The sequence below is a fragment of the Streptomyces sp. NPDC046727 genome (assembly GCF_040645635.1).
Classification (GTDB): Bacteria; Actinomycetota; Actinomycetes; order Streptomycetales; family Streptomycetaceae; genus Streptomyces.
Genome location: NZ_JBEYYR010000016.1, coordinates 56,356 through 168,312 on the forward strand (window position 1 = coordinate 56,356; position 111,957 = coordinate 168,312).

General features: G+C 72.2%; 102 protein-coding genes and 1 pseudogene (2 of these 103 cut by a window edge). 46 read left to right on the forward strand and 57 right to left on the reverse strand.

Translation table 11 applies throughout. The annotated features are described in order from the left end of the window. The 3 genes from ABZ937_RS21050 to ABZ937_RS21060 form a co-directional block, all read left to right on the forward strand. On the forward strand, positions 1-493 hold the 3' portion of the coding sequence (locus ABZ937_RS21050; protein WP_361693952.1) for an HAD family phosphatase. 197 nt of this gene lie to the left of the window's left edge; only the last 493 of its 690 coding nucleotides appear in the window; the start codon falls outside the window, past its left edge; it ends in the stop codon at positions 491-493. 110 nt (positions 494-603) lie between these two features. Further along, the gene (locus ABZ937_RS21055; protein WP_361693954.1) at positions 604-3,396 is read left to right on the forward strand and encodes a beta-L-arabinofuranosidase domain-containing protein; all 2,793 of its coding nucleotides are present in this window, start codon (positions 604-606) and stop codon (positions 3,394-3,396) included. Between the two features lie 88 nt (positions 3,397-3,484). After that, positions 3,485-4,984 carry an MFS transporter gene (locus ABZ937_RS21060; RefSeq protein ID WP_361693956.1) on the forward strand — a complete coding sequence of 500 codons (1,500 nt, stop codon included), beginning with the start codon at positions 3,485-3,487 and terminating at the stop codon, positions 4,982-4,984. 66 nt (positions 4,985-5,050) lie between these two features. Here ABZ937_RS21060 and ABZ937_RS21065 read toward each other — a convergent pair whose 3' ends face one another. Beyond that, complete coding sequence (locus ABZ937_RS21065) at positions 5,051-5,878, reverse strand: LysR family substrate-binding domain-containing protein (RefSeq protein WP_361693958.1); 828 nt, start codon at positions 5,876-5,878, stop codon at positions 5,051-5,053. An 84-nt stretch (positions 5,879-5,962) separates the two neighbouring features. Here ABZ937_RS21065 and ABZ937_RS21070 point away from each other — a divergent pair, with 84 nt between their 5' ends. Both ABZ937_RS21070 and ABZ937_RS21075 read left to right on the forward strand, forming a co-directional pair. Then, on the forward strand, positions 5,963-6,361 hold the full coding sequence (locus ABZ937_RS21070; RefSeq protein WP_361693960.1) for a DUF5997 family protein: 399 nt from the start codon (positions 5,963-5,965) through the stop codon (positions 6,359-6,361). A gap of 237 nt (positions 6,362-6,598) precedes the next feature. Beyond that, a complete protein-coding gene (locus ABZ937_RS21075; RefSeq protein WP_361693962.1) occupies positions 6,599-7,396 on the forward strand; it encodes a LuxR C-terminal-related transcriptional regulator in 798 nt (265 codons plus the stop codon). Positions 7,397-7,444: 48 nt separating this feature from the next. On the opposite strand, the gene ABZ937_RS21080 is transcribed toward ABZ937_RS21075, so the two are convergent. Further along, positions 7,445-7,867, reverse strand: coding sequence for a secondary thiamine-phosphate synthase enzyme YjbQ (locus ABZ937_RS21080; RefSeq protein ID WP_030775337.1), 423 nt, complete (start codon positions 7,865-7,867; stop codon positions 7,445-7,447). Between the two features lie 122 nt (positions 7,868-7,989). Here ABZ937_RS21080 and ABZ937_RS21085 point away from each other — a divergent pair, with 122 nt between their 5' ends. The 6 genes from ABZ937_RS21085 to ABZ937_RS21110 all read left to right on the forward strand — a co-directional run bounded on the left by ABZ937_RS21085 (position 7,990) and on the right by ABZ937_RS21110 (position 13,163). Next, positions 7,990-8,073: a putative leader peptide gene (locus tag ABZ937_RS21085; protein ID WP_311737185.1), complete on the forward strand. Its 84-nt coding sequence runs from the start codon at positions 7,990-7,992 to the stop codon at positions 8,071-8,073. A 116-nt stretch (positions 8,074-8,189) separates the two neighbouring features. Beyond that, a complete protein-coding gene (locus ABZ937_RS21090; RefSeq protein WP_361693964.1) occupies positions 8,190-9,089 on the forward strand; it encodes an ABC transporter permease in 900 nt (299 codons plus the stop codon). Beyond that, positions 9,062-9,799 carry an ABC transporter ATP-binding protein gene (locus ABZ937_RS21095; protein ID WP_361693966.1) on the forward strand — a complete coding sequence of 246 codons (738 nt, stop codon included), beginning with the start codon at positions 9,062-9,064 and terminating at the stop codon, positions 9,797-9,799. The genes ABZ937_RS21090 and ABZ937_RS21095 overlap by 28 nt, the downstream gene beginning before the upstream one ends. Positions 9,800-9,843: 44 nt before the next feature. Then, entirely contained in the window at positions 9,844-10,857 is a 1,014-nt protein-coding gene (locus ABZ937_RS21100; protein WP_361693968.1) for an ABC transporter substrate-binding protein, read from the forward strand. A 16-nt stretch (positions 10,858-10,873) separates the two neighbouring features. After that, positions 10,874-12,019 carry an LLM class flavin-dependent oxidoreductase gene (locus tag ABZ937_RS21105; RefSeq protein ID WP_361693970.1) on the forward strand — a complete coding sequence of 382 codons (1,146 nt, stop codon included), beginning with the start codon at positions 10,874-10,876 and terminating at the stop codon, positions 12,017-12,019. A gap of 67 nt (positions 12,020-12,086) precedes the next feature. Continuing rightward, a complete protein-coding gene (locus tag ABZ937_RS21110) occupies positions 12,087-13,163 on the forward strand; it encodes an NAD(P)-binding domain-containing protein (protein ID WP_361693972.1) in 1,077 nt (358 codons plus the stop codon). A 12-nt stretch (positions 13,164-13,175) separates the two neighbouring features. Here ABZ937_RS21110 and mltG read toward each other — a convergent pair whose 3' ends face one another. Beyond that, positions 13,176-14,069 carry an endolytic transglycosylase MltG gene (mltG, locus tag ABZ937_RS21115; RefSeq protein ID WP_361693974.1) on the reverse strand — a complete coding sequence of 298 codons (894 nt, stop codon included), beginning with the start codon at positions 14,067-14,069 and terminating at the stop codon, positions 13,176-13,178. A 43-nt stretch (positions 14,070-14,112) separates the two neighbouring features. Then, entirely contained in the window at positions 14,113-15,915 is a 1,803-nt protein-coding gene (locus ABZ937_RS21120) for an ABC transporter ATP-binding protein (protein WP_361693976.1), read from the reverse strand. Between the two features lie 114 nt (positions 15,916-16,029). Between ABZ937_RS21120 and ABZ937_RS21125 the strand changes: the two genes are divergently transcribed. Beyond that, positions 16,030-16,482 (forward strand): MarR family transcriptional regulator, encoded by a 453-nt coding sequence (locus ABZ937_RS21125; RefSeq protein ID WP_361693978.1) that lies wholly within the window; start codon positions 16,030-16,032, stop codon positions 16,480-16,482. A 45-nt stretch (positions 16,483-16,527) separates the two neighbouring features. Here the strand turns inward: ABZ937_RS21125 and ABZ937_RS21130 are convergent, their stop codons facing one another. Then, a complete protein-coding gene (locus ABZ937_RS21130; RefSeq protein ID WP_361693980.1) occupies positions 16,528-18,141 on the reverse strand; it encodes a peptide-N4-asparagine amidase in 1,614 nt (537 codons plus the stop codon). Between the two features lie 248 nt (positions 18,142-18,389). Here ABZ937_RS21130 and ABZ937_RS21135 point away from each other — a divergent pair, with 248 nt between their 5' ends. Further along, the gene (locus ABZ937_RS21135; RefSeq protein ID WP_361693982.1) at positions 18,390-19,925 is read left to right on the forward strand and encodes a M1 family metallopeptidase; all 1,536 of its coding nucleotides are present in this window, start codon (positions 18,390-18,392) and stop codon (positions 19,923-19,925) included. A 262-nt stretch (positions 19,926-20,187) separates the two neighbouring features. After that, entirely contained in the window at positions 20,188-22,143 is a 1,956-nt protein-coding gene (locus ABZ937_RS21140; protein ID WP_361693984.1) for a peptidoglycan recognition family protein, read from the forward strand. Between the two features lie 72 nt (positions 22,144-22,215). On the opposite strand, the gene ABZ937_RS21145 is transcribed toward ABZ937_RS21140, so the two are convergent. Then, positions 22,216-22,977, reverse strand: a complete 762-nt coding sequence (locus tag ABZ937_RS21145; RefSeq protein WP_361693986.1) for a L,D-transpeptidase family protein — start codon at positions 22,975-22,977, stop codon at positions 22,216-22,218. 249 nt (positions 22,978-23,226) lie between these two features. Here ABZ937_RS21145 and ABZ937_RS21150 point away from each other — a divergent pair, with 249 nt between their 5' ends. The 4 genes from ABZ937_RS21150 to ABZ937_RS21165 all read left to right on the forward strand — a co-directional run bounded on the left by ABZ937_RS21150 (position 23,227) and on the right by ABZ937_RS21165 (position 28,043). Beyond that, entirely contained in the window at positions 23,227-25,032 is a 1,806-nt protein-coding gene (locus ABZ937_RS21150; protein ID WP_361693988.1) for an ABC transporter ATP-binding protein, read from the forward strand. Beyond that, complete coding sequence (locus tag ABZ937_RS21155) at positions 25,029-26,810, forward strand: ABC transporter ATP-binding protein (protein WP_361693990.1); 1,782 nt, start codon at positions 25,029-25,031, stop codon at positions 26,808-26,810. Before ABZ937_RS21150 ends, ABZ937_RS21155 begins: the two co-directional genes overlap by 4 nt. 429 nt (positions 26,811-27,239) lie before the next feature. Beyond that, positions 27,240-27,710, forward strand: a complete 471-nt coding sequence (locus tag ABZ937_RS21160) for a DUF5709 domain-containing protein (protein ID WP_361693992.1) — start codon at positions 27,240-27,242, stop codon at positions 27,708-27,710. A 69-nt stretch (positions 27,711-27,779) separates the two neighbouring features. Further along, entirely contained in the window at positions 27,780-28,043 is a 264-nt protein-coding gene (locus ABZ937_RS21165; RefSeq protein ID WP_361693994.1) for a type B 50S ribosomal protein L31, read from the forward strand. Between the two features lie 14 nt (positions 28,044-28,057). On the opposite strand, the gene ABZ937_RS21170 is transcribed toward ABZ937_RS21165, so the two are convergent. Continuing rightward, positions 28,058-28,852, reverse strand: coding sequence for a metal-dependent hydrolase (locus tag ABZ937_RS21170; protein ID WP_361693996.1), 795 nt, complete (start codon positions 28,850-28,852; stop codon positions 28,058-28,060). A gap of 145 nt (positions 28,853-28,997) precedes the next feature. Between ABZ937_RS21170 and ABZ937_RS21175 the strand changes: the two genes are divergently transcribed. Both ABZ937_RS21175 and ABZ937_RS21180 read left to right on the forward strand, forming a co-directional pair. Then, entirely contained in the window at positions 28,998-31,511 is a 2,514-nt protein-coding gene (locus ABZ937_RS21175; RefSeq protein ID WP_361693998.1) for a DUF3516 domain-containing protein, read from the forward strand. 40 nt (positions 31,512-31,551) lie between these two features. Beyond that, positions 31,552-32,418 carry an acyl-CoA thioesterase II gene (locus ABZ937_RS21180; protein WP_361694000.1) on the forward strand — a complete coding sequence of 289 codons (867 nt, stop codon included), beginning with the start codon at positions 31,552-31,554 and terminating at the stop codon, positions 32,416-32,418. Positions 32,419-32,874: 456 nt separating this feature from the next. Here the strand turns inward: ABZ937_RS21180 and ABZ937_RS21185 are convergent. Both ABZ937_RS21185 and ABZ937_RS21190 read right to left on the reverse strand, forming a co-directional pair. Then, positions 32,875-33,675, reverse strand: a pseudogene (locus tag ABZ937_RS21185) (DUF6397 family protein); the annotation flags it as partial. Between the two features lie 125 nt (positions 33,676-33,800). Further along, positions 33,801-34,214, reverse strand: coding sequence for a roadblock/LC7 domain-containing protein (locus ABZ937_RS21190; protein WP_361694002.1), 414 nt, complete (start codon positions 34,212-34,214; stop codon positions 33,801-33,803). A 91-nt stretch (positions 34,215-34,305) separates the two neighbouring features. Between ABZ937_RS21190 and ABZ937_RS21195 the strand changes: the two genes are divergently transcribed. Beyond that, on the forward strand, positions 34,306-34,734 hold the full coding sequence (locus tag ABZ937_RS21195; RefSeq protein WP_361694004.1) for a PPOX class F420-dependent oxidoreductase: 429 nt from the start codon (positions 34,306-34,308) through the stop codon (positions 34,732-34,734). A 9-nt stretch (positions 34,735-34,743) separates the two neighbouring features. Here the strand turns inward: ABZ937_RS21195 and ABZ937_RS21200 are convergent, their stop codons facing one another. The 5 genes from ABZ937_RS21200 to ABZ937_RS21220 all read right to left on the reverse strand — a co-directional run bounded on the left by ABZ937_RS21200 (position 34,744) and on the right by ABZ937_RS21220 (position 39,819). Continuing rightward, positions 34,744-35,346 carry an ATP/GTP-binding protein gene (locus ABZ937_RS21200; RefSeq protein WP_361694006.1) on the reverse strand — a complete coding sequence of 201 codons (603 nt, stop codon included), beginning with the start codon at positions 35,344-35,346 and terminating at the stop codon, positions 34,744-34,746. Between the two features lie 176 nt (positions 35,347-35,522). Next, positions 35,523-35,936: a DUF742 domain-containing protein gene (locus ABZ937_RS21205; protein ID WP_361694008.1), complete on the reverse strand. Its 414-nt coding sequence runs from the start codon at positions 35,934-35,936 to the stop codon at positions 35,523-35,525. A gap of 18 nt (positions 35,937-35,954) precedes the next feature. Beyond that, positions 35,955-36,392, reverse strand: a complete 438-nt coding sequence (locus ABZ937_RS21210) for a roadblock/LC7 domain-containing protein (RefSeq protein ID WP_361694010.1) — start codon at positions 36,390-36,392, stop codon at positions 35,955-35,957. Next, entirely contained in the window at positions 36,389-38,998 is a 2,610-nt protein-coding gene (locus ABZ937_RS21215; protein ID WP_361694012.1) for a nitrate- and nitrite sensing domain-containing protein, read from the reverse strand. Before ABZ937_RS21215 ends, ABZ937_RS21210 begins: the two co-directional genes overlap by 4 nt. A gap of 47 nt (positions 38,999-39,045) precedes the next feature. Continuing rightward, on the reverse strand, positions 39,046-39,819 hold the full coding sequence (locus ABZ937_RS21220; RefSeq protein ID WP_361694014.1) for an MHYT domain-containing protein: 774 nt from the start codon (positions 39,817-39,819) through the stop codon (positions 39,046-39,048). 151 nt (positions 39,820-39,970) lie between these two features. On the opposite strand from ABZ937_RS21220, the gene ABZ937_RS21225 reads away from it, so the two are divergent. Beyond that, the gene (locus ABZ937_RS21225) at positions 39,971-40,570 is read left to right on the forward strand and encodes a class I SAM-dependent methyltransferase (RefSeq protein WP_361694016.1); all 600 of its coding nucleotides are present in this window, start codon (positions 39,971-39,973) and stop codon (positions 40,568-40,570) included. A gap of 13 nt (positions 40,571-40,583) precedes the next feature. On the opposite strand, the gene ABZ937_RS21230 is transcribed toward ABZ937_RS21225, so the two are convergent. Continuing rightward, on the reverse strand, positions 40,584-41,339 hold the full coding sequence (locus ABZ937_RS21230) for an alpha/beta hydrolase (RefSeq protein ID WP_361694018.1): 756 nt from the start codon (positions 41,337-41,339) through the stop codon (positions 40,584-40,586). A 105-nt stretch (positions 41,340-41,444) separates the two neighbouring features. On the opposite strand from ABZ937_RS21230, the gene ABZ937_RS21235 reads away from it, so the two are divergent. Continuing rightward, a complete protein-coding gene (locus ABZ937_RS21235; protein WP_361694020.1) occupies positions 41,445-41,978 on the forward strand; it encodes a PadR family transcriptional regulator in 534 nt (177 codons plus the stop codon). On the opposite strand, the gene ABZ937_RS21240 is transcribed toward ABZ937_RS21235, so the two are convergent. Then, positions 41,955-42,860, reverse strand: a complete 906-nt coding sequence (locus ABZ937_RS21240) for an oxygenase MpaB family protein (protein WP_361694200.1) — start codon at positions 42,858-42,860, stop codon at positions 41,955-41,957. The genes ABZ937_RS21235 and ABZ937_RS21240 overlap by 24 nt on opposite strands. A 106-nt stretch (positions 42,861-42,966) precedes the next feature. On the opposite strand from ABZ937_RS21240, the gene ABZ937_RS21245 reads away from it, so the two are divergent. Both ABZ937_RS21245 and ABZ937_RS21250 read left to right on the forward strand, forming a co-directional pair. Continuing rightward, positions 42,967-43,254: a hypothetical protein gene (locus ABZ937_RS21245; protein ID WP_361694202.1), complete on the forward strand. Its 288-nt coding sequence runs from the start codon at positions 42,967-42,969 to the stop codon at positions 43,252-43,254. A gap of 143 nt (positions 43,255-43,397) precedes the next feature. Next, on the forward strand, positions 43,398-44,240 hold the full coding sequence (locus ABZ937_RS21250; RefSeq protein ID WP_361694022.1) for a hypothetical protein: 843 nt from the start codon (positions 43,398-43,400) through the stop codon (positions 44,238-44,240). A gap of 127 nt (positions 44,241-44,367) precedes the next feature. Here ABZ937_RS21250 and ABZ937_RS21255 read toward each other — a convergent pair whose 3' ends face one another. Both ABZ937_RS21255 and ABZ937_RS21260 read right to left on the reverse strand, forming a co-directional pair. Beyond that, entirely contained in the window at positions 44,368-44,550 is a 183-nt protein-coding gene (locus ABZ937_RS21255) for a hypothetical protein (RefSeq protein ID WP_225098959.1), read from the reverse strand. A gap of 204 nt (positions 44,551-44,754) precedes the next feature. Beyond that, positions 44,755-45,507, reverse strand: coding sequence for a hypothetical protein (locus ABZ937_RS21260; RefSeq protein ID WP_361694024.1), 753 nt, complete (start codon positions 45,505-45,507; stop codon positions 44,755-44,757). A gap of 286 nt (positions 45,508-45,793) precedes the next feature. Here ABZ937_RS21260 and ABZ937_RS21265 point away from each other — a divergent pair, with 286 nt between their 5' ends. The 3 genes from ABZ937_RS21265 (at position 45,794) to ABZ937_RS21275 (ending at position 51,412) form a co-directional block, all read left to right on the forward strand. Continuing rightward, positions 45,794-48,664, forward strand: coding sequence for a DEAD/DEAH box helicase (locus ABZ937_RS21265; protein WP_361694026.1), 2,871 nt, complete (start codon positions 45,794-45,796; stop codon positions 48,662-48,664). Further along, entirely contained in the window at positions 48,661-49,941 is a 1,281-nt protein-coding gene (locus ABZ937_RS21270) for an SWF or SNF family helicase (RefSeq protein ID WP_361694028.1), read from the forward strand. The genes ABZ937_RS21265 and ABZ937_RS21270 overlap by 4 nt, the downstream gene beginning before the upstream one ends. Before the next feature lie 130 nt (positions 49,942-50,071). Next, positions 50,072-51,412 (forward strand): esterase-like activity of phytase family protein, encoded by a 1,341-nt coding sequence (locus ABZ937_RS21275; protein WP_361694030.1) that lies wholly within the window; start codon positions 50,072-50,074, stop codon positions 51,410-51,412. A 77-nt stretch (positions 51,413-51,489) separates the two neighbouring features. On the opposite strand, the gene xylA is transcribed toward ABZ937_RS21275, so the two are convergent. Further along, entirely contained in the window at positions 51,490-52,656 is a 1,167-nt protein-coding gene (gene xylA, locus ABZ937_RS21280; RefSeq protein ID WP_361694032.1) for a xylose isomerase, read from the reverse strand. Positions 52,657-52,826: 170 nt separating this feature from the next. On the opposite strand from xylA, the gene xylB reads away from it, so the two are divergent. From xylB to ABZ937_RS21315, 7 genes are all read left to right on the forward strand, one after another. Further along, the gene (gene xylB, locus ABZ937_RS21285) at positions 52,827-54,272 is read left to right on the forward strand and encodes a xylulokinase (protein ID WP_361694034.1); all 1,446 of its coding nucleotides are present in this window, start codon (positions 52,827-52,829) and stop codon (positions 54,270-54,272) included. 46 nt (positions 54,273-54,318) lie between these two features. Next, positions 54,319-55,527 carry an ROK family transcriptional regulator gene (locus tag ABZ937_RS21290; protein WP_361694036.1) on the forward strand — a complete coding sequence of 403 codons (1,209 nt, stop codon included), beginning with the start codon at positions 54,319-54,321 and terminating at the stop codon, positions 55,525-55,527. A gap of 344 nt (positions 55,528-55,871) precedes the next feature. Next, positions 55,872-57,356, forward strand: a complete 1,485-nt coding sequence (locus ABZ937_RS21295) for an APC family permease (protein WP_361694038.1) — start codon at positions 55,872-55,874, stop codon at positions 57,354-57,356. A gap of 77 nt (positions 57,357-57,433) precedes the next feature. After that, on the forward strand, positions 57,434-58,447 hold the full coding sequence (locus ABZ937_RS21300) for an acetamidase/formamidase family protein (RefSeq protein ID WP_361694040.1): 1,014 nt from the start codon (positions 57,434-57,436) through the stop codon (positions 58,445-58,447). A gap of 122 nt (positions 58,448-58,569) precedes the next feature. Continuing rightward, on the forward strand, positions 58,570-59,175 hold the full coding sequence (locus ABZ937_RS21305; protein WP_361694042.1) for an N-acetylmuramoyl-L-alanine amidase: 606 nt from the start codon (positions 58,570-58,572) through the stop codon (positions 59,173-59,175). A 130-nt stretch (positions 59,176-59,305) separates the two neighbouring features. Next, the gene (locus ABZ937_RS21310; protein ID WP_361694044.1) at positions 59,306-60,610 is read left to right on the forward strand and encodes a GAF domain-containing protein; all 1,305 of its coding nucleotides are present in this window, start codon (positions 59,306-59,308) and stop codon (positions 60,608-60,610) included. 56 nt (positions 60,611-60,666) lie between these two features. Further along, positions 60,667-62,190: an aldehyde dehydrogenase family protein gene (locus ABZ937_RS21315; RefSeq protein WP_361694046.1), complete on the forward strand. Its 1,524-nt coding sequence runs from the start codon at positions 60,667-60,669 to the stop codon at positions 62,188-62,190. A 189-nt stretch (positions 62,191-62,379) separates the two neighbouring features. Here ABZ937_RS21315 and ABZ937_RS21320 read toward each other — a convergent pair whose 3' ends face one another. Next, positions 62,380-62,697, reverse strand: coding sequence for a PaaX family transcriptional regulator C-terminal domain-containing protein (locus ABZ937_RS21320; RefSeq protein WP_361694048.1), 318 nt, complete (start codon positions 62,695-62,697; stop codon positions 62,380-62,382). Between ABZ937_RS21320 and ABZ937_RS21325 the strand changes: the two genes are divergently transcribed. Further along, positions 62,696-63,196, forward strand: coding sequence for an MFS transporter (locus tag ABZ937_RS21325; RefSeq protein ID WP_361694050.1), 501 nt, complete (start codon positions 62,696-62,698; stop codon positions 63,194-63,196). The two genes, ABZ937_RS21320 and ABZ937_RS21325, sit on opposite strands and share 2 nt — an antisense overlap. A gap of 131 nt (positions 63,197-63,327) precedes the next feature. Here ABZ937_RS21325 and ABZ937_RS21330 read toward each other — a convergent pair whose 3' ends face one another. The 4 genes from ABZ937_RS21330 to ABZ937_RS21345 all read right to left on the reverse strand — a co-directional run bounded on the left by ABZ937_RS21330 (position 63,328) and on the right by ABZ937_RS21345 (position 67,262). Further along, a complete protein-coding gene (locus tag ABZ937_RS21330) occupies positions 63,328-63,792 on the reverse strand; it encodes a MaoC family dehydratase (protein ID WP_361694052.1) in 465 nt (154 codons plus the stop codon). Positions 63,793-63,806: 14 nt separating this feature from the next. Further along, a complete protein-coding gene (gene menE / locus ABZ937_RS21335; protein WP_361694054.1) occupies positions 63,807-65,291 on the reverse strand; it encodes an o-succinylbenzoate--CoA ligase in 1,485 nt (494 codons plus the stop codon). Positions 65,292-65,455: 164 nt separating this feature from the next. Then, a complete protein-coding gene (locus ABZ937_RS21340; protein WP_361694204.1) occupies positions 65,456-66,328 on the reverse strand; it encodes an amidohydrolase family protein in 873 nt (290 codons plus the stop codon). A 19-nt stretch (positions 66,329-66,347) separates the two neighbouring features. Continuing rightward, a complete protein-coding gene (locus tag ABZ937_RS21345; protein ID WP_361694056.1) occupies positions 66,348-67,262 on the reverse strand; it encodes an SDR family NAD(P)-dependent oxidoreductase in 915 nt (304 codons plus the stop codon). A gap of 151 nt (positions 67,263-67,413) precedes the next feature. Between ABZ937_RS21345 and ABZ937_RS21350 the strand changes: the two genes are divergently transcribed. After that, complete coding sequence (locus ABZ937_RS21350) at positions 67,414-67,866, forward strand: MarR family transcriptional regulator (RefSeq protein WP_361694058.1); 453 nt, start codon at positions 67,414-67,416, stop codon at positions 67,864-67,866. A gap of 39 nt (positions 67,867-67,905) precedes the next feature. Here the strand turns inward: ABZ937_RS21350 and ABZ937_RS21355 are convergent, their stop codons facing one another. Then, complete coding sequence (locus tag ABZ937_RS21355; RefSeq protein WP_361694060.1) at positions 67,906-69,270, reverse strand: prolyl oligopeptidase family serine peptidase; 1,365 nt, start codon at positions 69,268-69,270, stop codon at positions 67,906-67,908. Between the two features lie 143 nt (positions 69,271-69,413). On the opposite strand from ABZ937_RS21355, the gene ABZ937_RS21360 reads away from it, so the two are divergent. Beyond that, complete coding sequence (locus tag ABZ937_RS21360; RefSeq protein ID WP_361694061.1) at positions 69,414-70,151, forward strand: ATP-binding cassette domain-containing protein; 738 nt, start codon at positions 69,414-69,416, stop codon at positions 70,149-70,151. Here the strand turns inward: ABZ937_RS21360 and ABZ937_RS21365 are convergent. From ABZ937_RS21365 to ABZ937_RS21435, 15 genes are all read right to left on the reverse strand, one after another. Further along, positions 70,087-70,896: an ABC transporter ATP-binding protein gene (locus ABZ937_RS21365; RefSeq protein ID WP_361694063.1), complete on the reverse strand. Its 810-nt coding sequence runs from the start codon at positions 70,894-70,896 to the stop codon at positions 70,087-70,089. The two genes, ABZ937_RS21360 and ABZ937_RS21365, sit on opposite strands and share 65 nt — an antisense overlap. A 3-nt stretch (positions 70,897-70,899) precedes the next feature. Beyond that, positions 70,900-71,862, reverse strand: a complete 963-nt coding sequence (locus ABZ937_RS21370) for an iron ABC transporter permease (RefSeq protein ID WP_361694065.1) — start codon at positions 71,860-71,862, stop codon at positions 70,900-70,902. Positions 71,863-71,927: 65 nt separating this feature from the next. Next, complete coding sequence (locus ABZ937_RS21375; RefSeq protein WP_361694067.1) at positions 71,928-72,968, reverse strand: ABC transporter substrate-binding protein; 1,041 nt, start codon at positions 72,966-72,968, stop codon at positions 71,928-71,930. Positions 72,969-73,051: 83 nt separating this feature from the next. Continuing rightward, complete coding sequence (locus ABZ937_RS21380; protein ID WP_361694069.1) at positions 73,052-77,305, reverse strand: amino acid adenylation domain-containing protein; 4,254 nt, start codon at positions 77,303-77,305, stop codon at positions 73,052-73,054. Next, positions 77,292-77,549, reverse strand: a complete 258-nt coding sequence (locus tag ABZ937_RS21385; protein WP_361694071.1) for a phosphopantetheine-binding protein — start codon at positions 77,547-77,549, stop codon at positions 77,292-77,294. Before ABZ937_RS21385 ends, ABZ937_RS21380 begins: the two co-directional genes overlap by 14 nt. Before the next feature lie 29 nt (positions 77,550-77,578). Continuing rightward, positions 77,579-79,108 (reverse strand): fatty acid--CoA ligase, encoded by a 1,530-nt coding sequence (locus ABZ937_RS21390; RefSeq protein WP_361694073.1) that lies wholly within the window; start codon positions 79,106-79,108, stop codon positions 77,579-77,581. Positions 79,109-79,127: 19 nt separating this feature from the next. Beyond that, positions 79,128-79,652 carry an FcoT family thioesterase gene (locus ABZ937_RS21395; RefSeq protein WP_361694075.1) on the reverse strand — a complete coding sequence of 175 codons (525 nt, stop codon included), beginning with the start codon at positions 79,650-79,652 and terminating at the stop codon, positions 79,128-79,130. Continuing rightward, complete coding sequence (locus ABZ937_RS21400) at positions 79,649-80,539, reverse strand: TauD/TfdA family dioxygenase (RefSeq protein ID WP_361694077.1); 891 nt, start codon at positions 80,537-80,539, stop codon at positions 79,649-79,651. The genes ABZ937_RS21395 and ABZ937_RS21400 overlap by 4 nt, the downstream gene beginning before the upstream one ends. 23 nt (positions 80,540-80,562) lie before the next feature. Continuing rightward, positions 80,563-80,799, reverse strand: a complete 237-nt coding sequence (locus ABZ937_RS21405; protein WP_361694079.1) for an acyl carrier protein — start codon at positions 80,797-80,799, stop codon at positions 80,563-80,565. Then, positions 80,796-81,875 (reverse strand): beta-ketoacyl-ACP synthase III, encoded by a 1,080-nt coding sequence (locus ABZ937_RS21410; RefSeq protein WP_361694080.1) that lies wholly within the window; start codon positions 81,873-81,875, stop codon positions 80,796-80,798. Before ABZ937_RS21410 ends, ABZ937_RS21405 begins: the two co-directional genes overlap by 4 nt. A gap of 61 nt (positions 81,876-81,936) precedes the next feature. Then, positions 81,937-83,301, reverse strand: coding sequence for an MFS transporter (locus ABZ937_RS21415; RefSeq protein ID WP_361694082.1), 1,365 nt, complete (start codon positions 83,299-83,301; stop codon positions 81,937-81,939). After that, positions 83,298-84,053: an aspartyl/asparaginyl beta-hydroxylase domain-containing protein gene (locus tag ABZ937_RS21420; protein WP_361694083.1), complete on the reverse strand. Its 756-nt coding sequence runs from the start codon at positions 84,051-84,053 to the stop codon at positions 83,298-83,300. The genes ABZ937_RS21415 and ABZ937_RS21420 overlap by 4 nt, the downstream gene beginning before the upstream one ends. Positions 84,054-84,290: 237 nt before the next feature. After that, complete coding sequence (locus ABZ937_RS21425; RefSeq protein ID WP_361694085.1) at positions 84,291-84,833, reverse strand: copper chaperone PCu(A)C; 543 nt, start codon at positions 84,831-84,833, stop codon at positions 84,291-84,293. Beyond that, positions 84,830-87,109 (reverse strand): heavy metal translocating P-type ATPase, encoded by a 2,280-nt coding sequence (locus ABZ937_RS21430; RefSeq protein WP_361694087.1) that lies wholly within the window; start codon positions 87,107-87,109, stop codon positions 84,830-84,832. Before ABZ937_RS21430 ends, ABZ937_RS21425 begins: the two co-directional genes overlap by 4 nt. Next, positions 87,109-87,360: a hypothetical protein gene (locus ABZ937_RS21435; RefSeq protein WP_361694089.1), complete on the reverse strand. Its 252-nt coding sequence runs from the start codon at positions 87,358-87,360 to the stop codon at positions 87,109-87,111. Before ABZ937_RS21435 ends, ABZ937_RS21430 begins: the two co-directional genes overlap by 1 nt. Positions 87,361-87,605: 245 nt before the next feature. Here ABZ937_RS21435 and ABZ937_RS21440 point away from each other — a divergent pair, with 245 nt between their 5' ends. Next, a complete protein-coding gene (locus tag ABZ937_RS21440; protein WP_361694091.1) occupies positions 87,606-88,820 on the forward strand; it encodes a cytochrome P450 in 1,215 nt (404 codons plus the stop codon). An 80-nt stretch (positions 88,821-88,900) separates the two neighbouring features. Here ABZ937_RS21440 and ABZ937_RS21445 read toward each other — a convergent pair whose 3' ends face one another. Then, positions 88,901-89,908: a hydroxyacid dehydrogenase gene (locus ABZ937_RS21445; protein ID WP_361694093.1), complete on the reverse strand. Its 1,008-nt coding sequence runs from the start codon at positions 89,906-89,908 to the stop codon at positions 88,901-88,903. A gap of 168 nt (positions 89,909-90,076) precedes the next feature. Between ABZ937_RS21445 and ABZ937_RS21450 the strand changes: the two genes are divergently transcribed. Continuing rightward, complete coding sequence (locus tag ABZ937_RS21450; RefSeq protein ID WP_361694095.1) at positions 90,077-91,462, forward strand: glycoside hydrolase family 43 protein; 1,386 nt, start codon at positions 90,077-90,079, stop codon at positions 91,460-91,462. A gap of 94 nt (positions 91,463-91,556) precedes the next feature. Continuing rightward, a complete protein-coding gene (locus ABZ937_RS21455) occupies positions 91,557-92,354 on the forward strand; it encodes an SDR family NAD(P)-dependent oxidoreductase (protein WP_361694097.1) in 798 nt (265 codons plus the stop codon). An 84-nt stretch (positions 92,355-92,438) separates the two neighbouring features. Here ABZ937_RS21455 and ABZ937_RS21460 read toward each other — a convergent pair whose 3' ends face one another. The 3 genes from ABZ937_RS21460 to ABZ937_RS21470 all read right to left on the reverse strand — a co-directional run bounded on the left by ABZ937_RS21460 (position 92,439) and on the right by ABZ937_RS21470 (position 94,679). Next, positions 92,439-93,032, reverse strand: coding sequence for a DUF1579 family protein (locus ABZ937_RS21460; RefSeq protein WP_361694099.1), 594 nt, complete (start codon positions 93,030-93,032; stop codon positions 92,439-92,441). A 63-nt stretch (positions 93,033-93,095) separates the two neighbouring features. Next, positions 93,096-94,088: an acyltransferase domain-containing protein gene (locus ABZ937_RS21465; RefSeq protein ID WP_361694101.1), complete on the reverse strand. Its 993-nt coding sequence runs from the start codon at positions 94,086-94,088 to the stop codon at positions 93,096-93,098. Positions 94,089-94,154: 66 nt separating this feature from the next. Then, positions 94,155-94,679, reverse strand: coding sequence for a flavin reductase family protein (locus ABZ937_RS21470; protein WP_361694103.1), 525 nt, complete (start codon positions 94,677-94,679; stop codon positions 94,155-94,157). A gap of 289 nt (positions 94,680-94,968) precedes the next feature. Here ABZ937_RS21470 and ABZ937_RS21475 point away from each other — a divergent pair, with 289 nt between their 5' ends. Continuing rightward, positions 94,969-95,817, forward strand: a complete 849-nt coding sequence (locus tag ABZ937_RS21475) for a BTAD domain-containing putative transcriptional regulator (RefSeq protein ID WP_361694105.1) — start codon at positions 94,969-94,971, stop codon at positions 95,815-95,817. Here the strand turns inward: ABZ937_RS21475 and ABZ937_RS21480 are convergent. From ABZ937_RS21480 to ABZ937_RS21515, 8 genes are read right to left on the reverse strand one after another with little or no spacing between them, the layout of a single operon-like run. After that, a complete protein-coding gene (locus ABZ937_RS21480; protein ID WP_361694107.1) occupies positions 95,787-96,698 on the reverse strand; it encodes an MBL fold metallo-hydrolase in 912 nt (303 codons plus the stop codon). The two genes, ABZ937_RS21475 and ABZ937_RS21480, sit on opposite strands and share 31 nt — an antisense overlap. Before the next feature lie 25 nt (positions 96,699-96,723). Further along, a complete protein-coding gene (locus ABZ937_RS21485) occupies positions 96,724-97,458 on the reverse strand; it encodes an SDR family NAD(P)-dependent oxidoreductase (RefSeq protein WP_361694109.1) in 735 nt (244 codons plus the stop codon). Positions 97,459-97,473: 15 nt separating this feature from the next. Next, positions 97,474-98,457, reverse strand: coding sequence for a ketoacyl-ACP synthase III (locus tag ABZ937_RS21490; protein ID WP_361694111.1), 984 nt, complete (start codon positions 98,455-98,457; stop codon positions 97,474-97,476). Between the two features lie 44 nt (positions 98,458-98,501). Next, entirely contained in the window at positions 98,502-99,524 is a 1,023-nt protein-coding gene (locus ABZ937_RS21495) for a ketoacyl-ACP synthase III family protein (RefSeq protein WP_361694113.1), read from the reverse strand. Then, positions 99,521-99,790 carry an acyl carrier protein gene (locus ABZ937_RS21500; RefSeq protein WP_361694115.1) on the reverse strand — a complete coding sequence of 90 codons (270 nt, stop codon included), beginning with the start codon at positions 99,788-99,790 and terminating at the stop codon, positions 99,521-99,523. The genes ABZ937_RS21495 and ABZ937_RS21500 overlap by 4 nt, the downstream gene beginning before the upstream one ends. Before the next feature lie 47 nt (positions 99,791-99,837). Continuing rightward, positions 99,838-101,052, reverse strand: coding sequence for a ketosynthase chain-length factor (locus tag ABZ937_RS21505; protein ID WP_361694117.1), 1,215 nt, complete (start codon positions 101,050-101,052; stop codon positions 99,838-99,840). Then, positions 101,049-102,317: a beta-ketoacyl-[acyl-carrier-protein] synthase family protein gene (locus ABZ937_RS21510; RefSeq protein WP_361694119.1), complete on the reverse strand. Its 1,269-nt coding sequence runs from the start codon at positions 102,315-102,317 to the stop codon at positions 101,049-101,051. The genes ABZ937_RS21505 and ABZ937_RS21510 overlap by 4 nt, the downstream gene beginning before the upstream one ends. Before the next feature lie 48 nt (positions 102,318-102,365). Continuing rightward, positions 102,366-103,226: an NAD(P)H-binding protein gene (locus ABZ937_RS21515; protein ID WP_361694121.1), complete on the reverse strand. Its 861-nt coding sequence runs from the start codon at positions 103,224-103,226 to the stop codon at positions 102,366-102,368. Positions 103,227-103,438: 212 nt separating this feature from the next. On the opposite strand from ABZ937_RS21515, the gene ABZ937_RS21520 reads away from it, so the two are divergent. Then, positions 103,439-104,491, forward strand: coding sequence for an LLM class flavin-dependent oxidoreductase (locus ABZ937_RS21520; RefSeq protein WP_361694123.1), 1,053 nt, complete (start codon positions 103,439-103,441; stop codon positions 104,489-104,491). Positions 104,492-104,576: 85 nt separating this feature from the next. Here the strand turns inward: ABZ937_RS21520 and ABZ937_RS21525 are convergent, their stop codons facing one another. The 3 genes from ABZ937_RS21525 to ABZ937_RS21535 form a co-directional block, all read right to left on the reverse strand. Continuing rightward, positions 104,577-105,017: a hypothetical protein gene (locus tag ABZ937_RS21525; protein WP_361694125.1), complete on the reverse strand. Its 441-nt coding sequence runs from the start codon at positions 105,015-105,017 to the stop codon at positions 104,577-104,579. A gap of 501 nt (positions 105,018-105,518) precedes the next feature. Continuing rightward, a complete protein-coding gene (locus tag ABZ937_RS21530) occupies positions 105,519-106,484 on the reverse strand; it encodes an aromatase/cyclase (protein WP_361694127.1) in 966 nt (321 codons plus the stop codon). A gap of 213 nt (positions 106,485-106,697) precedes the next feature. Beyond that, complete coding sequence (locus ABZ937_RS21535) at positions 106,698-107,126, reverse strand: LuxR C-terminal-related transcriptional regulator (RefSeq protein ID WP_361694129.1); 429 nt, start codon at positions 107,124-107,126, stop codon at positions 106,698-106,700. Between the two features lie 328 nt (positions 107,127-107,454). Here ABZ937_RS21535 and ABZ937_RS21540 point away from each other — a divergent pair, with 328 nt between their 5' ends. Beyond that, complete coding sequence (locus tag ABZ937_RS21540) at positions 107,455-108,912, forward strand: MFS transporter (protein ID WP_361694131.1); 1,458 nt, start codon at positions 107,455-107,457, stop codon at positions 108,910-108,912. 84 nt (positions 108,913-108,996) lie between these two features. Here ABZ937_RS21540 and ABZ937_RS21545 read toward each other — a convergent pair whose 3' ends face one another. Together ABZ937_RS21545 and ABZ937_RS21550 are read right to left on the reverse strand one after the other, a co-directional pair. Next, positions 108,997-109,470, reverse strand: a complete 474-nt coding sequence (locus ABZ937_RS21545; protein WP_361694133.1) for a cupin domain-containing protein — start codon at positions 109,468-109,470, stop codon at positions 108,997-108,999. Next, entirely contained in the window at positions 109,467-110,642 is a 1,176-nt protein-coding gene (locus ABZ937_RS21550) for an acyl-CoA dehydrogenase family protein (protein WP_361694135.1), read from the reverse strand. The genes ABZ937_RS21545 and ABZ937_RS21550 overlap by 4 nt, the downstream gene beginning before the upstream one ends. 210 nt (positions 110,643-110,852) lie before the next feature. Between ABZ937_RS21550 and ABZ937_RS21555 the strand changes: the two genes are divergently transcribed. Together ABZ937_RS21555 and ABZ937_RS21560 are read left to right on the forward strand one after the other, a co-directional pair. Further along, complete coding sequence (locus tag ABZ937_RS21555; RefSeq protein WP_361694137.1) at positions 110,853-111,260, forward strand: nuclear transport factor 2 family protein; 408 nt, start codon at positions 110,853-110,855, stop codon at positions 111,258-111,260. 85 nt (positions 111,261-111,345) lie between these two features. Further along, positions 111,346-111,957: the 5' portion of a DedA family protein gene (locus ABZ937_RS21560; RefSeq protein WP_361694139.1), read on the forward strand. It continues 27 nt past the right edge of the window; 612 of the gene's 639 nt are visible here — the first part of the coding sequence; it begins with the start codon at positions 111,346-111,348; its stop codon lies beyond the right edge, outside the window.

Below are 111,957 nucleotides of genomic sequence, written 5' to 3' on the forward strand. Positions count from 1 at the left end.
GCGCGCCTCGGTGGCGGAGCTGCTGGCCGTGACGAACCGCCGCTATCTGAACCTGGCCCGCACCCGCACGCGCGCGTACCCGGAGATGCGCAAGTTCGTGGAGCTGCTGGCCGCCGAGAACGTGCCCATGGCGGTGGCCTCGGGCTCCTCCCCGGAGGCCATCGGGGCGATCCTGGCGGGCGCCGGTCTGGCCGCCTTCCTGCGCACGGCGGTCTCCGCCGACGAGGTCCCCCACGGGAAGCCCGCACCGGACGTCTTCCTGGAGGCGGCCCGCCGGCTCGGAGCGGACCCGGCCGACTGCGTGGTCCTGGAGGACGCGGCCCCGGGCGCGGCCGCCGCGCACGCGGCCGGCATGCGGTGCATCGCGATCCCGTACGTCCCCGCCCAGGCCGACGCGCCCGGGTTCGCCGCGGCGTCCCTGCTCCTGCGGGGCGGCCAGGGGGAGTTCACGGCACAGTCGGCGTACGCGTGGCTGCGGGACACGGCCCGCTGAACAGGCTCCCTACCCGTCAGTACCGTTGACGCTCCCCCACCCCTTCTCTATCTTCTGGGCGACTTCCCGAACAAGGTTCGATATATCGAACACATGGAATCGAGGAGCACATGGCCCCGCCCCTGTCGCGACGCACCCTCCTCCGAGCGACCGCCCTGACCGCCGCGGCGACCGGCCTGAGCGTCCCCGCCGCCGGCGGGGCGACCGCGGCCGAGCCGGCCGGCGCCCTACGGCCGTTCGCCCTCGGTGACGTCGCCCTCGCCCCCGGCCTCTTCGCCGGCAAACGCGCCCTCATGCTCGACCACGCCCGAGGCTACGACGTGAACCGGCTGCTCCAGGTCTTCCGGGCCAACGCGGGGCTGGACACGGGCGGCGCGGTCGCGCCCGGTGGGTGGGAGGGGCTGGACGGGGAGGCGGGCGGGAACCTGCGCGGGCACTACACCGGGCACTTCCTCACCATGCTGGCGCAGGCGTACGCGAGCACCGGCGAGAAGGTGTTCGGCGACCGGATCCGGACCATGGTCGGTGCGCTGACCGAGGTGCGGGAGGCGCTGCGCCGGGACCCGGTCGTGCTGCCCGCGGACGGCCCCTTCGGCCCGGCCGCGGAACGGGTGCGCGGGTCCTACCAGTACGTCGACCTGCCCGGCGGGGTGCTCGGCGGCGCGACCGCGGTCACACTGTCCGCCTGGGTGAAGCCCGAACACGACGCGAACTGGGCTCGCGTGCTGGACTTCGGCGACGACACCACCCGCTACCTGTATCTCGCCGTGCGCAACGCCGCCGGGGTGCCGAGGTTCGCCGTCACCGTCTCCGGCGCGGGCGGCGAGCAGGGGCTGAACGGCACGGCTCCGCTGCCGCTGGGCCGGTGGAGCCACCTTGCCGTGACCCTCGGCGACGGCACCGGCACCCTCTATGTCAACGGCACCGCCGTGGCCCGCGACACCGCCATGACGCTCACCCCGGCGGCCCTCGGCGGCCTCGCCGAGCACTGGCTGGGCCGCTCGCACTACGCCGCCGACCCGGTGTTCGCGGGCGGCCTGGCGGAGGTCCAGATCTGGTCGCGGGTGCTGAGCTCCGCGCAGATCGCGGAACTCCAGGGCGCCCGCGCGGCCGACACCTCCGCCGGGCCCGGCGACCTGGTGTCGTACCGGCTGGACGAGACGTCCGGCTCACGCTTCGCCGACGCCTCCGGACGGGGCCTGTCCGCCGCCCTGCGCCGCACCTGGGGCGGGCCCAGCCATCCCGGGTTCCTCTCGGCCTACCCGGAGACGCAGTTCATCCTGCTGGAGTCGATGACCGGCAGCGACTACACCAAGGTCTGGGCGCCGTACTACACCGCGCACAAGATCCTTCGCGGGCTGCTGGACGCCCACCTCGCCACCGGTGACGCGCGGGCGCTGGACCTCGCCTCGGGCATGGGCGACTGGATGTACGCGCGGCTGTCCCGGCTGCCCGCGGCCACCCTGCAACGGATGTGGGGGATCTTCTCCAGCGGCGAGTACGGCGGGATCGTCGAGGCGGTCTGCGATCTGCACGACCGCAGCGGCACGCCCGAGCACCTCGCGCTGGCCCGGCTGTTCGACCTGGACCGGCTGATCGACGCGTGCGCCGCGGACACCGACGTCCTCGACGGACTGCACGCCAACCAGCACATCCCGATCTTCACGGGCCTGGTCCGGCTGTACGACGCGACCGGCGAGCAGCGCTACCTGACCGCCGCGAAGAACTTCTGGCGGATGGTCGTACCCCACCGCGTGTACGGCATCGGCGGCACCAGCACCGGCGAGTTCTGGAAGGCGCGGGACGTGATCGCGGGGACGATCGGCGCGACGACGGCGGAGACCTGCTGCGCCTACAACATGCTGAAGCTGAGCCGGGCGCTGTTCCTGCACGAGCCGGACCCGGCGTACATGGACTACTACGAGCGCGCCCTGTACAACCAGGTGCTCGGCAGCAAGCAGGACAAGGCCGACGCCGAGAAGCCGCTCGTCACCTACTTCGTCGGGCTGACACCCGGGCACGTCCGGGACTACACGCCCAAGCAGGGCACGACCTGCTGCGAGGGCACCGGCATGGAGAGCGCCACGAAGTACCAGGACTCGGTGTACTTCGCCGCGGCCGACGGCAGCGCGCTGTACGTGAACCTGTACAGCCCCTCCACCCTCACCTGGGGCGAGCGGGGCGTCACGGTCACCCAGCGCACCGCCTTCCCCGAGGAGCAGGGCAGCACGCTGACCATCGGCGGGGGCCGGGCCTCCTTCGCGCTGCGGCTGCGCGTGCCCGCGTGGGCGACCGCGGGGTTCCGGGTGACGGTCAACGGGCGACCGGTGCGGGGAACCCCGGTCCCCGGCAGCTACTTCACCCTCTCCCGGACCTGGCGGCCCGGGGACACGGTCCGGGTGAGCATGCCGTTCCGGCTGCGGGCCGAGCCGACCCCGGACGACCCGACCCTGCAGGCCCTGTTCTACGGCCCGGTCAACCTGGTCGGCCGCAGCTCGGCGACCACGTACCTGGACGTGGGCCTCTACCGCAACGCGGCCCTCTCCGGCGACCTGCTGCCGTCCCTCACCCCGGTCTCCGGTTCTCCCCTCCACTACACCCTGAACGGCACGGAGTTCGCCCCCTTCCTCGAAGGGACCGAGGACCCGACCCACGCCTACGTCCGACGCGCCGAGCCCCGGGTGGTGTTCGGCGGCCTCGACTCCGGCGTCGCCAACCCCGCCCGCGCCGACGGGACCACGCTGCTCGACGCGGTGTGGGCGGGCGCACCCTTCCGCACCAAGGGCGCGCTGGTCGCACGGGTGCGGGAGGTCGTGGACGGCTGGGTGACCGAGGGCCGGCTCGGACGGGCGGACGGGGAGGCGGTGGTGCGTACGGCACGGGAGGCGTCCTACGTGGGGTGACGGGCCCTGGGGCGACCATGGAGCCGTTCCGGGGTGACGCACGGTGGTTCCGCGTGCACATCAGGTGACTGCTGCATAGCGTGACCCCATGACCACAGTCCAAGCCCGGCCCGCCCCCGACGACCGGCGGTGGAAGGCGCTCGGGGTCTGTCTGGCCGCGGGCTTCATCTCACTGCTCGACACCTCGATCGTGAACGTGGCGCTGCCCTCGTTGGAGCGCGGGCTGGGGGCTTCGGCGGCGACCCAGTCATGGGTGGTCTCCGGGTACGCCCTCACCTTCGGGCTCGCGCTGGTCCCGGCGGGCCGGCTGGGCGACATGCGCGGACGGCGCCAGGCCTTCCTGATCGGGCTCGCCCTGTTCACGGTGGCCTCGTTGGCGTGCGGGCTCGCGCCCAGCCCCGCCTGGCTGGTGGTGTTCCGGCTGATCCAGGGCACGGCGGCGGGCATGGTCGCGCCGCAGACCTCGGGGCTGATCCAGCAGATGTTCCACGGCGACGAGCGGGCCAAGGCCTTCGGTGTGCTCGGCACGGTCATCGGGGTGTCGACGGCGGCCGGCCCCCTGGCGGGCGGTCTGCTGATCGACGCCGGCGGCACCCCAGACGGCTGGCGCTGGGTGTTCTTCGTCAATCTGCCGATCGGGGTGGCCGCCTTCGCAGCGGGGCTCCGGCTGCTGCCCCGCCTCCCGGCGGCGGACAGGCACAAAGAGTTCGACCTGTTCGGGGTGCTGCTCCTCGGCTCCGGCGTGCTCGCGCTCATGCTGCCGCTGGTGCAGGAGCAGCAGTGGACCGGACGGGAGAAGTGGGCGCTGATGCCGGTGGCCCTCGTGCTGCTGGGCGCGTTCTGGGCGTGGGAGAAACGGCAGGGGCTGCGCGGGCGCGCCCCGCTGGTGGACCTGGCGCTGTTCTCCCTGCGCTCCTTCACGCTCGGCGCCCTGATCAGCCTCATGTACTTCGCGGGCTTCACCACCGTCTTCTTCCTCTACGCCATGTACCTGCAGAACGGCGTGGGATACAGCGCGCTGGCGTCGGGTCTCACGGTGCTGCCGTTCGCGGCGGCCTCGGCGGTCGGGGCCGCCGCCGGAGGGCGGCTGGTGGTGCGGTACGGCCGCAAGGTGGTCGTCTGGGGCCTGGCCGGGGTCGCGTTCGGGGTGCTCGGGGTGGTGGCCGCGGTGGAGCTGGTGCCCGGGCGGGGCGTGGGCTGGGCGTCGGCGCTGCCGCTGCTCATCGGAGGCATCGGATCCGGCCTGACGGTCTCCCCGAACACCACCCTCACCCTCACCCGTGTCCCCGTACACCGTGCGGGCGCGGCCGGGGGCGTCCTGCAGACGGGCCAGCGGGTCGGCTCGGCGGCCGGGATCGCGGTCGTGGGCGCGGTGTACTTCGCCCACCTCGCCAACCACGGCCGCACCGGTACGGCGTTGCAGCTAGGACTGCTCACCGCCCTGGGGATCATCGTGATCGCACTCGTGCTGGCGGTCGCCGACCTGCGGGAACGCCAGGTGAATCCCGAACCGGAGAAGGCCGGGGAGACGGTCGGGCGGGGTGCGGCAGACAGCGGCCCCGAGGAGAAGCTCCTGCCCGACTCCTGAAGAAGCGGGCACACGGGGTGAGCGGGAGAGAGGCGCGGTGCCGGGTGCACCGGCCGGGCTCTCGCCTCACGACCGCCGGCGCGGCTTCCCTCGCTTGGCTGCCGGCTTGGCACCGCCCGTCCGGGCACGTGCCGTGCGGCCCCCCGACTTCGCGGACGGCTTGCCCGACGATTTCGCCGATGACTTGGGCTGCGACTTGGCCTGGGACTTCGCCGCCGGGGTCTGCCGGGTGCCGCTCTGACCGGCGCGGTCGCGCTTCTCGTCGGCGGTGGGCTTCGCCGGCGTACGGCCCCGGGTGCTGTTGACCGTGCGCCCGCGGACGATGCCGATGAAGTCCTCCACCAGGTCGGTGGTGGCCTCCTCCGGCCAGGACAGGGCGACGCTCGACCGCGGCGCGTCGACGACCGGACGGTAGGTGAGGTCCCGGCGGTGGTACAGCCGGGCCAGGGACTGCGGGACCATCAGGAGGCCGACGTTCGCCGCCACCAGCTCGATGGCGTCCGGGGTCGTGGCGGGCCGCTCGAAGGCCGGTTCGCCCGGCGGGGCGTCCCAGTCGAAGACGTCGTCCAGGGGATGGAAGAGGACCTCTTCGGCCAGGTCGGCCAGGGTCACCTCGTCCGCGGCCGTGATCAGGTGGTCCTTGGGCACGACGACCACGGTGGTCTCGGTGTACAGCGGGATCGCGCTGAAGAACGTCCGGTCGACCGGCAGCCGGACGAGGCCCGCGTCGGCAGCGCCCGCGCGCAGCACCTCGGGCGCCTCGGCGGCCGGGACCTGGACGAGGGTGAGCGGGATACCGGGCAGGCGCTCGTTCCAGGTCTTCACCCACTTGGCGGGCGTCACCCCGGGAACGTACGCGAGCCGGAACGACGGTGATTCCTCCGAGCCTGTCACCAGGCCAGATTACCGGCAGCCGCCGGGCCCCTCCGTCACCGGCCGTGGTCGGCGCCCCCGCATGCGACCGATACCCTTGACACCATGAAGTCGCAGCAGAGCACCCAGATGATGAAGCCCGCTACCGCGGCGAAGAAGCTGGGCGTGTACCTCCCCGCCACCCCCGCCTCCTTCCAGGAGGGTGCGGTTTCGCGTGCCGAGCTGAACGAGCTGCAGGCCAACCCGCCGGAGTGGCTGCGCGAGCTGCGACTCAACGGTCCCCACCCCCGCCCGGTGGTCGCCGCCAAGCTGGGTGTCTCCATCGCGGGCCTCGCCCGGGGCGGGGTCACCGAGCCGCTGACCACCGAGCAGATCGAGGCGCTCAAGCAGGAGCAGCCCGAGTGGCTGGAGAAGGAGCGCGCCACCCAGGCCGAGGTCCGCAAGGAGGGCGCGCGGCTCAAGAAGCTGAAGAAGGAGAAGGAGAGCGGCGCCGAGCGCGGCTGACCCTTCCGCTCGTCCCGACGCCCTCCGGCTCCGCCGGGGGGCGTCGTCGGTTGTCGTGGCGACACCGGACGGGCCGCCGTTCCCCCGTGCCGGCGGCCCCTCGGGCGCGACGCGTCCGAGCGGGCCGGTGTCGCCGGTTGAAGTGTGCGACGGCCGGGGACGGCACGGGAATGCGTACAAGTACGTACGCCGACGGGGAGAAGCGGGTACGGGTACGCAAGGCAACCGGAGGAACCCGTGCGGCTGGACAAGGCCTACGAACGCATGACGGCCGTCGCCGTGGCGGCGCTGCACGAACGGGAACCCGCGCGGCTGTGGCCGATGCTGGCCGGCACGCTGGCGGACGTGTGCGGTGGTGAGACGGTCATCCACAAGCTGGATGACTGGAGCGAGAGCAGGGGCACGATCGGCTCGGTGCCCGACGCCGCCGCCATGGAGCTGGCCCGGCTCGGGGACGCGGACCTGGGCCTGCTGCGGGCGGGCTACCCCCTCGCCGGCCACTACGCGGCCGGTACCGACCGGACGCCGGTCACCGCACAGCGGGTCGTGGGCCGCACCTGGCCCGACAGCCGGACGGCACGCCTGCTCGGCGAGGTCCTGGGCGTCGACCATGTGCTGGGCGTGCCGCTCCCGCGGAGCACGGCCCCGATCACCGGGTGCCTCGTCTACCGCGCCGGCACGGACTTCACCGACGACCACCTGGTCGCGGCCGAGCGCACACAGCCGCTGCTGGTGGCGGTCGAGCGGCAGCGGCAGTTGCTGGACGAGTGGCGGCGGGCGCTCGGTCCGGCCGGCGCGCCGGACCAGCGGGCGGCGGACCGCGCGCTCACCCCGCGCGAGACCGCCGTCCTGCTGCTCCTCACCGACGCGCTCACCGCCGACGCCATCGGCCGCCGCCTCGGCATCTCGGTCCGTACGGTGCACAAGCACATCGAGAACATCTACCGCAAGCTGGGCACCCGCGACCGGGTCGGTACGGTGCTGCGCGCCCAGCGCCTGGGCCTGGTGCCGACGCCCGGCCGGGCCGGGGCCTGAGGAAACCCGGCCGAGGAGACTCAGCCGGGCGAACCCAGCCGGGGAAGCTCAGCCGAGGAAGCTCAGCCGTACCCGGCGGTCGGGGTTGTCCTTGTTGGTGTCCACCAGGCACACCGACTGCCAGGTGCCGAGTTCCAGGCGTCCGCCGATCACCGGGAGCGTCGCGTGCGGCGGGACGATGGCGGGCAGGACGTGGTCGCGGCCGTGGCCGGGGCTGCCGTGCCGGTGCTGCCAGCGGTCGTCGGCGGGGAGCAGCGTGTGCAGGGCGGCGAGGAGGTCGTCGTCGCTGCCGGCGCCCGTCTCGATGACGGCGATTCCGGCGGTGGCGTGCGGGACGAAGATGTTGAGCAGGCCGTCCCGGCCGGCCGCCGCCTCCCGCAGGAACTCCTCACAGTCGGCGGTGAGGTCGACGACGCGTTCCCGGGTTCCGGTGGAGACGTGCAGCATGCGCGTGGTGAAGGCATCGGACATGCCCCCATCCTCGCCCATACGCCGGATTCCACACACCGCCGCACCCACGAATTCTGATACGCAAGGTCCACCAGACGAGACACCGTTGACCTGCACGCGCCCATCTGGCTACGTTCAGCCGCATGTTGCGTTCAGCCCTGCTCACCACGCGCGGTCACATCGACCTGCTGCGGGTGACCTCCGCCGCGTGTCGCCGCGGCTGCTGACGCCCTTTCTCTCCCTTTCTTCTCTTTACGCGGGCTCTGCCGGCCTGTCCGCAGGCATCGCACAGCGGCGCTGATCCGCCTTCCCCCCTCCCTGCTCTTCTCCCCGTGGAGCATTCATGAGCATCAGCCACGCCTCACCCCATTCCCCAGAACCGGATATTTCCTACATATCCAAGAATGCCCCTGGTGCGCTTTCGCCCGGACACGCGTCCCCCGACCTCCAGCCCGTCGTCCCCGCCTCCGCCCGTCGCGCCCGGGTCCCCCGCTGGCTGCGCCGCACCACCGGCCCGCTCCTGTTGCTGGCCCTGTGGCAACTCCTCAGCGGGACAGGGCTGTTGGCGGCGGACGTGCTCGCCTCACCGGGCCGGATCGCGCAGGTCGGCTGGGATCTGGTCGGCGACGGTTCGCTGCCGTCGGCCATGGCGACCTCGCTCCAGCGGGTCGCGTTCGGGCTGCTGTTCGGCACCGTGGTCGGCACCGGACTCGCCCTGCTCTCGGGGCTGTTCCGGATCGGCGAGGACCTGGTGGACGCCCCGGTGCAGATGCTGCGGACGGTGCCGTTCGTCGGTCTCATCCCGCTGTTCATCATCTGGTTCGGGATCGGCGAGACCCCGAAGATCGCGATCATCACGCTCGGTGTGACCTTCCCGCTCTACCTCAACGTCTACGCCGGCATCCGCGGCGTGGACGCCCAGCTCATCGAGGCCGGTGAGTCGTTGGGGCTGTCCCGCTGGGGGCTGGTACGGCATGTGGTGCTGCCGGGCGCGCTGCCCGGGGCGCTGACCGGGCTGCGCTACTCGCTCGGCATCGCCTGGCTCGCGCTCGTCTTCGCCGAGCAGGTCAACGCCGACGCCGGCATCGGCTTCCTGATGGTGCAGGCGCGGGACTTCCTGCGGACCGACGTGATCGTGGTCTGCCTGATCGTCTACGCCTTCCTCGGCCTGCTCGCCGATTTCATCGTCCGCTCCCTCGAAAGGCTGCTGCTGCAATGGCGACCGACGTTCACCGGCCGGTGACCGGACAGGCGGTCCGTGTCGAGGGGCTGACCCGCTCCTTCGACGGCCGCGCGGTCATCGACGACCTCCGACTCGACATCGCGCCCGGCGAGTTCGTCGCCCTGCTCGGCCGCAGCGGCTGCGGCAAGTCGACTCTGCTGCGGATCCTGGCGGGCCTGGACCGGGACATCGAGGGCACGGTCCTGGTCCCGCGCCGCCGGGCCGTCGCTTTCCAGGCGCCCCGGCTCATGCCCTGGAAGAAGGTGTGGCGCAACGTCCTGCTCGGACTGCCCGGCAGGCCCGAACGCACCGACGCCGAGCGGGCGTTGGACGAGGTCGGTCTCGGTCACCGCGTCGACGCCTGGCCGAAGACCCTCTCCGGGGGCGAGGCCCAGCGCGCCTCCCTCGCCCGCGCGCTGGTCCGCGAACCCGATCTGCTGCTGCTCGACGAGCCGTTCGGCGCCCTCGACGCCCTCACCCGGATCAAGGCCCAGCGTCTGGTCGGGGAGTTGTGGCGGCGCCGGGGCTGCGCGGTGCTGCTGGTCACGCACGACGTCGAGGAGGCGGTGCTGCTCGCCGACCGCGTCCTGGTGATGGACGGCGGCCGGATCGCCCACGAGCAGCGCATCGACCTGGACCGGCCCCGCGAGATCACCGACCCCCGGTTCGCCGCGCTCCGCGGCCGGCTGCTCGAACGGCTCGGCGTGGACACCGCCGCCGAAGCCGCATGAACCCCCTCGAAGCCCCGAAGCTCCCGCACACGAACGGAACCGCCATGTCACGACGACTCGTCCCCGCCGCGCTGCTCCTCCCCTTCGCGCTCCTGCTCACCGCCTGCGGCGGGAACGCGTCCGCCGGCGCCGGCGGCGACATCGACGGAAAGGGCTCCGTCACCCTCGAGGTCGGTGACCAGAAGGGCGGTTCGGAGGCCATCCTGCGCGCCGCCGGAGAGCTGAAGAACCTGGACTACAAGATCAAGTGGTCGACCTTCACCTCCGGCCCGCCGCTGCTGGAGGCGGTGAACGCGAAGGCCGTCGACATAGGCGGTGTCGGCAACACCCCGCCCGTCTTCGCGGCCGGCGCCGGCTCGAAGATCTCCGTCGTCGCCGCCTGGCACGGCACCTCCAAGGGCGACACCATCCTCGTGCCGAACGGCTCCGGGCTGACCAGGCCGCAGCAGCTCAAGGGCAGGTCCGTCGCGGTCGCGCAGGGTTCGTCCGCGCACTACCAGCTGGTCGCCTCGCTCAAGGCGGCCGGGCTGAGCCTGTCCGACGTCGAGGTCAAGTACCTGCAGCCGGCCGACGCGCTCGCCGCGTTCACGTCCGGCAAGGTCGACGCGTGGGCGGTCTGGGACCCGTACACCTCGCAGATCCTCCAGGCCAGGCAGGGCCGGGTGCTCACCACCGGCGACGGCATCACCAACGGCCTCTCCTTCCAGGTCGCCGCGCCCGCCGCGCTGAAGGACCCCAAGAAGGCCGCCGCCATCAAGGACTACCTGGCGCGGCTGCGGCGGGCCACGGCCTGGGTGTCCGACCACCAGGAGGAGTGGGCCAAGGTGTGGGCGAAGGACACCGGGCTGCCGTACGAGGTGGCGCTGGCGTCCGTGAAGCGCACGAACTCGACCCGTGTCGCGGTCGCCGTCGACAAGCCGCTCATCGCCTCCGAGCAGCAGATCGCCGACGCGTTCACCAAGTTGAAGCTGATTCCGCGGAAGGTGGACTTCGCCGACTTCGTGGACCCGCGGTACAACGGCGGCCTGCCGCCGTCGACCACCCCGGCCAAGGGCTGAGGAAGGAGACGCCGGTATGACCGTACGACTGCACTGGTTCCTGCCGACCGGCGGCGACGGCCGCACTCTGGTGGACCGGCACGCCTACGGCCCGCCGGACTCCGGCAGGGCCGCGGGGGTGCGCGCCCCGGACATCGAGTACCTGGCGCAGATCGCCAAGGCCGCCGAGCAGCTGGGCTTCGAGGCGGTGCTGACACCCACCGGCACATGGTGCGAGGACGCCTGGCTGACCACGGCCGCACTCGCCCAGCACACCGAGCGGCTGAAGTTCCTGGTGGCGTTCCGGCCGGGGCTGCTCTCGCCGACGCTGGCCGCGCAGATGGCCGCCACCTTTCAACGGGTGACCCGGGGCCGGCTGCTGCTGAACGTGGTGACCGGCGGCGACTCGGCCGAGCAGCGGCGCTTCGGCGACCACCTGGACCACGACCAGCGGTACGCGCGCACCGACGAGTTCCTGTCGGTCGTCCGCGGAGTGTGGCGCGGGGAGCCGTACGACTTCCGGGGCGCGCACTACCGGGTCGAGGGCGGACTGACCGTGCTGCCGCCCGACCCGGTGCCGCAGCTGTTCTTCGGTGGCTCCTCGCCGGCCGCCGGGCCGGTGGCGGCACGGCACGCGGATGTGTACCTGACCTGGGGCGAACCCCCGGCCCAGGTGAAGGAGAAGACCGACTGGATCCGGTCGCTGGCCGAGCGCGAGGGCCGCACGGTCCGCTTCGGCATCCGGCTGCACACCATCTCCCGGGACTCCGCCGCCGAGGCGTGGGCGACGGCGAACCGGCTGCTCGACGACCTGGACGCCGAGACGATCGCCGCCGCGCAGGCCGCCCTCGGCAGGAGCGAGTCGGTGGGCCAGCGGCGGATGCTGGCACTGCACGGCGGCTCCGGGGACCGGCTGGAGATCCACCCGAACCTGTGGGCAGGGGTGGGTCTGGTGCGGGGCGGCGCGGGTACCGCGCTGGTCGGCAGCCATGCCGAGGTCGCCGACCGGATCGAGGAGTACCACGCCCTCGGCATCGAGCACTTCGTGCTCTCCGGATATCCGCACCTGGAGGAGGCGTACTGGTTCGGGGAGGGGGTGATCCCCGAGCTGGCGGCGCGCGGGCTGCTGGAGCGGCCGGTCACCGCGGGCGGCGCGCCGCTGCTCGCGGCGAGCGGGCGCTGAGCAGCCGGCGGAATCACGGCGCCGAGCAGCCGGGAAGATCCGCGCACGGCTCCCTGTTGGGGAAGGCGTGAACGAAGCACGCGAGGTCGAGGTCGTCGTCATCGGCGCGGGTCAGGCCGGTCTGGCCGCCGCCTATCACCTGCGGCGCACCGGCTTCGAGCCGGACCGCGACTTCGTGGTCGTCGACCACGCCCCCGGGCCGGGCGGTGCCTGGCAGTTCCGGTGGCCTTCGCTGACGTTCGGCAAGGTGCACGGGATGCACGCGCTGCCCGGCATGGAGCTGACGGACGCCGACCCGGCACGGCCCTCGGCCGAGGTCGTCGCGGAGTACTTCGAGCGGTACGAGCGCACCTTCGACCTGCGGGTACGGCGGCCGGTGGATGTGCGTGCGGTGCGCGAGGGCACCGGAGGGCGGCTGCTCGTGGAGACGTCGGACGGCACCTGGTCGACGCGGGCGCTGATCAACGCGACCGGCACCTGGGACCGGCCGTTCTGGCCGCGGTACCCGGGCCAGGAGACCTTCCAGGGACGGCAGTTGCACACCGCGCAGTACGCCGGACCCGAGGAGTTCGCCGGGCAGCGGGTGGTGGTCGTGGGCGGTGGCGCCTCGGGCACCCAGCATCTGCTGGAGATCGCGCGGTACGCCGCCGCGACCACCTGGGTCACCCGGCGGCCCCCGGTCTTCCGCGAGGGGCCGTTCGACCAGGAGGCGGGCCGAGCGGCCGTCGCGCTGGTGGAGGAACGGGTGCGGCAGGGGCTGCCGCCGCGCAGTGTGGTCTCGGTCACCGGGCTGCCCCTGAACGACGCCGTCCGGCAGGGTCTCTCGGACGGGGTCCTGGACCGGCAGCCGATGTTCGACCGGATCACCCCGGACGGCGTGGAGTGGCGGGACGGCCGGCGGGTGGCCGCCGACGTGATCCTGTGGGCGACCGGTTTCCGGGCCGCGCTCGACCATCTCGCCCCGCTGCGGCTGCGCGAGCCGGGCGGCGGCATCCAGGTGGAGGGCACCCGTGCGGTCGCCGATCCACGGATCCACCTCGTCGGCTACGGCCCCTCGGCGAGCACCATCGGGGCCAACCGGGCCGGGCGCTCGGCCGTCCGGGACATCAGGCGGCTGCTGGCCGAGGAGTCGGTCGCCGCGTGACGCCCCGCCGGCTCAGGCGACCGGCCGCGCGGAGGACGGGGAACCCGTCGGGCTGCCGCTCGGGGACCGGACCGGCGTCACGCTCTGGTGCAGGGTGTTGAAGTCGGCCACGTTCCGCAGGTGGGCGTTGTAGTCCGAGGTGAAGCGGGTGTCCCCGGGCTTGACCGTGACGAAGTACAGCCAGTCGCCCGGCGGCGGGTTCAGAGCGGCGTGCATCGCGTCGTCGCCGGGGTTGTCGATCGGTGTCGGCGGAAGACCCGTGCGCTGGTAGGAGTTGTACGGGCTGTCGATCTGGGTGTCGCTCCGGCTGGTGTGGAGGGTGGTGCGGTTCAGCGCGTAGTGGATGGTGGAGTCCATCTGCAGCGGCATCCCGCGCTCCAGCCGGTTGAAGACGACCCGGGCGACCTTGCCCATGTCCGCCTTCGTGGCGGCCTCGGCCTGGACGATGCTGGCGATGGTGACGGCCTGGTAGATGTTCATGGCGCTGCGCTGCGCCCCGGCCGCGACCGGTGCGGCGGTGTATCTCCTGTTGGCGGTGTCGACCATGAGCTGCAGCAGGGACTCGGGGGTGGCCCCTTCCTGGACGGGATACGTCGCCGGGAAGAGATAGCCCTCCGGGTTGCCCGCGGCCTCGCCCGGCAGTTTCAGGGCGGTCTTGCCGAGCGATTTGAGGGTGCTGCCCGGGGGCAGCTTCAGGGCCTTGTCGACCGCGGCGTAGACCTGGCTCGCGCGCCAGCCCTCCGGGATCACCAGCATGGGGGGCTTCGCCTGCTCGCGACCGCTCTCCAGCATCAGCAGCGGCACCGCCACGGCGGTGCCGGCCACGACGGCGCCGGCCAGGAGGACGAGGAATCTGCCCCGGCGTGTCAGTCGGATCGTTCTCCGTGACGGAGTGTTCATCTGCATGCGGGCACGGTAATACGCATATCCTCACAAACCCGGCATATGTTCAGCTTGTCGGTTGCAGTTGCGCGTCCCGGCGCACCAGCGCCGCGTACCGGCCGTCCCGCTCCAGCAGTTCCTCGTGCGTGCCGCGTTCTGCGACCTGCCCGGAGTCGAGCACCACGATCTGATCGGCACCGCGGACGGTGGACAGGCGGTGGGCGATGGTGATCGTCGTGCGGTCGGCCGACAGGGCGTCGATGGCGTCCTGGACGGCGGCTTCCGTGCGGGTGTCGAGCGCGCTGGTCGCCTCGTCCAGGATGAGGACCGGTGGGTCGCGCAGAATGGTGCGGGCTATCGCCAGGCGCTGCTTCTCGCCGCCGGAGAAGCGGTGGCCGCGTTCGCCGACGATCGTGTCGTAGCCGTCGGGCAGCGCGGCTATGTGGTCGTGTATCTGCGCCGCCTCGGCCGCCGCGCGCAGTTCTTCGTCGGTGGCGTCCGGCTTGGCGAAGCGCAGGTTGTCGGCGACCGAGGCGTGGAAGAGGTACGTCTCCTGCGAGACCACGCCGACCGCGCGGGCGAGGGTGTCGAAGTCGAGGTCCCGGACGTCCACCCCGTCCAGCGTGACGCGCCCCCCGGTGACGTCGTACAGGCGGGGCACCAGATACCCGAGCGTGGACTTGCCGGCGCCGGTCGGGCCGACGACGGCGAGGCTGCCGCCGGCCGGCACGGTGACATCCACGCCGTCGAGCACGGGGCCGCCCTTGTCGTCGTACCGGAACTCGACGTCCTCGAAGCGGACTTCGCCCTTGATCACGTCGAGGCGGACCGGCCGCTCGCGCTCGGTGATGTCGATCGGCAGGTCCAGGTACTCGAAGATGCGCTGGAAGAGAGCCAGGGAGGTCTGGATCTGGACGCCGGTGGCGAGCAGGCTCACGGCCGGGCGGAACAGGCCCTGCTGGAGCGAGACGAAGGCGACGATGGTGCCGAGGGAGACCTCGGGGCCGCCGAAGCGGAGGGCGAGGCCGGCGGTCCAGTAGATGACGGCGGGCATCGCGGCCATGACGATCGTGATCACGGCCATGCGCCAACGCCCGGCCATGTTCGACCTGACCTCCAGGTCGACCAGGCACTCGGACTCCGCGGCGAAGGAGGAGGTCAGCGAGTCGGAGCGGCCCATGGTGCGGCCGAGCAGGATGCCGCTGACCGAGAGCGACTCGGTGACCGTGGCCGCCATCGCGGCCATCTGCTTCTGCCGCTGGGTGGTGATCTTCTTGCGTTCGTTGCCGACGCGGCGGCTGATCCACACGAACACCGGGAGCAGGATCAGCGAGACGATCGTCAGCCGCCAGTCCAGGGCGACCATCGCGACGATCGTGGCGACCACGCTGGTGGCGTTGGAGACCAGGGAGGTGGCGGTGGAGGTGACGGTGGCCTGCATGCCGCCGATGTCGTTGGCGATGCGGGACTGCACCTCGCCGGTGCGGGTGCGGGTGAAGAAGGCGAGCGACATGCGCTGCAGGCGGCCGTAGACCGCGGTGCGCAGGTCGTGCATGACCCGCTGGCCGACGGTGGTCGAGATCAGTGTCTGCAGCACACCGAAGACGCCGGCCAGCACGGCACTGAGGATCATGCCGAGCGCGAGCAGGCTCAGCAGGCCGGTGCGGCCCTGCGGGATCGCGACGTCGAGCGTCTCCTTCAGCAGGAACGGGGTGGCCACCGAGACCAGCGACGAGGCGCCGACGAGAAGGCCGACGATCGCGAGCCGCCCGCGGTAGGGACGGAAGAGGCGCAGGATGCGGCGCACCTGCCGGGGCTGTTCGCCCGCGTCGGCAGGTGGGGTCCAGGAAGGTTCACGGTCGGGATGCATGGGCTCCTACGGAGGTGAACGGGCGCCGGCCGGAGCACGGCCGACGATGCCTGACGGATCGTAGCTCATTGTTACCTATACTCACAATGAACGGCATCCTGATATTGTTCCCGCATGACCACCCCTGATCCCGACGGCCTGCTCGCCGAGCAGTTGCTACGGCTCACCCGCCGGGTGCACCGCATCCAGAAACACCATCTGGAGCAGCGGGAACTGGGCGTCACGCCGGCCCAGTCCCGGCTGCTGCGCACGCTCGCGCACTACGCCTCACCTCCGCGCATGGCCGACCTCGCCGAGCGCCTGGAGGTCGTGCCGCGCGCGGTGACGACGCTGGTCGACGGACTGGAGGCGAGCGGCAAGGTACGGCGGGCACCGGACCCGGTGAACCGGCGCGTGACCCGGATCGAGCTGACGGCCGAGGGGCGCGCGACCCTGCACGAGCTGCGCGGCGCCCGCCGCTCGGCGGCCGAGGAGATACTGGCGCCCCTGACGGAGAAGGAGCGCCAGGTGCTCGGCGTACTGCTGGACACGCTGATCGACGGGGAGGGCGGCGCCCAGCGCTGCTGAACGGATCCGCAAAGGCCGCGGGTGGCGCGTCCCGCGCCGCCGGCCTCAGCAGCGCCTGCGATCCTCCGTCAGCAGCCCCTGCACCGTGGTCAGCGAACGGTCGTAGCAGCCGTCCGGGCCGAGGAGGCGGTAGCGCTCGGTCGACGTGCCGACCGCGTGCCGCTGGTCACGCGGGACGTTGATCGTGTACGCGGCGTCGCCGCTGTAGGTGTCGTCCAGCCGGGACCAAGCGGTGCGCCGGCCCGCCTCGCGCGTCAGCACGGACGCCCGGTCGCCGAGGGTCAGCACGGTGCGCAGCCGGTTGTCCGGGCCGACGGTGGTGGCGCCGTTCACGGTGTACGTCCGGTGCGTGTGCGTCGTCCGCGCGGGGCCGTGGCCGGCCACGGCGACCGCCTCCTCGTCGGTCCAGGTCGCGTCGAGTCCGTCCGTGTTCTCGCCGTCGGTCCAGCGGTGGACGGAGGTGTGGGCGAGCGTGCGGGTGACGGTGGTGGTGACGCGCCCGTGCGAGGTGTCCAGGTATCCGGAGACGGTGAGCCGGTGCCCGGCCTCGGTGCGCACCTGGTTCTCCGGACCGGGCGTGTAGGTGGAGGCGTTGGCGATGTCGGTCGCCCTGTCCTCGACGAGCGCGCCGGGGACGTGGGCGCGGTGCGCGTCCTGCCAGACCAGGACGTTCACCGGCGTGCTCCAGCCCGACTGCCCCGCGGGCACGCCGGCGACGGACACCTCGACGCGGTGCGGGCGGCCGTCGTTGAGGAGCCCGGCGAAGGGCGTGAGGTCGTACTCGACGGGCCGCACGTCGAAGGCGCGCGGGGCCGGGACGACGTACCAGAGGAAGGGGTTGGACCAGCCGCCCGTCCACACGTTCGGGAACGGCGCCGCGATGCCGGCGAGCCGGCCGTCGACGGTGACCTGCACCTCACGGTACGGGCCGCGGTCGGCCTTGCACGAGTACGACGCCGGGTCCGGCACGGTCAGGTACCAGAACTCCTCGCAGCCGCCGCCCGAACCCGTCGCGTACACCTCGGCGACGATCCGTTCGCTGTTGCGCGGGGTGGTGAGCGTCGTGCCGTCGGGCGTGTCGGCGAGCGTGAGGACACGGTCGGGAGCGGCGGCCTCCGCGGGTCGTCCCGCGTAGAAGGTCAGGGTGACGTGGACGTCGATGACACCGGTGTAGGTGTCGTCGACCACGTTGCCGATCAGCATCTCGACGTCCCGGTCGCCGCGGAAGGTGTCGCTGTAGCGGGTGACGTCCTTGTCCACGTGCCACTCGATGCCGTCGGGCGAGGGCTCCGGGGTGGAGGTGCGCAGGATCTCGACGCCGCCGACGTGCAGATAGCCGAGGCGGTCGTACTGACGGCCCTTCACCTTGCCGTCGAGGCGCAGGACGACCTTGCTCCAGCGGTCGCCGCAGCCCTTGGGGGGCGTGTACGTGCCGCGGTAGGGCGTGAAGTCGCGGAACTGCGCGTCGGCGAGGGTGACCTGGCAGGAGCGGGTGTGCGGCCGGTCGACGGGCGGGGCGGCGGTCACCGGATCGTGCCAGTCGGTGCCGAACTCGGCGGGCACGTCGGCGGCCTGGGCGGTCGAGGATCCGGTGCCGAAGAGCGTGCTCACCAGGAGGGTCGCCCCCGCGAGCATGGACATGACTATCCGTCTTCTCATGGCGGGTGTTCTACGGGGAGACGGGCCGCCCCGCAATGACGCCTCGGGCAGATCGGCGCGATGAGGACGGTCACCGCACGGGCACCCAAGGAAGGAACATCTGGTGATATAAGCGGATCTTGCTGTCATAGTGCCGTCATGGAGATCACGACCGCCGGCAGTGCAGCGGGGCCCACGGCCACGCACCCGGCTCCCCGACCTCGCGACGCCCACAGGCCCCTGCGGTGACGGCGTCGTCCAAGCGCCTCATGCGCCACCGCCATACCGGCCGGCCCGGTCGCGCGAGGCTCGCCCTCGCCGCCACCGGCGCCGTCGCGCTCACGGGAGCGGTCGCGCTCACCGGTGACGCCCTGTTCACCGGCGGAGTCCCGCCCTCGGGCCACGTCACCCCCGCCCCCGGCGCCTCGGCGGGGCCGGCCCCCTCCCCCGGAGCGCCGGGCATCGGCGACCCCCTGATGCCCCTCGCCGGCAACGGCGGCTACACCGTCCGCCGTTACACGCTCGACTTCGACTGGCAGGCACCCCGGACGCCCTTCGCGGCCGGCGCCACCATCAGCGCCACCGCCACGCAGGCCCTGTCCCGCTTCGACCTCGACTTCGCGGGCAACGCGCTGCGCCGCGTCACCGTCGACGGCGCACCGGCCGCCGCCCGACGTAACGGCGACGAACTCGTCGTCACCCCCGCGAAGCCGATCCCCCGCGGCAGCGCGTTCACCGTCCGCGTCGCCTACACCGCCGACCCGACGCAAGAACGCCACCGCGACGACGCGATCCAGGACTACGGCTGGGTGCCCACCTCCGACGGCACCGTGGTCTGCGCCCAGCCCGACGGCGCCAGAATGATCTTCCCGGCGAACGACCATCCGAGCCTGCGGGCACCGATCACGTTCCGGATCACCACCCCTCCGGGGCTCAGCGCTGTGGCCAACGGCCGGCTCGTCGGCACCGCCCGGCGGCCGGACGGCCGCACCCGGTGGACGTACGACTCCGAACAGCCCATCGCGGCCCAGCTGGTCCAGATGGCCATCGGGAGGTTCTCGTTCGTCGACAGCAGGGGCCCGCGCGGACTGCCCGTGCGGGACGTGGTGCCGGACGGCCTGGTCACGGACACCGAGGCGTACCGCTCGCTCACTCCGGAACACCTCGCCTGGCTGGAGCGGCGGCTCGGCCCGTACCCGTTCCGCCGCTACGGTGTGCTGGTCGGGGACACCGACCTGCCGGTGGCGCTGGAGACCCAGTCGCTCTCCGTCGTACCCCGGGACGACCTGCTGGGCGACCAGGTCGACGCCGAACGCAATCTCGTCCACGAACTGACCCACCATTGGACGGGTGACAGCGTCGCCGTCCGGCGCTGGTCCGACCTGTGGCTGAGCGAGGGTCACGCCCGCTTCTACGAACGCCTGTACTCCGACGAGCACGGCGGCGTGAGCCTGGAGTCCGCGATGCGGGCGGCGTACGAGCAGCACGACCAGTGGCGGCACGACGAAGGAGCGCCCGCCGAACCGGCCGAGGCGACGCTGTTCAAGGTGATGCGCTACGACGGCTCGGCACTGGTGCTGTTCGCGCTGCGGGAGAAGGTCGGCGAGGAGACGTTCGGCAGGATCGAGCGAGCCTGGGTGACCACCTACCGGGGCCGCGCGGCCGGCACCCGGGACTTCGTCACGCTCGCGTCCAGGGTCGCGGGGGAGGACCTGAAACCGTTCCTGACGCCGTGGCTGTACGGCGCGCACACCCCGCCCATGCCGGGCCACCCCGACTGGCAGGTGGACCCGGTCGAGGACTGAGTCCGCACCTGGACCTGTGTGGTTGCCCCAGGCAGCGGAGTCGCTGCCGCCGACCGGGTGGCCTCTGGGGGATCGCTGGTCCACCCCGGTGACGTTCGCCACGACACGGCGCGCCGGGCACGGAAACGTACGAGGGGTGGCGTGACGGGCAACTCCTTTGTCCTGGTTGCGAACGAGCGTGGTTGGGAGAGCCTCTGCGATGAGAAGAAATGTTTCTGCCCATACCCCCGGGGCCATCCGGAGGTGCCGCCTTACGGCCTGTGTGATCGCGGGGGCGGCGCTGCTGCCGCCGCTGCTGATCCTCCCGACGTCCGGAGCCGACGAGGCGGCGGACCGGCGCCTGCAGGAGGCGTTCACCGACGCCGCGCGCGAGTTCCAGGTGCCGCGCAGTGTGCTCATGAGCGTGTCCTACCTGCAGACACGCTGGGACTCCCACCCCGGCGCACCCAGTGTCGCGGGCGGCTACGGACCGATGCACCTGGTGGACACCGAGCGCCTCCGGGCCCGGGCACCCGGCACACGGAAGCCGGACGGCGGCCACTCGGCGCCGCGCACGGGAGCGGCGGGGGCGCTCACCACGGACACCGCGGGCCCCTCGGCCCGCCACGCCGTGCAGCCCGCGGACCTGCAACACGCGGCACGACTGATCCATACCCCGGCCGAACGCCTCCGGACGGACGCCGTCGCCAACGTACGCGGCGGCGCCGCGCTTCTGGCGGCCACTCAGCGACAGCTCGGCAAGCCCCTCAGCGCCGATCCGGCGGTCTGGTGGGAGGCGGTGGCGCACTATCCGGGCACCCGTGACGTCACGTCAGCCGCGGCCTACGCCGACGACGTCTTCGCCCTGATCCGCAAGGGCGCGCACCGCACCACCGCGGAAGGGCAGGACGTCAGCCTCCCTGCCACCCCCGGCCTCCAGCCGCACCAGCGCACCACCCGGCTGCAGGGCCCGCAGCGGCCGAAGGAGGTCGAGTGCCCCGCCGAACTGGCCTGCGACTGGCTCGGCGCGCCGTACGTGGAGATCGAGGACGGCGACACCGACTACGGCAACCACGACCTGGGCGACCGGCCCAGGGACCAGCCGATCGAGTACATCGTCATCCACGACACCGAGGCGGAACTGCCGAGCATGTTCCAGACGGTGCAGACCCCGACGGAGTCGTCGTGGCACTACTCGATCCGCTCCAGCGACGGCCACGTCACCCAGCACGTCAGGACCAAGGACGAAGCCTGGCACTCCGGCAGCCAGTTCGTGAACGCCCGCTCGATCGGCATCGAGCACGAGGGATTCCTCGCGCAGCCCGGCACCTGGTACACGGAGCAGATGTACCGGGCCTCGGCGCGCCTGGTGCGGTACCTGACGAAGAAGTACGACGTCCCGCTCGACCGGCAGCACATCTTCGGCCACGACAACGTGCCGGCCCCGACCGCCGACAGCATCCCCGACATGCACGACGACCCGGGCCCCTTCTGGGACTGGCGGCACTACTTCGACCTCCTCGGCGCGCCGCTGCGGGCGACCGCAGGACCGGACAGCGACATGGTGACCATCCTGCCGGACTACGCCAAGAACACGCCGCGATTCACCGGGTGCAACGGCCATGGTGCACTCTGTCGGCCGCACGGCTCCAGCGCCGTCCGCCTGTACACGGAACCGGACGAGCGTTCCCCGCTGATCCAGGACCCGGGCCGCAGGCCGGAGGGTGACGATTCCACGGAGGACGTCAACGACCTGGGATCGCGCGTCTCCACCGGCCAGACCTTCGCCGTCGCCGACCGCAGCGGCGACTGGACGGCGATCTGGTACCAGGGCCGGAAGGCCTGGTTCAAGAACCCCAGGACGCAGCCGACCGCCGTCGGCGCGGCCGGACGCATGGTCACGCCGAAGGAGGGACTGGACGAGATCCCGGTGTACGGGCGGGCCCTCCCCGAGGAGGATGCCTACCCGGAGGACGTGGAGGAGCCGACCGAGTCGCCGCTCCCGTACAGCTTCCTGGCGGGCCAGCGGTACGTGACGCAGGCCGGTGTCGGCAGCTCCTACACGGCCAAGTCGTTCAGCGACACGCCGAACCCGGTGGTGTGGGGCCGGGAACGGTACTACGAGATCCAGTTCGGCCACCGGCTCGCCTACGTCCGGGCGAGCGACGTGGACATCGTGGACGCGTCCGCCGCCGCTGCCGGACCACAGGGCGAGACCGCTCAACCGACCGGGCAATGACCCCACGGACCGGCCAGGGGGCACGGGAGCGAACCCGCCACGGCCCGGACGGGCTACGGCACCGAGCCGTCGCTAGGCCCCCAGGGCCGCCCTGTCCCCCATCACCACGACCGGATGGCGAGCCGGGTCCAGGGTGCGCAGCAGGGACTCCATGGCCCTCCTGGAGACGCTGACGCAGGCCGAGGTGCCGCTGCCGTGGTCCATGTGCAACCAGATGCCGCCGCCCCTGTCCGCACCCCAGGGGCGGGTGGCGTCGCGCGGCGGGGTGCCCTTGCGGCGGTTGTAGTCGATGGCGATGACGTAGTCGAAGTCGTGCTGGTGCGCCTCGTCCCACTCGTGCGGGGGTGCGTAGGCGCCCTCGTCCCGGTCGTACGGCAGCCGGGTGCCCGGGTCGGCCAGCACACCGCCCGCGTCGGTGAGGGTGAACACCCCGACCGGGGTGCGCTGGTCGCCCTCGTGATGGTCCGTGGTCCAGCCGTGGCGCCCGTTGTGCGCGGGCCAACTCCCCACCGGGCGCCAGTGCGTGCCCTGCCGGGTGTACAGCACGACCGTGGCGTCGGCCGAGTCCTCGCCCGCGCCGTACACGGCCACGACCTGGCCGGAGTCGGCCGGGATCCGTCGGTGCAGGCGGTCGCCGACGCCCGGGACGCGGGTCGGGTCGGCCGTGGGGGCCGACGACACGGTGGGCGTCCGCGCGGCCTTGCCGTCGGCCCCCTGCGCGCCGCGCGTGCGGGCGGGGCCGGGGGCGGCCGGGCCACAGGAGGAGAGCGCCACGAGGAGGGCGCCCAGGACCGCCACCGCCACCGCGACCGGCCCGCGCCTGTCGAACTGCACGCGCCCAGCGTGTCATCGCGCACCGGCCGACGGTGCGGTCTTCCGGGCCGTCACCGTTCCGGGTGACTCGACTGCCCGTCGCTTGACGGACGGGGCGAGGGGGCCTGGCCGGAAGTCGCGGATTTCGTGGGCCGTCGAGAAAAACTGTTTGAAATTCACCACTCTGCAACGCGAACCTTTCACGGCTCGTTGCCGCTCACCGCGGCTTCCCGCTCCTTCCCCTCCCCTGACACGAGCCACTGGGACGTCATGCAGATTCAAGACCTTCCGTATCCCGATCCGGGCGTGCCCGACGCACGCTCGGGTCCCCGATTCCTGTGGTGGCTCTGGCGCAACCAGCTGGGCGGGCAGCTGAAATCACTCGCCTGGGGCCTGCTCCACTTCGTCTCCGTCTCCGCCCTGCCCTTCTGCGTCGGTCTCGCCGTGCAGGCGGCCATAGACCGCTCCGGCACCCGGCTCGCCCTGACGGGTGGTCTGATGCTCCTGTGCGGAACGGGTATCGCCGTCGGCGACACCTTCCTGCACCGGACCGCCGTCACCAACTGGATCACCGCCGCCGCCCGCGTCCAGCAGCTGCTGGCCCGCAAGGCCGCCCAGCTCGGCTCCGCCCTGACCCGGCGGGTGGCCGCCGGTGAGGTGGTCTCCGTCTCCACCGGCGACGTGGAGAAGATCGGCTGGTTCGTCGAGGCCGTCTCCCGCTTCACCGCCGCCGCGCTGACGGTCGTGGTCGTCTGCGTCGGCCTGCTCGTGTACCAGCCCGCGCTCGGCGTGGTCGTCGCCGTGGGCCTGCCCGTCGTGGCGCTCGCCGTGCTGCCGCTGCTGCCCCGGGCGACGCGCCGCGCCGATGTGCAGCGCGAGAAGGCGGGCCGGGCCACCGAGCTGGCCTCGGACACCGTCGCCGGACTGCGGGTGCTGCGCGGCATCGGCGGCGAGGAGCTGTTCCTCGACCGCTACCGCCGGGCCTCGCAGGAGGTACGGCACGCCGCCGTGCGCAGCGCCCGCATGTGGTCGCTGATCTCCGCCGTCCAGGTGCTGCTGCCCGGACTGCTGCTGATCGCGGTCGTCTGGCACGGCATCGACCTGGCCCGCCAGGGCCGGATCACGATCGGCGAACTCGTCACCGTCTACAGCGCGGTCATGGTCCTCAACTACCCGCTGCGGCACTTCGAGGAGATCGCCATGGCGTACTCCTTCTCCCGCCCCTCGGCCAAACGCGCCGCACGCGTGCTGTCGCTGGAGCGGTCCACGGCCACCGACGGCATCCGCGAGGCCGAAGTACCGGGCGGCGATCTGTACGACCCGGCGACCGGTCTGCTCGCTCCCGCCGGCCGGTTCACCGCCGTGGTGTGCGGTGACCCGGACGCGGCGGGCCGGCTCGCCGAGCGGCTGGGCGGCCACCCCGCGGAGCCGGGCCGGCCGGTACTGCTCGGCGGGGTCCCCTTGGACGACCTCCCGCTCGACAGCGCCCGGACCGCCGTCCTCGTCCAGGACAAGGACCCGGTACTGCTGTCCGGCACGCTGCGCGAGCTGCTCGACGTGCCCGCCTCCGGTGCCGTCGGGGCCGCGGACGCACTGGCGGCAGCGCAGTGCACGGACGTGCTGGACGCGCTCGTACAGGGTTCGCTGGACGCCGCCGACCCGATGGACGCCCGCATCACCGAGCGCGGACGCTCCCTGTCCGGCGGCCAGCGCCAGCGGCTCGCCCTCGCCAGGTCGCTGATCACCGATCCGGAGGTGCTGGTGCTGGACGAGCCGACCTCCGCGGTCGACTCGCACACCGAGGCCCGGATCGCCGACGGGCTGCGCCGGCTGCGGTCGGGGCGGACGACGGTCGTGTTCACCTCCTCGCCGCTGCTGCTCGACCGCGCGGACCGGGTCGCCCTGGTGCACGAGGGCGAGGTCGTGGCGGTCGGCATGCACCGCGACCTGGTCGACAGCGAGCCGCGGTACCGCGCCGTGGTGACCCGGGAGACCGACGAGGAACTGGCCGCGTCCGACGAAGGAATGCTGCTGGACGCGCTCCAGGAGCTGGAAGAGATCGAGGAGAGCGCATGATCGGCGTTGCGCCACCGGCGTACGACCCGGCGGCCCCGACGACCGCCACCACCCTGCCCGTCGGCGCCACCGCGACCGTGCGCGCCTACGTCACCGAACTGTTCCGCCGGCACCGCCGGGCCTTCCTGCTGCTCATCGCCGTCAACACGGTGGCCGTGGTCGCCTCCATGGTGGGCCCGTACCTGCTCGGCGGCCTGGTCGAGCGGGTGACCGACCGGGCCGAGGAGCTGCGTCTGGGCCTGACCGCCGGGCTGTTCGTGCTCGCGCTGGCCGTGCAGGCCGTGTTCGTCCGGCAGGTGCGGCTGCGGGGTGCGATGCTCGGCGAGCGGATGCTGGCCGACCTGCGCGAGGACTTCCTCGTCCGGTCCGTCGGGCTGCCGCCGGGCGTGCTGGAACGGGCCGGCACCGGCGACCTGCTCTCCCGCATCACCACCGACATCGACCGCCTGGCCAACGCCATGCGCGAGGCCGTGCCCCAGCTGGCCATCGGTGTCGTGTGGGCCCTGCTGCTGCTCGGCGGGCTGGTCGTGACCGCCCCGCCGCTGGCCGCCGCCGTGCTGCTGGCCGTGCCGGTCCTGGTGATCGGCTGCCGCTGGTACTTCAAGCGGGCGCCGTCCGGCTACCGCTCGGAGTCCGCCGGCTACGCCGCCGTCGCCGCCGCGCTCGCCGAGACCGTGGACGCCGGCCACACCATCGAGGCGCACCGCCTCGGCGCCCGCCGCGTGGCTCTGTCGGAGCGACGGATTTCGGAGTGGGTCGCCTGGGAGCGGTACACCCTCTGGCTCCGCTCCGTGCTCTTCCCGGTCATCAACGCCGTCCACCTCCTCGTGCTCGGCTCGGTCCTGATGGTCGGCGGCGTGTTCGTCCTGCACGGCTGGATCGGAGTGGGCCAGCTGACCACCGGCGCGCTCATCGCGCAGATGCTCGTCGACCCGGTGAACCTCATCCTCCGCTGGTACGACGAGGTGCAGGTCGCCCAGGTGTCGCTGGCCCGCCTGGTCGGTGTGCGGGACATCGAGCCGGACGCCGGGAACGCCTCGCTGGTCCCCGACGGACGGGTCGTGCACGCCGACCGGGTGCACTTCGGCTACCGCGAGGGCGTCGACGTGCTGCGCAAGGTCTCCCTGGAGGTCGCGCCGGGCACCCGGCTCGCCCTGGTCGGTCCCTCCGGCGCGGGCAAGTCCACCCTGGGCCGGCTGCTCGCCGGGATCTACGCTCCCCGGGACGGCCGGATCACCCTGGGCGGGGCGGAGCTGTCCCGGATGCCCGCGGAACGCGTCCGCTCGCACGTCGCCCTCGTCAACCAGGAGCACCACGTCTTCGTGGGCTCCCTGCGCGACAACCTCCTGCTGGCCCGCACCGGCGCCACGGACGCCGAGCTGTGGGCGGCCCTGGGCGCCGTCGACGCGGACGAGTGGGCGCGGGCGCTGGACGACGGCCTGGACAGCGAGGTGGGCTCCGGCGGCCTGGCCCTGACCCCGGCACAGGCGCAGCAGATCGCACTGGCCCGGCTGGTGCTGGCCGACCCGCACACCCTGGTCCTGGACGAGGCGACCTCGCTGCTCGACCCGCGCGCGGCCCGCCATCTGGAGCGCTCCCTTGCGCGGGTGCTCGACGGCCGCACCGTGGTGGCCATCGCCCACCGTCTGCACACCGCCCACGACGCCGACGTGATCGCCGTCGTGGAGAACGGCCGCATCAGCGAGCTGGGCAGCCACGACGACCTGGTCGCAGCGGAGGGCGCGTACGCGGCGCTCTGGCGCTCCTGGCACGGCTGAGGGCCTGGCGGAGGTACCGGGGCGGGTGGCGGAGGGATCGGGTCCTGTCGTGGTGGGGGTCTTGTTTGCGCCGGTGGAGGCCGGGCCTGCGTCGGTGGACGCCCGCCTCGCCGGCGTAGGGGCCCCTGCCGAGGCGGAGAGCGCCCCCGTCGCCGCGGTCGCGGGCGTATGCGCGCGCGACCGGCGGCCCGTCTCGTGCCCGCTCCCGGGAGGTGCCGCCCGGCTTCGGGGAAGGGGCGTGCGCACCCTCCGGGGCTCGTGCCGTTGCGCGGGGCCGAGCAGGGGTGGAAGGCTGGAGAGCGGCACCGGTTCGGGGCGCGCCCGGGAACCACGCGGTTCACGGCGCGTGACCCCTGTGCCGTGCGTGCAGACGGCCAGCCGCCCGCTGGGGCGACAGCATCCGGCCGTCCTCACCACCTGGAGGTAGTCGTGGACAGCGCCGACGGCTGGGGGGACGACGTCTACCAGCCCGATCCCTCGGAGATCCGGGAGGACTCGGGGGTGCTCGACGTCGAGGACACACTGGATTTCGACGGCGTCGCCGATCCCCTCGACCGCGGCTGGTCCCCTCCCGAGCGGCCGTGGGCGGTCGAACACACCGGCGTGACGGCGTCCGAACGCCAGGAGGGCGAAACGCTCGACCAGCGGCTCGCCGAGGAGACACCGGACCTCACCACGCCCGACGGCGACGGCATCGGCGACTGCGACGGCACGGACGGTGAGCTGCTGGACAACGAGGTCGGCAACTTCCGCTCCGGCCGGCTGGTGGCCCCCGACGAAGGCGCGCACGAGGACGAGGAGGCCGCCCTCGTCGCCACCGACGTCGGCATCGACGGTGCCGCCGCGTCCGCCGAGGAGGCCGCGATGCACATCGTGGACGAGGACTCCCTCTCCGGCTGAGACCCCCGCTTCGGCTGAGCGGGGCCCCTGGCACGTCCCCGTCCCGACCGCCCCGCACGAGGAGCCGCCATGCAGCAGGACAAGCATCCCGACTACCACTCGGTGGTCTTCCGCGACCGCGCCGCCGGCTACGCCTTCCTCACCCGGTCCACCGCACAGAGCGAGCAGACCATCGAGTGGGACGACGGGCAGACGTACCCGGTGATCGACGTGGAGATCTCCTCGGAGAGCCACCCCTTCTACACGGGCAAGGCCCGCACGGTCGACACCGAGGGCCGCATCGCCCGCTTCGAGCGCCGGTACGGCGGGGCGGACGCGGGCGAGGCGACCTGATCGCGAGGGCTCCGTCAGATCACGTTGAGGGCCGCGGCGCAGCCCACTCCCCCGAGCAGCATGAACACCGGCATCAGCACCTTCAGCTCGACCCAGCTGCCCGCCCGGAACCGCATCGCCTTGGGCGGCCCCACCGGGTACCACCGCTTGCGGCCCACCGGGATCGGCCACAGGATCGGGCAGCCGGACACGGTCAGCGCGTCCCCGATGTCGTGCACCAGCGCGCCCAGCACGATCGGCAGTCCCAGCCACAGGTACTCCTGCCCGGGCGCGGTGAACAGCCAGTCGGAGCCGTTGCCCGGCTTGTCCAGCACTCCCGCGAGGATCCACGCGCTGGTCGCCGCCAGCAGCCAGACCAGGACGTCGCTGCTGGAGCCGCGCGCCGCCCGCCACAGCAGACCTTCGATCGCCAGCACCATGTGCACGAACAGGATCGCCAGCACCGCCCAGCGGCCTCCCGTGATCGCCGCCGCGGAGCAGCCGGCGCCGATCAGGACCGCCCACACCCAGGTGTGCGTCAACGTACGGTGCCCGCCGGAGCGGCGCGGGTCGCCCTGCTTCCGGGTCCCCTTGTAGACGGCGTACGACAGCTTGTCCACGATCTCGCACAGCCAGCGGGAGACCGGTCCGAAGGCCCGGGAGATCGTGGCGGCCTTGTGATCGAGGTCCGGGGCGAGCGCGGCGCCGGCGCAGATCAGGGCTCCGCAGAGGAGGACCGGCCAGGGCATCGGGTGCCCGGCCGCCGCGGTGGCCGCTCCGACGCCCAGCCAGGCCGCGGCCCCCGACAGTGAGTGTGCTGGTCCCATCATGGCCGCTTTCCGCCCCATTCCTCGTGTGCCGCTGTCCAGTTGACCCGGTGCGCTGACGCTGCGTCGGCGACACAGCGTAGCGGCCGTGATCTTCGCACCCGCAGCCGATTCCCCGCTCGGGCGGTAGGCCAGGCAAGATGGGGGCGTGACCCTCATCGATCAGCTGCCGCCGACCGCCGACCCCGACGCCCTGTACGAAGCCTTCGAGTCGTGGGCGCAGGAGCGGGGCCTCACCCTCTATCCCCACCAGGAGGAGGCGCTGATCGAGGTGGTCTCCGGGGCGAACGTGATCGTCTCGACGCCCACCGGCTCCGGCAAGAGCATGATCGCCGCGGGCGCGCACTTCGCCGCGCTGGCCCGGGACGAGGTCACCTTCTACACGGCTCCGATCAAGGCCCTGGTGTCGGAGAAGTTCTTCGAGCTGTGCAAGCTCTTCGGCACCGAGAACGTCGGCATGCTCACCGGCGACGCCTCCGTGAACGCCGACGCGCCCGTCATCTGCTGCACGGCCGAGGTGCTGGCGTCGATCGCGCTGCGCGACGGCAAGAACGCGGACGTCGGCCAGGTCGTCATGGACGAGTTCCACTTCTACGCCGAGGGTGACCGCGGCTGGGCGTGGCAGATCCCGCTGCTGGAGCTTCCTCAGGCGCAGTTCATCCTGATGTCGGCCACTTTGGGCGATGTGTCCTTCTTCGAGAAGGACCTCACCCGCCGCACCGGCCGCCCCACCTCGGTCGTCCGCTCGGCGACCCGTCCGGTGCCCCTCTCCTACGAGTACAAGCTGACCCCGCTCACCGAGACGCTCACCGACCTGCTGGAGAGCAAGCAGGCCCCGGTGTACATCGTGCACTTCACCCAGGCGCAGGCCGTGGAGCGGGCGCAGGCACTGATGAGCATCAACATGTGCTCGCGTGAGGAGAAGGACCAGATCGCCGAGCTGATCGGCAACTTCCGCTTCACCACCAAGTTCGGCCGCAACCTCTCCCGTTACGTGCGGCACGGCATCGGCGTGCACCACGCCGGCATGCTGCCCAAGTACCGGCGTCTGGTGGAGAAGCTCGCCCAGGCCGGTCTGCTGAAGGTCATCTGCGGCACGGACACGCTCGGCGTGGGCGTCAACGTACCCATCCGCACCGTGCTGTTCACCGCGCTGACCAAGTACGACGGCAGCCGGGTGCGCACCCTGCGGGCCCGTGAGTTCCACCAGATCGCGGGCCGGGCCGGACGGGCCGGCTTCGACACCGCGGGGCTCGTGGTCGCGCAGGCCCCGGAGCATGTCATCGAGAACGAGAAGGCGCTGGCGAAGGCCGGCGACGACCCGAAGAAGCGCCGTAAGGTGGTGCGCAAGAAGGCGCCGGAGGGCTTTGTCGGCTGGACGGAGAACACCTTCGAGAAGCTGATCGCCTCCGAACCTGAGCCGCTGACCTCGCGGTTCCGGGTGACGCACACGATGCTGCTCTCCGTGATCGCCCGTCCTGGCAACGCCTTCGAGGCGATGCGCCACCTCCTGGAGGACAACCACGAGCCGCGCAGGCAGCAGCTGCGGCACATCCGCCGGGCCATCGCGATCTACCGCTCGCTGCTGGACGGCGGGATCGTGGAGAAACTCGACCAGCCCGACGCCGAGGGCCGCATCGTCCGGCTGACGGTCGACCTCCAGCAGGACTTCGCCCTCAACCAGCCGCTGTCCACGTTCGCGCTCGCCTCGTTCGAACTCCTCGACCCCGAGTCGCCCTCCTACGCCCTCGACATGGTCTCCGTGGTCGAGTCCACGCTGGACGACCCGCGGCAGATCCTCGTCGCCCAGCAGAACAAGGCGCGCGGCGAGGCGGTGGCCGCGATGAAGGCGGACGGCGTCGAGTACGAGGAGCGCATGGAGCGCCTCCAGGACATCACCTACCCGAAGCCCCTGGAAGAGCTGCTCTTCCACGCGTACAACACCTACCGCAAGAGCCACCCCTGGGTCGGCGACCACCCGCTGTCGCCGAAGTCGGTGATCCGGGACATGTACGAGCGGGCGCTGTCCTTCACCGAGCTGGTGTCCTTCTACGAGCTGGCCCGCACCGAGGGCATCGTGCTGCGCTACCTCGCCAGCGCCTACAAGACCCTGGACCACACCATCCCGGACGACCTCAAGTCCGAGGATCTCCAGGACCTGATCGAGTGGCTCGGCGAGATGGTGCGCCAGGTGGACTCCAGCCTGCTGGACGAGTGGGAGCAGCTCGCCAATCCGGAGGAGATGACCGCCGAGGAGGCCCAGGAGAAGGCCGACGAGGTCAAGCCGGTCACCACCAACGCCCGCGCCTTCCGGGTCCTGGTCCGCAACGCCATGTTCCGCCGTGTGGAGCTGGCCGCCCTGGACCAGGTGGAGGAACTGGGCGAGATGGACGCCGAGTCCGGCTGGGACGCCGACGCGTGGGGCGAGGCGATGGACAAGTACTGGGACGAGTACGACGACCTCGGCACCGGCCCCGACGCCCGCGGCCCCAAGCTGCTCGTCATCAAGGAGGAGCCGGAGAACGGCCTCTGGCGGGTCCGCCAGATCTTCGACGACCCGAACGGCGACCACGACTGGGGCATCAGCGCCGAGATCGACCTCGCGGCCTCCGACGCCGAGGGCCGTGCGATCGTCCGCGTCACCGATGTCGGCCAGCTGTGACCCGATCGCGACCAGTGGCAAGCCAAGGAGAACCCCACCGATGACGAATCCGGCCGAGAGACTGGTCGACCTGCTCGACCTGGAGCAGATCGAGGTCAACATCTTCCGTGGCCGCAGCCCGCAGGAGTCCTTGCAGCGGGTCTTCGGCGGCCAGGTGGCGGGCCAGGCGCTGGTCGCCGCCGGCCGCACCACGGACGGTGACCGCCCGGTGCACTCGCTCCACGCGTACTTCCTGCGCCCGGGGCGGCCGGGCGTGCCGATCGTGTACCAGGTGGAGCGGGTCCGTGACGGACGCTCCTTCACGACGCGCCGGGTCACGGCCGTGCAGCAGGGCCGCACGATCTTCAATCTCACCGCCTCCTTTCACAAGCCTGAGGAAGGACCGTTCGAGCATCAGTTGCCGCCGGCCCGTGAGGTGCCGCACCCGGAATCCCTGCCGACGGTGACCGAGGAGATCCGCAAGCATCTGGGCGCGTTGCCGGAGCAGTTGGAGCGCATGGCACGCCGCCAGCCGTTCGACATCCGGTACGTCGACCGGCTGCGCTGGCACCCCGAGGAGATTGACGGCGCCGAGCCGCGCAGCGCCGTGTGGATGCGCGCGGTCGGGCCACTCGGTGACGACCCGCTGGTCCACACGTGCGCGCTGACCTACGCCAGCGACATGACCCTCCTGGACGCCGTCCGCATCCCGGTGGAACCGCTGTGGGGTCCGCGGAACTTCGACCTGGCCTCGCTGGACCACGCCATGTGGTTCCACCGGCCGTTCCGCGCGGACGAGTGGTTCCTGTACGACCAGGAGTCGCCGATCGCCGTCGGCGGGCGCGGGCTGGCCCGTGGGCGCATCTACGACCTGGAGGGACGGCTGCTCGTCTCGGTCGTCCAGGAGGGTCTCTTCAGGGCCCTGTAGCCCCTGGAGCGCCCCGGAGCCCCGACGGCAGCCCGCGACCGGGGTTCAGACCCGCGCGGCCCGTGCGGGCCGTGCCGGACGTGGACTTCTCCGCCGCAGCCAGGCGCGCAGACCACGGGGCGTCCGCGGCGGAGCGGGCCGCGCCGACTCGTGCCCCCGCAAGGCCGGCGGCCCGGTCGGCCGCACCGCCGGCCCCGGAGGCCGTGCGGACGGCTCGGGGTCCTGCACGCCCCGCTCCGGGGGCCACACCGCCCACTCGCCTTGCTGCATGTCCGATTCAAAGGGCCGCACGGCCGACGCGGAGTTCCGCACTTCCGGCTCCGGGAGCGCGGCGGACTCCGGTGACCGTGCTGCCCACTCCGACAGCCTCGTCGTCTCTTCCGTCAGCCGGGTGACCGTCCGGGCCATCGGTGGGATGGGCCGGGCAGCCGTCCGGATCGTCGGCGCGACGTGGCGGGCTGCCGGGCGCGGGGCGGGCGAGACGTCGCGGGCCTCCCGGACCGAGCGCGCCAGATCGCTGCGCAGCCAGCCGACCTCGTCCATGTCCTGTGCCGTCATGATCTGCTCGGCGAGGTGCGCGGAAGGCGAGCCGGGAGATCCGTGACCTGGCGGCGCGGGCCGGAACCGGTTCACAAACGCACGCTCGTACGGGTCCTTGACGACGTCGGCGACCTCGACCGGCGCGAGGAAGGCTGCCACGGCCCCGGCGCGGGCCCACGGATCCTCGGCCTGCCGGAGCAGGAATCCCAGATGCCGCCCGCGCCAGTTCCTCGCCCGCAGATCCACTCCCTCCGCCAGCTGGCCCCGCAGCGTCTCGGGCGTACGCCCCTTGAGCAGGTGCGCGTTCTCCGCGCCCGATGCGAACTGGCGTAGTTCTTCCGCCAGGTAGAGCCACACCACGGCCCGGTAGCGGTTGAGGTAGAAGTTCACAGGCACCAGCAGGCCCAGGCGGGCGAGCCGGGTGAACCGGCCTGCCGGGATCTCCATGAGGGCGGCGCCCTCGGCCGTGCCGACGACCCGCACCCGCTCGCGGAGAGACTCGGGGAAGCCGTCCTGTGCGCGGAGGCGGTCGATCTCCGCATGCTCCACCCGGCGGCCCCCTCCCCCTCCCCCTCCCCCGCCTTCGTCGGGCACGGTCCGGATGCGGCCGAGCTGCACGGCGAGATCGAACTCGCCTCGCTTGAGCCCGAGTTCGCGGGCGGCTCGGCTCGGAGTGCAAGTGCTGGGGCGGGGTGGGCCGAAAGTGCTTGCCGACATGGTCGTACTCCCCCGTGGAGTCCGTGGCTCACGCCCTGTGCGTTCGCCGTGCACCCACCGTAGCCGTTCTGTCGCATCTTGTGGCGAGCCTGTGGATAACTCCACGACGACAGGAAAACAGCAGGTCAGACGTCCGCTATCCGCGTCCGCTCGGGTTGCCTGGCGTCTACGCCGAGGTGTTCGCCGACCCGGTTGACGAGCAGGGTCATCTCGTAGGCGATCTGGCCGATGTCGGCCTCGGCCCCGCTGAGCAGACACAGGCAGCTGCCCGCGCCGGCCGCGGTCACGAACAGCACGGCGTCGTCGTACTCGATCATCGTCTGACGCACCCTGCCCGCGCCGAAGTGGCGTCCTGAGCCCTTGGCCAGACTGTGCAACCCCGATGCCACCGCGGCCAGATGCTCGGCGTCCTCGCGGCGCAGACCCGTGCTCGCCGCGGTGACCAACCCGTCGTTCGACAGGACCAGCGCGTGGCGCACATGGTCCACCCGCTCGGTCAGATCGTCCAGGAGCCATCCGAGACCCTGGTTCTGCGCCATGTCCGTCTCCCCGTGTGATGTCTCCCCCTGGCTGGAGGAACTCCCCGCCAGCCTTCCCCACGACCGGCGCGCGGGCAAGCAGGATGGGGCCATGGCAGAGAAGATGACCGATGAGGAATGGCGGGCGTTCGTCTCGGACGGCACCCGCACCGGCAAGCTGTCCACCGTCCGCGCCGACGGGAGCCCGCATGTGGCGCCGATCTGGTTTCTCCTGGACGGGGACGAGCTGGTGTTCAACACCGGCAAAGAAACCGCGAAAGGGCGCAATCTGGCCCGTGACGGCCGCGTCGCCCTGTGCGTGGACGACGACCGCCCGCCGTTCCACTTCGTGGTGCTGAACGGCCGCGCCCAGCTGTCGGAGGACCTGGCCGACCTGCGTCACTGGGCCACCCGGATCGCCGCCCGGTACATGGGCGAGGACCGCGCCGAGGAGTACGGTGCCCGCAACGGTGTACCTGGCGAACTCCTCGTGCGTGTCACCATCGACAAAGTGCTGGCCATGCGGGACGTCGCGGCCTGAGCGGCGGGCTCAGCCGACCGAGTCCAGAAGCCGGGCGGTGTGCATCCGCCCGGCGTACTCGACGAGCCGGATCAGCACTTCCTTGCCGGAGTCACGGTCACGCGCGTCACACAGCACCACCGGTGTACCGCGGTCGAGGTCGAGTGCCCGGGAGACATCGTGGGCGCCGTAGGCACGCGCTCCCGCGAAGCAGTTGACGGCGACCACGAACGGGATCCGCCGGTGCTCGAAGTAGTCGACGGCGGGGAAGCAGTCCTCCAGCCGCCTGGTGTCCGCGAGGACCACGGCGCCGAGGGCTCCCTGGGCCAGCTCGTCCCACAGGAACCAGAAGCGGTCCTGTCCCGGTGTGCCGAACAGGTAGAGCGACAGGCCGGAGCGGATCGTGATGCGGCCGAAGTCCATGGCCACGGTCGTGGTGACCTTCTGGTCCACACCATCGGTGTCGTCCACCAGCTGGCCGGCTTCGCTGAGCAGTTCCTCGGTGCGCAGCGGCCGGATCTCGCTGACGGCCCCGACGAGGGTCGTCTTGCCGACGCCGAAGCCGCCGGCGACCAGTATTTTCAGGGCCAGGGCGGAGGTGTCGTCGGCGGCGTCGGAGTGCTCGGAGACCATGATCACTTCTCTCGGGAGGGCCGGCTTCGGCCGGCGTCCGCGTGCTCCGGGGGTGAAGTCAGCATCATGACAACGGGGTTGCCCGTCGGGGTGATTGGACCGAAGTGGCCCTGATATGACCACCTTGTGTGCGATCGGCGGCGCAACGCGCCCGGATCGGAGGGACCGGGGTTCATCTACAGCGCTCGCAATCCCTCGATGACCTCGCGCAGGATCCGTTCATCGGGCAGATGCGCCGGGGGCACCGGGCGGCTGATGGTCACACAGCCGAGTTCCAGGAGGTCCCCGAGGAGGACCCTGACAACGCCGACCGGAAGGTCCGCGTCCGCTGCGAGTTCGGCAACGGACTGCGTCTCCACGCGGCACAGGTCGATCAGGTTCCGGTGCTCGGGGCCGAGCGCGGTGTCGTCGTCGAGCGCCGGGGCGGCGGGGTCGAGCGTGACGAGCGCGATCAGGTCGAAGCGCACGCCGGTGGGACCGGGCTGGGTGCGGCCACCTGTCATGGCGTACGGGCGGACCAGGGGCCCGGCCTCGCCGTCGTACCACTGGCTGCCCGGCTCCCGGAGCCCACCGGTCGGGTTGTCGGTCATCGGTGCCGCCCTTCCGGCTCACCCGGCGGCGGGCGGCTGAGCCGCGACGCGCGGCGGTGTGTAGAGGTGCTCGCCGACGCGTTTGACCAGGCGGGCCATCTCGTAGGCGACCAGCCCGATATCGGCCGTGACCGCGGTGAGCAGGGCGAGGCAGGAACCGTCACCGGCGGCGGCCACGAACAGGAACGCGTCGTCCATCTCGACCATGGTCTGGCGCACTCCGCCCGCTCCGAAGTGCCGCCCCGCACCCTTGGCGAGGCTGTTGAAGCCCGAGGCCACGGCGGCGAGATGCTCGGCGTCCTCCCGCGCGAGGCCGGTGGAGGCACCGACCGCCAGGCCGTCGTTGGACAGCACGACGGCGTGCCGCACCTCGCTCACGCGCATCACCAGGTCGTCGAGCAGCCAGTCCAGCTCGCCGGATCGCTGGCCGGCCCTCGGGGTCGGGTCGTGGATCATGCCGGGTCTCCTTCGCTGCTGTGACTGCCCGTTCCGGGTTCCGGCGCGGTGCCGCGGCCGGGCGGCCGACCACCGCCGCGCGCCCAGCCGTCGCGGTAGGCCGCCATGCGGTCCCGTACGAGTTCGGGGGTGCGCCGGTCGTCGCCGTGCCGGGCGGGCTGCGCGGCCGGTTCCTCGGGGCGCTGGTGGCGCAGTTGCGGGGCGAGGCTCGCCTGGCGCACCCGGCGCGGGAGGTCGTCGGAGGGCTCGGAGTCGTCCGGCGGGCGGTGCAGCCTCAAGGTGGTGACTCCGGGGGGCGGGGGTTCGTGGACGGTGCCTTGCGGGCCGGAGCCGTGGGGGCCGGCGGCCGGGCCGGTGTCGTCCGTGCCCGGGGCCGACGGAGCCAGATGGCGTCCGGATGGCGGTGTGGTGCCGTGGGCGGCGGGTGCGGTGGCCGCCAGAGCGGGCCGGGCCGGCCGGGCGGCGACGGCGGTTTCCTCGGGGGCGGTCGCGCCGGGCACGCGCGCGTAGGCGCGCTCCTGCTCGGGGCGGGCCTGTCCGTCCCCCTGGGAGGAACGTTCTGCCGAGCCACCGCGCAGCAAGGCGGTCGGGAGCAGGACCACGGCGGTGGTGCCTCCGTAGGGGGAGGTCCGCAGATGCACCTTGATGTCGTGCCGGGCGGCGAGCCTGCTGACCACGAAGAGGCCGAGACGGTCGCTGTCGAAGAGGTCGAGGGCCTCGGACTGTTCGATGCGCCGGTTGGCCTCGGCGAGGGTGTCACCGCCCATGCCGAGGCCCCGGTCCTCGATCTCCAGGGCGTAGCCGTTGCCGACGGGTTCGCCGGTGACGCGCACGCGCGTGTGGGGCGGTGAGAACTGGGCGGCGTTCTCGACGAGTTCGGCGAGCAGGTGGGTGAGGTCGGCGACCGCCGCGCCGATGACCTGGGCCTCGGGGAACTGGCGTACCTCCACGCGCGCGTAGTCCTCGATTTCCGAGACCGCGGCGCGGACGACGTTGGTCAGGGACACCGGCATGCGCCAGGCCCGGCCGGGTGCGGCGCCGGAGAGGATGATCAGGCTCTCGGCGTGACGTCGCATCCGGGTGGTGAGGTGGTCCAGGCGGAACAGGTCGCTCAGCTCGTCGGGGTCGTCGGAGCGCCGTTCCATGCTGTCCAGGAGGCTGAGCTGGCGGTGGACCAGGACCTGGCTGCGGCGGGCCAGGTTGACGAAGACTCCGGAGATGCCGCTGGCGAGTTCCGCGCGCTCCACGGCGGCGCTGAGCGCGGCGCGGTGCACGGTGGTCAGGGCTTCCGCGACCTGACCGGTCTCGTCCTCGGCGGGTGGTCCGGCGGGCGCCTCGGCCTGGATGTCGATCTCCTCGCCCGCGCGCAGTTTCCGCATCGCTTCCGGGAGTTTGCGGCGGGCGATCTCCAGCGCGTCGTTGCGCAGGCTCACGAGTTCGACCACGAGCGCCCGCCCGATGCGGACGGAGATGACGAGCGAGGCGGCGACGGCGGCCAGTCCGAGGAGCACGGCGGCGCCGGCGGGGCTGAGCAGGCCGCGGGCGACCGGGTCGGCGCGGCCGGCGACGGCGCGGCCCGTGGCCGCCTCGATGGTCCGCATGCCGTCCTGCACGCGCGCGTGGGCGGCGCTCCAGGCGGCTTGCGGTGCCGCGTCGGCCGGCTCGGCATCCGGCCGGGCGGCGAGCAGTCTGTCCTCGGCGGTGCCCAGGGCGGTGTAGGAGCCGCTGCTCGCCAGGTCCCGCCAGGCGGCACGCTGGGCGGCGGGCAGATCGGCGACGGCGGCGTCGGTGAGGGCACGGCGGGTGGCGACGGCGGCGCTGATGAGCCGCAGGCGCTCCCCCTGCAGGGTGCCGGCGGTCCGAGCGCTGCCCAGCAGGGCGTCCTCCTGGGCCAGTGCCTCGGCGGCGCGGGAGAATTCGAGCAGCACGCGCGCGTCGGAGGCGACGTCGGCCTGCTGTACACCGGTGAGGGCCCCGTCCACGACGAAGGCCGCGCCGATGGTCTTCGTGTACTGCGCGTACGCGTCGTCCCAGCCTGTCTTGTGACCGAGTACGGCCGTCCGGAGCGTGCGGAGGTGCTCGGCGCCGGTGACGAAGGCGTCGAGGCGCCCGGAGACACCGGCGGGCAGTTCCTGGCTGTCGGCGACCGTGCTGCCGTGACCGAGCCGCAGTTCGGCCACGGCCCGGTCGGTGCGGGCGGCCAGGTCTTCGAGGTCGCCGCCGTTCCCGGCGCTCGGGGCCGTGGCGTAGCGCACGGCCGCGGTGCGTTCGGCCTGCAGGGCGGTGACGGCCGCGGCCACTGGGGTGCGCAGTTCGGCGTCGACCCGCTGGGACTGGCGGAGCCGGGCGACGTCCTGGGCGGTGCTGACGGTGGCGTACGCCCAGAGGGCGAGCAGGGAGACGACGGGCACCATCAGGAGGCTGACCACCTTGGCGCGCACGGTCCGGGGCCGCAGGTGACGGCGGCTTCCACGCGCGCGTGCCGGGGCGGTCGGCGTGTCGAGCGAGTCGGTGCCCTCGTCGGCGGGCGGTCCGGCGTGCGCGCGGCGTCCGCGTGGGTGGTGCGCCGGGGCGGCGGATTTCTCGGGTGTACGGGGTGGGCGCATGGCCTCCTCGCTCGGGACGTGGTCGGTGCGCTCGGGCCGGGTCCCCGCTAGCGGGCGAGGGTCTCGACGGGCCGCTGGGCGGAGGCGGACGCCTCACGCTCGCCGGCCGTGGGCGAGAGGGCGACGAAGGCCGAGGTGATGAACAGGTAGGACCCGAGGCCGACGGCGAGGGGGAAGATGAACTGCATCGCCGTGGCCCCGGGCAGGGCGTCGCCGGAGGGGTCCACACGCACGCTCACCGCGAACATCCCGGTGTAGTGCATGCTGCTGACGGCGGCTCCCATGACGAGGGAGGCGACGGTGACCGCGAGGGGTGACTTGATGTTGAGCCCGGCCCACAGGGCCGCCGTCGCCGCGACCACGGCGATCAGTACCGACAGTCCGACGAGTGCGGGGTCGTACCTGACGTCGCCGTGCAGCCGGACGGCGGCCATGCCCAGGTAGTGCATGCTGGCGACGCCCAGACCGGTGGTGAGTCCGCCCAGGAGGAGGGCGCGGTTGCGGTCGCGGCTGTATCCGACGGCGAAGACGCCGGCGCAGACGACGACCATGGCGACGAGGAGGCTGAGGATGGTCAGCGGCACGTTGTAGCGGATGTCGGTGCCGCTGACGCGGAAGCCGAGCATCGCCACGAAGTGCATGGTCCAGATGCCCGTCCCGATCGCGGAGGCGGCGGTGACGAGCCAGTTGCGCCGCGAGCGGCCGGTGGCGGCGAGCGCGCGGACGGTGCAGCGCAGTCCAAGTGCGGCGCCTATGCAGGCCATCCCGTACGACAGCACGGGGGTCAGCCAGCCGAAGGCGGCGTGGTCCAGGTGTCCCATGGCCCCGGGACGCTAGCGGGCGCAGGGGCGCACGACGGGGGCGCATTTCGAAAGCTGCCGGAATATGCGCATAGTTGCGACGGAACGATCGCGTCCCGCTCGAACATGCGCACAGACACATCCCTCGTGGTGATGAGGAATCATGCGGTGCATGAGCGACGACCACACACATGTCCAGGAGTTCTTCACCGCTCGGGCCGACGACTGGGACAGCCGTTTCCCGGACGACGGCCCGGCCTACGCAGCCGCCGTGGCCGACCTCGGGCTGCGGGAGGGGGACCGCGTGCTGGACGCGGGCTGCGGCACGGGGCGGGCCCTGCCGCCGCTGCGAGCCGCCGTGGGCCCGTCCGGAGTGGTGCTGGGCGCCGATCTGACGCCGGCGATGCTCCACGCCGCCGCACGGGCGGGCAGGGACCGCGACGGGCGGCTGCTGCTCGCGGACGTCTCCGCGCTGCCGCTGCGGTCGGGTTGCCTGGACGCCGTGTTCGCGGCCGGGTTGATCGCCCACCTGCCGCACCCGGCGGACAACCTGCGGGAACTGGCCCGTGGGGTGCGACCGGGCGGCATGCTGGCGCTCTTCCACCCCATCGGCCGCGCGGCCCTGGCGGCACGTCAAGGACGCCAGATCACCCCGGACGATCTACGGGCCGAGCCCCGTCTCCGTCCGCTCCTGGCCCGTTCGGGCTGGCGTATGACGTCGTACGTCGACGAGGACGCCCGGTTCCTCGCGCTCGCGGTGCGGGAGAGCTGACGCCCGGGGCGGGTCAGTCCGCTGCGGCGACGGCTGCCGCGAAGGCGTCGGGGTTGTCGACCATGACGTTGTGCCCGGCGCCGGGCACCGTCACCACGCGCACTCCGGCGGCTTCCAGGCTCTCCCGGCCGACGAGTTCGCCGCTGTGCTCACCCTGGAGATAGACGCGGTCGACGGGCAGCCCCTCCAGGAGCGTACGCATCACGGGGTTCGAGCCCTTGCGCAGTCCGACGGCACTGCGGTGCAGGGCGCGCGGGTCGGCCAGTCGCATGGTGGCGGCCCACAGCGGGCCGACGGCGTCCAGCACGCGCGCGTGCTCCCTGTCCACGAAATCGTCCTCCCCGTAGGCGGCGATTCCGCTGCTGGCGGCGGTCGATGGCGGAAAGGCGTCCAGATTGGCCTCCGTCAGCACCAGCCGGGAGACGAGATCGGGCCGCCGGTGGGCGAGGACGACGGCCACGGCACCACCCATGCTGTGCCCGATCAGTTCGGCGCCGGTGACGCCGGCCGCGTCCAGCGCGACCGCGACCGCGTCCGCGTGGTCCTCCAGCGTGTACCCGAAGTCCTGGGGCCGGTCGCTCGTGCCGTGTCCGGGCAGGTCCACGAACAGACTGCGCCTCCCTGCGAGTTCGGGCCGGGCCGCGATGTGCGCGTGGTACACGGCGGACATGGATCCGAGTCCGTGCAGGTACACCCTGGCAGGCCCCGCCCCGGGCACCTCGGTCCACCGGATCCGGCTTCCCCTGCTGTCGAACGTGGCCTGCTGCATCGTGCCCCTCCCTGCGCTCTGCGACACCGCACGATACATCGAAGACGATGTATACCGTCAAGGCAGTATTGGCAGAGCGATGCATCCGTGCGGAAGAATGCGGTCATGCTCGAACTCGCCATCCTCGGATTCCTCTACGACGCCCCGCTGCACGGGTACGTCCTGCGCCGGCACATCGCGGCGCTCACCGGCCATGTGCGCCCCGTGGCCGAGAGCACGCTGTACCCGGCGATCAAGCGGCTGGAGAAGGCCGGCCTGCTGGTACGGGCCACCGAGCCCGGAGCCGTGGCCGCACCGCGCCACGTGCTGAGGCTGACCGAGGAGGGGGGGCGCGAGCTGAAGCGCCGGCTCGCCGAGCCCGCCCCACGTGACATCACCGACGAGAACCACTGGTTCACGCTGCTCGCGTTCCTGCGGCATCTCGCGGACCCCGCCGCGCAGGCGGCCGTGCTGCGGCGCCGGCTGGCCTTCCTGGAGGAGCCGGCGAGCTTCTTCTACGACGGCGAACGGCCACTGCGGGCCGAGGAACTGGACGACCCGTTCCGGCGGGGCGTCCTCACCATCGCGCGTGCCACGAGCCGGGCCGAACTGGCCTGGCTGCGCGACACCCTGGCGTCACTCGACGGGGTCCGGCGCTGAGGTGTCCCGGTGCCGCACGGGGCAGCCGCGCAGCCCGGGGACCGGGCGGGTGCCCAGGTCGGCCACGCGGTAGCCGTTCGGGTAGCTCTTGATCTCCCAGTTCTGGCGCGCGAAGTGCGGGGCGCGGCGCGGTGGCAGCAGCCGGACCAGCCGGCCGCGCGTCCGTACGGCGCGGCGCACCAGCGCGGTGGTGGCCACGCCGGGGCGCGGGTAGCGGAAGGCACGCAGCAGTGGCTCGTCGAGCAGGGCGAGCGTCGCCGTGCGCAGCAGCGGGGCCAGGGGGCGTGGGTACCAGGACGCCATCAGGTCGAGAGTGGCGTCCGAGACGCGCCGGGCCTCCTCGTCCCAGCCGAAGTGGGCCTCTTCGTAGGCGTCGAGAAGGGCTTCGAACTCCTCGTAGGTCCGGGGGATGTCCGGGATGCCCATGTGCGCACCCAGGGTGCGGTAGTACTCGGTGGTGGCGACGATCTCGTGCCGGGACAGCCGTCGCCAGCCGTAGGCGTCGATCCAGCGTCGGGGCATCACGACGAACGTGCTCAGCACGTACCGCATGTCGTCGTCGCTGATGTCGTAGCTGCGGTGCATCTGATTGATGCGGCGGATCGCGGTGCGGCCCTCCGCCGTCCGGAAGCCGTGCTCCACGACGGTGTCGAGGAGGAGCGACGTGTCGTCGTACCGCTTCTGCGCTCGCTCGGTCAGCTCCGCCGTCCGGGCGAGCAGCCGCCCGATGCTGGGGACCGCGTAGGTGCGGTACAGGGCCAGTTCCAAGGCGCGTGTGTAGTCCCAGGGGAACTCGAACGTGGCACTGATCCGGTAGATCTCCGGCGCGTCCGCCACCGGGTCCAGCCGCCGGATCTGACCGAGCCGCTCGAAGCGCTTCACCACGTCGTCCCCCTTCTGCCTCCGAAATTCCAACTCTAGGTTGTGGGGAAGCAGATGGGGCGATCATACTGGCCCGTTCGAGGAAAGGGTGGTCCGTTTGTTCGACATGATCCGCAGGTACGCCGGCAGGCTCCGCACCTCCGCACACGAGCGGCCGGCGGACACCCGGGAGAACCGCGCACACAACTTGTTCGAAGCGGCGGCCGTCTATGTGGCGGCACGCGCGGAGGACGACGAGGAGCGGATCGAGGAGGCGGCGGCCTGGGTCTCGCCGGAGGCGCTGTCCTTCGGGGTGAGCGAGCTGGCCTGCCGGGCGATCGTCGCGCTGGCCCGGGAGCGCGACGAGTCGCCCGGCGCGGTGGCCCGCGATCTCCTCGGACTGCCCGCGGCCTGAGCGGAACATCCTTCTCCGGATGTGGCCGTTTCGCCCCCGTCCAGGCGGAAACCTGCAGCTCCGCGTGGTGCACGGAGTCGTGACAAGCGGCTTCCGCTCGCACTAGGGTGCGCGCCGTTGGACAAACCACTGGGGAGGCAGGGATGGCCGGGACGGACGATGAGGCCGTCGCCGCCGCAGATGACGCGCTGTACGTGCTGACGGCGGTACTGCTGACGCCGGCGCAGTTTCCGAGCGTGCTGGGCGACGACTACCCGGAGGCGTGCGCGGCACTGGACCTCGCACCGCGCGCCGACGGGTACGGCCTGGTGCTGGGCCAGGACGGGGACGGCGCTCGCTGGACGGTCGTTATCGACGACGTGTCGCTGGTCGCGGTGGCGATCGCCTCCTGGGACTGCGGCATGGAGTACGAGCTGTCGCCGGACGAGCGCGCGGTCGTGACCGCCCTGCCGGGGTGGCCTCTGGCCGTCGCCGTCGCCGCTCCCGGCGTGCCCGCACCGCACGACCCCTCGGCCGAGGTGGCGGGCCGGTCGGCGCTGAGCCCGCCGGACACCGGCTCCTGGGGGCCTGCCCAGCGCCGTCTGGGTGCCGACGAGATCGCGCTGCAGTGGGCGGCCTGGCGGGAACAGATCAGCGACGCCGACTTTCCCACGCCCGGCGAGCCGGCGCAGGCCGCGGAGCCCGCACCGGAGGGCGAGAAGGGTGCCTCGGGCGGCGGCCACGCCGGCGTCCGCCGGGTGCTCGCGGAGGCGCGCGCCTACGTCGACTCCCCGCCGCCGCTCGGCCGGGTGCGCTCGTCGTTCGCCCCGGGCGAGGCCCGGACGCTGCGCGCCGACGGTCCCGGCTGGTCGATGGTCGCCCGCACCGACGACATCGCGTTCGTCCTGCTCGACGACGAGCCCGGTGAGGTCCTGCCGGTGGGCCGGGGCCCCGAGCTGCCGCGTCTTCTGGAAGCGCTCGACAGCATGGCCGTACGGCCGCTGTGAGCCGGGACGGCCGGACGACGCCACCCGTGCTCTCGGGAGCCGCGCCCCGTGTGGCGGCGCGGCCCCCGGCGCCCTGGCCGGCCCGTGCGGGCTCCTCGGCGAGCGACCGCCGACGGCGCACCTGCGCCTAGCGGCCCAGCTCCTTGCGGGTGACCCGGCGCAGCCTGCGCCGCTGCGAGGGGTCCAGGGCCAGATACGCGGCCACCGGAACTCCCACGACGATCAGGAACGCCACCCACCAGGGCAGCCATATCAGCAGGATCAGCCCGACCGCCACGCCCCCTGCGGCGATCTTCGCGTTCTTGGACATGAGCGTCGCCTCCTTCGCGGCCACTGCCGCTCTCTGATCTGAGAACGGCCTCTCGCTCCCCGCGGTTCCGTGCCCCGCCCCTGAGACATCCCTGAGCCGCGACCCCTAGTGGGCCCCGGCCGGCGGAACCCGGCGGCGCGGGACCGGCGGCACGCGGAGCCCGTGGCGTGACATCACTCTCGCCGCATCACAACTCTCACCGCATCACGCTCGCCGGACAAGCGCCCCATAGCACTCGACGTCCCAGCGTGCCTCATGCGGCGGTCGTCCCCGCGGCAGGGTGCGCGTGCCCGCCGCGACTGTCACATGACGCTCCGCGGACAGGCAGAAGACCGCGAAGACCTTCTGGTGGGTGAGTTCGCGGCTCTCCTCGTAGTACCAGTCCGCGACGAGCCCGTGATCGTCCGACAGGAACGGACGCTGGAGGAACTCCTGCACGTCGGCGGGAAAGTTCCCGAGGACGCCGACGGCGGCGGGGACCAGATTCAGCGGGCGTACGGCCGGAGGCGGCGGCTGCGGCGTACCGCCGGCCGGAGCCCGGCCCGAGGAGCCGGAGGCCGCCGAGGGCGTCTTCCCCGACCCGGTCGTGCCGAACGACTGCCGCCGTACCGATCCGGGCTCCAGGCGCAGGCGCTCGCCCTGGAAGGCAGGCCGGCCGCTGCGGACCACGCGGCCGACCTGGCACAGGCCGCGGGGGCCGAACACGAACGCCCTGGGGTGGCCTTCGTGGTCCAGCCGCGCCCACCACTCCCAGACGCCGCCGGCCTTGTGCGTCAGCTTCTCCCGCACGCTCGGCTCCAGCATGTCCCAGCACTGCTGCCGGCTCGGGATCGAGGCGTCGACCTCGAAGCCGCCCGGGCGATGGATCTGCGGAACGACCCCGGCCGGTTCGCCGTGTGCCCGTGCGCCGTGGCGCAGTTCCAGGGCCGCGTACTCCTCCCGCAGGGCCGGCGGCATGCGGTCTCTTCCCCGTGGCTCTGGCGGTCCCCCGGGTTCCGGGATCTCCGGGAGCCGTGCGTCCGTCATGCTCTCCCCCTCGCTCGACCACAGCGCTCGACAGCGGTAGCGGACATTGTCCGTGCCTCCCGCGCGAATGCCACCCGTCCGCCCGACGAACGCGAGCCTGTCGAACAGATCGTGAAGTGATCCAGATCATGACGTCGGCATGACGGTGATGCGCGGGGCGTGCTGTACCCTCGGCGACTCCGGTCGGGTAGTCAAATTTGAGGAGTCCGGCAGAGCTGTGCAGACCATTCCCACCGCACCACCCTCCGACCTGTCCGAACTCGCCCACTGTTCCGTCGTGTTCCTGCCGTCCGACCCCGCGCGTACGGGCCGGATCGGATTCTGGCGTCCGGACGGTTCGACTCCGCCCGCAGTCGCGGAAGGCTCCCTGACCTCTCTGGACCTGGCGATGCCCTCGGCGGACGGCGGCGTCGAGCGCGTCGCGCTGCCCGTCCTCCTGCTACCGGTCCGCAGCGCCCTTCCGCTGCTCACGCGCGCGCGTGCGCTGCCGGGGGAGCACCGGGCCGCCGCCTTCTGGCGCACCGCCTGTGAACTGGCCCTGGGCTTCCTCGCGCGCGGTCTTCTCCTGCCGGGGCTGTCCCCCGGTGACGACGATGCCTGGCGCGTGGGACCGCTGTCCGCGCGCGATGTGGAGCTGGTCCGCGAACTCGCCGCCGCCATGCCTCCGGAGGCGCATGCTGTGCCGCTCGCGGCGGAGGGGCCGCTGCTGTTGCCCGACCCGGAGCGGCTGCTGCGCGCCTTCCTCGACGCGGTCGCCGACGTACTCCCGCGCTCCCCCGCCGCCCCGCTGGTGACCGGTGGCCCCGCGTACGCGGCGACCGAGCCGCAGCATCTGCCCGAGCTGCGGGCGTGGGCCGACGACATCGCCGCCGGCCATGACGCGGGTGTGCGGCTGTCGCTGCGCGTGGATGCTTCCGGTCTCGACGAGGCCGTACCCACGGATGACGCTCCGGTCCGCTTCCGCGCGGTGCTCCAGGTGCACGGTCCGAGCGGATCGGCGGACGTCATGGATGCCGCCGGCCTGTGGACCGGTGCGGATGCCGGGGGCGCGGCGTTCGCCCCACGCGCGCGTGCGGACGCGCTGCTGGCACTGCGCCGCGCGGCCCGCGCCTGGCCGACGCTGACGCCGCTGCTCTCCGCCGCTGTGCCCGACGCGGTGGACCTCGCCGACGACGAGATCGCCGAGCTGCTGGGCGAGGGCGCGCGGGCGCTGGCCGCGGTGGGCGTCGACGTGCACTGGCCGAAGCAGCTGGCCCGCGGTCTCACCGCGCACGCGGCCATCGGGCCGGCGGACGACGGCACCGCACCGCCGGGAGCCGCGTCCGCGCCGCCGTCGTTCCTGCGCGCGGACGCGAAGGTCACGTTCAGCTGGTGGTTCGACCTGGGCGGGCGGGAGTTGTCCCGGGAGGAGCTGGACCGGCTCGCGGAGGCCAAGCGTCCCCTGGTGCGGCTGCGCGACGGATGGGTCCTGGTCGACCCGCGGCAGGCAGAGCGGGCCCGGACCGAGCAGGACCGTTCCCTCACTCCCGTCGAGGCACTGGCAGCCGCCCTGACGGGCTCGGCGGAGGTCGACGGCCAGCGGGTCGACGTGCGGCCCACGGGATGGCTGGAGGGTCTGCGGGAGCGGCTCACGGCCACCGAGCCGGGCCACACGGTCGGGCCGCCGCCGGGCCTGGCCGCGTCGCTGCGGGACTACCAGCTGCGCGGCCTCGACTGGCTGGCCCGCACGACGGCGCTCGGGCTGGGCTGCTGCCTGGCCGACGACATGGGCCTCGGCAAGACGATCACGCTGATCGCGCTGCACCTGCACCGGCAGACGGAGCCCTCGGCGACCGGCCCCGCTCTCGTCGTCTGCCCGGCCTCGCTGCTGGGCAACTGGCAGCGCGAGATCGAGCGGTTCGCTCCCGGCGTGAAGGTGCGCCGGTTCCACGGACCCGGTCGCGACCTGGCCTCGCTGGCGGACGGGGAGTTCGTCCTGACCACGTACGGGACGATGCGCCTGGACGCCGAACGGCTCTCCGGTGTGCCCTGGGGGATGGTCGTCGCGGACGAGGCACAGCATGTGAAGAACCCCTACTCCGCGACCGCGCGGGCGCTGCGCACGATCGACGCACGCGCGCGCGTGGCGCTCACCGGCACGCCGGTGGAGAACAATCTCACGGAACTGTGGGCGATCCTCGACTGGACGACACCCGGCCTGCTCGGCCGGCTCGGCACCTTCCGCGCGCGGTACGCGCAGCCCGTCGAGGCCGGCCGGGATCCCGCCGCCGCGCAACGGCTCGCCCGGCTCGTCGGACCGTTCCTGCTGCGGCGGCGCAAGTCCGATCCCGGCATCGCCCCCGAGCTTCCGCCGAAGACCGAGACCGACCGCCCGGTGGCCCTCACGGCGGAACAGGCAGGGCTGTACGAGGCGTTGGTCCGCGAGACCCTGGACCGGATCGCGACCGCCGACGACATGGCCCGCCGGGGCCTGATCATGCAGTTGCTCACCGGCCTGAAGCAGATCTGCAACCACCCGGCGCAGTTCCTGAAGGAGAACGATCCGCGGCTCGCGGGACGCTCGGGAAAGCTGGAGCTGCTGGACGAACTGCTCGGCACCATCCTCGCGGAGGGCTCCGGCATGCTCGTCTTCACCCAGTACGTGCGCATGGCCCGGCTGCTCGAACGGCACCTGACGGCCCGCGGGGTGCCCTCGCTGCTCCTGCACGGCGGCACGCCGGTCGCGATGCGCGAGACTCTGGTGCGCCGCTTCCAGGCCGGCGAGGCGCCGGTGTTCCTGCTGTCGCTCAAGGCCGCCGGGACGGGACTGAACCTCACCCGGGCCGAACATGTCGTGCACTACGACCGCTGGTGGAATCCGGCGGTGGAGGCACAGGCCACCGACCGCGCGTACCGCATCGGCCAGACCCGCCCGGTGCAGGTGCACCGGCTGATCGCCGAGGGAACCCTGGAGGACCGTATCGCGGAGATGCTGGGCCGCAAGCGGGAGCTGGCCGACGCCGTGCTCGGCACCGGCGAGGCCGCCCTGACGGAACTGTCGAACGAGGAACTGGCCGCACTGGTGGAACTGCGCGGGGAGGCACGATGAGCCGCTACGACGACGAGCACGGCCGGGACGCGGAGCGCACGTTGGCCGCACTGCCGCCCGCGCGCGGGCGCGGCTTCGCGGAGAGCTGGTGGGGGCGCGCCTGGCTGCGGGCCCTGGAGGACGCGGCCCTGGAAACGGCGGCGGTCAAGGCGGGACGCCGGCTCGCGCGCGCGGGCGGTGTGGGGGCGGTGACCGTACGGCCGGGGCGGGTCACCGCCGTCGTACGCGACCTGGGCGGTGCGGCCCACCGAGCCGATGTCCTGCTGCCGGAGCTGTCCGACGAGGAGTGGGTGCGGTTCCAGGATCTGGCCGTGGAGCAGGCGGGGCACATGGCCGCGCTGCTCGACCGGGAGCTTCCGCCGCATCTGATCGAGGACGCGGCGGTGGCGGGGATCGAACTCCTGCCGGGCCTGGGCGATCTGGAACCCGAGTGCGACTGCGGCACCTGGGACCACTGCGGACACACCGCCGCTCTGTGTCACCAGGTGGCACGGTTGCTGGACGCGGATCCGTTTCTGCTCCTGCTGATGCGCGGACGGGAGAAGGACGCTTTCCTGGCGGAGCTGCACGTCCGCGGCACCGCACACCGCGCGGAACCGAACGCCACGGGCGAAGGCCTGGACGCGGCCGAGGCGTGGGCGGCCGCCGACATCCTTCCGCCGCTGCCCGAGGTGCCCGGACTCCCGCCCGCGCCCGGCATGCCGCCCTCCTTCGCCGCCGGTTCGGCAGTCCCGCCGGGGGTCGACCCCGAGGCCCTGGAACACCTGGCCGGCCGCGCCGCCGTGGAGGCGTACCGGCTGCTGACGGCGGTCCGTTCCGGGGACACGGCCAAGGGCGAGGTGACAGTCGCTCAGGACGCCGTGCGGCTGGCGTGCGGGCCCGCCCCCGCCGCTGCCGCCGAGCGGCTCGCCGTGGGGTCCGGGCGCGGTCACGACGGGCTGGCGACGGCTGTCCGCGCCTGGCGGACCGGGGGCCCGGCGGCACTGGCGGTACTCGACGAGGAGTGGCAGGTGGAGGGTGTGGCACTCGCACGCGCGCGTGCGGCTCTGGAAGCCGCCTGGGAGGCGGACGAGCGGCCGGTGTTCCACCGGTGCGGCAACCGGTGGACCATCGAGGACGAAGGCGTTCAGCTGCGGCTCGGGCACGAGGGCCACTGGTGGCCGTATCGCGACGAGAGGGGCCGCTGGGTTCCGGCAGGTGGGGCGGACGCCGACCCCGCGACGGCGCTGACCTCCGCGCGGCTCGGACCGGAGGAGCAGGGAACGGAAGGATTCTGACACCTGGTCATCACGTGATCCGCACGATCCGATGAGCGGTGGACGCCGGCCGTTCACCCCTCGGTCGTACGACGTTCCTCCAGGGATCCAATCGTGGCCGCAGTCAACGACCTTGCTCCCTGGAGGCCCGATGTCCCCGCATGCCGCCGGCCGGCGCCGTGTCCACCGTTCCGTCGCCACGGGTCTGCCCCTGGCCCTGGCCGCCGTCCTCGTGGCCGCGGGGACGGCCACGGCGGGGTCGTCCGGGGAGGCTCACGTCGTCCGCACCGCGACCCTCGGCGAGATCCCGCTCGGCACGTTCAGCAACGCCCTGCTGCCCGGCAGCGTGGCCGACGACCACGGGGTGAAGCTCGGCGGCATCGGCAGCGACATCTACCCGGCGGGCCGCAGGGGCGAGTACTGGACGGTGACCGACCGTGGCCCCAACGGCCAGATCAAGGTGGCCGGCAAGAAGCGCCGCACCTTCCCGGTGCCGGGCTTCGACCCCGCGATCGTGAAGATCCGGGTCTCCGGGGACAGCGTCGAGGTCATCGACGCGATACCGCTGACCACCTCGTCGGGGAAGGCCGTCACCGGGCTGCCCGACCAGAAGAGCCGGGACGAGGCGCCGTACACCTACGACGCGCAAACGCCGCTCGCCTACGACCCGAACGGCATGGACACCGAGGGCGTCGTGCGGGCCGGCGACGGCAGCTTCTGGCTCGTCGACGAGTACGGGCCGTCCCTCGTGCACGTCTCCGCGCGCGGGAAGGTACTCACTCGTTACGTGCCCAAGGGGCTGGCGCTGACCGGCGCCGACTACCCGGTGGTGGAGGCGCTGCCGTCGATCCTGCTGCACCGCAAGACCAACCGGGGTTTCGAAGGGCTGGCGCTGCTTCCCGGCGGGGACCTGGTGATGGCCCTCCAGAGCCCGCTCCAGCTGCCGGACGCGGACGCCGGGGACGCCTCGCGCACCACCCGCCTGCTGCGCTTCTCGCCGCGCAAGAAGGCCGTCACGGCCGAGTACGCCTACCGCTTCGACCCGGTGAACGTGGTCGACCCGGGCGAGGACGACACCTCCGAGCTGAAGATCTCGTCGGTGGTGGCGGTCGGCCGGGACCGGCTGCTCGTCGAGGAGCGCACGGACAAGGCGGCCCGGCTGCAGCTGGTCGAGCTCGGGCGCACGTCGAACATTCTCGGCGGCGCATGGGACGACGACACGACGTCTCCGTCGCTGGAGCAACTGGACGACCCGGCGGCCTCGGGTGTGCCGGTGCTGTCCAAGCGGCTCGTGGTGGACCTGGGCAAGGTCGCCCGGGTGCCGGGGAAGATCGAGGGCATCGCGCGCGTGGACCGCGACACGCTCGCGCTCGTCAACGACAACGACTTCGGGATGACCGACGGGGCGGGGGCGTTCGACGCCCAGGGCCGTCTGATCGACAGCGGCATCAAGACGACGATGGTGTACGTACGCCTGCCCAAGAAGCTGTGACGGAGTCCGACGGGCCGGGTCGCCGACCCGTCGGACCCTCGGCGACCGGAATGGTCACCCGTACGCGCGCGTGACGGTCAGCCCCGCGCGCCCAGCAGGTGGTCCATCGCCAGTTGGTCGAGTCGTTCGAACGCCATGCCGCGTGCGGCGGCCGCCTCCACGTCGAAGTCCTCGAAGGCCGTACGGTCGGCGAGCAGGGCCTGCAGGCCGTCGGCCGCGGTCGGCTGGGCCAGCTGGTCCAGCCGCGACGCGCGCAGCGCCTCCCGCACCTCCGGGTCGGCGCGGAAGGCGGCCGAGCGCTCCTTGAGGATGAGGTAGTTGCGCATGCAGCCCGCGGCCGACGCCCACACGCCGTCGAGATCCTCGGTCCGCGGCGGCTTGAAGTCGAAGTGGCGGGGCCCGTCGTAGCCCGCGCTCTCCAGGAGGTCCACCAGCCAGAACGCGGCGCGCAGGTCGCCGGCGCCGAAGCGCAGGTCCTGGTCGTACTTGATGCCGGACTGGCCGTTGAGGTCGATGTGGAAGAGCTTGCCCGCCCACAGGGCCTGCGCGATGCCGTGCGGGAAGTTCAGGCCGGCCATCTGCTCGTGCCCGACCTCCGGGTTGACGCCGTACAGCTCGGGCCGCTCCAGGCGCTCGATGAAGGCCAGTGCGTGCCCCACGGTGGGCAGCAGGATGTCGCCGCGGGGCTCGTTCGGCTTGGGCTCGATGGCGAAGCGGAGGTCGTAGCCCTGGGAGGTGACGTACTCGCCGAGGAGGTCGAATGCCTCCTTCATGCGGTCCAGGGCGGCGCGGACGTCCTTGGCGGCGCCGGACTCGGCGCCCTCGCGACCGCCCCAGGCGACGTACGTCTTCGCGCCCAGTTCGACCGCCAGGTCGATGTTGCGGATGGTCTTGCGCAGCGCGTACCGGCGGACGTCACGGTCGTTCGCGGTGAACGCGCCGTCCTTGAAGACGGGGTGCGTGAAGAGGTTCGTGGTGGCCATCGGGACGGTCATCCCGGTGGCGTCCAGCGCCTGGCGGAACCGCTTGATGTGCGACTCGCGCTCGGTGTCCGAGGAGCCGAAGGGGATCAGGTCGTCGTCGTGGAAGGTCACTCCGTGGGCGCCCAGCTCTGCCAGGCGCCGCACCGTCTCGACCGGGTCGAGGGCGCGCCGGGTGGCGTCGCCGAACGGGTCCCTTCCCTGCCAGCCGACGGTCCACAGGCCGAAGGTGAACCTGTCCTCGGGGGTGGGCTGGTAGCTCATGCCGCGGCTCCTTGGTGCGTAAGACTATTTCGTCATGGCCGTTTACAAATTAGTATGCGGGCGCACCGTCTGGGAAGAGACAAGATGTCTTCGACGGCAAGGTGTCTCTACGAAGGTGTCTTTGACAGCCCACCGCACATCCCGCGGAGCCGCGGAAGAGGGAGAGCCCGATGTCAGCAGCCGAGGGTCCGCTCGTCGTCGGCGTGGACACGTCCACTCAGTCCACGAAGGCGCTGGTAGTCGACGCGGCGACCGGGGAGGTCGTGGCGAGCGGCCAGGCGCCGCACACCGTGACCACCGGCATGGGCCGGGAGAGTGATCCGCGTCAGTGGTGGGAGGCGCTGTGCTCGGCGCTGCAGCAGTGCGGTGCACCGGCGCACGAGGCGGCGGCGGTGTCGATCGGCGGCCAGCAGCACGGCCTGGTCACGCTGGACGGGCACGGCGAGCCGGTGCGTCCGGCGCTGCTGTGGAACGACGTCCGCTCGGCGCCGCAGGCCCGCCGTCTGGTGGAGGAGCTGGGCGGGCCGAAGGCCTGGGCGGAGCGGACCGGCAGCGTGCCCGGCGCGTCCTTCACGGCCACCAAGTGGGCCTGGCTCGCCGAGCACGAGCCGGAGGCGGTCCGCGCGACCCGGGCGGTACGACTCCCCCACGACTACCTCACCGAGCGCCTGACCGGGCAGGGCACGACCGACCGCGGCGACGCCTCCGGCACCGGCTGGTGGGCGTCCTCGACGGAGGCGTACGACGAGGAGACCCTCGCGCACATCGGCCTCGATCCGGCGCTGCTGCCCCGGGTGGTGCGCCCCGGCGAGGTGGCCGGCACCGTGCGGGACAGCCATGACCTGCCGTTCTCCAAGGGCACGCTGGTGGCCCCGGGCACCGGCGACAACGCCGCGGCGGCGCTGGGCCTCGGCCTGCGGCCCGGCACCCCGGTGCTCAGCCTCGGCACGTCCGGCACGGTCTACGCCGTCTCCAAGCGCCGCCCCGCCGATCCGACCGGCACGGTGGCGGGCTTCGCCGACGCCCACGGGGACTGGCTGCCCCTGGCCTGCACCCTGAACTGCACCCTCGCGGTGGACCGTGTCGCGGGCCTGCTGAGCCTGGACCGCGAGGCGGTGGAGCCGGGCGGCTCGGTGACGCTGCTGCCCTACCTGGACGGCGAGCGCACACCGAACCTGCCGCACGCCTCCGGGCTGCTGCACGGGCTGCGGCACGACACGACCGCAGGTCAGCTGCTCCAGGCCGCCTACGACGGAGCGGTGCACGCGCTGCTCGGGGCGCTCGAGCTGGTCCTCGACGAGGACGCGGACCGCAGCGCCCCGCTGCTGCTGATCGGCGGCGGCGCCCGGGGGACGGCCTGGCAGCGCACCGTGCGCCGGCTGTCCGGACGGCCCGTCCAGGTCCCGGAGGCCAGGGAACTGGTCGCTCTGGGCGCGGCGGCGCAGGCGGCGGGACTGCTGACCGGCGAGGATCCCGCGGCGGTGGCGCGCCGCTGGAACACGACGGCGGGCCCGGTGCTGGAGGCCGTGGAACAGGACACGGCGACGCTCGACCGGATCACCGGGGTACTCTCCGACGCGGCCCCGCTGCTGGAGCGGGACACGGACACCCAGTGACCGAGCCGCCCCAGCCGGGCGGCAGACACCGAGGATTGACAGAGGCATGACCGCACCGCTGCACGAGGCGCGCCCGTCGGGCGCCGGGCGCGCCCTGCCGGACACCCAGCAGGGCATGCGCCGCCGCAACCTCGCCCGGGTGATGCATGCCGTCAGCGCCGAGGGTTCGCTGTCCCGGGCGGCGGTCGCCTCACAGATCGGGCTGACGCGGGCGGCGGTGTCGACCCTGGTGGACGAGCTGATCCGCTGGGGTCTGCTGGAGGAACTCGGTCCCGAGCGGCCGGGCCGGGTGGGCCGGCCCGGGTCGGCACTCGCGGTGAGCGGCCGGGGGCCGGCCGGGATCGGGGCGGAGATCGGCGTCGACCACCTCGCGGTGTGCGCGGTCGACCTGCGCGGCGAGGTCCGCGCTCGGGCCGTACGGCACGGCGGCAACCGCGGCCGGGCGCCCAGGCCCGTCATCGAGCAGCTGACGGCGTTGATCCGCCGGGTCGTCGCGGAGGCGGAGCGGGCGGAACTGTGGCCCGCCGGGCTCGCGGTCGCCGTGCCCGGACTGGTGGCCAGGGACGGACGGACGGTCGTACGGGCCCCGAATCTCGACTGGCACGACACCGACCTCGGCGACCTGCTGCCCGACGGCCCGCCGCTGACCGTGGACAACGAGGCCAACTTCGGCGCCCTGGCCGAGCTGTGGCTCGGCGCCGACACCCCCGGTGATTTCCTGCACGTGTCGGCCGAGATCGGTATCGGGGCCGCGGTCGTCGTGGACGGCCGGCTGCTGCGCGGGAACCGTGGCTTCGCGGGCGAACTGGGCCATGTGCCGGTACGGCCGGACGGTCCTGCCTGCCCGTGCGGTGGCCGGGGATGCCTGGAGCAGTACGCGGGCGAGGAGGCGGTACTGCGCGCGGCCGGGCTGGAACCGCGGGAGGATCTGGTGGGCCTGCTCGCGGAGCGCGCCGAGTCGGGCGACGAAGGGGTACGGGGGGCTCTGCGGGACGCCGGTGCGGCGCTCGGCATCGCCCTGACCGGAGCGGTGAACCTGCTCGACCCCGAGACGGTGGTCCTGGGCGGCGCCCTGGCCGGCCTCTCGCCGTGGCTGCTGCCGGCGCTGGAATCGGAGCTGGCGGGCCGGACGACGGGCCCGGCCTGCCCGGTGACGGTGTCAGGGCTGGGCCCGCAGGGTCCGCTGCTGGGCGCCGCGCACTCGGTCGTCCGTGCGGTCCTGGACGATCCCGCGATGGTGGCGGATCGAGCCTGACGCCGCTCGCGGGCCGTGTTTCCCGGAGCGTGCCCGGCTCCGGCCAGTGTTCGGCTGCTTCTTCCACGACGGCGCGCCTGTCGTCGCCATCCCGGCGCGCCGGAGGAAGAAACGGTTCGCCGATCCCCGGGCGCCACAGGACTCGCCCGATCGGGTGACCGGGATATCCACAAGCCGCGACTTGTCCACGGAACCGCGGCATGGCCTTCTGCCCGATCGGGCCGCGCCGTACCGTGATTCACGCGAGGCCCAGCCGACGGCCCGTCATGAGCGGCCGGGCGCTTGCGGGATGAGCAACCACGCAGTCGACGGGTGGCAGCGGACGGACGCGGATCGGGGGACACATGCACGGGGAGCAGACCGGGGCGCTGCGGCGCGACGCCATCGGATTACGGGAAGTCCTGTTCCAGAGCATCACGGCGATGGCGCCGGCCGCCGCGGTGGCCGCGTCGATCCCGTCCGGCGCCGCCTTCGCGGGCGGGAGTCTTCCGCTGGCGGTACTGGTCGCCCTGGTGGCCTGTCTCTTCACCGCCTCCTGCGTGGCCGAGCTGGCCCGGGAGCTGCCCGCGGCGGGCTCGGTGGCGACGTACGCCGCGCGGGGCCTGCACCCGGCCGTCGGCTTCCTCGTCGGCTGGGCGTACGTCTTCGTGGAGATGCTGGTGCCACCGCTGCTGCTCCTGCAGCTGGGGTTCACGGCGGCGGGCACGCTGCACGCGGAGTGGTCCGCGTACCCGGAGGACCTGTGGTGGCCGTGGGCGCTGGCGGGGGCCGGCGTGATCGCCCTCGCCGGCTATCTCGGCGTCCGCGCGGCCGCCCGCCTCGGCACCGTCCTCGGCGTCTTCGAGGTCCTCGTCCTCCTGGTGTTCGCGGTCCTGCTCATCGGGAAGGCCGGCAGCGCCAACACGCTGTCGGTGTTCGGCACGTCCCACACCGCCGACGGGTACGCGGGCACCGCCGGGGTGTTCGCCGGATCCGTGTACACGGTGCTGGCGTTCGCCGGGTTCGAGGCGGCGGCACCGCTCGCCGAGGAGACGCGCGACCCACGGCGGACGATGCACCGCGCGGTCCTCGGAGCGGCCCTGGGCATCGGCCTGTTCTACGTGCTGACGACCTATGCGATGACCGTCTACTTCGGCCCCGACCGCTTCGCGAAGTTCGGCGCCTCGGGCGAGGCGTGCTGGGAGGGCGTCGCCCGCGCCTCGTTCGGTCTCTTCTGGGTGCTGGTGTTCCTCGCGGTGGTCAACTCCACGATCGCGAACGCCAACGCGTGCGCGAACGTCTCGACCCGCACGGCCTTCGCCCTGGCCCGCATCCGCGTCCTGCCCGGCCTGCTCGCCACGCTCCATCCCCGGCACCGCTCCCCCGTGGCGGGCATCGCCGTGCAGAGCGCCGTGGCGGTCGCAGCGGCGCTGGGGCTGGGCCTCGCCTACGACCCCGTGACCGCGTATCTGCTCCTCGCCACGGTGATCGTCACGGTCGTCGTCGGCGTCTACATCGTCGTCATTCTCTCCTGCTCCGGCCATTTCCTGCGCGCCGGCCGAGCCGCCTTCAAGCCGGTACGGCACCTGGTCTTCCCGGTGCTGGGCATCGCCGCGTTCATCCCCGCCCTGCTGACGGCCGCCGGTCTCCCGGTCTTCGACTTCGTGACAGAACTGACGGCCCCGGTGTCCTACGCGGGTCCGATCGTCGGCGCGTGGCTGGCGGTGGGCGTGGTGGTCCTGCTCGTGCTCATACGGCGGCACCCCGAGTGCATAGCCGAGACCGCGCGGGTGCACCTCGACGCGTACGACCCCGGTACCGGCCGGCAGGACGGGACCGTGGTCCGCTGATCAACCGTCACACCGGGCGGTTGCCACACCCGGCCCCCCCCGGAACTGACCGCTCTTCAGAAGGGAGCGCTGCCACGATGACAGACCCCCGGATCCTCACCGTGCGCCCGGAGCCGGATCAGTACGCCTGGACGTTCGGCGGAGCGGCACCCCTGGCACGGATCACGCCCGGCACAGTTCTCGACCTGTACACGGAGGACTGCTTCGCCGGCCGGGTCCGGTCCGAGAAGGATCTCGTGTCCGAGGTGTGCGAGTTCCCCTACCTCAATCCGCAGACCGGCCCGTTCCACATCGAGGGCGCCGAGCCCGGCGACACCGTGGCCGTGCACTTCGTGTCGATCGAACCGGCCCGCGACTGGGCGGCGTCCACGACGGTCCCTCTCTTCGGCGCGCTCACCTCCACACACACCACGGCCACCCTGCAGCCACCGCTGCCGGAGCGGGTCTGGATCTGGCAGCTGGACCGGGCCCGGCGGACCACGCTGTTCCAGGCGCAGGACAGCGACATCCGGGTGGAGCTGCCGCTGGACCCGATGCACGGAACGGTCGGCGTGGCACCCGCCGACCTGGAGGTGCGCTCGGCCCTGGTGCCGGATGCGCACGGCGGAAACATGGACACACCCGAGATGCGGGCCGGAGTCACCTGCTACCTGGGCGTCAACGTCGAGGGTGCCCTGCTCAGCCTCGGCGACGGCCATGCCCGGCAGGGCGAGGGAGAGACCTGTGGGGTGGCCGTGGAGTGCGCGATGAACACGGTGGTCGTCGTGGACCTCCTCAAGGACGTCGCCACACCGTGGCCCCGGCTGGAGTCGGACACGCACATCATCTCGACCGGCTCGGCCCGCCCGCTGGAGGACGCGTTCCGGATATCGCAGCTCGACCTGGTGCGGTGGCTGGTGCGCGACTACGGGTTCAGTGAGCTGGACGCGTACCAATTCGCAACCCAGGCGGTCGAGTCACCGTTGGCCAACGTGTGCGACACCAACTACACGTGCGTGGCCAAGCTCCGCAAGGAATGGCTCCCGGCGCGGGAGACATACCGCGGCGTGCACGCGCACCTGCGGGAGACCGCGCGAGCCCTGCGCCACTGACGGCTCCCGTCGTACCCCTGACTCCCAGACCACCCCAGAACTCCCCTGATCTCCCGGAACTCCCTGACTCCCCAGACGCCTCCCGAAAGGCATCCCCAAGGCATCCCGAAAGGCATCCCGTCATGGACATGGACCGAACCGAACCGCGGCTCAGCCGGCGACGGCTGCTGAAGGGCGCGGCAGTCGCTGCCGTCCCCTACGCGCTGCTTCCCGACCCGCGTGCCGCCGCGCAGAGCGCGACCGTCGACTACCCGCCCGCCGAGTGGCGGCCGGCGAGCACCTCCAACTACTCGGTGTCCGACCGCCCCGACGAGTACAGCGTCGACCGTGTGATCATCCACGTCACGCAGGAGACGTACTCCGACACGCTGGCGATCTTCAGCGATCCGCAGAAGAAGGTCTCCGCGCACTACGTGGTCCGCTCGGCGGACGGGCACGTCGCCCAGTGCGTACACGAAGCCGACATCGCCTGGCACGCGGGCAACTGGAGCTACAACGCGCGCAGCATCGGCATCGAGCACGAGGGCTGGGTGGATCAGCCCGCCTACTTCACCAACGTGCTCTACGAGCAGTCGGCGAGGCTCACCGCCGCGATCTGCGCCAAGTACGGCATCCCCCGGGACAGGGAGCACATCATCGGCCACTATCAGGTGCCCGGCACCAGCCACACCGATCCTGGGCCGCTGTGGGACTGGGTGCGCTACATCAGACTGGTCAACTTCGCCTGACCGGAGGCCGATCCGCCGTCGCACCGGTTGTCCGCGCGAACGCCCGGAGTGAGGATGGGGCACCACCGCCGAGTCAGAGTCACCACCGCCGCACCGCATCAGCGCCGTACCGCCGTCCGGGGAGGCCGAGTTGACCGATCCATGGGTTGCCCTGGAACCGGGGGCCGACCCCGCCGAGCGTGTCCAGGTGCTGCGCCGGGCGCACGAGACGTTCACCTCGGTGGGCACGGTGCCGCGGCCGGTGCGGTCGGTGGTGGCGGAGTCGTGGCGGCGCAGTGCGCGGGCCGGGGTCGGGCCGGACGGCACCGCCAGCGTGGAGCTGACCGACGGCGATCTCGGCGCCTACCGCGCGGAGCATCCGCTGGCCCGGGTGATGCCCCTGTTCCGGGAGCTGATGGGCACGTTCGCCGCCGATGGCGAGCATCTGCTCGCGGTGTGCGACGCGCACGGCAGACTGCTGTGGGTGGAGGGGCATGCGGCGACCCGGCGTCGCGCGGACGGGATGAACTTCGTGCCCGGGGCCCGCTGGTCGGAGAGCGCGGTCGGCACCAACGCGCCGGGCACCGCGGTGACGGTGGACCGGCCCGTGCAGGTCTTCGCCGCGGAGCACTTCATACGGCGGGTGCAGCCGTGGACGTGCGCCGCCGCTCCGGTGCACGATCCTCGCACCGGACGGGTCCTCGGGGCCGTGGACATCACCGGTGGGGACAGGCTCGCCCATCCGCACAGCCTCGGCTTCGTGCAGGCGGTGGCGCGGGCCGCCGAGGCACAGCTCGCCCTGCTCGCCCCGCCCCCTCCCGAGGAGGCGCCGCTGCTGAGCGCGCTCGGCCGGGACGAGGCCGAACTCGCTCTGGAGGGACGGCGGGTCAGGCTCAGCCGCCGGCACAGCGAGATCCTGGTGCTGCTCTCCCGGCATCCCGAGGGCCTGAGCGGTGACGAACTGCTGTGCGCGCTGTATGCGGACGAGTCGGTGACCCCGGTGACGCTGCGGGCCGAACTGGCCCGGCTGCGGCGGCTGTGGGGCCCGGGGCTGCTCGCCTCACGGCCGTACCGGCTGACGGCCGCGGTCGAGTCGGATGCCACCGTGGTCGAGCGGCGGCTGCGGACGGGTGCGCTCACCGCGGCGGCGGAAGCGTACAGCGGCCCCCTGCTGCCCGGTTCGCAGGCACCGGCGATCGTCCGGTTGCGGGAGCGGCTCGCCGGCGGACTGCGCACGGCGCTGATCGCGCACGGCGATCCGGACCTGCTGGCGGACTGGGCGCACGCGCCGTGGGGCGAGGACGACCTGGAGGTGTGGCGGGCGCTGGCCGCGGTGCGCCCCACGGCCGCGGTCCGGGCCCGGCTCGCCGCGCTGGAGGCCGAGCTGGGGGTGCCGGACGGCGGGGCAGCGGCGCGGACCTGCGGCGCAACGTACTTGCAACGTCCGCTTGCCTAGCCTCGCGCCGAGAGCTGCCCAACGGCGGGCAGCGCCGCACCGGGAGGCAGACCAGGATGACTCGTTACGCGGCGCCGGGCACGGACGGCGCGATCGTCTCCTACCAGGCGCGCTACGACCACTTCATCGGCGGTGCCTATGTGCCGCCCGCGCGCGGGCAGTACTTCGAGAATCCGTCGCCGGTCAACGGGCAGCCGTTCACGGAGGTCGCGCGCGGTACCGCGGAGGACGTCGAGCGGGCGCTGGACGCGGCGCACGAGGCGGCGCCCGGGTGGGGCCGTACGCCGGTGGCGGAGCGCGCCGACATCCTGCTGAAGATCGCCGACCGGATGGAGGCGTACCTGGAGCCGCTGGCGGTGGCGGAGAGCTGGGAGAACGGCAAGCCGGTGCGCGAGACGCTGGCGGCCGACATCCCGCTCGCCATCGACCACTTCCGCTACTTCGCGGGCGCGATCCGGGCACAGGAAGGGTCGCTGGGAGAACTCGACGACGACACGGTGGCGTACCACTTCCACGAGCCGCTCGGTGTGGTCGCGCAGATCATCCCGTGGAACTTCCCGATCCTGATGGCGACGTGGAAGCTCGCGCCGGCGCTGGCCGCGGGGAACACGGTGGTCCTCAAGCCGGCCGAGCAGACCCCGGCCTCGATCCACTACTGGATGAGCCTGATCGCGGACCTGCTGCCGCCGGGCGTGGTGAACATCGTCAACGGCTTCGGTGTGGAGGCGGGCAAGCCGCTGGCGTCGAGCCCGCGGGTGGCGAAGGTCGCGTTCACCGGGGAGACCACGACCGGGCGGCTGATCATGCAGTACGCCTCGGAGAACATCAAGCCGGTCACCCTGGAGCTCGGCGGGAAGTCGCCGAACATCTTCTTCGACGACGTGTGGGCGCACGACGACGACTTCCGCGACAAGGCGCTCGAAGGCTTCACGATGTTCGCGCTCAACCAGGGCGAGGTCTGCACGTGCCCGTCCCGGGCGCTGATCCAGCGCGGCCACTACGCGGAGTTCCTGGAGGCGGCCGTCGAACGCACCCGGCGCATCAAGCCGGGCCATCCGCTGGACACCGACACCATGATCGGCGCCCAGGCCTCCAACGACCAGCTGGAGAAGATCCTCTCCTACCTGGACATCGGCCGGCAGGAGGGCGCGAAGATCCTCACGGGCGGTGAGCGCGTGGAGCACGACGGCGAGTTGAAGGGCGGCTACTACGTCCAGCCGACCATCTTCGAGGGCGACAACCGCATGCGGATCTTCCAGGAGGAGATCTTCGGCCCGGTCGTCTCGGTGGCGTCCTTCGACGACTTCGACGACGCGGTCAAAATCGCCAACGACACGCTGTACGGCCTGGGCGCGGGCGTGTGGACCCGGGACATCAACACCGCCTACCGCGCGGGCCGCGCGATCCAGGCGGGCCGCGTGTGGACCAACTGCTACCACGCCTACCCCGCGCACGCGGCGTTCGGCGGCTACAAGCAGTCCGGGATCGGTCGCGAGACGCACAAGATGATGTTGGAGCACTACCAGCAGACGAAGAACCTCCTGGTCTCGTACTCGCCGAAGAGGCTGGGCTTCTTCTAGACGGGAGACAAGGGCGCCTGACCAGGGCAGTTGCCCGGCAGGCGCCCTTGTCGGACGGCGACTCAGGGCGGGCAGCGTGCACCGGGCGTCGGGAGGGTCGGTTGGAGTGACGCCCTGGCGGTCGAAGCACCCCGTCCGTAGACGTCGGGGCACTTCTCTCGGCGCGGGATACCGCCGCCGCAAGCGGTGTCACAGGGTGATTTCGTCCAGCAGCGTTGCCGCCAGCTTGGCGGCGTCCGGGGCGATCGTGTGGTCGAGGAGGCGGAAGACCTGCTCGGCGCGGATGGCGGGCCACCGCTCGGGCAGGTGCTCGGCCGGCAGATGGGGGTCCCATCGGACGACCTGCAGCCAGTCGGTGTGCAGAAGGATCTGGCGGGCGAGGGCGTCATCCGCCGCGGCCGGAGGCGCGCCGGTGTCCCACTGGTCCAGGAACGCCCGGTAGCGGGCGGCGATGCCGTCGATGTCGAAGGCGCGGCGGATCAGGTCTGCGGAGTCGGTCAGCCCCATGGGCCGTGCCTGTAAGGTCGGCTGGTCGGCGCTGTCGGACCGCGTGGGACGGCGGCCGGTCGTCCTGGCGGGCGCGCTGGCGGTGGGCGCCTACTCCTTCGCGCTCTTCCCGCTCGTCGACACGGGCAGCACGGCGCTGCTCGTACTGGCGCTCGTGGTGGGGCAGTCGCTGGTCCACCCGATGATGTACGGCCCGCTCGCCGCGTTGTACACGGAGCTGTTCTCCACCCGGAGCCGTTACACCGGCGCTTCCCTCGGCTATCAGATCGCGGGGTTGGGGGCCGGCTTCGCGCCGCTGATCTTCACCGAGGTGCAGACGGACGCCGGCGGCCGGGCAACGCCGATCATCTCTGCGATCATCGCCACGTTCTGTCTGGGCACGGTGGTGTGCCTCGCCCTGCTCGGAGAGACCAGCCGCACCGATCTCACCGACATGTCCGGGGAGTCCTCGGAGCCCCTGTCCGTCGGCGGTCAGCCGGAGACCGCTCAGGCTTCGTAGCGCGCCGCCGGAGCGACTCGGCGCGGAGGCGGGGCGGCAGCCGGCTCTCCCGGCGACCGGCCCGTCCTCCGCAGCACGACGGCCGGTGTGCCGCGGAGGACGGGCCTCGTGGTCGGTGTCGGCGGCGAGCGTCAGGCGTAGTGGCGGTAGACGGCCTGCGCGGCGCAGGCGGGCTTGTCGGAGCCTTCGATCTCCACGGTGAAGGCGAGCCGCATCTCGACGCCGTTGCCGGCGACCTCCTCCACGGACTCCACCACGCCGTGCAAACAGATCTTCGCGCCGACCTTCACCGGACGAGGGAAACGGACCTTGTCCAGGCCGTAGTTGAGGCTCATCGACGTGCCCTCGATGGCCAGCAGCTGGTTGAAGAGGGGGATGACCAAGGACAGGGTCAGGTACCCGTGGGCGATCGTCCCTCCGAACGGACCGGTGGCGGCACGCTCCTGGTCGGTGTGGATCCACTGGTGGTCGTCGGTGGCGTCGGCGAAGGTGTTCACCCGGTCCTGGGTGATCTCCAGCCAGTCGGTGCGGCCGAGGTCGGTCCCGGCGAGGGCCTTGATCTCGGCGAGTCCGGTGACGGTGCGGGATGCGGCCATGGCAGGAGGCTCCTTCAGGAAGTGGTACCGAAGTTGTCGCGGATACGCTGCTTGAGCAGCTTCCCGGCGCCGCTGCGGGGCAGCGCGTCGGTGAGGACGAGCGACTTGGGGATCTTGTAGCGGGCCAGGCGTCCTTCGAGGAAGGCGAGGATGTCCTCGGCGCTCGCCCGGGCACGGGGTGCCAGGACCACGACGGCGCGGGGGACTTCACCCCACTTGTCGTCCGGGACACCGATGACGGCGCAGTCGCCGACGGCCGGGTGCTGGTGCAGGGCGTTCTCGATCTCGGCCGGGTAGATGTTCTCCCCACCCGAGATGATCATGTCTTTGGCGCGGTCGACGATGGTGACGTACCCGTCCTCGTCGGTGCGGGCGATGTCGCCGGAGCGGAGCCAGCCGTCCTGGATGGCCGCGGCCGTCTCCTCGGGCAGGTTCCAGTAACCGCTCATGACGTTCGGGCCCTCCACCAGCAGTTCGCCGTGCGGGGCATCGCTGCCGTCGGGGTCGACGATGCGGATGTCGCTGAAGAAGTGAGGGGTGCCGGCGCTGCCGGCCTTGTCGAGGGCGTGCTCGGCGTCGAGCAGGCACACGCCGGGGGACGCCTCGGTCATGCCGTAGCCCTGGAGGAAACCCAGTCCGCGCTGCTGGTAGGTCCGTATCAGCGCTTCGGGTACCGGAGCGCCCCCGCACAGCAGCATCCGCAGCGACGAGAGGTCGGCGTCGGCGAACCGGGGCTCCGCGGCGATCTGCTGGAACATGGCCGGCACCCCGAACATCACCGTGACCCGGAGGCGCTCGACCAGGTCGAGAGTGCGCGACGGAGAGAACGACTCCTGGAGGACGAGCGTACCGCCCTTGAGAACGGTGGGCAGGCAGGTCATGTTCAGCGCGGCCGTGTGGAACAGCGGCGCGGACAGCAGAGTCACGTCGCCCGCGGCGAACTCCCCGTCGACCAGGGTGTTCAGGCTGTTCCAGATCAGGTTGCCGTGGGTGAGCACGGCACCCTTGGCACGCCCGGTTGTCCCGGAGGTGTACATGATGATGGCGGGGTCGGCGTGCGTCACCGGAGTGTCGAGCGGCACCGGTGAGCAGGCGGCCAGGTCCTTGTCCAGGCCGTCTCCCACGGCGACCAGGTGCCGGGTGCCGCAGGAGAGGGCGAAGGGCTCGAAGGCCGGGGCGTGCACCAGGACGCTCGCCCCGGAGTCCTGGAGGCAGTACCGCAGTTCGGGATCGGCGAGCCGGGTGTTGAGCGGCACGAAGACGGCCCCGAGGTGACCCGCCGCGAAGAAGGTCTCCAGGAAGGAGGGGTGGTTGGGGCCGAGGAAGGCGACGCGGTCGCCGGGACGCACGCCGAGACGGCGCAGGTGGTGAGCGAGGCGCGTGGCGCGGTCGTGCAGCTGGGCGTAGGTGATCCGGAGACCGTCGTGGACGACGGCGGTACGGTGCGGGTCTTTCCGCGCGCGCCGCGCGGTCCAGGATCCGACGCCTTGGTTGCGCATACGGATGCCCTGCCTCTCGGACGGGAGCCTGGCCTTCCATCGGGACGGCCGGGCTCGCGGGTGACGGAAGGGGTGCCCGACGGGCACGGGGCGGACAGCCGCCTGCCCGGGCCTCGTCGGTGCGCCGGTGCCGGAAGTGGGCATGGCGGGTGCAGATGCGACGGTCAGCTCTTCGTGAGGCCGAGCAGGCGCAGCGCGTTGTCCTTGAGGATGCGTGGCCTGACCTCGGGCTTGATGTCCAGCTTCGCGAAGTCGCTCAGCCAGCGGTCAGGGGTGATGACCGGGTAGTCCGAACCGAAGAGCACCTTGTCCTGCAGCAGCGTGTTGGCGTAGCGGACGAGCTGCGGCGGGAAGTATGTGGGGGACCAGCCGGACAGGTCGATGTACACGTTCGGCTTGTGGGTCGCCACCGCGAGGGCCTCGTCCTGCCACGGGAAGGACGGATGGGCCAGGATGATCCGCAGGCCGGGGAAGTCGGCGGCCACGTCGTCGATCAGCAGGGGGTTGGAGTACTTCAGGCGGATGCCTCCGCCCCCCGGTACCCCTGCGCCGATGCCGGTCTGACCGGTGTGGAAGAGCGCCGGCACACCGAGTTCTTCGATGGCTTCGTACAACGGACGGGCCATGCGGTCGTCGGGTGAGAAGGCCTGCAGGCTGGGATGGAACTTGAAGCCCTTCACGCCGTACTCCGCGACGAGTCGGCGCGCCTGGCGCACCGCCGCGCGTCCGCGCCACGGGTCGAGCGAGGCGAAGGGGATCAGGACGTCGGCGTGCGCGGCGCAGTCCTCGGCGATCTCCTCGTTCGGGATGGGCGGCTGGCCCAGGGCGTGCTCGGCGTCGACGGTGAAGACGACGGCTGCCATGTTCCGTTGTCGGTAGTAGTCGGCGGTCTCGTCGATCGTGGGCTGCCGGTGGCCGTGGGCGGCGAAGTACTTCTCCGAGGCGGCCATCAACTCCGGGCTGAGGGAGGGGAGGCCCGTGCGGGACACCTCCGCGTGCGTGTGCACGTCGATCGCGGTCAGCCGGGCCGGGTCCATGAGGGTGGGGGCGGCCATGTCAGTGTCCCGCCGGCTGCTGGGGTGCGGGGATGCCGAACGCCTCGGGTTGCGCGCCGACACCGTCGCGCCAGGCGGCGGCGATCTCGTCGGCGCTCCAGCCGCCGTCGCGGAGATCGACCTTCTTCTCCTGCGGATGGGACCACAGCGCCAGCCGGTCCCCGCCGATGCCGATCGCCTGGCCGGTGACGGCGGCCGAGGCGTCGGAGGCGAGGAAGGCGACCAGGCCGGCGGCGTCCTCCGCGGTGCCCAGTCCCTCCTGCTTGCGCATCCAGTCCGGCAGTGGGACGCCGAGGCGCTCGGCCTCCTCGATGGCGGGTGCGAACGCCGGAATGGTCTTGGTCATCTCGGTGGCGGCCACCGGGACGACGGCGTTCACCGTGATCTGCGCCCGAGCCAGCTCCAGGGCCCAGGTGCGGGCCATGGCCACGATGCCGGCCTTGGCCGCCGCGTAGTTGGTCTGCCCGAAGTTTCCGCGCTGCCCGGCCGGCGAACCGATCAGGATGATGCGGCCGCCCTCGCCCTGCTCCCGCATCCGCACCGCGGCCGCCCGAGCGCAGGTGAAGGTGCCGCGCAGGTGGACCCGGACCACGTCGTCGAAGTCGTCGTCGGTCATCTTCCACAGGACCTTGTCCCGCAGGATGCCGGCGTTGGTCACCAGTACGTCGAGCCGGCCGAAGTACTCCGTCGCGGCGGAGACCAGTTCCTCGGCCGCGGCGGCTGTGCCGACCGCCGCGGTGACTCCGATCGCCTTGCCGCCGGCGGACTCCACGGCCTCCCTCGCCGCATCGACGACCTGCTGATCGATGTCGTTGATCACGACGGACGCTCCGGCCGCGGCGAGTGCCCGGGCGTAGGCGAACCCGAGGCCGCGACCGCTGCCGGTGACGACGGCCACCTTCCCCGTCAGATCCATGGTGCCACCCTTCATTGACAGGATTCCTGGCTATGGCCGCCAGTCTCGCGACCGACAGGAAACCTGTCAATGGGGTAGGGTGAGGCCAGTCCTTCCGCGGGGCGCGCAGCCGCGAGGCACCCGTCGGGACAGCCGAGAACAAGGAGGTCTCGTGTCGGAATCCGCGCAGCCGGCCGGCCCAGGAGTGAAGGCGCCCCCGTCCTTGCTCTACTTGGTCAAACGAGCCGAACTCGTCGTCCGGGCCAGGCTCGACGAGGTGCTCAAGCCCTCGGGCATGACCGCCCTGCAGTACACCGCGCTGACCGTGCTGGAGCGCCGTGACGGCCTCACCGCAGCGCAGCTCGCCCGTGACTCCTTCGTCACCGCGCAGTCGATGGCCGACATGGTCCGCACACTCGAGAGCCGGGGCTACGTCACCCGGCGCCCCAACCCGGCCAACCGGCGCGAACTCCTCATCGCGCTGACCGATCGCGGACACCAGCTGCTCGCCGACTACGCGCAGCCCGTACGGGAAGTGGAGCGGCGCATGACCGACGGCCTCACCGCCGACCAGACCGACACCTTGCGCGTCGCGCTCGACCACGCGTGGCGACAGCTTTCCTGACATGCGTCACGCCTGAAGACCGCTCCGTCCGCCAGGCCGTCACGGCCGGGAGTCCTCCGGGTGCGCGAGATCGTACGGGCGCGGATACGCAGCGGGCCGGTAGCCGACGTATCGTGGCTCGCTCGCCGGATCCGCCTGCCGAGCACGGGAGTTGAGCGCGTCCGGCGAGGTGTCCCAGCGGCCGGTGTCCAGGCGGTGTTCCAGGGCGTCCAGGGCGCCGGCCATCTCGCCCGAGGTGAAAGTGCAGTGCCCGGGGCCGTGGACGTAGGCCTGGCTCAGCAGGGCGCCCGCACCGGCTGCGACGGCGGCCCGGCGGTAGGCGCTCTCGGCCTGGACGGGGATCAACGGGTCGCCCGTCGTGTGGATGTCGAGCTGGGGGTCGGTGAGCCGGCCCTTGAAGACACTGGTCCGCTCCATCCACCGTACGGCGGCGGGGTCGGCGGTGACACGGGGTGCGCGGTTGAGTGCCGCGAGGTCGGTGCGCAGCGAGAGACCGGCCTCCTTGTACAACTCCGTCACCTCCTTGAACAGGGGGGAGCGGTGGAGCATCGCCGTGTAATCGACGCCCGTGTTCCAGGACATGTTGCCGCCGGCGCGAGTCTCGGCCTCCTGCCGCCAGCTGAAGGCGGGCGCCTGGAGGAGCCCCGCGACGGCGGTGTACTGGTTGACCTCCTGGGCGTCCCAGTCGGTGGGGCGGGGCTCGGTCTGCGTGGTGCTGTTGTAGCCGGGGATGTCGTGCAGGGCGGCGGCGAGGGCGAGGCGGGCGCGGCCCCCGGCGGTCCGCTGGGCCGCGGCTGCCTCGGAGAGCAGGGCGTCGGCGGCGCTCCGCGCCTGCGCTTGATCCTGGAATCCCGTGAGCGGAATGTCCGCGTCCGGGGCCAGCAGCGTCTTGAGCGCGAACACCGGGTCCAGCGTGCTGTTCCAGTTCGCCACCCCGCCCTGCACCAGCCCGCACAGGGAGAGCGAGCCATCGAAGCGGTCCGCGTGCCGCTCGGCCAGGGTCGTCGTGACGAGTCCGCCGTACGACGTTCCCCAGGCGATGGTCCGCCGCGCCGTGCCGAACCTGTCGGTGAACAGGCCGAGGGTGGCGAGTTGGTCGGGCACGGCTTCCGGGACCGCCCAGCCGCTGGTCGCGTACGAGGACCCGATGAGTGCGTAGCCCCGGTCGAGAAGGGAGTGCGCGGTGGCCGGACCGGGCGCGTTCTGGGCGGGGTTGGGCCCGCCGGCGGGGACGTAGCCGTGGCTGTACAGGAGCACGGTGCCGTTCCAGGCGGCGGGGACGTCCATCACGTATGCGGCGCCGGAGGGAAGGCGACCCTCCAGGTGGGTATCCGTGGCGGCCTGCGCGGGCACGGGGGTGACGGCACACAGACAGAGGGTCAGCAGGGCGACTGGGGTCCTCATCGCGGCCTCCTTGAATTCGACGGCGGCCGTGCGGCGCGTCCGCCCCATTCATCGACAGGATTCCTGGCTATGGCTGGCAGTCTCGCGACCGACAGGAAACCTGTCAACAGGGCCTCTCAAGTGGAGCTCCGGACAGCGCCTCGATGCCCACGGGACGCGACGGCGAGGAGTCGGAGGGCCGCGGCGGACGGTGGGTCCGGCTCGGCGTTGTACGACGAGACGCTGTCGGCGTCGTCGGCGCCTCCGGCTCCGGGAAGACGACCCTGCTGCGTACCCTCGTCGGCCTGCACCGCGCCACCGCCGGCACCGTCAGCCTGGGTGACACCCCCCTCGCCCCCACCGCACACGGCCGCTCCCGCGACCAGCGCCGCCGCCTCCCACTCGTGCCCCAGGACCCCCTCGGCACTCTCAACCCCGGCCGCACCGTCGGGGCCACCCTGCGCCGGCCGCTCCTGCTGCACCGCCGGGCCGGGCGGGACGCGGTCCCCGACCGGGCCCTGGAACTCCTCGACCAGGTCGGCCTGCCCGCCGCCTTCGCCGACCGATACCCGCACGAGCTGTCCGGCGGCCAGCGCGTCGCCGTAGCCCGCGCTCTCGCGGCCGACCCCGACGTGCTGATCTGCGACGAGGTCACCTCGGCGCTCGACACCGACACCACCGTCGCCGTCATGGACCTGCTGACGGAACTCCGTTCCCGGCGTGGCCTGTCCCTCGTCCTGGTCAGTCACGACCTGCGGCTCGTCGCCGACCGCAGCGACCCCCTCGCCGTGATGTCCGAGGGGCGTGTGGTGGAGTCGGGACCCACCGGACGCCGGTTCACCTCACCGTCCCATCCCGTGACCGGCCCTCCGCGTGGGCGAGAGGCTGAGCCGCGTAGGTGATGCGGACGACGCCGTCGGCGTGCCGCTCGGCGGACGCTCGTACTCCGAAGACGTCGGCGAGGATCTTCGGGGTGAGCACCTCCAGGACCGGCCCCGCCGCGACCACCGCTCCCTCGTGCAGCACGACCAGGTGGTCGCAGAGCCGGGCGGCCAGGTCGAGGTCGTGCAGGACCGCCAGCGTGGTGACGCCGGTGACGCGGACCAGGTCCAGCAGCTCGAACCTGGCGCGGATGTCGAGGTGGTTGGTCAGCTCGTCGAGCACGAGCAGCCGGGGATTCTGCGCCAAGGCCCGTGCCAGCAGGACACGTTGGCGCTCGCCGCCGGACAAGGAGGCGTAGTCCCGCTCCACGTACGGTCGTACGCCGCACCGGTCGATGGCCTCCTCCACCGCGCGGTGGTCCTCGGCGCCGTCGCGCCCCAGCAGCCCGTGGTGCGGGGCACGGCCGAGCGCGACGATCTCGGTGACGGTCAGGCCGGTGGTGTTGCCGGTGGCGTCCTGGAGGACGGCGGCGGTGCGGCGGGCCGCGGTGCGGGCGGACAGGGCCCATACGTCGTCGTCGCCGACCCTGACCACACCGCCTGCCGGGCGGAGTGAGCGGTAGACGGCACGCAGGAGAGTCGATTTGCCACTGCCGTTGGGGCCGACCAGGCCGACGATGTCGCCCTCGCGGGCCTCCAGGCTCACGGCGTGCAGGATCGGGCGGCGGTCCAGCGTGATGTGCAGCTGGTCGACGGTGAGTTTCATGCTTCAGTCCAGGCCCTTGTCGCGGCGCAGCAGCCAGAGGAAGAAGGGTGCGCCGAGCAGGGCGGTGAGGATGCCCAGCGGCAGTTCGTTGGGGCGGTCGAGGGTGCGGGAGAGCAGGTCGACGAGGACGAGGTAGAGGGCGCCCAGCAGGGCGGTCAGCGGCAGGAGCCGGCGGTGGTCGGCGCCGAGGGTGAGACGGACCAGGTGCGGGATCATCAGGCCGACGAAGCCGATGCTGCCGGCGACGGCGATGACGGCGCCGGTGAGGAGCGCGCTGAGCACCAGCAGCACGGCGCGCAGGCGGTTGACGTCGACGCCGAGTGCCGTGGCGGACTCGTCGCCGGCCAGCAGGACGTCGAGCCGCCGGCCGAAGAGCGTGAGAAGTGCGGTGCCGGCCAGCACCACCACGGTCACCGTGGGGAGTTGGTCCCACTGGGCGCCGGCCACGCTGCCCAGCATCCAGAACATCACCGTGCGCAGCTCGGTCGGCGTCGCCTGCAGCTGGACGTAGCTCGTCGCCGAGAGGAAGACATAGCCGACCGCGACTCCGGCCAGCACGAGCCGGGTGGGCGCCATCCGGCCCCGGCGCTGTCCGAGGGCGAAGACGAGTGCGCCTGCCGCCACCGCGCCGAGGAAGGCCGCCGCCGGGACACCGAGCCCCGCGAGGGCCACGCCGCCGCCCAGCGTGATGACCAGCACCGCGCCGAGGGTGGCGCCGTAGGAGAAGCCGAGGACGATGGGGTCGGCGAGCGGGTTGGACACCACGGTCTGCAGCACCGCTCCGGAGACGGCCAGGCCCGCGCCGACCAGGGCGGCGAGGACCACCCGGGGCGTGCGGAAGTTCCAGACGATCTGGTCCGTGGCGAGGTCGCCGGCGGCGCCCTGCCCGGAGACGTGGTGCCAGACGATGCCCCACACGTCACCGGGCGGGACGGTGACCGCCCCGATGCTGATCGCCACGATCATGGTGACGACCAGCGCGACGGGCAGGAGAGTGAAGGCCAGGGCGGCCTTGAGCCGGGTGGGCCGGCTCAGAACGCGTCCGGGTGCAGCACCTTGGCGATCTTCTCCACCGCCAGGTCGTTGCTCGGGCCGAGGTACATCGAGTCGGACAGGACCACGTACGCGTTCTTCCTGGCGGCCGGCCACTGGGGGAACTCCTTCAGCAGTTTCCTGGCGTAGGCCGCCGGGTCGGGGTCGTTGTAGCCGATGACGACGAGCGCGTCGACATCGGTGGCGGCCACCTTCTCCTTGCTCAGGTCGGCGAAGGAGGTCTTGGAGGCCGACTCGAAGGCGTTGGCGCCGCCGGCCTTGTCGAGGATGTCGTTGTAGATGCCGTGGGCGACGACGGAGCTGAAGTCGTTGCCGCCCATGGACATGTTGGAGAAGAGCACCATCACCTTGGGCTTCTTCTTGCCCTTGACCTTGGCGGCCACCTCGTCGATGTGCTTCCGGGACGCGGCGATCAGCTTCTCGGCCCGGTCCTCGACGTCGAAGACCTTCCCCATGTCCCGCAGCAGCGTGTAGCTGTCGGCCACGGTCATCTTCGAGGTGTCCTGGTCGCAGCCCTGCGGGGAGACGTAGGTGTGGGCTGCCACCTGCTGCAACTGGTCGCGGGTGGCGAAGCCGCTCTTCTCGTCGAAGCCGTACGACGTGGTGGACAGCACCAGGTCCGGGCGCAGGCCGAGCATCGCCTCGCGGGGGATGTCGTAGGCGTCGTTGAGTTTGATGTTCCCGGTGGGCAGGGCCTTGATGGCCCTGGCCCGGCCGGGTACCTCGCTCATGCCGTAGCTCTGCTCGTTGGCGACGATCCTGTCGCCGAGGCCGAGGGCGAGCAGGGTCGAGATCTCGGCGACGGAGGCGCCGTTCATGACGACCACGCGGCTGGGGGCCTTCTGGAAGGTCTCGGTCCGACCGCAGTTCTCGATGGTCACCGGATATCCGGTCCTCGACGCGCCGACGTGGGCCTGCTCGCCGCTCGCCCTGTCGTCCTTCGAGGAGTCGGCACATGCCGCCGTGACCAGACACAGGGCGGCGGCCAGGACTGTGGCGACCGGCCGTTTGACGGACATGCTGGCTCCTTGCTCGCGGGACTCGGTGGTGTTCCGCTCCAGTAGTCGTGGCGCGGTGGCCATGAGTTCCCGGCGGGGTCCGGCTACGGTGCGGGCGGAGCGGGACGGGACCGTCCTGCGGCGGGTGCGGGCAGTTCCCCGGCAGCGACACAGTGATCGAGGTACCGGAACACCAGGTCCCGGCCGACGGGCGGGCAGGTGATGCCGCTGCCGCGCAGGCCCTGGCGGACGTTGTCGGCGTGGACGCGCCCGAGACGCAGGTCCGGGGCGTCGCTCCCGCTCGTCTCGTTCGCGTCGAAGAAGGCGAGCGTGGTGGCGGCGACGTCGGCCGAGCGGGGCAGCTGCTCGCGCCATCGGGTCAGCGGCAGACGGCGTACGGGATAGCCGTACTCCTCGATCCAGTCGTAGAGGTCGCTCAGTCGCACCCTCGGTACGGCCGCGTGGTTGAAGACCGGTCCGGTGGCGGTGAGGGCGAGGTGTACGAGGGACTTGGCGACGTGGTCGACCGGGGTCCAGATCTCGTCCTCGGACAACTCCGGGAGCATTCCTGCCGGGATGCCCGCCCGCAGCACGCTCCACAGGAAGTCGCGCGTGTTGACGTACCCGGAGCCGGCCGGTCCCACCACGCGTCCCAGACGGTGCACGGTGACCGGCAGACCACGCTCGGCCGCCTGTTCGAGCAGTCGTTCGGACGCCCACTTCGACTGCTGGTAGCCGTACCGCAGGCCCCCGTGGGGCGGCAGGAACGCTTCCGGTACCTCGGGGCTCAGGCCGGCGGGCGGGGCCACCGACAGCGTGGAGACGTAGTGGAGGGGGATCGACCGTGCGGCGGCCAGGCGCAGCAGGTGCCGTGTGGACTCGGTGTTGACGGCGCGCAGGGTGCCGTACTCCCGCATGACGCTGACCGTCGCGGCGTTGTGGAGGATCGCGTCGCAGGTGTCGGCCAGTTCACCGAGGAGGTCCGAGGCCAGTCCGAGGCCGGGGCGCGCGAGGTCGGCGGGGACAGCGGTGATGCGCTGCCGAGCCGCCTCCGGGAGCGAGAGGTCGTGGTGGGCCAGGGCCTGATGGACGCGGTCGATGGCCTCGCCGGTGGTCCGCGCCCGGACGGTACAGACGATCTCGGCTCCCGTGCCGGTCAGGAGTTCGGCGAGCAGGTGCGCGCCGACGAAGCCGGTGGCGCCGGTCAGCAGGATGCGGCGGGGCGTGTCGGGGCAGCGGCCGTTGCCGGGCCGGATCTCCGGGTCGAGGACGGTGTCGCTGTGCAGCGCCGCCGGGAGGCCGGTGGCGGTGGGCGACCGGTCGTCGAGGAAGCGGGCGAGTTCGGCGGCGGTGGGGTACTGGAAGAGCCAGGCGACCCGTACGTCACGGCCGAGTTCCGCACCGAGCCGGTTGGCGGCCTGGATGACCTGGAGGGACTGGGCGCCCAGGTCGAACACGTCGTCGGCGGCGGTGATGTTCCCGGCGCCCAGGATCCGCTGCCAGATGTCGATGACGGTCCGCTCCAGGGGGCTGCCGCCGGTGGGAGCCTGTGTCGCGGAGGGCGTGCGCAGTGCGGTGCGGTCGATCTTGCCGGATCCTGTGCGGGGCAGGCGGTCGTGGAGTTCCACGGCGGAGGGCACCATCGCCGCGGGGAGCCTCGCCCGCAGGTGTTCCCTCACCTCGGCGGCGGACGGACCCGGGGAGTCCGCGACCAGATGGGCCGCGAGCCGTCGGGTACCGTCCGGCAACGTCTGTCCGACGACAGCCGCCTCGCGGATCCCTGGGTGGGTCAGCAGGGCACCCTCCACCTCGGCGGGGTGCACGCGATGACCGCTGATCTTGAACTCCTCGTCCGCCCGGCCGAGGAACCGCAGTTGCCCGTCCTCGCCGATGTGCACCAGATCGCCCGTGCGGTAGGCGCGGGGTCCTCCGAGAAGTGCGGTGAGAGGGGCGAACCGGGCGCCGTCGGGGGTGCCGGCCCCCCGGTAGCCGAGCGCCAGGCCGCCGCCCAGGAGATACAGCTCCCCGCCCACGACGGCGGCCCGTGTGCCGGGCAGCGGCAGTCCGATCGGCACGTCACCGGCGGCGAGCTCGGGGTCGTGCAGGTCGGCGACGGTGGCCACCACGGTCGCCTCGGTCGGGCCGTACGTGTTGAACAGGCAGACCGACGTGCCGACGGCCTTGCGCCAGCGCTCCACCCGCTCGGGAAGCGCCGCCTCGCCGCCGATGACGACGGCGCGCACTCCCCCGGGCAGGGCGGTCGTGCCGGTCGAGAGCGCGTGGGCGAGTTCGTGCCAGTACGCGGTCGGCAGGTCCAGCACGCTGACGCGCAGGCGTGCGCAGTCGTCCAGGAACCGTGGGACGGACTCCGTCATCTCGTCGGTGCGCACGACGAGGGTGCCTCCGGCGCACAGGGTCAGGAAGATCTCCTCCACGCTGGTGTCGAAGTGGAGCGGCGCGAACTGCAGGACCCGGTCGTCGCGGCGCACCCCGTAGCGGTACGTGGCACCTGCCACGAAGTTCGCCAAGGCGGCGTGGCTGATCTCGACCCCCTTGGGGCGGCCGGTGGAGCCGGAGGTGTGGATGACGTAGGCCGGGTCCTGGGGTGCGGGCGGCGTCGGGACAGGGCCCAGGGAGGGATCCGGCCGGTCGAGCGCCAGGACCGGCGTGCCCGCGAAGGCGGGCGCACGGGCGGCTGTCGTCAGGACCAGGGCGGGCGCGGCCTCGCTCAGCACCTGTGCCGTCCGCTCGGCAGGGGCGGCGGGGTCGAGGGGACAGTAGGCCGCTCCGGAGAGCAGCACCCCGAGGACGGCGGTGACGGCGTCGGTCCCGCGGGGCAGCGCCACGGCCACCAGGCTGCCCCGGCCGACGTCCCGGGAGGCCAGGCGGCGGGCCACGTCGCGTGCGCTGCCGAAGAGCCGGGCATAGGTGATGCTCTCCCCGGCGTGCTCCACGGCGACGGCCTCGCCCCTGCGGGCGGCGTGGCCGGCGATCAGGCTCAGCACCGGGCGTGCGGGCACGGGCAGCGGTCCACCGTCCAGGACCGGCACGGACGCCTGACGCAGGGGCCGGTCGGGCGCGGCGACCACCTCGCCGAGCACCGCCAGCAGTCCCTCCTGGAACGCGGTGACTTCCGCCTCCTGGTACAGGTCGGGGTTGGCGTCCACCGCGATCCGCAGACCGGTGCCGTCGGAGCGGTCGTACACGTTGACCGCGAGGTCGTCGACGGGACCGGCGGAAACGTTGTGGACGGTGCTGCGGTGTCCGGCGAACCGCAGGTCGTACGCGAACGGCATGATGTTGACGCCGGGCCCGGACAGCCTGCGCCGGCCGCCCACCAGTTTCAGGTCGCGGCGCAGCTGTTCGTAGCGGTAGCGCTGGTGCGGCAGACCGGCGCGGAGTTCGCGGGAGACGCGGGCCGCGAGGTCGCGCGGACTGTCGTCGGCGGAGACGGTGACCCGCAGGGGCAGGATGTTGCGCACCATCGACGGCACGCGCAGCGACACGGAGCCGAGTCGGCCCATGGCGGGCAGGCTCAGGACGATCTCCGGCGCTCCGGTGACCCGGTGCAGGTGGGCCACCGTCGCCGCCAGCAGCACCTCGGACCAGGTCACCGACAGCTCGCGGGCGACCGTGCGCAATGCGTCCGCCCGGTTCGCGTCGAGGTCGGTGACGCGGCGGTGGAAGGTGCGGGCGGGCAGGGCCGAGCGGCCGGCCGGGGTGGCCACCGAGGGGCGGTCGGCGTACCGGCCGGTCCAGTAGGCCCGGTCCTCGGCGTAGCGGGCGGACTCCCGGTAGGCGCGTTCCTCGGCGCGGACGGACTCCAGGGTGCCGAAGCCGCTGTCGGGAATGGGCTCGTCCGCCATGAGGGCCGTATAGACCTGGGCCACGCGGCGGGCGACCAGGGAGAGGCCGAATCCGTCGAGGGCGATGTGGTGGACACGGTGATACCAGAGGTACTGGTCGCTGCCGGTCCTCAGCAGGGCGTGTCCGAACACCGGACCGCGGGCGAGGTCCACCGGGCGGGCCATGTCCTCGGCCATCCATGCGAGGGCGGCGGTGTGCGGGTCCGCTTCGCCGGTGAGGTCGGCGGTGTGCAGCGCCCAGTTCCTGACGGCAGTCGCGAGCTGCCAAGGGCGCCCTTCACCGTCCACTTCGAAGGTGACGTGGAGGGCTTCGGTCTCGGCGACGACATGGTGCAGGGCGGTGTCGAAGACGGCCGGGTCCACCGGGCCGTCGATGCGCACGTACTCGGCCGTGTTGTAGGCGGGGCTGTCCGGGTCGAGCTGCTGGCCGGCCCAGATGCCTTCCTGGGCGGCCGTCAGCGGGTGGCGGCGCGCGGGCTCAGGTGTCGGCACGGGCCGCACCTCCCTGGCGTTCGGCCAGCAGCTGCCACCACTGGGCGAAGGACGTGCGCTCGGCGAGATCCACGAAGCTGACGTCCGCACCGGCGCCCTGCCACCGTTCCAGCAACGTGACGATGCGCAGCGAGTCCAGTCCGGCGTCCAACGGGGCCTCCTCCAGGTCGACTTCGTCGGGCCGTAGGTACAGGAACTCCGCGAGGTCGGCGCGGAAGCTCTCCAGGGTGAGGGGTTCAGGCATGAGTTCTCTCTACGACGGTGTCGGCGGCGTCAGTTGACCTTGCGGGCGGAGTCGCCCCAGAAGCGGTCGCGCAGCTCGCGGCGGAGGATCTTGCCGCTGGGGTTGCGCGGTACCCGGTCGATGAACTCGTAACGCGAGGGCAGCTTGAAGGCGGCGAGGCGCGGAACGAGGAAGGTGTGCAGGTCACGTGGGCTCGGCCGCTCCCCGGGGACGGGGACGACGAACGCGTGGACCCGTTCGCCCCAGCGCTCGTCCGGGGCTCCGACGATCACCGCTTCGGCCACACCCGGGTGGTGCTCCAGCACGTTCTCGATCTCGGCGGGGTACACGTTCTCGCCCGCGACGAGGATGGCGTCCTTGATCCGGTCGCGGATGAAGAGGTAGCCGTCCTGGTCGATGTATCCGGCGTCACCGGTGTGGATCCAGCCGTCGACCAGGGTCTGAGCGGTCCTGTCGGGCAGGCCCCAGTACTCCACCATCCGGGCCGGGGTGTGCAGGCAGACCTCTCCGATCTCGCCCGGCGGCAGTTCCTCGCCCTCGTCGTCGATCACCTTGGCGCGGACGCCCGGATAGGGGTGGCCGGCGGCCTGCATGCGCGGTCCGCCGGGGGTGTGGTCGGCGGGTGGCAGGCACACGGCGGTGTTGCCGGTCTCGGTGAGCCCGTAGATCTGCGCGAAGTCGCAGTCCAGGACGGCGAGGCTCTCCTCCAGGAGGCTCTCGGAGATCGGGGAGCCGCCGTAGACGGTCTTGCGCAGTGTGGTGAAGTCCTGGGCGGTGACCCCTGGTTCGGTGAGCATCATGCGGAGCATCGCCGGGACCACGCAGGCCGTGGTGATGCCGAGATCGCGGATCAGGTCGACGGCCGTGCGGGCGGCGAAGGCGCGCATCGCCACGATGGTCGTGCCCGCGTTGAGGTTCTGCGTGGCCCACCACAGGCCGCCGATGTGGAAGCCGGGGATGCCGACGAGTGCGATGTCGCCGTCACGCCAGTCGATCCAGTCGAGTCCTTCGCTCGCCAGCGCCTCACGGATGGCGAAGAAGCTCCGGTGAGCGAGGACGACGCCCTTGGGGAGGCCGGTGGTGCCGCTGGTGTAGAGCTGGGCCACAGGGGTGTCGGAGTACGCCTCGAACTCCGGTTCCCGGTCGGGGTGTTGCTCTCTCCAGGCTCCTACGGAATCCAGCGGTACGACCGTCTCGGGCGGGGCGGTCGGCATGCGCTGCACGATCGGCGCGAACTCCGACTCGAGGAACAGGAGCCTGGTGCCGGAGTCCTGGAGGATGTGGCTCACCTCGGGTGCGGTGAGCCGCCAGTTGACGGGGACCAGGACGGTGCCGCTCTTGGCGCAGCCGAACAGGATCTCGTAGTAGTGCTCGGACTCCTTGCCCAGGTAGGCCACCCGGTCGCCCTCGGTGAGGCCGGCGGCCCGGATGGCGTGGGCGATGCGGTTGCTCTCGCGGTGCAGGTCGCCGTACGACAGGCTGCGCCCCTCGCAGAGAACGGCCGGGGTGTCGGGCCGGCGGTCGGCGTGGAAGCGGATGGTCTGGACGAGCGTCTCCATGGGCGGTCCCTTCGGTGGCTCAGGGGATGTTGACGAACGCGAGCGTCGCCTCGCCGTCGCACCGGCCGCCGTCGGCGTCCCAGTAGCGGTACGAGGTCTCGGCATGGAGGAACGGTCTGCCGGCGGGCTCTCGCCGGGTGACGGACAGGAACTCCATCTCGCCGGAGAACGACCGCGGGTTGACGGGACGCCGGAAGGTGGCCGCGAAGCGGGCGATGAGGATGTCCGGGAGCTGGTGCCGCCAGAAGTCGTCCAGGGTCCAGTCCTCGAACCCCGCCAGGAGTCCTTCCCGCACGGACTTCGCGACGAGGTAGTACATCATCTGGTTGTAGGCGATGTTGACCTCGACCGAGTTCAGGTGGCCGGTGTCGTCGATGTAGCAGGACTCGGGGATCGCGAACTCGCAGCGAGCCGAGACGCGTTCGGCTCCGGGAGTGACGACGGCGGACTTGAGGTACGTGCAGTGCGCCTTGTACGGCGCCAGGACGCGCTCCAGCAGCTCGGTGTCGGTGGTGCAGGAGCGGTCGACGGAGGCTGTGGTCATGGCACCCGTATCCCGTCGTGCAGCTTGCGCTCGTCGTGGACGGTGACGCGGTAGGAGACGGTCGGCTCGGGAGTGGTCGTGTGCCGGGCGCGGTGGATGAGACTGCGGTTGTCCCAGATCAGCAGGTCGCCCTGCTCGAAGCTCTGCAGGTGGATGTTGTCGTGCTCGAAGGTGTCGTCGAGCTGGCCGGTGGCCTCGAAGAGGCGGTGCAGCAGGTCGTTGTCGAGCGGCTCGCCGTCCGCGTCCTCGATGCCGACGGTGAAGCCCTCGCTGATGTACAGGACCGTTTCGCCGGTGAGGGGGTGCGTGAACGTGGTGGGCTGGCGGACGGCCGGGGTCTTGCGCTCGACCTCGGCGATGACCTCGGAGAGCGGGCGGTAGACGTCGTGCGGCCGGATCTTGAAGTACTTGCGGACCGAGTGCCGGCAGTAGGTGCCGGCGATCTGCTTCCTGAGGTCCTCGGGCAGCTTCTCGTAGGCCCGGCCCATGTCGATGAAGTAGGTGCCGCGGTTCTTCTGCGGAATGACCTGGGGGTGGATCAGGGTGATGCCGAAGGGGTCGGGCATGAACTGGTAGTCGGCGTGCCAGAACTTGCCGGTCTTCGGCACTCCTATCTGCTTGCCGTTCTCCGGGACGTTGGAGGAGACGAAGATCTCCGGCAGCTCCGGGTGGTGGTACATCGGCTCGTAGTACGTCTCGGGCCGGCCGAGCCGCGTTCCGAGGTCCAGGAACTGCCGGGGGGTGAGGTTCTGTCCCTTCAGTACGGCGATCTTCTTCGTGTAGACGGTCTGCTTGAGCGTCTCGATGTCCGCGTCGGTCGCGCTGGTGTGGTCGAAGTCGTCGACCGTGGCACCGAGGGCAGAGCCGAGCTGTTCGGTGATCTTCATGAGTGTCGTCCTTCGTGGAGGGGTCAGCCGGCCCGCTCGGCGTCGATCAGTGCCGCGGTGCTGCCGAGGGTGAGGGTGGGGCGCAGCTCGCTGTCGTGCACCGTCACGCCGAGGTCGCGTTCGATGCGGATGCTGAGGTCGACCATGGTCAGCGAGTCGACGTCGAGGTCGGCGAAGGTGGCCTCGGGGGTGAAGCGGTCGGCGGGGGCGTCGTGCAGTTTCGCCAGGATCTCGATCAGCCGGTCGTAGGTGGTGGTCATGAGGCGGTTTCTTCTCCTCGGTCATGCGGGTGGGTGTGCGGGGCCGGTTCGGGCCCGGTATGTACGGCCATTTCGGGCCAGGTCAGCAGGCAGGAGCCCCAGGTGAGGCCGCCGCCGAAGGCGGTGAGCAGGAGTCGGTCACCCGGCCGGAGCGTCTGCCGGGCGGCCGCGTCGGCGAGAGCCAGCGGTATGGAGGCGGCGCCGGTGTTGCCGACCGAGTCGACGTTGGCGACGCAGCGTTCCCGGGGCAGGCCCAGGTCGTCGGTCACCGAGTGCAGGATGCGCAGGTTGGCCTGGTGCGGGACGAAGCGGTCGACGTCGTCGATCGTCCAGCCGGCCGTGCGCAGCACGGTGCGCGCGGACTCGGCCGTGCGGGTCACCGCGTGGCGGTAGACCTCGTTGCCGCGCATCGCGAAGTGCCGGTCGCCGCGCCGCACTTCGTCTCCGGTGGAGCGCTGGCGGGAACCGCCCGCGGCGACGGTGATGAGGTCCTCGTGCGCGCCGTCGCTGCCGAGGTCGAACCGGCCCACGGCGCCGGGCTCGTCGGCGTGTCCGGCGCGCAGGACGACGGCGCCGGCACCGTCCCCGAAGATGATCGCGTTGGCCCGGTCCAGTGGATCCACGATGGTGGAGTAGGCATCCGCGCCGATGAGCAGGACCCGCCCGGCCACTCCGGAGGTGATCAGCCCGGCGGCGGTGGCGAGGCCGTACACGAACCCCGTGCACACCGCGCCGACGTCGAAGGCGGCCGCTCCGGCGAGCCCGAGCCGGGCGGCGACCGTGGGCGCCGTGGCCGGGCAGGGCCGGTCGGGTGTGGTCGTGGTGACGATCACCGCGTCGACGGAGTCGGCTCCGGCACTGCGCAGGGCCCGGCACCCGGCCTCGACGGCCAGGTCCGAGGTCGCCTGGCCGGGCTCGATGACGTGGCGGCGGCGAATCCCGGTGCGGGTGCGGATCCAGGCGTCGTCGGTGTCGAGACGCTCGGCCAGCTCCTCGTTGGTGACCACACGCGGCGGCACCCATCCGGCCAGACCGCACAGCACGGCGGCGGCTGGACCGGGGGCGTTGTCGGGCACGGCTGTTCTCCAGGTGTGGGGAGGTGAGGTACGGGGAGGTACGGGGGACGGCAGAAGTGGTCTAGGGAGCGGTGGTCGTTCCGCGCAGGGCGAGGGTCAGCGGCACCCCGCAGGCGATCCCGGCCGCTGTCGCGAACACCGCGGCCCTTATGCCGGCCAGCGAGGCGCCGCCTGCGGGGTCCTGCCCGGCAGTGCCCGCCAACGCCACGAGCACCGCGAGACCCACCGCGCCGCCGACCTGGAGGCTGGTCGAGGCGAGCCCCGATGCCACGCCCTGGTCGTCCGGGGCGACACCGGCGGCGGCTGTGATCCACATGCCGGTCCAGGCGGCTCCTTGGCCCAGGCCCAGCAGCACGATGCCCGGCAACAGCAGGGGGTACGAGCCGTGTGGGGTGAGTGCGAGGCCGAGCGCGGCCGCTCCCATGGCGCCGAGTGCCATGCCGCCGACCAGCATGCGTCGGACACCGACCGCTGCGACAGCCCGTTCTCCGGCCTGCGTGCCTGCCGCGACCACCACGGCCGGGACGAGGAAGGCGAGGCCGGTCGCGAACGCGCTGTAGCCGCGCACCGTTTGGAAGTACAGGGTCAGGAAGTACGGCAGGGAACTGAAGGTGGCGCTGTACACGGCAGTCACCGTCATCGCCGCGACGAGCCCCCGCTGCCTGAACAGCCGGCTCGGCACGAGCGGACTGCGCGAGCGCGTCTCGACGACGGCGAAGAGCGTCAGCAGCGCCGACGAGAGCATCGCACTCGCGAGAGTGGACGCGCTGCCCCAGCCGGCCTCGGGCGCGTGCACCAGCACGAACACCAGGAGGGTGACGCCTCCGGTCCCGGTCAGGGCGCCCGCCAGGTCGAATCTCCGCGCCCCGGCCGGCGGGACGTCCGCCGGGAACAGCACCCGGCCCGCCCACGCGAGGGCTCCCGCCACGGGAACATTGACGAAGAACACCGCCGGCCAGCCGAACGCCTCCACCAGGACCCCGCCGAGCAGCGAGCCGAAGCAGAGTCCGCCGGCCCCCGCGGCGCCCCACACCGCCAACGCCCGGTTCCGGCCGGGCCCTTCGGCGTAGAGGGTGTTGATCAGGGACAGGGTGGCCGGGAAGAGCAGGGCTCCGCCGATGCCCTGGACCGCCCGCACGGCGACCAGCGCTCCCGGGGTCACCGAGAACCCTCCCACCAGCGAGGAAGCCGCATAGATCGCAGCCGCGGCGACGAACATACGGCGCCGGCCCAGCAGATCCGCGGCCCGGCCGCCCAGCAGCAGGAAGCCACCCGTCGTCACGACGTAGGCGCTCACCACCCACTGCAGGTCGTGCGCCGAGAAGCCGAGGCCGGCACCTATGTCGGGGAGAGCGACGTACACGATGTTGTAGTCGAGGGCGATGACCAGTTGGGCCAGCGCGAGGACGAGAAGGGGGGCGGTCAACTCGTTCCCATCAGTCGTCTGATCTCCGAGATGAGCGCCGTCAGTGCTCGCCTTTCCGGGATGGTCGTCTCCGGGTGCCAGAGGTCCACGAGGAGGCAGGTACGGGGACGATCGCCGGCATTGCGCGCCTCATGCTCGAAGGAGTAGTCGAAGAGCAGGCAGCGGCCTTCCCGCCAGGTACGGGTCTCACCGGCGACGGTGATGCTGCACCCGTCGGGGATGTCCACGGCGAGATGCAGGTTGATGCTGAAGTTCCACAGGTCGCAATGCGGGGCTATGGATGCTCCGGGCAGCAGGGTGGAGAAGTGACTTTCCAGGAGGGGGCAGATTTTCTCCGTGTCCACGGCGAACTCTTCGAGCACCTTGTAGGCGGTGGGTACGGCGGCCGCCGCCTCCTCGACCATTGCCCCGCCGCGGTAGAGGTAGAGAGCCTGCCAGTCCGCCTGCCGCGTCAGATAGTGCTCGTAGTCGCAGAACGCCTCCCGGCGCGCCTCCCAGGCCGAGTTCAGCTCATCCTTGACGACTGGATGAGCCGCTTCCAGCGCCTCGACGACGGAGATCAGTTCCGGGTGGGCACGGGGGTCGTGCCACGGGGTGGGAGACAGTCCCGGCAGGATCCATTTGGCTCCCCTCTGGAGCGGGTGCCGTGCCGCTCCCCCTCCGGGTTCCAGCATCCGCTCCACCCGGCTGAGGGAGTCCGCGCCATGGTCGCGTCTGATCGCCGCGAACGCGTTCTCTGTCTCGGGTGTCATGGGTCCCTCCTGACCACTGCCGCGACCGTGCGCTGTGCCGCGCCGTCGCATCAGTAGTCGGACAGCCGACCGAGCGAGTTCCCGCGCTGCGCCAAGCCCGTTCCGCGAGGTTCCGGTAGTGCCCCGCGCCTGGGTCCGTTCCACGGCCGTCCGCCGGTCGTGGGTGTCCGCCGTCCGGGGCCGGACGGCTGGTGACGTCTTCCGAGGAAGGCTCAGGAGAATGCGGTTCAACGACGGCTACTGCTGGAACGCGACCGTTCCGGGCCTGACCACGACGGCGGGCAGTGTCACCCGGCCGCTGCGGCTGAACGTCAGGGTGAAGTGCACGAGGTCGCCCGAGCGCCACTCCTTCGCCGGGGCCGGCACCGTCAGGTCCACCCCGTACGGCGACATGGCGACGCTCTTCCCCGCCCGTATCTCGATCGAGTCGATCGAAGACCGGTAGGCAGTCGTCCCGCTCCGCATCCGATGGCGGGCCAGGCTCACTCCGCCGGGGGCGTCGGTGGAGGTGACCGCCACCAGTCGGTCGGCGGAGCCGCCCTCGTTGGTGATGCGGAAGAACGCCGCCGTCTCGGAGGAACCGGTGGCCGGCAGGAGGACGCGTCCTTCGGTGACGCGTATGCGGGCCGGGCTGCCCGCGTTGCCCGTGCCGACCCAGGCGGTCAGGCCCGCGAGAGCCAGGCTGGACGCGGCGACGGGCACGAGGGCGGCAAGGAGGGGGTCGGTCAGCCGACGTCGTTCGCCGAGCCGGGCCGCCAGGCGGGTGAGCCGTCCGTTCACCGGCCCCTCCTCCGCCGCGCCGGGGCGGGCGACGGCTGCCAGGCGCGCAGGCGCAGGCTGTTGCCGACCACCAGCACCGAGCTGGCCGACATGGCGGCCGCCGCCACCATCGGGTTGAGCAGTCCGACCATGGCGAGCGGCACGGTGACGACGTTGTAGCCGAAGGCCCACACCAGGTTCGCCCGGATCGTGCCGAGCGTGCGCCGGGCGAGCAGCACGGCGTCGCCCAGGGCGTCGATGTCCCCGCGCACGAGAGTGAGGTCGGCCGCGCCGATGGCCACGTCCGTACCGCTGCCCATGGCGATGCCCAGATCGGCGCCGGCGAGCGCGGCGGCGTCGTTCACGCCGTCGCCGACGACCGCGACCCGGCCACCCTCGTCCCGCAAGCGCCGTACCAGGGCCGCCTTGTCCTCGGGCGTGCAGCGGGCACGCACCTCGTCGATGCCGAGCGCGTCGGCCACGGCCCGGGCGGGTGCCTCGCGGTCGCCGGTGGCGAGTACGGGGCGGATCCCGAGCCTGCGCAGCCGGTGCACGGCCCGGTAGCTGCCGGGCCGGACGACGTCGCCGACCGCGATCAGCGCCTCGGGCGCTCCGTCCACCCGCACGAGGACCGGCGTGTGCGCGGCGGTCTCCGCCGCGACGAGGGCGTCCGCCAGCGCGGTCGGCAACTCGCCGTCCGGTGCCCCTGCCTCCACCGTATGGCCGTCCACGCGGCCACGGACTCCCCGCCCCGGTATGGCCTCGAAGTCCCGCACGGGCGCCAGAGGTTCCTCGCCGGACGAGCGCCGTGCGTGTGCGGCGACGGCCCGCCCGAGGGGGTGCTCCGAGCCCTGTTCCACGGCGCCGGCCAGACGCAGGACGGCTTCCTGGCCGAGACCGCCGGGAGTGGCGGTGATCTGCGCGACGGTCATGTGGCCGCTGGTCAGCGTGCCGGTCTTGTCCAGCACGACCGTGTCGACGTGCCGGAGCGCCTCCAGCGTCTGCGGACCGCTGACCAGCACGCCCAGTTGGGCTCCGCGGCCGGTGGCCGCCATCAGGGCGGTCGGCGTGGCCAGGCCCAGCGCGCAGGGGCAGGCGACGACGAGTACGGCCACGCATGCGGTGACCGCCGCCTGGGGGTCGGCTCCGGCGCCGAGCCAGAATCCGAGCACGGTGACGGCGATGGTGAGCACGACGGGCACGAACACGCCGGCCACCGCGTCGGCCAGCCGCTGCGCCCTCGCCTTGCCCGCCTGGGCCTCCGTCACCAGCTTGGTGATGCGGGCCAGCTGGGTGTCGGCTCCGACGGCGGTGGCACGGACGAACAGCAGCCCGCCGGCGTTGACGGCTCCGCCGACCAGAGGCGAACCGGGCCCGACCTCGACGGGATCGCTCTCGCCGGTGACCAGGGACAGGTCCACGGCGGAACTGCCTTCCACCACCCGGCCGTCGGTGGCGACCCGCTCACCGGGCCGCACGGCGAAGACGTGCCCCACCCGCAGCTGCTCGACGGGAACGGAACGCTCGCCGTGCTCATCCCGTACGGACACGTCCTTGGCGGCGAGTCCCGCCAGCGATCGCAGGGCCGCTCCGGTCCCCCGCCCGGCCCGCGCCTCCAGGAATCTGCCGGTCAGCACGAACAGCGGGACACCGACCGCGGCTTCCAGGTACACGTGCGCGGGACCGTCCGACGCGGACGGCAGCAGACTGAACGGCATCCGCATCCCGGGGTCGCCCGCGCCGCCGAGGAACAGCGCGTACGCCGACCAGGAGAAGGAGGCCACCACGCCCAGCGAGACGAGGGTGTCCATGGTGGCCGTGGAGTGACGCAGCCCCCGTACCGCCCGTACGCGGAACGGCCAGGCGCTCCACACCGCCACCGGAGCGGCGAGCACGAAGCACAGCCACTGCCAGTTGCGGAACTGCAGGGACGGCACCATCGACAGCACCAGGACGGGGACGGCGAGCAGCGCGGTGACGATGAGCCGCTCGCGTTCCTGCCGGGTGGCGGCCTCGGATCCGTCCTCGTCACCGGCCGTCCCGTCCCGCCCTGCCGGCGCGGGCGGCTCGGGGAGCGCGGCCTCGTATCCGGCCTGTTCGACGGCCGTGACGAGGTCCTCCGGGAGGACGTCGGCCGGATGGCTGACCCGGGCGCGTCCGGTGGCGAGATTGACGGTCGCCGTGACGCCGTCCAGCTTGGCGAGCTTCTTCTCGACCCGCCGCACACAGGCGGCGCACGTCATGCCGCCGACCGTCAGGTCGGTGACCACGAGCGACGCCGGCGGTTCGGCTGCCATCACTCACCGCCCCCGTGCATGCCGGGCATGCCACCCGTGTCACCGCCGCCGGCGCCGCCACTGCCCCCGCTGCCGCTACCGGCTCCGGTGCCGTGTATGCCCGGAGCCACAGGTCCGGCGGCCGATCCCACGGCATACGACACCGAGAAGACCAGTGCCAGCAGCAACAGGAAGCCGCAGAGCGCGGGCGGGGGCAGCAATGTGCGGGCACCCACGTCCGCACCTCGGGACGGGTGTCGGGACTCGGCCATGCTCGACCTTCCTGGTCGCGTCGAACCGTCGTACGGCGACGAGCGGTCTCAGCCGTACCGCTCCAGAAGTCGGACGGCTCGAAGGCCGAGTTCCGGCATCGAACTATGGCGTACGCCACATGACGCGCCCACAGTTCGTTGCCTGAAGCTACCGTTCTGCGAGGCGGGGCAAAGTACTGCATATTGAGCTGCAAGGACCGGCACCCTCGGAAGTGACGCGCCCACGGCGCACCAAAGGAGGCTGTATGTCGTTCCACGACCCGGCAGTCCTCGACTGCCCCTTCGACTTCGCTCACGAGCTGGAGTACGACCCCGCGCTGGCCTCTTTGGCGCAGGGCGGTCCGGTCAGCCGGATCCGGTTGCCCTACGGCGAGGCCGAGGCGTGGCTGGTGACCAGCTTCGCCGGAGTGCGCCAGGTGACGTGCGATCCGAGGTTCAGCCGGGCCGCGATCGTCGGGCGCGACTATCCGAGGATGACGCCCGAGCCCATCGTGTCCCCGGAGTCGATCAACGTGACGGACCCGCCGCACGCGACCCGGCTGCGGCACGTGGCGGCGCAGGCGTTCACCCGGGAGCGGGTGGCGGGCATGCGGCCGGCCGTGGACCGGGTGGTGGCCGGGCTGCTCACGGCGATGGCCGAGGCGGGGCCGCCCGCGGATCTGGTGACCCATCTGTCGGTCCCGCTGCCCCACCTGACGATCTGCGAGCTGCTCGCCGTCCCCGAGGCCGACCGCGAGCAGCTGCGGGCGCACACCATGCGGCTCCTGGCGACCTCTCCCGAAGCCAAGCGGGACGCGGCCGACGCCAAGGCCTGCCTGAGGTCGTACTTCGCCGACCTGATCCCGGGCCGGCGGAGCGATCCCGGCGAGGACCTGCTCAGCACGATGGCCGCCGCCCCGGTGCCGGAGGGCGAGGAGCCCTTGAGCGACGACGAGTTGGCCGTGCTGGCCGTGACGCTCATCCTCAGCGGCAACGACACGGCGACCTGCCAGATCAGCAACATCGCCTACCTGCTGCTGACCCGGCCCGAGGAGCGGGCCGCGCTCGCACGCGACCCCGACCGGTTCCCCGGCGCGCTGGAGGAGCTGCTGCGGTTCATCCCCTTCCGCAAGGGCGTGGGCATCCCCCGGATCGCGCTGGAGGACGCGGAGATCGAGGGAACCGCCATCAGCGCCGGTGACTACGTCCACGTGTCCTACCTGGCGGCCAACCGCGACCCGGCCGTCTTCCCCGACCCGCACAGGCTCGACCTGGAACGGCCGGTGCGTCCGCACATGACGTTCGGCTGGGGCGGGCACCACTGCCTCGCCGCACCGCTCGCACGGGCGGAGCTGGACAGCGCGGTCTCCGGCCTGCTGACCCGCTTCCCCGACCTGCGCCTCGATGTCCCGCCCGGGGACATCGAGTGGGACACGGGGACCATCCGCCGCTTCCCCCTGCGGCTGCCGGTCACCTGGTGAAGCCCGGGGCGGGCCGGCTGCACGAGGTCGGCATCCGAAGAACCGGTACGGGCTCTGACCCGAGTCGGTCGTCGGCGCGGTCAGGCCAGGTGGGGCAGCGCCTCCCGGGTCACCGCGCCGAGCAGGGGTTCGCCCGCCACCCAGCGCTCGATCTCGGCCGCCGCGTACTCGCCGAGCCGCCGCACCTCACGGCCCTGCGCGCCGGCGATGTGCGGGGTGACCAGCACGTTGGGCAGGGACAGCAAAGGGTGGCCGGGCGGCAGCGGTTCGGGTTCCGTCACATCGAGGTACGCCTCCAGCCGGCCGGAGACGCACTCCCGGGTCAGCGCCTCGGTGTCGACGACGGCGCCCCGGGCCGTGTTGACGAGCACTCCGCCGTCGGGGATGAGTCCGAGCATCCCGGCGTCCAGCAGTCCGGTCGTCTCCGGCAGGAGTGGCGCGTGGACGCTCACCACCGCCGACCGGCGGCACAGCTCGGCGAGTCCGACGCGTTCCGCGCCCAGTCGGCGTGCCTCCTCGTCCGTCACGTACGGGTCGCTCAGCAGCAGCCGGTAGCCCGCGTCGGAGCGCCGTAGCCCGGCCAGCACGCCCCGGCCGATGCGCGAGGCGCCGACGATGCCCACCGTGCTGCCGTCGGCGCCGGGACGGCTCGCGAAGTCCTTCCACTCGCCGCCGTAGCCCGCCGCCATGGTCAGGGTGCGCCGGGCGGCCAGCGTGATGAGCGCCAGCGTGTACGCGATGACGGGTCCGGCGTTGGCGTCGGCGGCCGACGACACGACGATGCCCCGCTCCCACATCGCGTCGCTGACCAGCGGCCTGACGCTGCCGGCCGCGTGCATCACGGCGCGCAGCCGGGGTGCCCCGGCCAGGACGTCGGCCGTGAGGCGGGGGCAGCCCCAGCCGCTGATCAGGATCTCCGCCTCGGCGAGCGCGTCGGGGAAGGTCGCCTGCGTGGCCGGGCTCTTCGGGCCAGGGACGAGCCGGACCACCGCGGACAGCCGTGTGCGCAGCTCCTCGGGGAGCACATGATCGGCCATGGCGGGGTCCATGACGCACACGGCCGTGGGAAGGTCGGGGCGAGCTGTCATGTGCTGTGATCCTCTTTCCGTCGCCGGCCAGTCTCCGCCGGTCTTCCCCGCGCACCGCTGATGAACCCTGTACAGCGATTGACGTGCACATGGCCATGTCCTACCTTCTGACCGCCCACCCGAACTTCATTCGAGATATCGAACGAGGTCACACCCCTTGGAGCACGTATGACCCCCGGTCTCCCCCTCTCCCGGCGCTCCTTCCTCGGTATGGCCGCCGCCACGCCCCTCGCCGTGACCGGCGCGCTGGGGCCCGGCGCCGGAACCGCGCAGGCCGCCGGCACGGCGTACGCGATGGCCTACTTCACCGAGTCGCCGAACGGCACCGGCACCGACTACGGCCTCCACCTGGCCGTCAGCACGGACTCGCTCAACTGGATGCCGCTGAACCAGAACGATCCCCTCGTCACCCCGACCGAGGGCGCGCTCGGCCTGCGCGACCCGTTCGTCCTGCGCAAGCAGGACGGCACGTTCGTCGTCCTCGCCACCGACCTGAAGGGCACGGACTGGAGCTACGTCAGCCAGTACGTGCATGTGTGGAACTCCCCCGACCTGCGGACCTTCACCGGCTACCACCGGCTGAAGGTGCACAGCCTGAACACCCACGCCTGGGCGCCGGAGGCGTTCTGGGACCCGGGGCGGGGGCAGTACGCGCTCATCTACTCCGCCGTCGGCGCCGGCGGGCACAACGTGATCATGGTGAACCACACCACCGACTTCGTCACCGCCTCCGCCCCGCAGGTCTTCTTCGACCCCGGCTACGACGTGATCGACGGGGACATGGCGGTGGGTGTGAACGGGGTCAACTACCTCTACTTCAAGAAGAACCAGAAACTGGTGGGCGCCCGCTCCACCAGCCTCGCCCCAGGCAGCTTCACGGAGTTCAGCACAGGCGTCGCGCACGGCGGCACCGAGGCACCCACCCTGGTCAAGTCGCAGAACTCCAGCACCTGGTACCTGTGGGGGGACACCTACACACCCAACGGCGTCTTCTACGCCTGGCAGACCACCGATCTCGCCTCCGGCACCTGGACCGCGCTCGACCAGAAGGCCTACACCCAGCCGGTCAACTCCAAGCACTGCGGGATCACGCCGATCAGCGGCACCGAGTACGACAACCTCGTGGCCCGGTGGGGCGCCCCCGCCTGGAACCGGCTCAAGTCGTACAACTACCCGGCCCGGTACGTCCGCCACGCCAACTACGTCGGCCGCATCGACGAGTACCCCTTCGACCCGTACACCGACTCCCTGTGGCAGCTGGTCCCCGGTCTCGCCGACAGCGCCGGGGTGTCCTTCCGGTCGGTCAGCCACCCGTCCCGCTACCTGCGGCACTACGACTACCAGCTGCAACTGGACGCCGACGACAGCACGTCGACGTTCGCCGCGGACGCGACCTTCTACCGTACGGCGGGCCTCGCGGACGCGAGCTGGACGTCGTTCCGCTCGTACAACAACCCCACCCGCTACCTCCGCCACGCGGACTACGTCCTGCGGATCGACCCGGTCTCCACGGCCACCGACCGGCAGGACGCGACGTTCCGCGTCGGCTACTGAGCCGCACCCGCTGGACGGGGACTCCAGAAGGCCGCCATCCGCTCGGCATACACCTGAGGGTGCAGTGACCTCTCACCCAAGGAGTGGATGACATATGGCCACAGCGTCCGACGGACAGGCACGGCGGGCCGCTCTCGTCACCGGAGGGACCAGCGGGATCGGCCTCGCCGTCGTGGAACTCCTCGCGGAGCAAGGCTACTCGGTCTTCCTGTGCGGTCGCGACGGCGGTGCCGTCACGTCGGTCACCGACAAGCTGCGGGGCCGCGGGCTGGACGTCGACGGCATCGCGGCCGACGTGACCTCCAAGGACGACATCCGCCGTCTCGTGCGCGCCGCGCGGGACCGCTTCGGGCCGCTCTACCTGCTCGTGAACAACGCCGGGCGCGGGGGTGGCGGGAAGACGGCGGAGATCCCCGACGAGCTGTGGGAGGACGTCATCGAGACCAACCTCAACAGCGTCTTCCGTATCACCCGTGAGGCGCTGACCGCCGGCGGGATGCTGGAGCAGGGACTCGGCCGCGTCATCAGCATCGCCTCGACGGGCGGCAAGCAGGGCGTCGTCCTCGCCGCCCCCTACTCCGCCTCCAAACACGGCGTGGTCGGCTTCACCAAGGCGCTCGGTCTGGAGCTGGCCAAGTCCGGGATCACCGTCAACGCCGTCTGCCCCGGGTTCGTGGAGACCCCGATGGCCGTGCACGTCCGCGAGGGGTACGCGGAGCACTGGGGCGTCGGTGCCGACGAGGTGCTGGAGCGCTTCAACACCCGTATCCCGCTCGGCCGGTACACCACCCCGCAGGAGGTCGCCGGGCTGGTCGGCTATCTGGCCGGGGACGTCGCGGCCTCCATCACCGCCCAGGCGCTCAACGTGTGCGGCGGGCTCGGCAACTACTGAGCCGGCCGCCCGCGCGGCACACACGAAGGCGCTGCGGCCGGCCCGGGGGCCGGCCGCAGCGCCGCCTTCGCGTGTCCGCCCGGCTCAGCGGCGGTAGCACTCCACGGAACCCGCCGGGACGACGCCGCCGTTGCTGTCCTTGGCGGAGATCTCGTCACGGAAGTGGTCGTCGCTGATCTTCGTGAACTCGTCGATGAACGTGAACTTGCCCTTCCCGATGGTGTATTGGCCGGTGAACTTCGCATGCCCGTCCGACGCGGCCCCCGGTTCGGTGTGCTCCACGCCGTAAGAGCCCCGGTCGTCGGTGTAGAGGGCGGTGAACGTCTTGTCGGTGGCGTTCCAGCCGCCGATCATCCAGCGGGACAGGGCCTTCCGCGGCATCTGCTCATTGGGCAGCCGCAGCGCGTCCCACTGGTACCAGGCGCCGCCCAGGACCGGCTTGATGGTGCCGACCACCACGCTGGTCTCCGACGGGGAGCCCGGCGCCGTGACCGTGGTCGGGCATCTCCAGGAGCCCAGCAGGAAGTCGAGCTGGTGCATCTCCTCGGGGACGGCGCCCCGCTGGGCGGCCGGGGTCTTCGTCCCGCCCTCCTCGCCGACGGCGCTGACGGACCAGACCGTGCTCAGGCCGAGGCCGGCGGCCACGGCGACGATGCCGGCACGGGTTCTCGCTCTCATGAACAACCTCCATGGTGAGGGAATCGGTGGGGGAATCGGGGGAAAGGCGGTGAGGGGCTGTGCTCAGCCGCCGACCGCGCCGGTCTCCGCCTCCGCCTGCTCTGCCGCTTCCGCGAGTGCGTCCCGGGCGGCCAGCAGCGTGGCCACCTCCTCGCCCGGCAGGACCGGCGCCAGCGGCACCACCCTGCTGCGCCCGGCGCGCACCGCCGGGTGGCGGCGGGCCAGCCGGGAGAGCACCTGGCCGGGTCCGGTCTCCACCAGCACGTGGTCGCCGGAAGCGAGCAGCGTCGACAGCGCCGGCCAGAACAGCACCGGCCGGGCCGGCTGCGGAGCCCAGTAGTCCGGGTCGACGGCCTCGGCGTCGGTCAGGGGAGCCGCGGTGTAGCAGGAGACGACGGGCACCGTCGGCGGGCGGCGCGTGATCCGCGCGAAGGCCTCGCGGGCGGCCGGTATCGAGCCGTCCAGCGCGGGACTGTGGAACGGGGTCTGCGAGGGGACGGCCGCACAGGTGATGCCGTGTGCCCGCAGCGAACCGGTCACCTCCTCCAGCGCGTCCCGCGGGCCGGCCACGATGGTCTGCTTCGGCGCGTTCACGCCGCCCACGACGACCTCGCCGCGCAGATGCGGTCGTACGGCGTCGGGGGCCGCTGCGACGGCCAGCATGCCGCCCGCCGGGGCGTCCACGAGGCGTTCGCAGCGCCACCAGACCAGGCGCGCGGCCTCGGTGAAGTCCAGGACGCCGGCGAGCACGGCCGCCGCGACCTCGCCCATGCTGTGCCCGAGCAGGGCGGCCGGGGCGATCCCCCAGGACTTCAGCAGGCGCCCGTAGGCGTGGTCGATGGCGAACAGGAGGGGCTGGGAGCGCTGGACGTGGTCCATGGGCAGGACCGGGTCGGCGGAGAGCCAGTCCGCGCGCAGCTGCCGGCCGCTGTCGCCGAGGGCGGCGAAGAACTCGTCCATCGCGGCGGCGAACACCTCGTCGTGCGCGTACAGGCGTGTCCCCATCCCGGCGCTCTGCGAACCCTGGCCCGGCAGGAGAAAGGCTGTTGATCGCATGCCCCGAGGCTGGCAGCCGGGGATGGACCCGATCAGGAGCAGTCCTGGAGCGGCGGTGGTCCGCGGTCAGTCGTCACGGGCCAGGGCGTGGAAGGCGCGGCGGTGGTAGAGCAGCGGCCGGTCCCCGGCCGGGCCGGCTTCCCCCGCCGCCGTACGGGCCTCGTGCACCTCGGCGAAGAGCACCATGTGGGTCCCCACCGGAAGCCGCCGTACCGTACGGCACTCCAGCGTGGCCGCCGCTCCGGGCAGCAGGGGCGTGCCCGAACGGCCGGGTTCGGTCGGAAGCCCGGCGAACTTGTCCGGGCTCTTCCGCGCGAACCGCGCCGCGACGTCCCGCTGTCCGGCGCCGAGGATGTGGACGGCCAGCCACTGGGCGCCGGCGAAGGCCGGGGCGCAGTCCGCCGCCCGGTCCAGACACACCAGGACGGTCGGCGGGTCCAGTGACACCACGGTGAAGGAACTGGCCGTGAAACCGTGCGGGCGCCCGGTCGGCCCGGCCGTGGTGACCACGGTCACGCCACTCGCCCAGTGGCTCATCACCTCCTTGAAGTCCTTTATCAGCCGTGTCTGCCTATCGACCGGAGTGGACATGCCCGGCCCTCCTCAAGACCACATTCCGATGATTCTTTCCGACGAAATCCGCAGCTCCGCACCGATCTTTAGGCGCCGGTGCGGACCAGTCCAGCTCCATACGGGCTCCAGAACCGGTTGACAGCGTAGGAGGGACGGATGATACCTACAGGCAACTATCGTTTCGTCAAGTCACGGTTTTACGGGACCGGAGATTCCGTTTCCTCGTTGTCCCAGCTCGGAAGGATCAACAGCACAGCAGTCAACGGGGACTGCCTCGCCCGCAATTCGACCAGAGGATGACTCTTTCGTGGATATCTTCGCGTTAGGCCCATTCACCGTCCTGAACAATGGCGAGAATGTCGTTCCGAAGGCAGCGAAGCCCCGCACCCTCCTGGCTCTTCTCGGCTCATCCAACGGAAATGTCGTATCCAGCTCCGTCATCATCTCGGAACTCTGGGACGACCGACCGCCGCGGACGGCTTCGACCACCGTGCACACCTATGTCATGCAATTGCGCCGGCTCCTCGGTGCCGCGACCTCGCCGGCCGGGAACCGGGTCGACCCGAAGGACATCCTGCGCCGGGACGGCAGCGGCTACCTGCTGGCGGCGGGACCGGGCCGCTTCGACATCGCCGAGTACGACCGGCTCGCCGCCGAGGGGCACATGGCGGCCCAGGCGAACGACTGTCTCGCCGCCCACGCCCGGATCACCGCCGCCCTGAACCTCTGGCGGGGGCCCGCCTTCGCCGACGTACAGACCGGGCCGCGGCTGTCCGCCGAGGTCACGCGCCTGGAGGAGTCCCGCAAGATGCTCCTCGAACGGCGCATAGAGATCGATCTGCGCCTCGGCCGGCACCACCAGGTGCTCGGCGACCTCGCCGGGCTGACCACCGAGCATCCCTCGCACGAGGGGCTGCAGGCGCTGTACATCATCGCGCTCTACCGCTGCGGGCAGCGCACCCGGGCCCTCGCCCAGTGCGACCAGCTGCGGGCCCGGATGGCGGACGAGTTCGGGCTGGACCCGCTGCCCGCCATGGCCGCGCTGCGCCAGGCCATCCTGGTGAACGACCCGGCGCTGGAGGACGACGCGGTGTGGCCGCTGTTCGTCCGCCGCAGCGCGGAGCTTCAGGCGAAACACGTCGGGGTGCTTCCATGAAACTCGATCATCTGCCCGAAGGCCGCCATGACGTCCAGGGGTTCGCCGGGTTCGCCGCCGCGGGCCTCCGCGTAGGCGCGGACCAGGTTGCCCACGACGCGTTCACCGTCGAGCAGTTCGGCGAACTCGCCGAAGCCGGCGGTGCGCGCCACGGCCAGCGGGGTCAGTCCCGCTGTCGTACCGGCGGCGGCCAGGCGCTGGATCCACCGCAGGTAGCGGGCGTTCGCGTCCAGTAGCTCAGGGCCGCCCACCGGGCCGTGACCGGGCACGATCACCTCCGGACCGAGCGCGCGCAGCCGCTCGATCGCGGCGAGGGAGCCCTGCACGGACCCCATGAGGGTGAACGGCGCGGCGCCGTTCATCACCACGTCTCCGGCGAAGAGCACGCGCGGGCCCGGCAGCCACGCCACGATGTCGTTCGTCGTGTGCGCCGGGCCGACGTGGATCAGCTGTATCTCGTGCCCGCCCTGGTGCAGCGTGATCTGGTGCGGGAACGTCAGGTCGGGCAGCCTGAGGCGCACATCGCCCCAGTCGACGTCGGGCCACAGCTTCGTCAGCGCGAGGCCGCCGGCGTCCAGTTCGGTGCGGGCCAGGTCGTGGGCGACGATCGACGTCTCCGGTCCGAAGACGCAGTTGCCGAAGCAGTGGTCCCCGTGGTGGTGCGTGTTCACCACGGTCGTCACCGGCCGCGCGGACAGTTCGGAGATCCTGTCGCGCAGGAGGGTGGCCCGCCGCATGGTGGCGGCGGTGTCGATCACCACGGTGGAGTCGGAGCCCACGATGATGCCGGAGTTGTTCAGGCACCAGCCGCCGTCCAGCTGGACATGGGCGAACACGCCGTTGCCCAGCTCTTCGAGCCGCTCCTCGGTCTTGCCTGTCACGGTCGTCCCTCCCGGTCCGTTCTGGCTATTCGAGGCCACCGTCGACCTCCAGCACGTGCCCGTTGACGTAGGTGCTCTCCGGTCCCGCGAGGTACACGGCCGCGTCGGCGATCTCCTGGGCCCGCCCCATGCGGCCCAGGGAGAGCCGGGACCTGTGGGCGTCCCAGACGGCCGGGTCGGCGGAGAACCGTTTGCCCATGCCCTCGTCCACATAGCCGGGCGAGAGGCAGTTGACGTGGACGCCCTTGGGGCCCAGCTCCGCCGCCGCGGTGCGGGTGAACATCTCCACCGCCGCCTTGCTGGCGCTGTAGGCGGCGGCGCCCACCGCGACCCGGCCGGCCAGGCTGGACGACACGGTGACGATCCGGCCCGCGCCCCGCTCCGTCATGTGCCGTGCGGCCTCCCTGACGCACAGGAACGTGCCGGTGAGGTTGGTGGCCACGGTCTCCTGCCACTCGGGCAGCCCCAGCCGTACGATCTTGCCGTCGCGGCTGGTGCCGGCGTTGCAGACGAGCACGTCGAGCCCGCCGAAGCGATCGGCCGTGGCGGTCATCAGGTCCTGCACGGACTGCTCGTCGGTGACGTCCGCGGGGCGGTAGAGCACACGGTCGGGCGCCTCCGCCTCCAGCTTGCCGATGTCGTGGGGGTTGCGGGCGGCGCAGACCACCCGGGCCCCCTCGGCGAGGAAGGCCGTGGCGATGGCCAGGCCGAGGCCCTTGGTACCGCCGGTGATCACGGCCACACGGCCTGCGAGACGCATGTCGTTCTCCTCGCTCTAGTACCAGCGCAGGACCGTGGCCGCCGCGGTCATACCGCCGCCCACGGCCGCGAACAGCAGGTGCTCGCCGCGCCGCAGGGGCCGTTCGTCCGCCGTCGCCCGCAGCGTGAGCGGGACGGAGCCGGCGGCGGTGTTGCCGAGGCGGGGCGCGGTGAGCGGGACGCGGGCCGGGTCGATGCCCAGGTCGGCCGCGAAGGACTCCAGGAGCCGGGTGTTGGCCTGGTGGAACACGAACCGGTCGATGTCGTCCACGGTCAGTCCGCTGTCGTCGAGGACCTGCTCGACGAGCTTGCGCATGGTGGTCACCGCGTAGTCCTTCACCGCCCGCCCGTCCATGCGCAGCAGGTGGTCGCCGGCCGCGCGGGCGGCCTCGTCCAGCGGTGTCCGGGTGCCACCGGCCTCGACGCCGACGTAGTGGTGCAGCTCTCCGTTGGAGACGAGACGCGAGGCGAGCAGGCCGTAGCCGTCCGGCACCCGGCCGAGCAGCACCGCGCCGGCGCCGTCGCCGAACAGCGAGACCGTGCGCCGGTCGCCGCGGTCCATGATCGTGGAGAACTTGTCCGCGCCGACCAGGAGCAGCTGGTCCTGCTGGGTGGTGCGGCCCAGCAGCCCGTCGGCGAGGGTGAGCCCGTACAGGAAGCCGCTGCAGACGGCGTTGATGTCGAAGGCGAGGACGTCCCGCAGGCCCAGCTTGTGCTGGAGGACCGCCGCGGTGGCGGGCTGCGGCACGTCCGGGGTGCACGTGGCGAGGATGATGCCGCCGATGCGCTCCGGGGCGTCGGGGGCCTCGGTGAAGATCTCGCGTACGGCGTGGGCCGCGAGGTCGGAAGTGGTGGTGCGCGCGTCGGCGTAGCGCCGCTCCTGGATGCCCGTGCGCTCGGCGATCCACTCGGGGGTGGTGCCGCTCCACTCGGCTATCCGCTCGTTGCTGACGACTTCGGCGGGTGTGTGTCCGCCGACCCGGAGGATTCCCACGGGCATGGGCTGTGTCCCTTCTGGGTGGTGTGCCGTGTGCTGGAAAGGTGTCAGGGCCGCCCGACGACGAAGCTGCTGAAGGTGAACCCGCCCCCGCTGTTGAGGATCAGCGCGAACTCGCCCGGCGCCAGCCGCTCTTCGCGGGCCAGCTGGGTGAGGGAGGCGTTCAGGTCGCCGGCGCCCAGGTGACCGGTGGGGGTGCCGAGGTCCAGGAGTTCGGCGGGGGTGACCTGCACCAGGGGCGGGATGTACGCCTCCTCCATCGCCTTCTTGCCGAGCCGGGGCAGGACCGCCCAGCGCAGCCGCGGATCGCCGGGTTCCAGGCCGGCGCCCGCCAGGCTCTCCGTCACCGCCCGGCGTACGCCCTGGTGGGCCGCCTTGTAGAACCGGTCGATGCCGTGCCGCCGGATGAAGGCGCGCTTGGTGCGCCGGACGTCGATCACCCGGCTGTGCTCCAGCGGGGCGGTGTTGAAGGCGTCGTTGCCCCGGTGCATCTCCTCCAGTTCCGGCACCGACACCGTGCCGGTGGCGTGCAGCAGGAGGTCCGCCGGGTACTCGCCCCGGTGCACGACGACCGCGGTGGCCGCGTCGCCCACGGCCATCCCGAAGTCCCCGAGCCAGCGGTCCCACACCGGCGGCTCGAAGCGGTCGGCGGTGGTGACCAGGCCCGGACCGGAGTCCGGGTCCGCCAGCAGCGCCGTCGCGGCGAGTTCGATGCCGGTGGCCCCGCCGTTGCACTGCTGGAGCAGGCCGACGGGCTGGGCCGTGGTGCCGAGTTCGCGGGCTATGTAGTGCGGCGCCGACCAGATGTCGTGGCCCTGGTAGTGGATGCTGGCGTGGAACAGCGTGCCCAGGGCGTCCGGCGGGCAGCCGATCCGTTCGAGCAGCGGCCGGGCGGCGCGGACCGCCATGTCGGGCGGTGCCGTGTCCGGCGACAGCAGCAGCCCCTCGTAGCCGAGTTCCCGCGCGGTCCTGGCGTCGACGCGGCCCTCCCGGACCGCGTCGACGGTGAGATCACGGCCTTGCGGATACCAGGTGTGCCCGGCGAGGCCGAGCGGTGCGGGCAGCTTCACGACACCTCGGCCAGCATGCCGTTCACGAACAGGACGAGGGCCTCCGGCGTCGACAGGTTGGACAGCTCCTCCTCGTCGATCGCGACGCCGAACCGCTGCTCGATGGTGGCCGACAGCTCCATCAGGGCCAGCGAGTCGTAGCCCAGCTCGTCGAAGGTCATGCCGGCGATGTCGGTGTCGGCGTCGAACGACTCGTCCTGTCCGGCGACCTCGACGAGGAGGGCACGCAGGCTGTCGACGGTGAGTTCGGAAGCGGATGCGGACATGGTGTCTCCTGTCTCCTGAGTGCGTACTTCTGGTTTCCGGGGGCCGTTCAGGCCGCCGCCGTGACCACCACGGCGGAGTTGAAGCCGCCCCGGCCGCGGGCCAGTACGAGGGCGCTGCGCACCGGGACGTGGCGCGGTGCGCCGACGACCAGGTCGATGCCGTACTCCGGGTCGGGCTCGACGGTGGCCGGGGCCGGCGGGATCACGTCGTCGCGGATGGCCAGCAGCGCGGTGGCGACGTCCAGCGGGGCGCCGCCCGCGTACAGGCGGCCGACCAGGGCCTTGGGCACGCTGACCGGTACGGCCCGCGGTCCGAAGAGGGCGCTGATCGCCTCCGCCTCGGCCCGGTCGAGGTCGGGGCTGCCGGCGCCGTCCGCGAAGACGACGTCGATGTCGGCGGGGGCCAGCCCGGCGTCGGCGAGGGCGTTCTCGGCGGCCCGGCGCAGTCCGGGCGGCCGGCCGGTGCCGGGCGCGGGGTCGAAGGTGGCCGCGTAGCCGGCGATCTCGCCGTACCGGCGCGGGGCCCGGCGGGCGTCGGCCCCCTCCTTGTCCTCCAGCACCATGACGGCGCCGCCCTCACCGGGGACGTAGCCGCGGGCCTCGGCGCCGAAGGGGAGGTAGGCCCGGTCGGCGGCGGTGGGCCGGGCGACGCGGCCGCTGGAGATGTGCGAGATCCAGCCCCACGGGTCCAGGGCCGACTCGACGCCGCCGGTCAGCACCATCCGGGTGCCGCGGCGCACGCTGCGCCGCGAGTAGCCGATCGCGTCGAGCCCGCCGGCCTGCTCGGCGACCAGGGCGGCGCTCGGGCCGCGCAGCCCGTGCCGGATGGAGATCTGCCCGCTGTTGCAGGCGTAGAACCAGGCGAAGGAGAGATACGCGCTGACCGACTTCGGGCCCTCGCCCCAGAGCTTCTTCAACTCCCGGTGGCTGAGCGCGAATCCGCCCGCCGCGTTGGACAGCGTGACGCCGCTGCCGTAGCCCGCGACGGCCTCCGGGTCCAGCTCGGCGTCGCCGAAGGCCGACTCGGCCGCGTACAGCGCGAGGCGGGTCATCCGGTCGGTCTGCGGCAGCAGCCGGCTGGGGATGTGCCGCTTGTCGTCGAAGTCCGTGATCCGGCCGCCGAACCGCGCGGAGTAGCGGGTGTCGCCGAACTCGACCTCGCGGATGCCGCTGCGGCCCTCGATCGCGGCGGCCCAGTAGTCCTCGGTGGTCAGGCCGTTGGGCGCGACCACCCCGATCCCCGTCACCACGGTGCGCTTCATGCCGCCGCCTTCCGGGGGCCGTGCAGGACGACGGCGCTCTGGAAGCCGCCGAAGCCGCTGCCCACGCTGAGCACGGTGTTCAGTTCCGCCTCACGGGCCGTCAGCGGTACGTAGTCCAGATCGCAGGCGGGATCGGGGTCGTGCAGATTGGCCGTCGGCGGTATGACGTCGTTGACCAGGGCGAGGGCGCACGCGGCGATCTCGATCGCGCCGATGGCGCCGAGGGAGTGCCCGATCATCGACTTGATGCCGCTCACGGGCGTGCGGTACGCGTGCTCGCCCAGGCTGCGCTTGAACGCGGCGGTCTCGTGGCGGTCGTTCTGGGTGGTGCCCGAGCCGTGGGCGTTGATGTAGTCGACGTCGGTGGCGTCGGCCCGTGCCTCGTCCAGGGCGTGCCGGATGGCCTCGGCCATCTCGATGCCGTCCGTCTTGAGGCCGGTCATGTGGTAGGCGTTGCAGCGGGTGGCGTAGCCGGCGACCTCGCCGTAGATCCGGGCGCCGCGGCGGCGGGCGTGCTCGTACTCCTCCAGGACCAGCATGGCGGCGCCCTCGGCGAGGACGAATCCGTTGCGGGTCCGGTCGAACGGCCGGCAGGCCCGCTCGGGTTCGTCGAGGCGCGGTGTCGTGGCCTTGATCGCGTCGAAGCAGGCCACCACCATCGGCGAGATCGAGGCGTCGGTGCCGCCCGCGAGGACGATGTCGGCACTGCCCTCGGTGATCAGGTCGCGGGCGTGCCCGATCGCGTCCATGCCGGAGGTGCAGCCGTCGGAGACCATCATGGCGGGCCCCTCGGCCCCGACCGCCCAGGCGACCTCCTTGACGATGGCGCTCGGCACCATGAAGTCGAACATGTGCGGCGACAGATAGGCCTCGTCCACCTCCCAGTGGCGCCCGCCGTCGGACAGGATGCGGTACTCGTGCTCCAGGCTGGTCGGCGAGCCGATGGCGCTGCCGACGCTGACGGCGACCTTGACCGGGTCCAGGGCCTGGGCGTCGAGCCCGCTGTCCGCCAGTGCCTCGCGGGCGCAGACCACGCCGAGCTGCGCGGCCCGGTCCATGCGCCGGATCTCCCGCGGCGTCAGGTTCTCCAGCCGCGGGTCGAAGTCGCACTCACCGACCACCTGGGACCGGTACGGCGTGGGGTCGAAGCGGGTGATGATCCGGGTGGCGGACCGGCCGTTGCTGATCAGGTCCCAGAACTCCTTGGTGCTGCCACCACCGGGCGTGCGCACCGCCATTCCTGTGATGACCGTACGTCGATTCATCCGTGTTCCTGTTTCCTTTCGGGGCGGCCGTCCGCGCGGGGAGGTCCCTCAGGCGGCGGTGAAGTCGGGCACGTGCAGCCGGGCCCACTGCTCGAAGGTGTGGGCGGGCTTGCGGGTGATGAGCCGCGTCGGCGGAGCGACGGGCATGGGCTCGCGGGTGAATCCCTCGTGCATGGTGAGCAGGCCCTGCGCGACCGGTTCGGGGACGCCGAGGCCGGCCATCTCGGCGACGGCCTGATCCCGGGTCAGCTCCTCGAAGCGCAGCGGCCGGCCGAGGGCGGCGCCGATCAGCTCCACCATCCGGCGCTGGGTGAGGGCCTCGGGGCCGGTGAGCAGATACCGCTGCCCCACATGGCGCCGGGACGGGTCGGTCAGCGCGGTCGCCGCGACCGCCGCCACGTCCCGCTCGTCGATGGGGGCGAGCGCGGCGTCGCCGTAGGCGGCGCGGACCACGCCGTGGTCGCGGATCTGCGCGCCCCAGAACCGGATGGTGTTGACGGCGAACATGTCGGGGCGCAGGAACGTCCAGTCGAGTCCGGACTCCTCCACGGCCTCTTCCAGGGTGCGGTGCAGCTGGGCGATCGGGTTGGCGGGGGCGCCCGGTTCGCGTTCGATCGCCGCGGACGACAGCAGGACCACCCGGCGCACGCCCCGCTTCTTCGCGAGCGCCAGGAGCTGGGGGGTCGCGTCGCGCACCGCCGAGTAGTTGAGGAAGAGGGCGCTCGCTCCGTCCAGCGCCTCTTCCATCGTCTCGGGGTCGGCCGGGTTCGCCTCGACGACCTGCGCGCCCGGCGCGGGCGGGGCGCCGGTGGCGCTCCGGGTCACCGCGCGGACCGGGTGGCCGGCCGCGGTGACCTCCGTGACCACATGCCGACCGACGTTTCCGGTCGCCCCGGTCACCACAATCATGCTGTCTCCTCGATCATTTCTCGTTGCCTGCATTCGACAAGTATTCGGGTGCTTCTGGAGCGGCTGCGGAAGAGTTCTGGAGCGGCCCGGAACCGCGCGGAAAAATACGCTCCGAGCCGAGGTCCAGGCTGTCTCCATCGCGATTACAGGGCGCGCGCGGAGGCTGAGGACGACCGGCACCGATCCCTGCTCGTTCCGAGAGGTATTTCCGCATGCGTATTGCCGCCCATCTCGTTCATGAAAACGCCGGAGAACTGGCGCGGTGCGCGGAGCGCGCCGGATTCGATCTCGTCGTCTGCGGGGAGGGTTATCGCAGTGACGCGGCCAGTGTGCTCGGCATGGTCGCCGGCCAGACCCGGACCATCGGCCTGGCCTCGGGTGTGATGCAGATCCCGGCCCGCTCGCCCGGGCTCGCCGCGCTCACCGCCGTGACGCTCGACGCGCTCAGCGGCGGCCGGTTCCGGCTGGGCCTCGGTGTGTCCAACCCCGATGTGTCCGACGGCTGGTACGGCGTGCCGTTCGACAGGCCGCTGTCCCGGACCCGGGAGTACGTGGACATCGTGCGCGCCGCGCTGAGCGGCCGGCCGGTGCGGTACCACGGCGAGCACTACCGGTTGCCTGCGGGCGGCCGGGACGCGGCGCCGCTGCACCTCCCGGATGCCGGCGGCACGCGCATCCCCCTCTACCTGGCCGCGTTGAGCAGCCGGAACCTGCGGCTGACCGGCGAGGTCGCCGACGGCTGGATCGGGGCGTTCGTCTCCCCGGAGTCGCTGGTCGACGCGGTGCGCGACCTCGGCGACGGGCGTGAGCGGGTGGGCAAGGACATGACGGGGTTCGAGGTGGCGCCGAGCCTGCCGACCCTGTTCGTCGACGACGTGGCCGAGGGCGTGCGGCGGCTGCGCGGGCACTACGCGCACTTCCTCGCCATGGGCGATCCGGAGCGCAATGTGTACACGGCTCTGGCCCGGCGGCTCGGATTCGGCGCCGCCATGACGGAGTTCCACCGGCTGGCCGCCGATGGCGACCTGGCCAAGGCCGCGGAGGCCATTCCGGACGAGCTGATCGACCGGGTCTCGCTGATCGGTCCGGTGGAGCGGATCGCCGGGCGGATGCGGGAGTTCGCCGCGGCCGGGGCGACGACCCTGACGGTCATGCTCTCCCCCGCGCGCACGGACCACGCCGGGCGCCTGGAACTGATCCGCAAGGCGGCCCAGGCCCACGCCCTCTCCGCCACCCGGAACACCCCGGCGACCGCCGGGACCTGACCCACCACGCCACGCCGCGCCGCGCCTTCGCCCGAGCTCGCCGGGCGACGGCCCGGCGCGGCTTGCTGTGCCGGCACCGGAGCGGTCACCGCGGCCGATCAGGCGGCGGCGGCCCGATGAGCCACCCACGCAAGCGACCGACACGACGGCCCGAACCGCCGACAGTCGCCCCGCCGTCCGGCACGACGACGGCCGGAACGGGGACGGCCGGAACGGGGACGGCCGGAACGACGACGCTCGGCACGACGAAGGCGGGCACAACGACGGCCTGCAGAACGGCGGCCAGCACGACGAAGGCCGCCACGATGACGGCCTGCACAACGGTGCTCGGCACAACGGTGCTCGGCACAACCACGGCCGACACAACGACGCTCGGCACGACGACGGCCCGCATTCCGGCAGCCAGCACGACGACCGCCTGCACAACGGCGGCCGACGCGACGACGCTCGGCACAACGACGGGCGCCACGACGACGGCCAGCACGACAACGCTCGGCACAACGCCGGCCGCCACAACGGCAGCCACCCGACGGCCCTTGACCCGGCGACGCCCAGCACTACGACGCTCGGCACCGCGGCGGCCGACACAACGACGGTCGGCCGACCCGCCCCCGGAACTGCGTAGGCCCGGCCGTGCCCCGCGCGGCCGGGTCACCACCGCAGCAGACGCACGGCCGAACCCGGCCACCCTGACCGCCCGACCGGCCTGCGCCATCGTGATCGCCCGAGCCAGCCCGCCGCCACCCGGACGTCCCGACCGGCCCGCGCCCCCTGATCGCCCAAGCCGAACCCGCGCCACCCCGATCGCCCGACCGACCGGCACGACCATGACCGCCCGAACCGAACCCACCCCGTCCTGACCGCCGACCGGCCCCCACGACCGTGACCGCCCAAGCCGAACCCACGCCACCCGGACCACCCGACCCACCCGACCCGCCCGACCCGCCCGCACGACCATGACCGCCCCGGCCCGGCCCCCTCGTCCGTAGTGGCCGGCCCGGGTCGGGCACGGCATCCGGGCTGTCTGTCAGGCGCCGTGGAGCGGGGTCGTCGGGGCCTGGTCGGTGGCGGCTCGGGCCGCTGCCTCCATCGTCGTGCGGCTGCTGCGCTTCAGCGTGGACTCGACCTGGTCGCGGAAGTCCGCGAGGCCGCCGGGGGCCACCTCGCGGGGGTCGAGCATCACCAGGTGCCGGGAGGTGATGGCGGCCCGGCCCTCCGCGGTCCGGGTGAAGTGCCAGCTGCCGCTGTGCCCGAGGAGCACCTTCGGCAGCTTGGTCTGCTTGTAGACGATCCGTTCGTCGAGCGTGCACACCCGCACCGACGTGGTGCGGTGGGTCGTACCGTCGGCGGCCCTTGTCTCCATCTCCATGTGCTGGACGCCCGGCACGTCCTCGGCGACGTCGACGGCCTCGACGTGCGGCAGCCGCCGCGGCCAGGCCGCGCAGTCGTACACGAACCGGTACGCGGGCGCCGGGTCCCCGTCGTACTCCACCGTGTCCTCGAAGGAGAACACCAACGCGTCCGTGGAGACGCCCAGTTCGGCCACGTTCTTCAACGCTTCGAGTTCCGCCGTGCTGTTCTGGTCGAGGATCTCCGTGATCCGCCGCAGGGTTTCCGGGGTGTCCTCGGCGAGGGTGAAGTCGTGCCGGAAGAGCACCCGCGTCCGGCTCCGGCCCCCCGCGTCCGTGCCGAGGTCCCGGAACTCCCAGAGCCCGCCCATCGAGGCGATGGGCGGCACGCTGCGCTCCTGCCGGAATCCGACCGTCAGCCTCTCGGCGTCGAAGTGCCGGCGCGAGGACCAGGATGCCACCGTGCCCTTCGCGAAGGCCCAGATCCGGAAGCGTTCCTCCAAGGCGCCGCGCTCCAGCACGTCGACGTGGACGGTCGGCCCGAAGACCACCGGCCACCGTGAGGCGTCGGCCACCAGGCCGTACACCGCCGTCACCGGTGCCTCGATGTCGATGCTGTGGGTGACGGACCGACTTTCAGCCATCTTTGATCACCTTTCGCTTCCACCGGCGCACGCCGGAGCCCGTGCCCCGGCCGGGCACCGCCTCGTTCAGGCTCGCCGCTCGCCCTGGAAGCGCTATGGAAACCCGCTAAGGGCCGTCCGCTTCACGCGTTGTCCGAACCACTGACACACCAGAGACACAACATCTGGTGTTGACTGCCGCAGTCGGCACAACATGTATGCTCCCACCCGATGTCACACCCGCTGCACCAGCGTGGCCCGGGTGAGGTACGCCTTGTTCCCGGGCCCGGTCTTCTTGCGTATCCGTCTGACGTACGTGTCCACCGTGTGCGGGCTGATCTGCAGCCGGCGCGCGACCTGCCGCTGCGTCAGGCCGGCCGCGAGATGGCGCAGGACCTGGCGCTCACGGGCCGTCAGCGGGATCTGCCGGTCGCCGGCGTCGGCCGCCGGAGTGCCGAGCACGGCCCGGACGGAGGCGATGAGTTCCTGCGGCGAGGGCCGGTCGTCGGGCCCGAGCAGGAGCACTTTGGCGTCGGGCACCCGACGTCCGATGTGCGGGGGAAGCGGGGAGTCGGTGACGACGGCGTCGAGCTTCGGGAGCCCGCGGCCGTCGAGGTCGGGAATGACCGTGATGGCGGGGTCACTGCTCAGAATCCGGTCCATGGCCCAGCGGATCAACGGGTGCGCGTGAATCAGCCCAACTATGTACGAATCCCCCATTATCGAACACTCCCAGAATGCCGTAATACATCGAATCCAGCCGCCTGCCGCAATCACTTCAGCCGACCCCGGAAAACCGATCTTGATCACGCTAACAGCAGGTACGCGGCATCGCAAGGTTCACGCCAATCACCCCGCACAGCCCCGCACTTTTACTCTGCCGTTGCCATATACACAGTATATTCAGGGTAATAACAATTACCCCAGGATTGCGAATTCATTTCCCGGAATTGCCGTCCACATATTCTTCACATTTCCCGAGGAGGTTACCGTGCAGGCCGACAACACGCGGCGCTGGCTCACCCTGCCCGTCATCATGTCCGCCTTCTTCATGTACGGATTCGACGCGCAGGTGGTCAATGTCGCGCTTCCGTCGTTACGCCACGATCTGCACGCCGGCGAGGCCGCGCTCGAACTCATCGTCGGCGGCTATGTGTTCGTGTACGCGACCGGCCTGGTGACGGGCGGCAGGCTCGGCGATCTGATCGGCTACCGCAAGATGTTCCTGGGCGGGATGACCGGGTTCACCCTGGCGTCCGCGCTCTGCGCCGCGTCCCAGACCCCGTCCCAGCTCGTGGTGAGCCGCCTGCTCCAGGGCTTCGCGGCGGCGGCGATGGTGCCGCAGATGCTCGCCCTGGTCACCGTGATCTTCCCGCCGGCGGAGCGCCCGCGGGCCCTGTCCTGGTACGGCGTCACGGCCGGCCTCGCCGGCATCTTCGGCCAGATCGTCGGCGGTCTGCTGCTGGTCGCGGACGTCGCCGGCCTCGGCTGGCGGACCATCTTCCTGGTCAACGTGCCGGTGGGCGCCGTACTGGTGACCCTGGGCCGGCGGCTGCTGCCCCGGACGGCCACGGACAAGCGGCCCCGGCTGGACCTCGTCGGTGTGGCCGGCGTCTCCGGCTCCCTCGGTCTGGCCCTGGTCCCGCTGATCTTCGGGCGCGGACTCGGCTGGCCCGCCTGGATCTGGATCTTCCTCGTGGCCGCCGTGCCCACGCTGGTCCTCACGGTCCGCTGGGAGCACCGGATCAGCCGGACGGGCGGTCAGCCGCTGCTCGACGTGACGCTGTTCCGCAGCCGCGTCTTCAACGTCGGCATGGCGATGAACGCGGCCTTCATGCTCTTCTTCATGAGCATCAGCTTCGTCCTCAGCCTCTTCGTGCAGGACGGGCTCGGTCTCAGCCCGCTGCGGGCCGGCCTGTGCTTCGTGCCGCTCGCGATCGGTGCCATGGTCACCTCGCTGGTCGGCCGGCGCCTCATCGCCGCGTACGGACTCTGGATCATGACGCTGGGCGCGGCGGTCACCACGCTGAGCGTCCTGGTCGTCGCGGTGGGCCTGAACGTCGTCGGCGACGGCAACTCGGTGCCGGTGCTCCTCGTCGCCCTCACCCTGATGGGCCTGGGCAACGGCTTGATCCTGCCGTCCCTGGTGGGTGTGCCGCTGTCCACGATCGAACCGGCCCAGGCCGGTGTGGCGTCCGGCATGCTCTCCACGTTCCAGCAGTTCGCGAGCGTCACCGGTCTGGCCTGCGTCGGCACCCTGTTCTTCGCCACGCTGGGCGGCGGCACGGGCACCGGCGCCTACGCGCACGCGGCGCAGGTCTCGGCCTGGGTGGCGTTCGGCATCACCTTCCTGATGACCCTTCTCATCCACGCCATCACCAGGACGGTGGCCCGCGCCACGGCGCCGAAAGCCGAGCCGGCGAACGACGAGGCGGCCGTGGAGGCCTGACCCGGCCCGGGCCCGCACAGCGCGGCGTCCGCCTCGCGACGGCCCCGGAGGCCGTGCGAGGCGGACGCGACACGCCCCGAGGGATCAGCCGCGCCCGGGCGGCGGCCCCTCGGGATAGCTGATGCGGTGCTTGGCGGCCAGGGCGAGGATGTCCTGCCAGGCGAGCCGGGGCTCACGGCTGCGCAGCTCGATCAGCTCCTCGAACATCAGCTCGGCGCCGCCGGGGGTGGCGAAGCACAGCATCGTGCTGGTCGTACCGGCGATGTTCCGGAAGGCGTGGCTGGTGCCGCGCGGCCCGAAGACGACGGTGCCCGGACCGCCCTCGTACCGCTTGTCGCCCAGCCGGAACTCGTAGGCCCCGCTGGTGACGACGAACGTCTCGTCCTCGTTCTCGTGCAGGTGCAGCGGCGGCCCCCCGTCGGGCGGGGTGAGGAACTCCATGAGCGAGAACAGGCCGCCGGTGTCGGTGCCGCGCAGCAGGAACCGGCCTTCCTCCACCGTCCAGCGCACGGGCTCCACCGAGCCCGGCAGGACGATCTTCCCCGGGGTGATGGTCAACGCCCCGCCTCCCCTTCCCCGGTGCCCGTGTCGCCGAAGGCGTCGCCGGCGACGAGCGCGTCCACGTACTCCTGTCCGGCCGGCTCCAGCCGCAGGACGGCGTGGCTGGCGGCGGTGGTCGCGTCCCGCCAGAAGCGCTGCAGCGGGGCCTGCTGGTCGTGGGCCGAGGTGCCGGACAGCCGCAGGACGTCCTGGGCGGTGTCGGCGAGCAGTTCGACGGCCACGGCGTGGTGCAGCGCGAGCCGGGCCGTGTCGGTGCCCGGCCCGACGCCCTCGTCCGCCGCCGTCGCGGCCCGGTCCAGCAGCAGCCCCGCCGCCTGCGTCCGGGCCAGGCCACGGGCCAGCGCGGTCCCCGCGGCGGCGTCGTTCCCGGCCAGCACCCGATGGCCGGGGCCGCTCGCGCGCCGGCGCGCCAGGTCGGCGCCGAAGGCCCGCAGCGCGCCGCGCGCCGCGCCGAGGACCGGACCGGCGAAGGTCAGCCCGCTCACGGCGCGCAGCGGGACAGCGCAGGCGCGGGGTGCGCCCTCGGGGGGCGTGCCGGCCAGCAGCGCGCCGCGCGGGAAGGAGAACTCCCTGGGCACGAAGGCCTCCTCGATCCGCAGGCTGTCGCTTCCGGTGGCCCGCATGCCGACCGTGAACCAGCTGTCCTCGACGGTGTACGCCGACCGGGGCACCAGCAGGAAGCGCACCTCGTGCCCGTCGTCACCGGCCGGCACGGGGCAGGCGACCAGCGCCCAGTCGGAGAAGTGGACGCCACTGACGTACTGCCAGACGCCGCTCACCCGCCAGCCGTCGCCGACGTCCGTGGCGGTGCCGCTCGCCACCAGGCCGCAGGCGATGAAGGTGTCCGGCGTCGCCTGCCACAGAGCCTGCTGCCCGGCCTCGGGCAGATAGCCGGCCATCCGGCCGAGCGAGGCGACGACCGACGCCACCCAGGCGGCGGACGGATCGCCCTCCGCGGTGTGCGCCGCCGCCCGCACACAGTCGACGAAGGTGCCCTCGGTGCCGCCCCAGCGGGCGGGCACGAAATGGCGGGGGAACCCGGCCTCGACGATGGCGTCCGCCACCTCCGGCGTCAGCCGCCGGGCCGTCTCCGACTTCAGCGCGTGCGGTGCGGCCGTCTCCGCCAGCCGGCGTCCCGCAGCGACCAGACCCTCCTCGTTACCCGGCATCAGCGCATCGGTGTCCTCTCCAGCAGTGCCGCGTCCTTGGAGATCCGATCGTCGGCCCGCGCGATGGAACGCATCTGGAAGAGATCTGAAGACCGCTCCGGCCGGGCCGGCGTTCAGCGCACTTCCATCCCCCCTCCATCAGCCGGACGTAGGTTCCCGTCCGAGGACATTCGCCACGGCCCTTCACGGAGGTGTTCGACGATGCGGCAGGTGACGCCGGAACTGTACGCACGGGTACAGCATTTCTACGCCCGTCAGACGCACGCGTTGGACAGCGGGAACTTCAAGGAATACGTGGACACCTTCACCGAGGACGCGATCTTCCACCACTCCCCCGACGCGCCGCCGGCCCGGACCCGGGCGGGGATCCTCGCCGCCGCCGAGGCCCACCGGGAGGCGACCGAGGACGACCGGGTCACGAGGCGGCACTGGTTCAACCAGATCGTGCTCACGCCGCTGCCCGACGACTCGATCCGGGCCACGCTCTACGCCCTGGTCGTGCGGACCCGGAGCGGGGAGAAGGTCCCGGACATCTGGCCGAGCTGCCTCCTGGAGGACGTCCTCACCGTCGACGGCGATGTCATCCTGCTGCGGTCGCGGCACATCTCGTACGACTGACCCCGCGGCCGGCGTCGCACGGGTGCGCCGGGCAGGCGATGCTGGGGAGCGGACAGGTCCCCGAGGAGGCCAGGAGGCTCGGCCGGTGATCGCCGTCAACCCGATGGACAGCGCCTCGGTGCTGGCCGCCTTCGGCGCGCTGGGCGTCCTGGTGGTGATCTTCGCCGAGTCGGGTCTGCTGGTCGTCGGCTTCTTCCTGCCCGGTGACACATTGCTGTTCCCGGCCGGGGTGCTGTGTGCGGGCAGCGCCGACCAGCCGCCGCGGCTGGAGCTGTGGCAGGTGCTGCTGTGCGCGGCGGTGGGGGCGGTGGCGGGGGGCCAGGTGGGGTATCTGATCGGGCGGCAGGGCGGGAGGGCGCTGCTGCGGCGCACCTCCAGCCGGCAGGTGAAGGACGCGGCGGCGCGGGCGGAGCGGTTGCTGGCCCGCTACGGCTACGGCAAGGCGCTGGTCATCGGACGGTTCGTGCCGCTGCTGCGGACGGTGCTGCACCCGGTGGCGGGGGCCCTGGGCGTGCCCAGGCGGACCTTCACGCTCTGGCAGACCGTGGGCGGTGTGCTGTGGTCGCAGACGCTGGTCCTCGCGGGATACACCCTGGGCGCCTCGGTCCCACACATCGACGACTACCTGCTCCCGCTGGTCGCCGTGGTCATCGTCCTCTCCCTGCTGCCCCTGCTCCCGGAGGCCCGCCGCGCCCGC

Coding starts and splice junctions, on each gene's coding strand:
- ABZ937_RS21325 (WP_361694050.1), top strand. CDS start 62,696: ATGGGCCGTGCCTGTAAGGTCGGCTGGTCGGCGCTGTCGGACCGCGTG.
- ABZ937_RS21060 (WP_361693956.1), top strand. CDS start 3,485: ATGACCACAGTCCAAGCCCGGCCCGCCCCCGACGACCGGCGGTGGAAG.
- ABZ937_RS21100 (WP_361693968.1), top strand. CDS start 9,844: ATGTCACGACGACTCGTCCCCGCCGCGCTGCTCCTCCCCTTCGCGCTC.
- ABZ937_RS21510 (WP_361694119.1), bottom strand. CDS start 102,317: ATGAATCGACGTACGGTCATCACAGGAATGGCGGTGCGCACGCCCGGT.
- ABZ937_RS21470 (WP_361694103.1), bottom strand. CDS start 94,679: ATGTCCACTCCGGTCGATAGGCAGACACGGCTGATAAAGGACTTCAAG.
- ABZ937_RS21155 (WP_361693990.1), top strand. CDS start 25,029: ATGATCGGCGTTGCGCCACCGGCGTACGACCCGGCGGCCCCGACGACC.
- ABZ937_RS21375 (WP_361694067.1), bottom strand. CDS start 72,968: ATGTCCGTCAAACGGCCGGTCGCCACAGTCCTGGCCGCCGCCCTGTGT.
- ABZ937_RS21455 (WP_361694097.1), top strand. CDS start 91,557: ATGGCCACAGCGTCCGACGGACAGGCACGGCGGGCCGCTCTCGTCACC.
- ABZ937_RS21200 (WP_361694006.1), bottom strand. CDS start 35,346: ATGGTCTCCGAGCACTCCGACGCCGCCGACGACACCTCCGCCCTGGCC.
- ABZ937_RS21055 (WP_361693954.1), top strand. CDS start 604: ATGGCCCCGCCCCTGTCGCGACGCACCCTCCTCCGAGCGACCGCCCTG.
- ABZ937_RS21210 (WP_361694010.1), bottom strand. CDS start 36,392: ATGATCCACGACCCGACCCCGAGGGCCGGCCAGCGATCCGGCGAGCTG.
- ABZ937_RS21395 (WP_361694075.1), bottom strand. CDS start 79,652: ATGACCACAGCCTCCGTCGACCGCTCCTGCACCACCGACACCGAGCTG.
- ABZ937_RS21225 (WP_361694016.1), top strand. CDS start 39,971: ATGAGCGACGACCACACACATGTCCAGGAGTTCTTCACCGCTCGGGCC.
- ABZ937_RS21390 (WP_361694073.1), bottom strand. CDS start 79,108: ATGGAGACGCTCGTCCAGACCATCCGCTTCCACGCCGACCGCCGGCCC.
- ABZ937_RS21370 (WP_361694065.1), bottom strand. CDS start 71,862: ATGATCGTGGCGATCAGCATCGGGGCGGTCACCGTCCCGCCCGGTGAC.
- ABZ937_RS21195 (WP_361694004.1), top strand. CDS start 34,306: ATGGCAGAGAAGATGACCGATGAGGAATGGCGGGCGTTCGTCTCGGAC.
- ABZ937_RS21400 (WP_361694077.1), bottom strand. CDS start 80,539: ATGAAGATCACCGAACAGCTCGGCTCTGCCCTCGGTGCCACGGTCGAC.
- ABZ937_RS21405 (WP_361694079.1), bottom strand. CDS start 80,799: ATGACCACCACCTACGACCGGCTGATCGAGATCCTGGCGAAACTGCAC.
- ABZ937_RS21290 (WP_361694036.1), top strand. CDS start 54,319: ATGACCGCACCGCTGCACGAGGCGCGCCCGTCGGGCGCCGGGCGCGCC.
- ABZ937_RS21250 (WP_361694022.1), top strand. CDS start 43,398: ATGGCCGGGACGGACGATGAGGCCGTCGCCGCCGCAGATGACGCGCTG.
- ABZ937_RS21090 (WP_361693964.1), top strand. CDS start 8,190: ATGAGCATCAGCCACGCCTCACCCCATTCCCCAGAACCGGATATTTCC.
- ABZ937_RS21550 (WP_361694135.1), bottom strand. CDS start 110,642: ATGCCGGGTAACGAGGAGGGTCTGGTCGCTGCGGGACGCCGGCTGGCG.
- menE (WP_361694054.1), bottom strand. CDS start 65,291: ATGCGCAACCAAGGCGTCGGATCCTGGACCGCGCGGCGCGCGCGGAAA.
- ABZ937_RS21080 (WP_030775337.1), bottom strand. CDS start 7,867: ATGTCCGATGCCTTCACCACGCGCATGCTGCACGTCTCCACCGGAACC.
- ABZ937_RS21070 (WP_361693960.1), top strand. CDS start 5,963: ATGAAGTCGCAGCAGAGCACCCAGATGATGAAGCCCGCTACCGCGGCG.
- ABZ937_RS21420 (WP_361694083.1), bottom strand. CDS start 84,053: ATGACACCCGAGACAGAGAACGCGTTCGCGGCGATCAGACGCGACCAT.
- ABZ937_RS21360 (WP_361694061.1), top strand. CDS start 69,414: ATGCCCACGGGACGCGACGGCGAGGAGTCGGAGGGCCGCGGCGGACGG.
- ABZ937_RS21220 (WP_361694014.1), bottom strand. CDS start 39,819: ATGGGACACCTGGACCACGCCGCCTTCGGCTGGCTGACCCCCGTGCTG.
- ABZ937_RS21435 (WP_361694089.1), bottom strand. CDS start 87,360: ATGGCCGAGTCCCGACACCCGTCCCGAGGTGCGGACGTGGGTGCCCGC.
- ABZ937_RS21205 (WP_361694008.1), bottom strand. CDS start 35,936: ATGACCGACAACCCGACCGGTGGGCTCCGGGAGCCGGGCAGCCAGTGG.
- ABZ937_RS21165 (WP_361693994.1), top strand. CDS start 27,780: ATGCAGCAGGACAAGCATCCCGACTACCACTCGGTGGTCTTCCGCGAC.
- ABZ937_RS21105 (WP_361693970.1), top strand. CDS start 10,874: ATGACCGTACGACTGCACTGGTTCCTGCCGACCGGCGGCGACGGCCGC.
- ABZ937_RS21340 (WP_361694204.1), bottom strand. CDS start 66,328: ATGGACCCGGCCCGGCTGACCGCGATCGACGTGCACACGCACGCGGAG.
- ABZ937_RS21500 (WP_361694115.1), bottom strand. CDS start 99,790: ATGTCCGCATCCGCTTCCGAACTCACCGTCGACAGCCTGCGTGCCCTC.
- ABZ937_RS21295 (WP_361694038.1), top strand. CDS start 55,872: ATGCACGGGGAGCAGACCGGGGCGCTGCGGCGCGACGCCATCGGATTA.
- ABZ937_RS21120 (WP_361693976.1), bottom strand. CDS start 15,915: ATGCATCCCGACCGTGAACCTTCCTGGACCCCACCTGCCGACGCGGGC.
- ABZ937_RS21445 (WP_361694093.1), bottom strand. CDS start 89,908: ATGACAGCTCGCCCCGACCTTCCCACGGCCGTGTGCGTCATGGACCCC.
- mltG (WP_361693974.1), bottom strand. CDS start 14,069: ATGCAGATGAACACTCCGTCACGGAGAACGATCCGACTGACACGCCGG.
- ABZ937_RS21490 (WP_361694111.1), bottom strand. CDS start 98,457: ATGCCCGTGGGAATCCTCCGGGTCGGCGGACACACACCCGCCGAAGTC.
- ABZ937_RS21135 (WP_361693982.1), top strand. CDS start 18,390: ATGCGCCACCGCCATACCGGCCGGCCCGGTCGCGCGAGGCTCGCCCTC.
- ABZ937_RS21190 (WP_361694002.1), bottom strand. CDS start 34,214: ATGGCGCAGAACCAGGGTCTCGGATGGCTCCTGGACGATCTGACCGAG.
- ABZ937_RS21505 (WP_361694117.1), bottom strand. CDS start 101,052: ATGAAGCGCACCGTGGTGACGGGGATCGGGGTGGTCGCGCCCAACGGC.
- ABZ937_RS21365 (WP_361694063.1), bottom strand. CDS start 70,896: ATGAAACTCACCGTCGACCAGCTGCACATCACGCTGGACCGCCGCCCG.
- ABZ937_RS21440 (WP_361694091.1), top strand. CDS start 87,606: ATGTCGTTCCACGACCCGGCAGTCCTCGACTGCCCCTTCGACTTCGCT.
- ABZ937_RS21430 (WP_361694087.1), bottom strand. CDS start 87,109: ATGGCAGCCGAACCGCCGGCGTCGCTCGTGGTCACCGACCTGACGGTC.
- ABZ937_RS21515 (WP_361694121.1), bottom strand. CDS start 103,226: ATGATTGTGGTGACCGGGGCGACCGGAAACGTCGGTCGGCATGTGGTC.
- ABZ937_RS21095 (WP_361693966.1), top strand. CDS start 9,062: ATGGCGACCGACGTTCACCGGCCGGTGACCGGACAGGCGGTCCGTGTC.
- ABZ937_RS21125 (WP_361693978.1), top strand. CDS start 16,030: ATGACCACCCCTGATCCCGACGGCCTGCTCGCCGAGCAGTTGCTACGG.
- ABZ937_RS21245 (WP_361694202.1), top strand. CDS start 42,967: ATGATCCGCAGGTACGCCGGCAGGCTCCGCACCTCCGCACACGAGCGG.
- xylB (WP_361694034.1), top strand. CDS start 52,827: ATGTCAGCAGCCGAGGGTCCGCTCGTCGTCGGCGTGGACACGTCCACT.
- ABZ937_RS21330 (WP_361694052.1), bottom strand. CDS start 63,792: ATGGCCGCATCCCGCACCGTCACCGGACTCGCCGAGATCAAGGCCCTC.
- ABZ937_RS21180 (WP_361694000.1), top strand. CDS start 31,552: ATGACGAATCCGGCCGAGAGACTGGTCGACCTGCTCGACCTGGAGCAG.
- ABZ937_RS21530 (WP_361694127.1), bottom strand. CDS start 106,484: ATGGCTGAAAGTCGGTCCGTCACCCACAGCATCGACATCGAGGCACCG.
- ABZ937_RS21385 (WP_361694071.1), bottom strand. CDS start 77,549: ATGCCTGAACCCCTCACCCTGGAGAGCTTCCGCGCCGACCTCGCGGAG.
- ABZ937_RS21305 (WP_361694042.1), top strand. CDS start 58,570: ATGGACATGGACCGAACCGAACCGCGGCTCAGCCGGCGACGGCTGCTG.
- ABZ937_RS21255 (WP_225098959.1), bottom strand. CDS start 44,550: ATGTCCAAGAACGCGAAGATCGCCGCAGGGGGCGTGGCGGTCGGGCTG.
- ABZ937_RS21315 (WP_361694046.1), top strand. CDS start 60,667: ATGACTCGTTACGCGGCGCCGGGCACGGACGGCGCGATCGTCTCCTAC.
- ABZ937_RS21355 (WP_361694060.1), bottom strand. CDS start 69,270: ATGAGGACCCCAGTCGCCCTGCTGACCCTCTGTCTGTGTGCCGTCACC.
- ABZ937_RS21170 (WP_361693996.1), bottom strand. CDS start 28,852: ATGATGGGACCAGCACACTCACTGTCGGGGGCCGCGGCCTGGCTGGGC.
- ABZ937_RS21260 (WP_361694024.1), bottom strand. CDS start 45,507: ATGCCGCCGGCCCTGCGGGAGGAGTACGCGGCCCTGGAACTGCGCCAC.
- ABZ937_RS21270 (WP_361694028.1), top strand. CDS start 48,661: ATGAGCCGCTACGACGACGAGCACGGCCGGGACGCGGAGCGCACGTTG.
- ABZ937_RS21275 (WP_361694030.1), top strand. CDS start 50,072: ATGTCCCCGCATGCCGCCGGCCGGCGCCGTGTCCACCGTTCCGTCGCC.
- ABZ937_RS21215 (WP_361694012.1), bottom strand. CDS start 38,998: ATGCGCCCACCCCGTACACCCGAGAAATCCGCCGCCCCGGCGCACCAC.
- ABZ937_RS21460 (WP_361694099.1), bottom strand. CDS start 93,032: ATGAGAGCGAGAACCCGTGCCGGCATCGTCGCCGTGGCCGCCGGCCTC.
- ABZ937_RS21230 (WP_361694018.1), bottom strand. CDS start 41,339: ATGCAGCAGGCCACGTTCGACAGCAGGGGAAGCCGGATCCGGTGGACC.
- ABZ937_RS21520 (WP_361694123.1), top strand. CDS start 103,439: ATGCGTATTGCCGCCCATCTCGTTCATGAAAACGCCGGAGAACTGGCG.
- ABZ937_RS21465 (WP_361694101.1), bottom strand. CDS start 94,088: ATGCGATCAACAGCCTTTCTCCTGCCGGGCCAGGGTTCGCAGAGCGCC.
- ABZ937_RS21150 (WP_361693988.1), top strand. CDS start 23,227: ATGCAGATTCAAGACCTTCCGTATCCCGATCCGGGCGTGCCCGACGCA.
- ABZ937_RS21345 (WP_361694056.1), bottom strand. CDS start 67,262: ATGGATCTGACGGGGAAGGTGGCCGTCGTCACCGGCAGCGGTCGCGGC.
- xylA (WP_361694032.1), bottom strand. CDS start 52,656: ATGAGCTACCAGCCCACCCCCGAGGACAGGTTCACCTTCGGCCTGTGG.
- ABZ937_RS21235 (WP_361694020.1), top strand. CDS start 41,445: ATGCTCGAACTCGCCATCCTCGGATTCCTCTACGACGCCCCGCTGCAC.
- ABZ937_RS21320 (WP_361694048.1), bottom strand. CDS start 62,697: ATGGGGCTGACCGACTCCGCAGACCTGATCCGCCGCGCCTTCGACATC.
- ABZ937_RS21535 (WP_361694129.1), bottom strand. CDS start 107,126: ATGGACCGGATTCTGAGCAGTGACCCCGCCATCACGGTCATTCCCGAC.
- ABZ937_RS21085 (WP_311737185.1), top strand. CDS start 7,990: ATGTTGCGTTCAGCCCTGCTCACCACGCGCGGTCACATCGACCTGCTG.
- ABZ937_RS21450 (WP_361694095.1), top strand. CDS start 90,077: ATGACCCCCGGTCTCCCCCTCTCCCGGCGCTCCTTCCTCGGTATGGCC.
- ABZ937_RS21485 (WP_361694109.1), bottom strand. CDS start 97,458: ATGCGTCTCGCAGGCCGTGTGGCCGTGATCACCGGCGGTACCAAGGGC.
- ABZ937_RS21300 (WP_361694040.1), top strand. CDS start 57,434: ATGACAGACCCCCGGATCCTCACCGTGCGCCCGGAGCCGGATCAGTAC.
- ABZ937_RS21130 (WP_361693980.1), bottom strand. CDS start 18,141: ATGAGAAGACGGATAGTCATGTCCATGCTCGCGGGGGCGACCCTCCTG.